This window comes from Paraprevotella clara YIT 11840 (assembly GCF_000233955.1).
GTDB lineage: Bacteria > Bacteroidota > Bacteroidia > Bacteroidales > Bacteroidaceae > Paraprevotella > Paraprevotella clara.
Window position 1 is genome coordinate 1 of record NZ_JH376628.1, and the last position, 86,079, is coordinate 86,079.

The window sequence follows — 86,079 nt, forward strand, 5'->3', positions numbered from 1 at the left end:
GTAAAGCGGAAAGGCGTTGTTTGCCGAGCCTACATTTGGTCAATTCCAAGAAACGAGAGACAGCTAATAAAATATCACTCAAATAAATTGTAGCTATGAAACGAGGAATCATAACCAACAACTGGCAAGGCATCCATATTTCTGATGGCGAAGTATGGATGACCACTTGGGAACTCGCAGACTTGTTTTATACAACGGCTGGAGCTATCCATGCAGCAATCAAGAGAATCTTGAAAACCAATATTTTGAAGAGCCACGAAGTTTGTAAGTACATCAAATTGGAGAATGGGAACAGTGCCGATGTGTATAATCTTGATATGGTTATAGCCCTATCCTATCAAATAGACACCGGACATTCCGCAACATTTAGGAAATGGTTTATCAATAAAGTTATCTTAAAGCAGAAGAACATAACACTATTTATTCCAATAAGCTCAGTTAACACTTATAATTGCTGATAGCCCCAACTTAAAAGTCCGATGTAGGTTAGCCCTATGTCGGACTTTCATTTTCTATTGTGGCACAGGTGGCATAGAAAAATGCTACATATCGAGGACAAATGCTGCCACTTATTTGACTATGTATCAAAATCTCCAGCAAACAGTATATATTTGCACACAAACGATTAATACATCTCACTATGGAGCAGAAAAAGATAGAACATATAACATTGCATCTGATTGTTTTTGGTACAATCGCAATCATTGGTGTTTTAGCCCGCCAGACCGTACTTCACTATGGTTGGGACGAGTTCAGCAGCTACCTCATTTTGGTGGTATGCACCATTATCATGGGAGCTATCTATCTCAATCTGCAAATGGTATTCAGACAACTCCTTTCCCCTGCAATAGAAAAATGCTTTATGAGATTTGAGTGCTATCGCAACAAGGCTGTAGTCATAGAAGTTCCAACAATAAACTCGGAACTTGCCGGAAGTGCTATAGATTCAGAACCTATCATTTCTGAGCCTGAACCCGAAATTGAAATCGAAACTACCTCTGACATAACAGAAGAAGTTTCTACTCCATTATGTTCCGAACTCAACGAAGACGTGGCAGAACTTCCAAAGGAGGAAACCACGCCTTCTACCAACACCAATACATCTATCGAAGAATCCAACCAGCCATCAGAATACGAAATTCTTCGTGCAAACGCTATGGCAGAGAAAGAACGCGCCTCACAAGAAAAACTCAATAAGGTTATCGCATACACAAAACAAACTTTGGTTTCCTATCTTGATGAAACGGTACTTAATCGCTTATGCAGATATGTAACAGAATATTACCTGTCAGATGCCTTACCTAAAATCGAACCGATAAAGATTGATTCTCAGCTAAAGACTATTGACATCATGCACTTTGGTTGGAATATCGGTAAGGCATTTGGTAAACCACGCTTACAGACAGCCACATTTATAAAGAGGATATTTGCTCATACCCTCCGTGATTCTGAAATATCTACCATTGAACGTAAGATGTCCCATACCGAATCTGTATGTAAGATTAAGCTGGATAGAAAAATTGCATAGCGACTGTTCTACTTTAATGAGTTATAATAATCCATAATCGCATTCAAGCATTCTTGTGTATAATTTTCATCAGCATGTCTAATTGTAGCTGCTTGATACAAAGCACTGAGTTGGTTTATAGTGTTATTTACTATTATAGTAGCATCCTTTATCATATCAGGTAATAGGATATTAATACGATTTGCTTGAGAATAAAATTTATTGCGAGAGCCAGAACTAATAAAATTTCCTATTTCATCCATATCAGGACTATAAATGATTACATCGGCTGGTTCTCCATTTACGGCTGTATTATAAACGCTACATCTCAAATCCCAAGGACCATTATGAACAAACTCATTTCTGAACGTTTCAATTTTTCTTATTATTGGAGGCTCTGCAAATAACATTCCTTCTTTTTTCAAGGAAGAATCTATATTATTCAGACTCTTCCTATAAATAATATCAGAACTTCTCATTTTCTTATACCCACTAAAATCATACTTGTTAAATTCAAATTGTTCTATAGCGATTTTAGTCAAGATATCAAAAACCGAAGCATAAGCTACAAAAACACTATTCAATAATATATGAGCCTCCGTTTCGCGTGTACCACCGCATCTTGCAGCACTAGTATATTGACATTCCTCGTATATAGCTTTACATGGCACTATGGTATAAAGTTGACGCATAAACATCATAACGGCACTTAATCTATCTTGCATTGCTGCAATTTTACTCCACAAGTCATAATGGTAAATAAATCTACCAAATATGGGATGTGTTATTTTTTTTCTTAAAGCTTCATACCACTCCTTTGTGCAATTTAGTTCAGGGCTAATACCTCCATCTGCAACCCATTGTGGCATATTTGAAATTACACGACTATAGTCAATATCTTGAAATATAAAATTGTCGATACTATGATATAAACGTATAATGCTATCACTAATAACCATCTTTATATGACTGCAACATTCATCCACAGGATACAAAGGATTTTCCTTTTCTGCTTGTTCGTTATTTAAATCTTTACTAGTATTCATATCAATTGTCTGTCAAATATTAAATTTCAACACATTTCATTTCCATATTCTACAAGGCAAAGGTACTTAAATCTCTCGTAATCATCACTTATTACCGTCAAAAAGTTATCTATCAGTTATATTTTGGTGAATGATTCCACCATTGAAACACCTGTTTCCTTTGCTGTCGAACAATTAAAAACGATTGGCGTATGCAAAAAGAAACAGTAACATTTGATAAGCTGCCCGAAGCGGTAGGTTATCTGACCGAACAGGTCATCGAGTTGAAAAAGATGGTAGCGGAACTACAGCCACAGCCATCTGACAAACATGTATTGGTGGAAATAGAGGATGCTTGCCGTATCATCCGAAAAGCCAAGCCAACCATTTATACATTGGTACGCAAAGGGCTACTCCCGGCTTACAAGAAAGGTAAGAAACTCTATTTCTATGAGGACGAGCTTCTTGCTTGGATAGAGAACGGGCGAAGAAAGACTTCCGAGCAGACATACGAGGAGATGCTTGCCAATATGCAGAGCGGTGTCCGCCACAAGCCCAAATCATCAGTGCAATTTTAATGGATTGGGCTATGGATACATATTCTATTACTCCGGCATCCATCATTGATGAAGCGATTGATTTAAGCACAAGGTTATCCGGTACGGCATTCCCCGTCAGCATATTCCCAACAAAAATCCAACGCATCATCCGTGAGGTACACGAATGTCATAACTACCCTACCGACTACATTGCCGCAGCCATCTTTACGGCAATAGCAGTCGGCATAGGCAACACGCACCTTGCCCAAATCAAGCAAGGCTGGACGGAAAGCCCCATCCTATATATGGCATTGATTGGAAGACCGGGAGCGAACAAAAGTCATCCGCTCAGTTTTGCGATGAAGCCGTTTCTTGATTATGACTACCGACAGAATCAGGAATTTGAAAAGGCACTTGCCAAGTACGATGAGCTGATGAGCATGAACCGGAAGGAACGTACTGAAAGCGGTAGTGAGCAATTTCCGCAAGAGCCTATCCGCAAACGCTTCTTGGTTTCGGACGTAACGCCCGAAGGGTTGAGCCTCATTCATGCGCAAAATAAACGTGGACTATGCTTGTGGGCTGACGAGTTATCCGCTTGGTTCAAGAACTTCAACCGCTATAACAACGGTTCGGAAGAACAGTTTTGGCTCTCGGTGTTCAGCGCAAAGACCACAATGTCCGACCGCAAGAATGCCAAGAGTTCCATCTTCATCAAGCGTCCGTATATATCGGTCATTGGTACTATCCAAAAGAAAATTTTGAATGAGTTGGCTAAAGGTGAACGTTCCAACAATGGATTTATTGACCGCATCCTGTTTGTAATGCCCAACTTGCAACAGAAAGCACGGTGGAATGACAAAGAACTGCCGGAAGATATAGAGCAAGAATGGAATACTATCATTGACAAGCTGATACAATCGGAATGTAGCCTCAATGAACATGGAGAGATTGAACCGCAAATTCTTCTCTTCTCAGAGGATGCCAAGAAACGGCTTTACGAGTGGCAGCACCATTTCTCAGAGCTGTGCGACCGGGAAACAAACGACACCATCGTAAGTATCTATTGCAAGCTGGAAATATACATCATCCGCTTTTGCCTGATTATCCAACTGGCACGGTGGACTTGCGGAGAGTGTGACAAGACGTGTATCGACCTGCTAACGGTGGAGAGAGCCATTAAACTGACGGAGTATTTCAAGGAGTCCGCATTGAGCGTACAAAATATCCTGAATGAGAATGCCCTCAACAGTCAACAACAGGCGATAGTCAATCGGCTGCCTCCTTCCTTTACCACCGCTCAAGCAATACAGATAGCCGAGCAAAACGGAATGAAGGAGCGGACATTTCAACGCTTTCTCAATGACAACATCGTAACATTGTTCCGCAAAGAGAAGCATGGAAAATATTCAAAGATTAACCCGTGACATTTTTGTCGGTTTTGACACTTTCCAACCGAAAACGACAATAACGACAAAAGTGACACACCTAAAAAGAAACAAACAATGAGTACACATAGATTCATATTAGAACCCTACAAAGGTGTCAGCACCCGGCATACTTGCCCGAACTGTCACCGCAAAAGATGTTTCTCCAAGTACATTGATACGGAGAAACGAATCCAGTTCCCTGATTACGTCGGGCGTTGTGACCACGAACAAAAATGTGGGTATCACTTTACGCCCCGTGATTACTTTGAACGGAAGCCGTCTGAGAAAGAAAAGTTATCTGAAGATAATTTTCGGAGCTATACATTTATTAAAAAAGTCGAGCCCAAAGCCACTTCCTACATTGATTTGGATATAGTCAATCAGTCACTGCAACGCTATCCCGGCAACAAACTGTTTCAATTCTTATCGGCTCAATTCGGAGAAGCGGAAACATTGAAGCTGATGGCGAAATACAAAGTTGGCACTTCCAAGCATTGGGACGGTGCAACCGTATTTTGGCAAATAGATTATCATAACAGAGTCCGCACTGGTAAGATAATGCTTTACAATCCAACAACAGGCAAACGGATAAAAGAACCGTACAATCATGTCACATGGGTACATTCCGTACTGCACAAGGATAACTATAATCTGAAGCAATGTTTCTTCGGTGAGCATCTGCTCTCAGAAGATAAAAGCCGTCCTGTTGCATTGGTCGAGAGCGAGAAAACCGCTCTCATTGCATCCTACCACCTACCCCAATTCCTATGGATTGCATCAGGAGGAAAGAACGGTTGTTTCAACGCCAACAGCCTGTCCGTTCTTGCAGGAAGAAGCGTTGTGTTGTTTCCCGATTTGGGAGCGACCGACTATTGGCAAAGCAAAATCGGGTTGATGAAAAGCTATGGAATTGACGTGCAACTGTTCGATTATCTGGAAGCCAAAGCAACCGAAAGCGAACGGAAAGAGGGATACGACATTGCCGATTATCTGTTGAAAGTACGCCCCGATGAAGCCATACTCCAGCAGATGATTAAGAGGAATCCGAACTTGAAAACACTGATAGAGACATTCGATTTGAAGCTCATCAACGTACAACGAGGCATCTCTCAATCGAAGGTTTCACCGCCTAAGAAACGAGGTTTCAAACTTTGAGCAAAGGGAGAGGAATTGAGACTTTTTTACTGTAGCAAGTTAATGTCGGTGTATTACATTTCCCGACCACTTGCTCCTCAAAAAGTCTGAGGAGGCGGCTCCCGATGGTCACAAATTATTCACTAAAAGCAATTCAAAATGGAAAAGAAACATACGATAACACTCCGTCTGTCATACGACCAATTCGCATGGCTCGGTGCGCTTTGCAGACGGAGCAAGCAGACCCAAAGCGCAGTCATCCGTTCGCTCATCGAGAATGGGACGGTACGTGAGCGAATCACGAAAGAGCATATCCACATCATCCGTCAGTTGATAGGTGAAAGCACCAACCTCAACCAGTTGGCGAAGCAGGCAAATACCTACGGTTTCTTTGCCGTTGCCAAAAGATGCGAGGAGATGGCGCAGCGTATTAACCAACTTATAAAACAACTGAAAGATGATAGGTAAGCAGACCAAAGGGACATCGTTCGGTGGCTGTGTCCGCTATGTTCTGAAAGAGGAAAAATCCAAATTGCTGGAAGCTGTCGGAGTGGACGGCTCACCCGAACAGATGGCGGAGCAATTTGAATTACAGGCATTGCTCAACGACAAGGTAAAGAATATTGTCGGACACACCTCACTCAACTTCTCCCCTGAAGATAGCGAACGCTTGAAGTCAGATGATGTGTTGATGTTGCAAATCGCCCACGACTACATGAAACTGATGGGCATCGAAAACACACAGTACATCATCGCCCGGCATATTGACCGTGAGCATCCGCATTGTCACATCGTTTTCAATCGGGTAGACAATGACGGTAAGACGATTAGCGACAAGAACGACTTCCGCAGAAATGAAAAGGTGTGTAAGATGCTGACGGCAAAATACCGCTTGCACTTTGCCAACGGCAAAGACCATATCAAGGAGGAACGCTTGCGCCCATACGACCGGGCAAAACATGAAATATACAAAGCACTGAAAGAAGAACTGCCCAAAGCTCAAAGTTGGAATGAACTGAAAGAAGCTCTTGCCGACCGTGACATTGATATGAAATTCAAGGTCAGCCGGACTACACGGGAAATACAGGGTGTCAAATTTGAGTACAACGGCTTTTCTTTCTCCGGCTCAAAAGTCAGCCGTGAGTTCAGCTATTTGAACATCGACAACCGATTGGAACAGAATGCTTGTGCATCTTCATTTGAATACCCCAAACAAGGATTCACACATAAAGATGAAGGCGTACAGCAAAGCGTTTCCCATTCTGAAACTGATTCAAGCATCAGTCTTGGTCTGTTAAACGGCAATTCTTCCTACGATGCCACTGCCGCAGAAGAAGCTGAGTTCAATCGTCTGATGAAAAAGAAAAAGGCTAAGCGTAAGCGAGGCTTTCATTTATAATCCACTTTTTATTAATACTTTAAATTCAATTATTTATGGAACAGAAAGATTTGATTCTTGATTTCAATCTCTACTTGTGTGAGAAGTTCGGCTACAGAAACAGTTGTAGCGTGATGCAAAATGCCAATGGCTTTTGTGTGAACATCAGTGAGCGTGATTTGGATTGCTACATCCGCTTTTGGGAGTATAGCAACGGAAGAGGCAACTTCCCCGATTGGAGCATCATCATTGTGCGCAGCAACTTCAAAAAGAGCCAAGCCGAAAGCCTGAAAGATTTGGCTCGTTTCTTCAAAGAGTACATGCCACGCTACGGTTACAAATACCTCTGTACCGAAGGTGATGACTACAAGTATTATCAGACACTCGGCTTGAAACTTATCCATCAAGACCTGTTCGGGCAAGAGAACTATGGATTAGCAATGAAGGACTTGAATGTCTGATACTTGGTTTAGGGTTAAGGAGGGGGATTTTCCCTCTCCTTAATTTTTATCGATATGCTCCATTATGAAAATAAGTCATTCGGATATGACTTTACTTTCCTAACGCTTTAAAGACTTTCGCTATGCAACGTTTTTTCTGTTCCATATTGGGATGCACATAAAGATTTAGGGTGGTACTGATGTTGGAATGCCCCAATAGTACACTTACTGTTTTGTAATCGCAGTTGCTCTCTATGCAACGAGTGGCAAAGCTGTGCCGGAGACCGTGGTATTTCAACTTGGGAATGCCAAGTTGCTCCATCAAGCGTTTGTAGTAGTTGCGGTAGGTTCTTGGTTCAGTGGGAGAAGGCTCATTGGTCAGCACATAGTAATCAGAATTGACTATCTTCTTCAGTGGCTTGACCATTGAAATCAGTTCCTTACTCATAGGAATCTCTCGACAAGAGTTTTTGGTTTTGGGAGTATTGATGACAAGCTCGGTGTGCTTTTTATCACCCTCAATCACATAAATGCGTTCAATGGTTCGCTGTACACTGATGGTTCCGGCTTCTATGTCTATGTCGCTCCATCGTAGCGCACAGACTTCTCCGATGCGCAGCCCGGTACTAAGGCTGATATAAATGCCCAAGTTTCGGAACGTAAAGTTTTGCCGGATATAATCCAGTATTTTCTTGTGGTTTGCTACAGTAAGCACTTCCAACTCCTTGTTTGTTTCAGTAGGCGGGTATTTGATTTCCCATTCGCAATAGCTCATCCATTCGTTTTTTACTCCGAACTTCATCACCATTTTAAGCACGATAAGAATATCCTTTACGGATTTAGCACTCATACCTGCATTGAGCTTTTGTAGTACAAATGTTTGTACGGATTTCTCACTGAGAGTATCTTCATTGCCAAAATATGGCAAGATGTGATTCTCTAAAATCAACATATAGGCTGCTAATGTCGATTGCTTTACATACGGTCGCTTGTCTTCTCGCCAGGCTTCCGCAATTTCTCTAATTTTCTTTTGGGTCATAATCACTTTTTATTAGGTGTTTATAATTAGAGAAATATAGTAACCAATGTTCCCCATTTGAGATTTCCGGAGTTTAGTGGGGAGTGGAAAATAGTAAAGGTTTCAGAACTCTTGGAGTTTTATTCAACCAACTCTTTATCATGGGAACAATTAGATTATGGTAATGGAATAATCAAAAATCTACACTATGGGCTAATACATAAAGGTTTGCCGACTATGGTAGATATTTCTTCTGATTTACTCCCTTATATCAAGAGTGAATCAATGCCAAAGTCATATACATTATTTCTAAATGGTGATGTTGCCTTTGCCGATGCTTCAGAAGATACGAATGATGTTGCTAAAGCAGTTGAGATTGTAAATTGTGATGAGCAACAAATCGTTTCCGGTTTGCATACTATTCATGGACGTGACAAGTCTGATTTGACCGTGATAGGTTATAAAGGATATGCTTTTGCCTCAGATTCGTTCCATAAGCAGATTAGACGGATTGCTCAGGGTACAAAGGTATTCTCTATAAATGTTCGCAATTTCGATGAAGTTCGTGTAGGAATACCATCCAAAGACGAACAAATAAAGATTGCGAAGTTATTGCGAGCAATAGACCTACGTATCGCTACCCAAAACAAAATCATTGAGGATTTGAAAAAACTAAAGTCCGCAATTATTGATAAGTTGTTTGATAATCTCGAAGGGGAAAGATGCACATATCGAGAACTTTTTCAAATTGTAAACGACAGGAATAAAGACTTCCATTTCAACAAAGTAATTGCTGCAAGCCAAGAATACGGAATGGTTGAGCGAGATACCTTAAATCTAAAAGTACAGTTTGATGAAAGTTCTATCAATACCTACAAAATTATCCGCACAGGAGATTATGTAGTGTATTTACGCTCATTTCAAGGTGGTTTTGCATTTTCCGAATTGGACGGCATATGCAGTCCAGCGTACATCATACTACGCCCAAACACACGTATTTTATCATACGGATTTTTGCGATACTACTTCGTATCTCAACCTTTTATAAATAGCCTTCGTCTCGTTACATATGGCATTCGTGATGGCAGATCAATCAATGTTGAAGAATGGATGGATATGCCTATCTCAATTCCAGATAAGAGTATTCAAGATCAAATATTGAAAACAATACAGAGCATAGACAACAAATTGTTGAATGAAAGACATTACTTGAACAGCTTGTTGAATGAACGGCAATTCTTCCTTGGCAATATGTTTATATGAACATCATAGAAAGAAGATGTTTCTTTTGCTTTTGAAATTTGTTAAGCAAGTTGGTTTCAAGACATATTTTCTTATCGAACAAGTTTAATGTGTTGGCAATTCTCTTTTGTACTTCAAGAGGAGGAAGAGAGACTTTTATTCGTGAGAAATTCGGGTAAAACAAGTATATCCGGACACCTCCTTCCCCATATAGACCATATTGATAAATCATGTGGTCTGATTTTAGAAGATGAAGTAGCCAGTCTGAATCTATGTTTTCGGATGGACGAAAGCAGATATACAGTGAACTTATCATACACAGGTCTTCATTGTCGTAACGCCCAATAGAACCGACATTGATACGTGCCGGATTATATGCAAATTCTCCTTTCTCGATAATTTTGTATATTGAGATGTCTTCATCTTTAATCTCCTTGCCATCAAAAATTTCGTTCTGTGGAGAGAATCCCGAAGTATTGGTGACTGAATACATTGGATAAGACGATCTGTCCTTATTGCGGCGATTGAAATTTTCAGTAATGTCTCCTAAGTTCATTTCTCTCCATTGCTCTTTACGAGACAAAGGGAAAAGTCCGGAAAGTAGTTGAACTGAAATTGCGGACATTACTGATGTACAATCCTCAATTAAAGGGCTTATAGATGGTATAATAACTCTGGAATGTGGGCAGTTAGTGGCATTTGAAACAATAAATATTGATGTTGAATTCCTTTATTACTTTATGCAATCTTCATATTTTCAAAAAGAAGTTGAACGTATTGTAACAGAAGGTACTATGAAAACAGCATACCTAAGGGATATAAATCACATAAAATGCCCAATACCAGATTTAGATAGGCAAAAAGAAATTAGTAATCTTCTTTCAGTGTTATCGCTTAAAGAGGATGTTGAAAAGCAACTATTACAGAAATATCAAATACAGAAACAATATCTATTGAGGCAGATGTTCATATAAACATCTGCTCCAACAAATACTGTTTTTGTAGATTAAATGATGCACGAAGTTTTTTCTCAGCAAAAAGTTTGCTCTCCAATTTGCCAAGTACATTTGCTACACGCTTTTGTTCAGCAAGTACAGGGCAATATATTTTAGCTTTACCATAGTCTTTGAAGTAGATATGTGGTATCGCCATTCCTGTTTTGTATAGTTGGAAGTTGAACGCAGACAGCGCAAAGTACAGATACCGCAAATCATGGTTGCCCTTGGATGTAAGATAGTTGAGTGTACCAATTACCGAGAATCTGCCTTGTGCGTAGGAAACTGTACCAACACCTGAACCGTCTTTGATTATCAATATTGCATCACCATTCATTTGTGCCATATTGGTATAGCCAATCAAACCATTTGCGCCAAATACTTTATACAATCCATTCGGCAAAACTTCGCTCTCTTGAAGTGTTGAGCTATGACACTCTAAACACTGAGAAATTGCAATGTTAGGCTTTCCTTTGGTCGTTAGCGCAACTATAAGCCCTTTAATTAAGGATTGTAGTTTCTCAATGATTTTGTTTGGGCCGCGATACGTTCGTCAACCAACTTTAATAATTTTGCAATTTTCGTTTGTTCCTCAATTTTAGGAAGGTATATCGGATAATTAGAATATTCTTGTGAATTAACACCTGGTTGTCCCGAACGTGCTGACATAATACCTATCCATTTTCTATATCGAGAGAGATGTAGTTGAGAAAACACAAAGTAAGCATTGTCAGAAGGTATATTTACTCTAATCAAAAAGCCTGCAAAATAGAGTATACCATCTTTATTATCATATAGATATGATTTTCCAGTACTTGCACCTGTGCGAGCTAACAATATGTCATTAGCTTTTACTAAGTATGAATCTTGCAATTCACCATCAGGAGAAACGACATCTTTATCAATATAGGCTGCCGAAGATTCATCTATGTCAGTAATACGAATATACTTATGCTGTCCATCAAATGGTTTTGCTGCCGCATTCATACCATAATCAAAACCTTTACCAATTTCTCCCAGCGTACACTTCTTCCACTCCCCACTAAACTCCGGAAATCTCAAATGGGGAACATTGAGGATTTTATTTTCGTTATTATTTGCCATAATCATTATTCTTTATCAGGGTTAATATCAAATGGCAATAAGTTATCGCCATTATTGAATCGGTCAAAATCAGAGCTAAACAAGCGATCCTGAATGATTCGATACTTCTCAAATTCGCTCTCGGCAAACTCCTTGGCGAACTCTGCCGTTACCTTTCCAGCATCTGGAAGAATTACATCACCACCTGCTTCAAGGATAATATCAATGCGCTTTGCCCAATCTTCCATTGTCATCGGAATATGACGCTTTGCCATACGCTCTGCCATATCCAGTACAGAGTTGACCAAACGCCCCATATCTTCCAATTCGATACCTTTCAGATAGTTTTTTGCTATACTTACATCGGTCTTAACAATTTTTCCGTTGGGAGCTTTCTCCCATGTGGTCAATCCCATGTGTTCTTTTTCGGCATCGGCTCTGCTAACGATTAGTTCTGCCGCAGTCTGACCATGTACGGCATAGTGCATTTTGTTTTGAACTTTCTTAAAAAACAATCGTGTGGTAGGTGCATCACGGTTGTAGTCAATAGCTGTGGCATAAATATCTGTGAGCTTCTGGTAGAAACGGCGTTCACTCAGCCGAATCTCACGAATTTCAGCCAACAAATGTTCGAAATAGTCCTCACCAATGAATGAGCCATTTTCCATACGCTTCTTGTCTATCACATAGCCACGGATAGAGAACTGGCGGATGATAGAAGTACACCACTGACGGAATTGGGTAGCGCGGATGCTGTTTACACGATACCCAACAGAAATAATGACATCAAGATTGTAAAACAAAGTTTTACGATTCACTTGCCGTTTGCCTTCTGTTTGAACTACCGAGAAAAACTCGGTAGTTGATTCCTTTTGTAGCTCACCACTGGCGTAGATATTTTTTAGATGCAATCCAATATTGTCAGTTGAGCAGTCAAACAGAGTGGCCATTGCTTTTTGAGTACACCAAATGGTCTCATTCTGATACATCACTTGTATGCCCTCTTCTTTACCTTCAATAGCGAAGATAAGGAACTCAGCCGTACTGTTCCGTATTTCAAATCGCTTTGCCATTGCCTCTAATTTTAGTCAACTAACCCTAATTCTTTCAGATAGCCTTCGATTTCTTTATCAAGATTGGCTCGTTTGGCTTCGAGTTCTTTAATCTCCGCCATTACAGCTTTGATGTCGATAGGTTCTTCTTCCTCAAAGGTATCGACATAACGAGGGATATTCAGATTATAGTCATTGTCTGCTATCTCTTGCAGTGTAGCAAGGTGGCTGTACTTCTCGATTTCCTTACGGTCACGATAGGTGTCAACTATCTTTTTGATGTGTTCGGGTCGAAGTTTGTTTTGAGTTTTTACCTTTTCAAACTCCTTGCTGGCATCAATAAAGAGGATATTGTCATCTTCCTTACGGCATTTTTTGAGTACCAAAACACAGGTCGGTATAGACGTTCCATAGAAGATGTTAGCAGGCAGACCAATGATTGCGTCCACATAATTTTTCTTCTCAATGAGGAAGCGGCGGATTACACCTTCGGCATTGCCACGGAATAATACACCGTGAGGAGCAACACAAGCCATCGTACCACCATCGGAAAGGTGGTATATCATGTGAAGGATGAAAGCGTAATCGGCTGTCTTGCGTGGGGCTAAACGCCCGGCTTTGCTGAAACGGTCATCGGTATTGAATTTGTCGGCTGCACTCCATTCGGCAGAGAAAGGAGGATTGGCAACTACTGCATCAAATTGGGTATCACCAAAGGCATCTGCCTCCAGTGTATCACCATTTTCAATTTTGAAATCACTGAATTTGATGCCATGTAGCAACATATTCATGCGAGCCAAGTTATAAGTGGTCGGATTCTTTTCCTGACCGTAAATCTCTACAGCGTTACCGATGTGTGCTGCACGGAGTAGTAGAGAGCCTGAGCCACAAGTCGGGTCATAGACATTGCGCAGACGCTCATGGCCGATAGTTACAATCTCAGCCAATATACGGCTTACCTCTTGCGGAGTATAAAATTCTCCGGCTTTTTTACCTGCTCCGGCTGCAAATTGACTAATCATATACTCGTAGGCATCGCCTAAGATGTCGATTTCCTTTGAGGCTTCCACGCCAAACTTGATTTCGTCAAGAGCCAACAATACGTTGCTTATCAGAGTGTTCTTGTCGTCTGCTGTTTTGCCTAATTTGGGTGAAGCAAGGTCTATATCGGAGAATAATCCGCCAAAATCCTCTTCACTGTCACGTCCGAGTGTACTATCCTCAATACGTTTAAGTGAACGCTCCAACATCGGGAGGATGTTCTCTTTCTTCTTGATACTTTCGATGACAGACGAGAACAGGTATTGAGGTTCGATGAAGTAGCCGATTTCTGAAAGGCAAAGGTCTTTTACCTCTTCTTGCAATTCTGCGGTATCTTCGTCATCCATGTTCCATAGCTCCTTGAAGCTAACTTCGTCATCTTCCAATTCACCATTTACAAAATTTTCTATCTTTTCAGACAGATACTTATAAAATATAAAGCCCAGTGTGAAGTACATGAAATCGCTTGCCGACATATTGCCACGCAAACGGTTAGCCACTTCCCAAAGTTGGTCACGGAGTTTTTGTTGTAATTCTTCGCTCATATTATTTCTTGCTTATTACTAATGTTTCTGATATATATATTATGGGACAATTATATGGATTGTGAGTCAAACATTGATGCTTGTACTTACCTTTAAATGAATTTAATGATATTACTATGTTCCAATATGATGTTGGATTAGAATCATATCCCGGATCTAAACAGAAGATATTAAACATTCCATTGACATCTGCCTCATATCCTATTGCTAATACAGCATGGGCACCGCCTCCTTTGTAATCAATTCCTAACATTATAGGGCTGTCAGTATCGAGGACTGACTTTATTTGATGTATAAAGCCATCACATTGAAATTCTTCATCGTCCTCATTTTTACTAACAACAGTAACCACACTCCCATAGACACGATTGATCAACTTCTTTAAGTCATGAAAATACAATCCATTTCTTAGCAATCCGTGCTTGTCAAAAAACTCGTGAAATAAATTCTCGGTTTCTGATGATTTTTTGATGTTATCATATAAATCCTCCAACTCATTTCTTCTAATTGTCTTTAATATCATTAAATACATCATCAAAGAATATATGGAGCAAGCACCGTCAAGGCTTCCTTGACGGATATGTACAGGATATGACTTTCTGTTCTTAATGCAGCAGCCTTCTTCTGTAAGGTATAGACTGTCTATTATCTTAATCATTTTCTTCTATTACTTCTTGCTCAAATAATTTGCGTAAATCATCTAAGGCAACACCGTTATATGAAAAGTACTTAGCCCCTTGGTATGCTCCGGAATTATTACGTTTATCTTCCGGCATATATGTTCCGACAAATGGAGAAAGTTTATAAATGCGTCCATCATATTCGATGGAGTCGTCACTTGCCACTTTTACCTGTAACCCTGTCGGAACAAACGTGATGAGTTCTCCTATTTTTATATTGACCATACTGAATTTGAAACGACCACGCTTTGCAATCCTTTTATCTTCTTTATCATCTTTTTGGTCGGTTTTTATGACAATCGGTTTGTTGTCTTCGTATTCCGTTACAATAGCATCGTCAATAGTTTGTGCAATATCCTTGAAGATGTCAAGTGCAACCTTGGGGTCAACATTGAAGAACTCTCTGTTTTGACGAATGCGAAGATCCGTCAAGCGGTCTATGGTCTTATGCACGAGTTTCTCAACCTCATTGAATTTGACGGTTCTCATTGTAGCAAAAATCTCGAAGGGCAAAGGCACTGCGGTATTATCAAGTTCCTTGGAACGAATATCCACAGGACGAGTGCTTTTACCTATCTTTACCCAGTCTTCACGGAAACTTGGGTTGGTCAATATATATACATAACCAGGTTCTAGTGATTTCATAAGTACATCTTATTTGGGTGTAATTGAATGACCTAGCTTTTTAGCCAAATTTATAAAGAAATCGATATTGCCTTTCCCTATTTGTGTAGTTAAAGCATATTCTATACCATCGCTTGAAACAAACGGTTTCCTTTCAAACCAACGTCTATCTTTGCTCTTATCGGTAGTCGTCTTCTTCCACTCTGCAATTTCACTCAAAGACAAGACTTTATTGCCAAACACATTCAGTAATTCCTGATATATCATCGGATTTTGTGCTTGAAATAGATTAAAGCACTCCCAAGCCAGCTCTCCTTTGCCAAAATCTCCTTGCCCGTCAATAGTATAATGTGTATAATCTAAAGCAGAACCTTTCTTTTGATGGCTTTTGGGTGTTACTTGGGTGACTATTGTCTCATTATCTGTGATTGGGAGTGTAGTTATATTTTCGGATATACTTATTTGTAGACCATCTAAGAGTTTATCAACCCAATCAGAAGTATAACCTTGTGACAAGTAATCGGATTTTATCAATTTTTTGATATAGTTGTCACTTGCATTAGAAATTAATTCTTTACGATCCGACAAAAGTTTTAGTTCTGCCAAAGTTTCGGTCAACTTTTGTTCACAGAACATTCTTAAATTCACTTCATCGAATGAGTCAAAAGCAAACAATTTTACAAAATCAGTTCCATTGGCTGACATTTCATCGTATTTGATGGTAAGGATCAAATTGGGAAAATCTTTATCATTTGGATTATCATAATAAAGTTGAATGCACTCACCGATATATAAGCCAAAATCTACTTTCTTTTGTCGCATATACGAGTACAGTTGTTCCCGGTTTCTTTCTGTTTGAGAGTGAACTGGTCTTTTAGCTTCTATTACAACCTGAGCAACACCATTTTCATACAGAACAAAGTCAGGACGAATGGATTGGGCAGAACCAATATGAATACTTTCTTCGGACACAATATTATTGCCCCATCTTAGGTAGTACTTAAAGATGGAGTTTATACGGCTTTGAAAATCTTTCTCCGGCAACGTGCTATTTTGTGCATCAGAGAACTCAGTGCGAATGTCATTCCAATGATAATCCATAAAATATATATTAGTCCCAACTAAATGTACGGATAATCGAACGCAATTGGTCAACTATCCTTTTTAATGTCTTGTTCCTTTTTATCAATCCCAGATGTTTCTCTTTCAGCGCATCCTTTATGATGTCTGTTTGCTCTTTCTGTACATAATCGTATTCAGACAAATAATGATTCAGCACTTCGGGAGCAATATCTTCCTCTTGCGCCAAGGTATGGATGGCTTCGGTACGCTTCTTGGTAATGTAGTTGTTCAGCCGCTCTTCCAATTCGGAAGTACCATCAGCCTTTTGTTTCCCGGCCATGAAATTATCGCGATCATCATCCACATTTTCTTGAATAAAACCGTCTATCAGTTTGGCTTTGCTTCGCAGTTCGGCATCCTTAATCATCGTGTCAATAATGGACTGACGGCGTTCGGCATAATCTGTACTATATGGGTCAAGATTTGCAATGAGTTCAAGGATGTATGCCACATTGATAATGTCGCTATGCAGAAGCTCCAAACAAAAATCGATGTCTTCCAAACTTCCATCCGCATCCTCTCCACCTTGTTCGTCATTTGATGCAGGCGTGGCAGATGGCTGTGGTTTTGGAATCACATTGTCATATATATCAAGGTATTTGCTTCGGAAATCCATATATTGCTGTTCCGTCATACCCAAATCATCCGCACTTTCATCGTAATCTTCGTAAATTTGAATTTCTGCGTGTTTGCGAATAATATCACGGAACGCCAACACGAAATCCTTTTTATCCGTTTCACTTTGCAAAAGGTCGATGCTTGAAGTAGTGGGATATTTTTGTAAGAAATCCTTAGCAAGCTGTTGATATTCTGTCTTTACTTCCTCAAATGGCGGACGAACAATTTCCTCTGGGTTGTTGCTGTTGCTGAACAGACGAATGGCTGTATCAACATTGCTTTTCAAATCACGGAAGCAGATTATTTTACCAAAGCGTTTCTTTTCATTAAGCACACGGTTGGTACGACTGAACGCCTGTATCAAGCCATGATACTCCATATTTTTATCCACATACAACGTGTTTAGCTTCTTGGAATCAAACCCAGTAAGGAACATACCCACCACCAGACAGAGGTCAAGCGGCTTCATGTCGGCACGCTTCTTCTTCATACGGAGATTGATGTCATCATAGTAGGCACGAAAATTTTCAGTAGAGAACGAAGTACCGAACATCTCGTTATAATCGTCCATGATGGCTTGCAACTCGTCAGCTTCACCAACACTTTCACTTACATAGTTCCCTGAGTTCATTCCAGTAAGCTCATCATCCTGACTGCTGTTGGCTGCATATGTGAACACAGCCCCAATGCGGATTTTCGGATTGAGTTCTTTGAATATTTTGTAATAGCGTATCAGCATAGGAACTGACTGGACGGCAAACAAAGCATCAAACTCCCCGTCGAATGTGGACTTATTGAAGTTATTGAGGATAAACTTGGCTATTTCCGTCATGCGGTTTTCACTTCCGTTTCCAACCTGTTCGTTACCATGATAGTATTCCACAAGGAAACCCAATACATTTTCATCGGCAATGGCATCCTTTATCAGATAACGGTGAAGACAATTACCAAATATTTCTTTGGTTGTATGCCCGTCTACCGCATTTTCCGTAAATATGGGTGTGCCGGTAAAACCGAATACCTGCGCATTCACAAAGAACTTCATGATGTTCTTATGGCTGTCACCAAAGTGACTGCGGTGGCATTCGTCAAAAATCATCACGATACGAGAGTTGCGGATTTCGTCAATCTTCGTGCTGTACCATGTTTTGCTAACGGCTGTATTGAGTTTCTGTATCGTGGTGATGATAATTTTGGAATTGCTTTGGAGACGTTTAACCAACTCATCGGTATTGTCTGTGCTATCCACAGCACCGGGCTCAAACGCCTCATATTCCGATTGCGTTTGCGTGTCAAGGTCATGCCTGTCTACCACAAACATCACTTTATCCACATCGTCCAATTCTGAAACCAGTTGTGCTGCCTTGAATGAAGTCAACGTTTTTCCGGCTCCTGTAGTATGCCAGATATAACCGTTGTCATTGGAGTTCACCACACGGTCGAGGATTTTTTCCACGGCATAGAATTGGTATGGGCGAAGCACCATCAGGCATTTGTCTCCCTCATGAAGCACGATGTATTTGCTAATCATCTTGCCCAACGTGCATTTATCAAAAAAGAATGCGGCAAATTTGTCAAGTTCGTTAAACGGCACATTTCCTGCATCCGTCCAGTTGAACGTGAACTTATAACCGCTATTAGGATTATTGGCAAAATAACGGGTGTTCACACCATTGGATATGACAAATAGTTGAATATAGTCAAACAAACCATGAAATGAAGTCTTATGGTAACGCTGTATCTGATTGTAAGCCTGTTTGAGTTCGATGCCACGTCTTTTGAGTTCTATCTGCACCAAGGGCAAACCATTGACAAGAATCGTTACATCATAACGACATTTTTTGCGACCTTCCACCGTGATTTGATTGGAAACCTGAAACTCATTCTGACACCAATGCTGACGGTTAAGAAATTCCACCCAAATACGTTGTCCGTTTTCTGTTTCCAAAGGAAATAAATCTCGAAGTTTCTTGGCTTTCTCAAATCGTGTTCCTCCTTCAAGATATATCTGTATCTTTTCAAATTCAGCTTCGGTAAATTCAGTACGACCTAATTCCGCCAACTGCTTTTTATTATGGATTTCCAGTTGACGTTTGAAATTAGACATAAGATTTCCCTCTTCCACAATTTGAACATACTCGTAGTTCATTTTGCGGAGAGTGGCGATAAGTCCATTCTCTAAAGCAGCTTCGCTTTGTATTGCCATATCCTTGCCTTATTATGAGTGGTTATTAGTTGTTTTTCTTAATAGTTAGCATATTGGCATCCAATGTTTTTCTAATTTTCATAGATTACAAATGAAACCAAAACCATCAGACCTATTAATTCTATTGTTGTCTCTCTTTTTTATCAGTTATCAAATCTTTCAAATCAACCTGTAGGATCTCAGCAATCCGCTGAAGCGTTTCCAAATTCGGTTGAATCCTGTTACACGCATAAGCATTTACCATACTGAAACTCTTGTCGAGTTTCTTAGCCAACCATGTTTGAGATATACCTTTTTCAGATAATACAGCCTTTATTCTATTCAGTTTCATTCTTTGACTCGATTTTATAGTGCAAATATAGCGAATTATATTTGATAATAGCATATATTTGCATTAAGAAAAGGCAATACTCAAATGAGTTATACCTCACATTCATCAAAACAATTGAATTACAAGCAAGAGGCAGAAATGGAAATTATCAATCTACTGGACTTCACAGACCGCAACGAGCTAAGGAATTGGCTGAAGGATAACCACAACCAAGCGAAATCGTGTTGGGTTATCACTTCACGCTCTAAACAGCCCACATACAAATGTATTCCATACATTGAGGTCGTTGAGGAAGCATTATGCTTCGGATGGATTGATTCAACTATAAAGAAATTGCCTGACGGACGTCTCGCACAACGGCTTTCACCTCGTCGCAAAAGAAGTCATTGGACTGAGTTAAACAAAGAACGCTGTATAAATCTTGAAGACCGAGGACTTATGACAGATGCCGGACGACAAGCATTTGAAAGAGCCTATTCCTATGAAATAGTCCCGAAAGGCTCTCTTATGGAAGAAATTATCAAGAAGCATAATATGGAATTGAGACCGGATTTGTATAAGTAAGTTTTCGCAATTCTAAAATGTAATAAGGATGATGAAAGAAAGTAGTATATCCCCTATCCCTTCTGATTTTGAGCAGATAAAAAAGCAAAATGAAAGTGGTTCAGAGTATTGGACTTCTCGTGATTTGTGCATTACGTTAGGTTATAGTACCTATCAAAAATTCACACGTACAATAAACAAATCCATTGCGATAGCCAATCATAAAGGACTCAATACAGCAGACCATTTTAACCATACGGTTGAAATGGTCAAATAAGAGTTTGGCTCATTTTGCAACGTGGAGAATATACATTTAACACGTATGGCTGATTTGCTTGGAGTGGATGCACGAACTATCAACTAACATTTTGGACAGTTTTACGAATCAGGAGAACATACAAAAAGAGGCAACTATCCGAAAAATTGGGATAGTTCAATCGAAAGTGAAAAACGCACACCATTGCTCTATAATTGGGATGCAATCTGATAATTAGCATAAATATAACCGTTTAATTTAATTATGTCAAAAGCTAAACTGAAGAAATACCTGTTGTCACTTACCAAAGAACAGATAGCAGACATCGTACTGGAACTATACGATGCACGTAAAGAAGCAAAAGACTATCTGGAGTTTTATCTTGCCCCGGACTGTAATGCTGAATTGGAAAAATGCAAAAAAGCAATCCAAAACGAGTTCTTCCCAACCCGTGGATTTTCCGAAAAACCGTCATTTGCAAAATGCAGAAAAGTCATTTCTGATTTTCAGAAGCTAAAACCAGAGCCAACCTTTGTTGCAGATTTGATGCTGTTTTACATTGAGCAAGGATGTGAATATACACTTGAATTTGGCGATATGTGGGAACAATTCTATACAACATTAGAGGGTAATTTCGACAAAGCTATGCGCTTTATCTTTCTCAACGGATTGTTAGTCAACTATTACGAACGTATCGAAAAACTTATTGACAGCGTATCGGATTGCGGTTGGGGATTCTATGATACGTTACAAGATATTTATTCGGAATATCGGTAGCATACCTATTTACCCAACCCAAATCCTCAACATATCATATAGTATATAAATCCATCCGTTTTTATTTACTATATGACACATTGAGGCATAAGACTACTTATTGGATAAGCAATCACTTATCACAAGATAAAATATTTACTTGGGTCAAAGCCATTGGTTATATGTTCATTTTGAAAGATATATCCCATCTGATTGCAGACAACCTTTGTACCATTTATTTCAGTATCAATATTGGTGTGTGAGTGCCCATAAATCCAAGCATCAATGTGACTATAGGATATAAGCTCGCTCAAATCAGTGGCAAATGCACTGTTTAGAACAGAACCTTTATGATGATCAGCTACCACCTCCAATGTCGGAAGATGATGTGTCACAACCACAATGTGTTTTGCTGTACTTTCTGCCAGACTTTGCTTGATGAAATTCAAACAGAAAGTATGCATCTGATTGAACTCATCCGTTTGAAGCAATTTACCCTGATGCATTATCTGACGAAAATCATTCATACCCTTCCAAACAAAATATTCTTCAGCAGGAGAAATCTGAGACCACAAAGTACTCATGATAAAATCTGTATCATCTATCCGTACCACTTGATTTTGATAATACCCTACATTGTCCTTGAACATCCATTTCCATTGCAATCCCCTATCCATCACATCACAATAATTGTAATACTCATGGTTTCCGGGTACAATGAGTACTTGGCGATAATTGGCAGATGCCCATTTCCAGAAATTCGTCAAAGGTGCAACCTTGTCTTTCAAGTAAAATATATCTCCGGCAAGAACCAGAATATCACCTGTTACAGGTAATTCATTATGTTTTAACCACCTGCTGTTATCACTAAACTCCAAATGCAGGTCACTCATATATTGTATCTTCATTTCTTCTCAATTTATGTGCATCACTGCACGTTAATAATCTATTTATCAATTGCCCCATCAGACGGAAAAGACAGAAAAGCATCATAAAGTTACTATCACAAATGGGGATAAAACAAAATAGTTGGAAAGTCTGGTAAGGACTCTCCAACTATTTTGTTTATATTCTCTCATTAGGTGTATTTATAACCAACTACTATTCAGTATATTCCGATTAAAACGATAGAAAAGTGATGGCACAGATTCTATTGAAGACAAAAATAGAGATTTAATATTATTTATACATACACAAATTCAACTGGCAAGTGCAATCGCTATTATCCGATATTGTTAATCTCATAAATGTGAACCTATCGGAGAGCACTGTTTACCATGCAGAACTACGCATCAAGCACCAACTTAGATACTCATCACGAGTTATTCACCTTACTTAATGCTCTATCTCCAGCCACAACAGATGTACTTCGGATTTCCTAAGACTAAGGGTATTGCTCACTTTGCATAAGTAAACCCAACTAAGATGAAGTACCTCTATCGTTATTACTGCCGTCATCCATATTATTGTCCAAGCGTCATAATATGAGCCTCAGCTCAGTTATTATTCTCAAGTTGAGCATTCAAGAACGCATTTATGCTTAAATCCTCGTCTATTTTCAAAAGGAGAATGACAAACATCATTAGAAAATTGTAATATGCGTTCCTATGCTCTGCTTCACCATTGATACATGATGTCGCACCATGAGAATAACGGTTCCTTAATTGCAGTCCATTTGAATATTCTACAGAGTTGAGATAGAAGTTTATGTAATGTCTTTCCTCCGGACTCAACAGATAATCGTCATATTTAAGCCAACCCTCATCTACCATCTTATCTACCTCTTTTTTAACTTCTGGTTCACAATGGTAGTAAGAAATTTCTTTGTGATACCATATCTTGGATAAGGCAGACACTCTTGGTACATTCCCGAAACAAACGAAACTATTGTCAATTGCCAACAAACCAGCCCCAATCAAAAAGTCTATGTGTGGACGTTGATGCTCCTCGTAATTGCTATATGGCACTCTACCGATATTATTTAGCAAGTCAAAAAGGGTATGATAGTCGCTATCCTTATATGGATCGACGAAACTAAGAAGTGACTGATCTGAGAACAGCATAAACAATGGACCGTATATTGCATTCGAACCTTCTTTGATTACAGCATACTTATGTTTGCCATTCAACAGACTCTTTCCGAGAGCTATTGGCAATGAATACTCCATCTCCAATAGTTCAGGGTCTATCTCACCTTCTTCCACATAAAGTGAATATTGCTTTATGACGGCTTCCATCTCTGGAGCTATGCACTTATTCTTATTTGCGTACGTGTCATCATCCTTAGGCATACTAAGACTAGGGGCTGGATAACCATAAACTTCCTTCAAATGCTTTTCGTAGTAATTTTTAATAAGTCCTTCGAGGTTCTTTCCTCTTCTCCTAAGATATCCGTCAAACATAGCCAATTGGGAAACGGCTATATTATTCCGCATACGCGATATATCATTCATCAGATAGACACCCTTTACTTCTGTATGGGTTATCTTCTCGAAAATATTATCTTGGTTTCTGTCATTGCTCAATGCTATGAGGCCATCAGTATAGAAATAAGAAAACAGGGTTCTGAACGACTCTAACAACTTTGTATCATCAAGCAAATCAAGATAATCCTCATTGTACTCAAACTTCCATATTAAGTTTTCAATCCATTGTCTTTCACGTTGGATATTATTAAACTTCTTAAACTCTATCGAAAACCCAGTTTGAATAGCAGATACTATTGCCCCTTCGGGAATGGTTGCAAGAGATGATTCCAATCTTCTAGCCTTCAATCGTATCTTAGAATTTAGTTTTAAGCCATCAACATCTCGTGACTGCATAATTATTCTCACTACACCGAGATTAGCAATGTTACCACTAAGGTAGTCATCTATAATCCCTTCTCTTTGGCTATTTGTTAGTGACTTAGGAATGAATAACTTTCTCGCGTCCTCAGTCATATCCTTCACATAAAATGCATTGACTAGAAGAACTGATGTATATATGTACGTACGCAAGAAATCTGAGAGTACTGCATCGTTTTGTCTTACAATTTTCTCACAATGTAAAATATTCTCTATCTCATTGGGGAATTGCTCCAGAATAGCCTTCAAGACATCATCCGAGAGCAAATCAAGAAGTCCAAACTTCTCAAATACATCCCAAAAATCTTGATGATATTCATGATTTAGTGATTGTAGTAATGCTACCAAATTGGTGGTATTGCGGAAATAACTGACTATGTCTTTACCAAAACCACTAACTAAAGAAACATAAGACATTATTCTTGTATCATCCCAAACCTTCAATGCTAGTCCGTTATCAATAAACAACTTAGCATTATACAACTCCAAAACGTCGTTAACATTATCATAACTTAATCCAGGTTTATACGCATCTAGAACATCCTGTACTCTACGCAGTTCCATAGTATTGCCAAGGTCATGAAGCGAATAGAATTTTGCTCTTTCAAACATAGGCTATTTCTATTTGTTTGATAATATATCGTTCATTCGATCTATGGTCGTAATCACGGATTCCTTTAAGTTGGAAAACTTAACACATTGATCATTACCATTACGCTCTATGAGTTTATAAAATGCAACCCAGAAAAATAGCATTGATGCTAACGCAAGGAAATAATATTCATAATAAGTTAGCAAGGTTGTCTTGCTGCTCTTCAATGGCGAGTATATGTCCCCGTGAAATCTCTCGCACCTACTAGTGTATAGTATTCCACTAATAAGTAACTCAATTCTATCGCATAGCGGTATTGGTTTGTAAGAAGTGTCGCCTATTTGAATGTCCTGACCATTAAGTAATCTGATAAGCCTTCGTGCAACATCTTTTACATTCCTTGCATTCATACGCCCCTCTCCATCCATATAGACTTTTTCAATGGCTTCAAGCATATCCTTTGGAAGAACTTTTTCTACTCTTTCACGTACAAATTTGATCTGAGGAGCCTCAGATAATTGCTTAGCATAAAATAATCGAACAATTGTATATCGTGCTGCGGAAATAGATGTATTGCTTACAAGATATTCAAATGCATCTTTTAAATCGGCTTCCTTATTAATCAAAGACTCGACAACTTCCGAACTAATTTTTGGGAATATATCATGAAGAGGTTTGTCTTCTTTATATCTCCAGGCTCTATCAGCATATACCCTGATAGAATACTCCAAAGATCTCCACGCGGCATCAAACGCCAAATCTGGATGATATGGCAAAGAGTCATATACATCCAGAAAGGATGAGAATATCTTTGCCAACTGTTTATCTGAAGCAAGTGCAGTAAAAGCAGTCGTTTTATCCATCTTGACAGTGGATAATATCTGCTTAAGCCCTTTATCTGCTAAACGCTCCCTAACATAATTCATGGCCTCTGTCTCAACATCGGTGATTTTAGGCCAGTTATTATTGAGGTTAATCTGTCTTTCTCGTATTTTTTCTTCTATTGTCATAACTTTTTTGATATTGTATTTAGTAGTACAAACATTTCCATTACATGCAGAGTATTGACAAATGTCATGATTGCCACATCTATCAAACGGTAATCTTCGTACGTTTCATTGTCATTCATCTTATAATAGTACTCTACCATCTGTGTATCTGTGTAAAAAATAGTATTATCGTGTGCTATTCCGTTTCTAACATGCGAGTTAAAACAATTTGCAAGATACTTTTCTATTACACCGTAATCGCTTAATTTCTCGATTTTTAAGCCATCTGGAAGCTTGGCAAATTCCGATAATCCATTGATTCCTTTCATACCTGTAGTAGCATTTGGAAAGATGTTAAAATCTTCAGTTAAATCCATATTACACAAACCAACAGGCAACAGCAACATATCATTTAACAAGTTAAATGACTTACTAAAATCAACATGCACCGAATCAACATCGATGGTGTCTATCATGAAATCAATAGCGTGAGGTATGGTTATATCACCCACTTGAATAAAGAACATCACTGGATAATACTTTTCAGAATGTTCTAAAAACGAGCCCAAATAGCGCATAGCATCTTCCTTCCACTTTTGGATATTTGTCGTTCGCTTTACAACATCCATAAGTGCCTGAATTTCTTCTTTGGAATGCGAATGTATAGAGTGAATACATTTCTCTAATACGCCTCCAGAAGCATTGCTTTCGTACTCAGGGGAAGAGAAACTTCTTCTTAACGACTCAACAAAATCAGTATAGGCATCATGACATTCTTTGATTGAAGATAGATCACGTTTGTTATTTTCTAACTCCATTATCTTCATCATCTTCTTCTGAAATGCCATCACATTCCTCTTCTTTAGTATAGGAATCAACTCCTTCAGCAAAGTACGATAGGGGTACACCTCTTTGAGTATTGTTTGCATATACGCACCAAAATGAGATACTTTAGGTGGAGTATATAAGATACCAAGAGCCAAGAATGGTGTTAACATGAATGTTTGACCCACTCCATATTTAATATCCGAAGATATAGGCAGTTGCGGTGAATAACTTATTATGTAGTTAGGCGTTTCCTCTTCAGATGCAACGAACCATTTAGGCAATATTCCTTGCTTATGATTAAAATGACAATCAAACTCATCACCACAATTCGGATTAGGACAACAAACGTGAATAGGCAAATCATACCTATATATACTCCCATCCAGCTGAATCCTCAACCTAATAGGAGTTCCACAGGTATTACATTTTATATATATATTATGTACCATATTTTTTCAAAACAATCAATATGTTCAGTTAATATTATTCTTCTTCCTCCTCCTCAAATCCTTCTAATACATTAGCTATCAATGTTTTTCCTATCTCCATCTGTAAGAATTTGGGAAGACGGAGCAATTTTGCCATAAGCTGACTATAAGTGAATTCCATTTTAGCATCAAGTATGGGTTCTTCTTCAATACTCGTGTCAATTTTCTCAACGGTATCAGCATCTTCAAGAAAATCAGAAAAACTTGGTTCTTCAGGCCAATTTTCTATTGTTCCATCATTGTTGATTCTTAAACGGATATAATCGCCACAATCTGTTGTCTCCGGTATTAATCCGTTAGGTACATAATCAGCTATTTTACATATAACCTTTTTATCTTTATCAAGCAAGAAATATGTTCCACTATCACATACTTTGGCTTGAAGATATAAATCTCCGTATTCCGACTTCCAATTCAAAAGTTTATGAGTCTTCAAATTGATTATCCCCGACCACATTCCTTTAGAAACCAATGGGTATTTGTTTTCGTATAGTTCCCCCATCCATGCATCGGTATAACTACTCATTTCCTCATCATACGGAAAGTATACCATAAGGTAATGAGCCACCTCATTCAAATTCTGCTCTCTGATTCCCAATAATATCTGCTTTGCCATAATCTATAAAATTAAATAGTAGTCAATAAACTTAAATCCACATCAGGAATGATAGCATCCGCAATCTTGTCCTTAACAAGAAATCCCATATATAGCGGAATGGTTAGTACCTCTCCCTCACGTCCTACATTATATTGTCCCAACTTGATTGCATTCTTGACATGATACACATCCTTGTTCTTCAAAACCGTAGTCATGCTTTTTGCCTTTCCAGACTTTGCCTTGACCTCAAGGATAACGCATTCACCTTTGAATCTCACCAAGAAATCCAATTCAAGCCCGCTATCCTTATGGAAGTAGTATAATTTTTGCCCGGACTTGCATAAGAAATCAGCCATTAGATTCTCAAAGATAGCCCCCTTGTACCCAAGAAGATTGCCTTTTAGGATATCTGCCTGTGTACCGTAATCAAGCATTGCCATAAGAATACCTATATCGGTGGTATATACTTTAAAGCATTCTTTGATGGAATTACCCTCTAATGGCAGTTCTGTAATCTGAGTGTTATAGCATCTACGGACTATCCCAGCATCCTCCAACCATTGAATGCTACCGATATATTGCGAAGCCCTTCCTCCCTTCTTGACGATGGAATACTGGAATTTCTTGTTCTCTTTGGCTAATTGTTTCGGAATAGATTCAAAACATTCCCGAATATGAGGTTTGTCTGCATCGTCCGCATACTTCACCATATCTTCTTCATATTCAGCAATAAGATTACGCTGCACCTTATATATAAGTTCGATATTCTTCGTTTCAAGGAAACAGTTCACCACTTCCGGCAGCCCCCCAACAATGACATATCTGTACAAGAGTTCCATCATTGCTTTATGAATTCCCTCTGGAACTATCTGCTCATTCTCAAAGCATGATTTGACAGAATCAATAACCACATCACTAATTCCGTTCGCCCATAAAAATTCCTCAAAATCCAATGGGTACATATCAATCACGGTCTCATACCCTACAGGAACGGAATCTTGTCCTTGTCCTTCCCCTTCGTCCTTCTTCTTTTTATTCTTACCGTAACCTTTCACTCCTAAAAGTGAGCCTGTGGCAATAACATCAAAACGGCCGTCTATATGGAATGACTTCAAAGCTGTCCTTGCCTCCTTACATTCCTGAATCTCGTCAAGTATAATACATGTTTTTCCGCTAATGAAACGACTGCCCGGAATCAAAGCCGAAAGGTTAAGAATAATGGTATCAACATCTATATTGCCAGCAAAGGCGAATTTTTTGTCGGGTTCGAGAATGAAGTTCATATAAACCACATTTTCATAATTCTCCTCTGCGAATTTCTGAACAATGTATGTCTTTCCACATTGACGAATACCCTTTATCACAAGAGGCTTTTTATCCTCTGACTTTTTCCAATCGACTAAATATGTTTTTATTTTTCTTTTTAGCATAATATGAACTTCTTCTTCCGAACGCAAAAATACATTTTTTCAAGCAAACAACCAAATACAATCACACTTTTCAGAACGAATAACTCACACACTACAACATTTTTCCAAACGAAAATTGCTTATATTAGCACATTTTTCCAAGCAAATTAGAAAAATCCCACCGCAAACCGCAGAAATTCCAAGAAAAACACTACCTTTGTATTCATCAAGCGTTCTGTAACATCCATGCGGAAATGCTCTATCGCTCAACACGTTGAATCTGATAGCGGACATTCCACAAAAGGGCTGAAAGGAGGCGGTACAACACGTATATGCAAAACAATGGAATACAACGGTTTGCATTTGTCCCTACATTCTGTGTATTTGTCAAAACAGAGGTTGTACCGATTAAAATGAATAGTCACTGATAATCAGTGATGTAAATATGCTGCATCGGAAAATAACAATATACAACAAATTGATTATCAGCATATTACACAATATACAATAGAAAGTAAAAGAAGAAACAGTCCAACTTAGATGACATTGATAATCAATACATTAAATGCAAAGGAATAATAAAGTATTGTATCAATTTTTCATGATTTTGTCCCCCGTTTGTTCCCTGAACGGATACAAGGGACAAAATTCTGTCCCTCATACAATTTAACAGTGATAAATAGGCAAATTTTATCAGTACCACTAAAACTTATCCAAATTACAGATAATATTCGAATAGAACTGAATTGTTTTTTCAGCCAAAATAGATTCTGATAATCAAGCGATTTGTATATTTGAATATCAGTGATTTTTATAGGGTAATTTAAAGAATTCACTGAAAAATATTTGGAGTATTGCGAAATTATTCTGTACATTTGCGCCTCTTTTGAAAATTTACAATGCAACAAAATAGAATGAACATATTATCCCAAACGACAATTCGAGGCAACAAATGCTTCGAAGTTCAGTCGTATGTTCTTCATGTTTGGAGCATTGAAACGCCAGAGAATATCATAAATACTTTCCAACGAACAGATATAGGAGATAAGATGCGATAGATGCTCGTATCTTGATCTTAAAATAAACAACAGAATAGTTGGAGAGTCCTTACCGAACTTTCCGACTATTTTGTTTTATGCCCATTGGTGACTGTTTGCTCCGTGCAATTCCTCTCCCGTCATTTCCGTACAATGAGCACAAGAACAACCAATTTTAATTAACCGCACAGCAATGTGCACAAAAGAGAGCAAAATGAATTACAAGTTTGACGGAAGCAAGGTGTATTTTACATCGGACACGCACTTTTATCATTCGAATATCATTGACTTTTGCAAGAGGCCATTCAAGAATGTAGAAGATATGAATGAAACGCTGATCGAAAATTGGAACCGGGTAGTTGGTCAAGATGATATCGTGTTTCATCTGGGGGGGGCCTGGGAGGATCCCATGAATGGACCAAGATTCTTAACAGACTGAATGGAAAAATCTATCTCATTCTCGGTAATCATGATCTAAAAAATATCAGGCAAGGGTACGCCAGCAGGTTTGAATTGACAAGCATGCAAATGTACATAGAGGTCGACAAGCAGAAAATCTACCTGAACCACTATCCGTTCCTCTGCTATGGAGGTGCTTACAGGAATATGTGGCAACTGTTCGGGCATGTGCATACGAGCAAGAATAATACGGGAAAAAGACACTTCACGGCTGGATATGCTCTTTCCGATGCAATATGATGTGGGAGTGGATAATAATGACTTTACTCCGGTCTCATTTGAGCTGGTAAAGAGGATAATCCAAAAACAGGTTGAACAAGCAAATAAAAATAAGTAATATGAGAATACAATATATGAGCGATCTGCATTTTGAGTTCAGGGAGAACAGCAGGTACATAAAACAAAACAGATTTCCGGTAACGGGTGATATACTCGTATTGGCCGGAGACATTTTCTATCTGAAAGACAGAGTGGCTCCTTTGGGGAATTTCTGGAAATGGGCATCTAAAAACTATAGGCAGGTTCTTATTGTTCCCAGGAACCATGAATATTACAATTATTGCGATGTGATGGAACGGGGATTACAATGGCGATGGATGTTCAAAGAGAATGTCGGTTATTATCAAAATCAAGTATTGAGAATAGACGATACCGATTTCATAATGAGCACATTTTGGTCGCATGTCGAACCGGCAGGCGAATATTTCGTTTGGAAAGGATTTAACGATTTCCGTCAGACCATGTACAAAGGGAAACTGCTCCAAACGGAAGCATATAATCAGATGCATGACTTCTGTTTAGGGCATATCAAAAAAAGTCTTGCCGAAAGTACGGCAGAACACATAGTGGTCGTGACTCACCACCTGCCTACTTTGCAGGTTGTTGCTCCTCAGCATAAAGGTTCCGTATTGAACAGTGCCTTTGCCAGTGAATACGGAGACCTGATCGCTAACAGCCGGATCAATGCTTGGATTTACGGACATTCGCATACCAATATCGACACAGAAATCGGGAGTACAAAAGTGATTTGCAACCAGATGGGATATACATTTGAAAACGAGCATGTAATCAATGGATTTGATCCGGGGAAATTTTTAACGATTGAAAACGAATGAGATATGGAACGACATAAGAAGACAATCTTTACCAGGCATCTTTTCATAGACTTGGCAAAAGAATGCGGATTGAATGCTGCGATATTCGAACAGCTCGGAAGCGGGCGCGATACAGAAATCGTGGTTGATAACGATACATTGAAGATGTTAGTTAAACTTCAGGAGCAATTTGCTCAACTGGAAGAGATGGGTGACAATGAATACAGAGGATTTTATATCGAATTGCCCCGCCCTACTCAGGAAGAATGGGGAGATTGCGAAGCGTCGATTGCAGACGGAGAATATGAGAGCACGGAAGAATACCTCCGGGATTGGGAATTGTCAAATCCCAGAGAAACGGTATGGTATCATATCAGCTCCGCCAGGTACAGAGAAAATCGCACCATACAATTCACGGATGGGAAACACTCGTATTTTACTATTGCGAATTATTCTCGATATATAAACCGAGTTGGTAACAATTTTCCCAATGAATGGCAAAGGGATTTCTTGGCAAAGTTGACCTTATATTTTCATAAGCTAATCGATACTATCATACAAGATCCGGAGGAGCTCAATTATTATGTAGCGAATCATCTCTTCTCCGCATTGTCTGTCTGGCGCCCGTATATCTCTTTGATAATCCCCTTGAAGTTGTCATCCACCTCCTTGAAATCGCTAAGCAGCTCCTTAGCCAGTTTATTCAAGCTATTGTATCGTGGTTCTATCTGGTAGTCCTCATACACCTCGACCTCTTCGCCCATCTCCAGTTGCTGAATCTGATGCTCTATCTCCATTTTTTTGGCTCGGAGCAGTTCCAGTCGCTTCTCGCGGTTCTCATTCGAGTATTCAACCAATTCCTTCAGTTGGGCAAACAGCGTCTTGAACTTCGATTCCGTACCGATGTAATCCTCTTTTTTCAAGCTCACCACCCAATCCATCAGTTTGCTTGTGTGCGACGAAATCTCGTATATCACCTCTCCCTCTTCGTTCTGATAGTTGGTCAAGAATCCCTTGTCTGTCCAGTCTTTGATGAGTCGTTTTGCTTTCTGTTCGTTCGACTCCCCTAGTCTTGTCATTTCAAGATTATCCTCCACCAACGCATTTTCCTGCTCATCCAGTCGGTTCTCCAGTAGCATGTGAAGCGTTCCTGCATTATAGCCGACTGTCCCTCAAACGCCTCAATGACAAAAGACAAGAAGAAATCCACACTTCTTGATTTTATGAGTCGTATGCTTGGTGACTCTCGTAATATTTGTATTATTTCTTCTACTTGCATGAATGTTATTCGAAGTTATTTTGTTTGAAATCCATCAGTATATTTCTTATATGTTATTGTCACATCTTTGAAGGATAAACGAGCACCTCTTCTTCCCCTACTTCTAGCACCTTTGCTATCTGAAGTAGAGTCTCGAGGCTGGATTATGCTGCATTCGTGCACCATTTTGATGCTGTAGCAGGATCCTTTCCTAATTGTTCTACAAGCCACTTGTTTGTGCGCTTCTTCTCTGCCAACATTACTTTGATACGATTTATGTCCTTATCCATGACTATACATTATATATTATTTAGGGCAAAAATATTAAGTGACTATATACTATCTTACAGCAAAACCCTCTATACACGATTATACGATTTATAGAAGGTTTATATTTTCTATATCCTACTGCTTAACAAGGATCACACTTTAAGGCAATATATAGTTACCATATTTTATATATTTCTCAATTGTGTGGCAAAATTACAGAATATTAATGAAAAACGATAAGTTCAGTGATAAAAAGAAAAGATCATATGCTAAATTCTATGACTTCATTCTTCAGCCTTCTCTATTTACAAGCTTTATTTATTATGTGTTTAACAGCAAGCCTTCCTCAACTACCAGAAAATCTGTATAGACATATTTGATTAGGAGGAAACGCCAGTATTAGGAAAACTTCTTCATAAACCTTACCACTTCCGATATCGTAAAAAAGTCAAACTTACCAGTTCTTATCATATAGAATTGCAGAAATATAAATATAGCGTGCCTTATTTAGTATGTAGACTAGTAAAGTACATACAAAGTACTACAAATATTGAGCATCTCATTGACGGATAAAACTCATCTGAAAGACTCCTTTGATAAAACTAAATTTCAAAATGACAAAGAACGATTCGGACCCAATGGGCCAAGTTTATTTAAATTTTAATTCGGACCAATTTTAATGGAACACTAATGATTCTAAAACTTAATATATATACTAAACCCTTATTTTTCTAATTTTAGTTGAGCCTCTTTCTCTTTAATAAGCAATAAAGAAATATCAAATAAGACTTTTATAGTACTATTTAATTCAAGCGAAAAATCTTTAATCGAAGTGGTCATCTTATCAACATCATCATAGTATGAAATATTTTTTTATCTAATCGTTCCAGTTCCATATTAACATCCTTAATCTCTTGCAGAAATAACTTTCTCTTTTCTATATCTACCGCTTGTTTACCTAATTCCAATAAGATATTTTTTCGATGCATATTATTCTCTTTTATTTGAATATCATATCTGTTTTGATTAACACGTTCTATAAAAGAGAGTTCTTGATCCAATAAATCCGATAGTCCAATACGTGCTTTAATCCAGCATTCTTCATAAGTCTTTTCTAAATTTGTTTTCTGGTGTTGTACATCAACTTCAAACACATATCTATACCGCAAATCTGTTGCATAGATTCGACCTTTCATTTGACATATTTCTGATTTAGATAATGATATATTCTGATGGTCAAGACCAACTGTAATTCCCATAACATCTACTATATTAAGTAAAGCCAAATTATTTTTTAGACAGTCATTATACTCATCCAACTTTTTAATATTTTGTTGATGAATTAACAGTTTATCTTGTTGCATAATAACTTTCTCACTATTTCTATTACTATAAATAATAGCAAGATAACCTACTACAACAGCAAAAATTCCACTACTATAACTTCCCCAAAAATTTAACCAAGAATCATTCGAAAGGTTTGTTTTAATAACATTACCATATGTCAACATCGTATTAATGATAAATGCGATAGCAATTCCACTAATTATGATTCCCAAAACAACATATAAATCTTTTTTTCATCAATTCATATTTATTACAACGATTCACTAACTTTTTTAATCGCCTTATAAATCTCGCTATAAGAATCTCTACCTTTATATGTTTCGGCCAATTCACATGCTTTATCCATTTTTGAGCCTGCAAGCATTTCTTTAACCCATTTATCCTTCTCAAGGTATTTCCGAGTTTTATCATATGTTGGCAGATATTGCTTTAATGCTCTTTCTGTTGCTGCTGAATCTTGGAAATGTCGACATGTATCTTCAAAATGTAGTAAAAACCAATATTCTATTGACTGTAAGCTATCACAAAGAATCACATTAGCATTATTTTCATATTTCTTTTTGAGCGATACCATTTTTTATTCTCTGCATCAGAACGCCTGCTAACATCAGCATCAAAAACACATATTACAAAGACATCTTCATCCAGAAGTTCCTTTATTTTCTTTTCTATTTTCTCAATACTATTGTTTTCAAATAAACGAGGAGAAATAGAGTATCTATAACCAAGCATTTTTTTCAAATGACTGAAATAGAATAATTCAGTCAAACCCTCACCGACGATATGAATAACCTGTCTGGTCACTGTATTTTTTCTTGCTTTTCTCATAAAAATACACGATTATAGATTAGGAACTGCACCGAATTTACCGAACTTATATGCCTTTTGGAGAGAACTGATCCTATTCAATCCCTTGAAATCTGTCAGAGGATACAGTACACTTGAACCATCCAGATTCTTTTCAGTAAACCAAACATTATCTTTTCTAAGCAAATCTTCCTCTCCTAACAGTCCATCATAATGCGTAGTGAGCAACAACTGTGCCTGTTCTGATTCTTTTAGAAAACGTTCAATGATGTATTCTATCAATTTCGGATGAAGAGAAGATTCAATCTCGTCAACTGCGAGAAAAGCATCTCTTTCAAGAATCTTTTGTACTTGAGCAGCCAAGCCAAATGTACGAATAGTACCGTCCGATTCAAACAGTTCCGGAAACTCATAATAATCATTGTTACCATAATCAGATGAAACTTTATGCTGATACATAGTATAATTAATCGGCCCCTTATGCGTTTCCTGTTCTTTGGAAGTAATATTTGAAATATTAAAATCTGCTTCCTGCAGATATCTCAAAATATAATCTTTTGCTGACTCATTCTTGATTGATTCTTCGGCATAACGACTTAAAGATGATGCAGGTACAATAGCCGGCATAACCTGATTGGTTAGATACTGAAGAACCGTCTCTAGTTCTACAATATGTGTATTCACCTGCATATAGGCGGCAAAAACTGACATATTATGCAAACACTTCAATGTTATTTCCTCTTTGACAGCTTGCGACATCTTGATTTTCTGTCCAAATTTAATAACAGATACGTTATTCTCAGTATTTCTTTCAAATATAGTAGCAGGCTGTTGACTTGGATAATAAATTAAACTTTCCTTTGCTACGTGCCATCTATCTAAAGCTACTGAATAGACATAACAAACAGCTTTCTCCTCATTCTTCAAATAGAACGAAATCGAATATTCAGATAACTGCTTTGAACTTGTTTTATTCAGGAGAAACGGGACTACTTGAATTTGTTCTGCCTTATTAAGTGGAGTATAAGTAATGAATGACTTGATAAAATCACAAACCTTAATAATATTACTCTTACCCGAAGCATTTGCTCCATAAATAACAGCCACTTTCAATAGTCTCACACCGCCACCCAATTCAACAACATGATATGATTCCATATCCTTACTTCTATCAGCTTCAAAACTTAATATAGCCTCGTCTCTAAATGAGAACATGTTCTTAAATCTAATTTCTGCTATCATACAATTTGTTTTTCCACAAATATATAACTAAATATCCATATCCACAAATAAGATTAATCTATTTGCATCATTTCTACAAATATCACAAACTAATACCTATTCTATTATTTTTTTATAACCTTAGGCAATATCAATCATTTAAAAATCTTGGATCACAACAAGGAAAAGGTAAGTATACCTACAGAAGAAACCATGAAGATAACTATCTATGTACAGAAGCAGAAATAAGACGTATGTTTGCTGATGCTAATCACCACAGAGATTCTAATGTAAGGTGGACACACCGTATCTATTCCCGATGCAACATGTAGATGTAATTGATAATCAAAAACTTATATTTTAAACGGTAGAAAAATATTTTTTAGACCATAATGGGGTGTTTTTGAACCTGAATTTACTGTTCCTACGTTTATTCTTCAACATAAAATTAGAACCGTGGAAATCTAAATTTTCCAACTGAAGTTCACCTGTTTTCTATCTACTTACAAAGGTACAAATAATACGTGAGTTTTTCGCCAAGTATGTCAACTAAATGAAAGAGAGTTTCGCGTATATCGTTTTGCTTAACAGAGGGAAGAAGGTGAACTATTTTCTCTTTTCCCTTTATTTGACTTTATTTTAATAGACGTATATATGAATACGGCAATAAAGTAAAGGTAGAACACAATATTAATTTATAATTGTTTCCTGTTTTGGAAACTTTGTTGTATATTTGTTAGCGTATAAATATATATGGTATGACAAATAGGTTAGAAAATATAGGTTCGATAATTCGTAATGAGCGTATTCGCAAAAGACTTACTCAGGAGGAACTCGGTGAACGGGTAGGAGTCGGTAAAGCTCAGATTTCAAAAATAGAAAGTGGAAAGGGACTCACAATAAAGACTGTTACAAAAGTGCTCGATGCCCTTGGCATATCTGCTTCTGTTGTTTTAAAAAACGAGCCGGAAATTGATAAAAACGTGATTGCATATATAGTTGCTACCGTTAGTGAATTTGCCAAAAGCCATCATCTTTCTGTTCGTGAGGCAAGTAATTACCTGATACGCTTTAAAGGTATTGATTTCCTTACGGAACATTATGATGCAGAGCATTTACTTTCATTCGATGACAGTGTGCAGGATCTTACGCAAGTATGTTTGAATAATGGAGGAGGTATTCAATGAAACTATATCATGGTTCGAATATAATAATTGAGCAGATAGATCTATCAAAATGTAAACCTTATAAGGATTTCGGACAGGGATTTTATCTGACAGAGATTAAGGAGCAGGTGGAACAAATGGCCAGACGTACATCTGCTATATATGGTGGAGAAGCCGTTGTTACAGAGTTTGAATTTGATGAAACAGCTTTAAAGACTCTTTCGGTCAAAACATTTGAAGATCCAAATGAAGAATGGGCTTTATTTGTGATGGCTAACCGTAGCAGGAAAAACATGCAACCAACACATTCTTTTGACATCGTAATAGGTCCTGTTGCCGATGATACCATTGCAACCTTGTTTCGTAATTTTGATGATGGAATTATTGATTTGCAAATGCTCGTGAATGGTTTAAAATACAAAAAGGTTTCATCACAATATTTTTTTCACTCGGCAAAAGCCATTAAATACTTGCATAGAATATGAATAAACAAATGAAATATCTGGTGGAAGGCATTACTAAAGATATAATAGCTTATCTTATGGAGGATAATAGATGTGACTTGTCAACTGCTCTCAAAGAATTTTACAACTCAGAGACTTTTGCAAAACTCTCTGATGAATCTACAGGACTCTATATTGAAAGTTCGGCTTATGTGTATGAGATGTTAAAAGGAGAGTTAAAATTTGGGGAAATTTAATACGATTGTGTGATTTATTATCTATTAGCTTAAATCGGTAGATATTGTATATTGCTTGAATATATTATTTAGAAAAGCTATGAATAATTCTGATCAAATACGAATAAAAATCCAAGATTCTTTAAGTGCAAATGCTTTTAATGAGGGCTCACGTCTTCATCAAGGAAAATATGATAAGGTAACCTCTTTAATTGATGATCAGCTCAATATTGCGGAGAAATATCCAAATAAATTGGATGAGTTTTCAAAATTGGGAGAAGTCATATATCGTTCTCATAACACTATTTCTATTTCTATATTTGGTGATAGAGGAGTTGGGAAAACATCATTCTTGTTATCGATGCAGAAAATATCAAAGAGATGAATTGTCAGAATGAAATCACATACTCCGAAATAGAAAATACTTATAAACGAAATAAAGATGATTGAAATATGAAATTTAGTTTAGACAGAATAATTATTAAAAACAGGTCTCCATTTCAAAATGACTTAGATTTATCGTTTAAAGAAAATGGAATTATTGTGCTTACATCAGTAAACGGAAAAGGTAAGACGACGCTGCTCTCATATATTATGGATGCATGGGTTGAATTGACCAAAAATATCTATTCCGATACGTACAAAGGCAAAGAAAATTTCTATTATCGAATTTCTTCTTCTTTGTTTGACATGGATTCATCCAAACCATCCATGGTTTATATACGTTTCAAAAACGGAGATAAATATATCGATTATATAGATATTCGAAACAAATGTACCAAAGAAGATTATTTGTCAATGGTACCGTTTGAAGACAGAATTCCTTTTGAAATATTTTCAAAAGAACTAAATGAAAGAGGTTTAACAAAAGAAGTATCATCAACGGTTAAATCATCTGAGATTAAAGATATATTCAACACAAATGTAGTATCCTATTTCCCATCTTACAGATACGAAGTTCCAAACTATTTAAATGATCCCTATAACGTAAAACTATCTTTTAATACAAGAAATCGTTTCAGTAATGAATTACCGAATCCAATCGAAGTTATTACAGGCATAAATGGTCTTGTAAATTGGATTATGGATATCGTTATAGACGGAGAGTTATATAAACGAACTCAGGTAATTGATGGGAAAAATATTGACATCACTCCGGAAAACAAAATATGGGAAAGTCTACAGCGAATTTTAAGAGAAGCTTTGTCATCAAAATATCCTGATGGAAATGTACGCTTTGCCATTGGTAAAAGGAATAAAGGAGCTTCTAGAGTCTCAGTAGTCAAAGCAGACGATTCTGTTGAACTATGCCCTACCATTTTCAATCTCTCGACAGGGGAGCTTGCATTAATTTGTATATTTGCAGAAATATTGCGACAAGGAGACAATCTATTCAACGGAGTAACAAATGAAAGTATTCAAGGCATTGTATTGGTTGACGAGATAGACAAACACCTACATATAAAATTACAGAAAGAATCTCTTCCAAAACTATTAAAGGCATTCCCTAATGTCCAATTTATATTAAGTAGTCATTCCCCATTTATGAATATGGGATTAGCAGACGAATGTCTAGAACGGAGTACAATCATTGATTTTGACAATGGTGGTATCAACGTAGCCCCTACAAATAATGCCGTATATCAAGAAGCTTACGAAGTGTTTCTAAAAGAGCGAAATGACTATGCAACAAAGCTTGCCTCTTTACACAATGAGATGAACGTGTTAACTCGCCCAATCATTATTACTGAGGGGAAAACAGATTTGAAACACATATTAAAGGCTATGGAAAAACTTGGTATCGAAAGACGTTTTGATATATTACAACCAGAGGACCAACCTGATGGATGGTCTAATGTCGACTCACTTATTAACAACATTTCAAAAACAAAAGTCATTGGACAACCGCACAAAGTAATAGCAATTTTTGATAGAGATATACCAAAATTGGTTTCTCAGTATCCAGACCCATATAAACAGCTTGGCAATAACGCATTTGCATTTTGCATTCCATGCCCAGAATCGAGGAAAAAAGAGGGAAGAACTAATATTTCTATTGAATATCTATATTCAGATGACGAAATTCATGCGTTACTTCCGAATAAAACACATTTGTTTTTTGGTAATGAATTTAAAAATGATAGTACACGACAATGTATATCAGATCCGTCATTACGGTTGAACGATAGAAATGGTGCAGGAGAAGATAAAATTATTGAGAATAATGGAGGACAAGCCGTTTATGATGCTCAATATGTAAACCATTTAGCGAAAAAGAATGAATTTGCAGATGCTATTCAAAATGACTATATAGAAATATCTAAAGAATCATGGGAGAACTTCCGCCCAATAATTGATATTATAAATTCAATTATTGATGCTTAGTCTGCTCAATATTGATATAGACACCTTCAATGAGAAAGTTCCTGAATTAAAAAGAATCAATATAATATTAATAAAAAGATGAATGAAATAACTAGTCTCCAATTTTTAAATAAGCATCCAATATGGAATATTTTATTTGATTATCAAGACATAGAAAATTTTTATATATGTGGTGGGTATATTCGTGACTATATCTTATATGGAAATGGTGGTAAGGATATTGATGTTTTTATAAACTGTACGATAGAAGAACTGAATATGCTAATTACATATTTAGAGAAATATGGCCGTGTTGTATATGGACAATATGGCTCACCTCGATTTTATTCAAATGCAATTGATGGGCATTATGTCGACATTGTTCCATTTTACAATTTTGTAGTTTCTCCTAAACCAATTCTTACAATTGACGATTTGTTGAAAAATTTTGATTTTACTGCCAATGCAATAGGTGTTAATATTAAAACAGGCACTATTTATGATCCTGTACATGGCATAACAGATATAAACAATCGTGTTTTACGAGCTGTTCGTTTGGATTTTCCAGAAAGACCTGTTTCTAATGATATACCTCTGTCGGCTATTTCTGTTTTTTGGTTTCGTCTCCTTCATTTTCAAAATAAATTAGGTTTTGAATTTGAAAAGCAAACAAAGGAATGGGCAATAAAAAAATACTTACAGGATTAAAGACCTAGAAATGTTTAAAACATATTTTTTTACTCCAAATATAAGTAAGGAATTTAATTTACATATATACAAATGTTTACATCGATAAATACAGTTTTTAAACAGTTAAATGCTGAAGGTTGGAATGATATAACACTTGAGTATATTAATAAAGGGGTAATGACTGATACATACAAGATGCATACAAAAACTAAAAAGTATGTTGTCCGTTGTTATCCAAATCCAAGAAGATGGTTAGCTGAAGTTGAATATTCATATCTTATAGATTTTGCAAAAAAAGGTATAAAAGCTCCATTGCCAGTTTGTATAAATAGAACAGAAGGTAAAATTGCTTATCTCATATATGAATGGGTAGAAGGTGAAACACTCAATGATAAATTCACCACTCTAAATGAGAATGAATTAAAGAATATTTGTATTGAGGTAATTAGTAATTATCAAGAAATTAACAAAATAAAAGTCGATAAATATGGTGGTGTCAATAGAGGTAGAATCAATGAATATAATTCATGGAGTCATTTTCTTAAGGCTGAAATAGAAAAGTCTAGAAAATATTTTAAGCAGACAAAAAAATAAAATATATTAAAATCTGTAATGGACTTTTTGACTATGTTGATAAAATAAAAGAACCATCACCATGCTTAGTATGGAGTGATTTTAGTTTTGATAATATAATAATATCTAAAGATAATCATTTAGCTGCATTTATTGATTTTGAAGGAATGATGTCGGGGGATCCACTTTTGGGTATTGGTTATATCTTGTCACATAGTAGTCCTACGCATCCTTTTACAAGACTTATCCTTGAACAATACAATATTGATAGAGATGTTGAAGTAAAAAAACACTTGACTTTTATGCTGTGTTTAGATATATTAGATTATCCCCTTATACAAATTTTAATACTCCTAATAATACTATTAGAGAGCCACTTGATGTTTTTCTTTCGTATGTAAATGCAATTGACAATCAATTTATTAAAGAATGTAATTTGTTTAAAAGAGTAATGTAAATAACAAAATTTATGTGAAAAAAATTATAATACTCAGTTTAACTATTATAGTTTGCTTTATAGCATTACATTATACATCGATCTATTATTCAGATGTGTTATCAAAATCAAATGTAGAAATTCCTATTCAGAATTTAACAAAAAATCTGAGAATAAAGGATGAACCGCCTGTATGGTTTGCTATTTCTGATACTTCTATTTCTACTTATAAAGCTATAGATAATTCCGAAAAAGAATTATTATACAATTGTATGGAACCTATTGATTCTATAAAAAATGATTCTCATAAGCAAGAGTATATAAAAAAGGTAAATGAACTAATTTATAAGTCTAACAACAATTACTCTAATACAAAACAACTTTTTGTTTTAACTTTATGTATAGTTTTTCTAGGTTGTTGTGCACGTACGTTTTACGATTATATAGGTTGGGAGTGTTATAAAGGTGGACAAAATATGGATACATGGTGGCCTTGGTATGTTTGTCGACCTATAATTGGTGTGCCAATAACCGCCTTTCTTATAGTTGCATTCCGGACTTCTATGTTTTCATCACTTTTTAGCAGCAAAGATTTAAATACATATCTAATAGTTTCTTTTCTTGCAGGGTTCGCAATGATGGAGTTCGTTACTATGCTGCGTAGATCATCTAAAGCTTTATTTGGATCTTCTAAATTAGTAAATTTATAAAAAGGAAATATGGGCAAAAGTTTCAATTATTAGATATAATTTTATTGGTTGATAAATGCCACTGTCCGAAATTTTGGACAGTGGCATTTATAATCTTCCGTTGTCATTCCATTCTCCGTAAAGAAGTCCTTTTCGGGTATTTTCTATAAATTTGTTCAGGCGGCTTTCAAAAAGTTCGGGTTGATTCCTCTTAATTTGGATGGTATCAATTCTGATTCGCCTATATAAATCAGGGAATTGGCAGAAGTTGTTCCACACTACCGGGTCAGATTGTAGTCTGTGTAATATATCCTTGTCTATGGTAAAACCATTAGGTGACATATCCGGTAGAACGGCTCTTCCGGCATCTGTCATCAATCCTAACCGTTCCATTCTGCGGCATCTTTCTTTATTGAGCTCGGACCAATTGCTTCTTGGCTTTCTGGGGCAAAGTTTCTGGGCTGTGAAATCATCTGCTATTTTTTTGTAGTACTGTCTATCCAGCCGAAACATAGTGCTTCTTCTACAGCATCGATATACCAGAAAATACTGTCATCTGTAGGTCTACCACGTTTCACGACTACCCAACATTCTTTCTCCGTTTTGTGGTTCTGTATTAACCATTCACGCAGCTCGGTTCTTGATTTGACGTTCAGTAAATTATGTATTTCCATTGTTTGTTGTTTCAATTTGCATTTTGCAATGTTGGCTACCTCGTAAAATGGATTCGCAGATTGTTACCCGAAATGCCTTGTCTTTCCATAATGAATGTAAGACGTAAAGAATGCTTTGCTTGAAACACTCACAAAGTAAAGGTGTGGAAACATATCCTTGCCGGTGAAGCATGCACGTACATTCCATAAAGTGCAGATGATACACAGAACCTTTGTTAATGATTTCGCTTTTAACTCCAGGCAGTTTGTTTGCTTCTGAAAAGAAGGTGTCCAAATCACCATTTGCTTTTTCATATAGTTTCTGATAGATTTGTAGTGTTCCACATTTCACACAATTTTTCCCGCATTCCGAAAAGAATGAGGCGCGCTGTTCCTCGTTCAGACAGCTTATCCCTTTTTCGAATCCTTGGAACCAATCTGATAAAGTCATGCTATTTCTTTTTTAGATTTCAAAAATATGGAAATATTTTCAATATTCATTGGTGTGTTTCAAAAGATATTCCGATATTTTCTCAATGCTGTTGAATACTTTTCCTGGATTGCATTTTTCCAGTTTTTCTTGAATAGAATTTGTTACACACCAGGCAGCGGACAAGCATACCACGTTCACCATCCTGCATTGCATTATATCAGAAACAGTATCTCCGATATATACAATTTCTGAAGGAGAAAGATGATAAACATTCAACAATTCATTCAAAGCTTCATGTTTGGTATTTCGTTCTGCATTACCTGTTATGATTCTGTCGAAATCAGAATCCATCCCCAATTGCTGTAATGTAATCTCACAACTCTTTGCTCCTTTGCCTGTGATAAGTGCTACAATTAGGTTATTTTGTCTTAATTGAATAATTAGTTCACGTATACCTTGAAATGGCTGTGGACACATAAAACGATGCAGTTTCATGTAAATAGGATAAAAATCTTGTAGTGCCTGTTTCCAATATTCATTTTTAATCACCTTTCTTATCATTCCTTCTTCGTTCAGACCGAAAGTCTTTATGATATCATCTTCTGATAAAGTCTGTGATATATATGGTTATACAGCCATTCTGAAAGCTTTTATGCATAGTGGAAGCGTATCCGCAATGGTTCCATCCAAATCGAAGGCTACCAACTTAATCTTGTTCATTAGGTACATTGATTTTACGGATGATTTTACAAGGATTACCTGCAGCCAGACAATCAGCTGGGATAGATTTTGTAACGACACTACCAGCACCAATAACACTTCCTTTGCCTATGGTGACACCTGGTAAAATGATGACTCCACCGCCAACCCAACATCCATCTTCGATGGTTACAGGAAGTGCATACGTATGGCGTATATATTTTATTCCATCAGGCGTTTCCACAGGTGTTAATCGTTTATCCAATTCAACCGGATGGGTTGCTGTATATATTTGTACATTCGGTCCTATCAGTACGTTGTTTCCTATAGTAATTCTATTACAATCGACCAGTGTACACCCTGTATTGATGCTGACATTGTTGCCAATCGTTATGTGGCATCCATAATCACATATAAATGGACTGCCTACAGAAACATTCTTTCCAATATTTTCGAACATATCTTTCAGTATAGCATACTTCTTCTCTTTTGCATCGTAGGGCAAGGCATTGTATTCCAATAACAGTTTATGCGTCTTCGTCTTAAATTCGATAAAGATAGGAGCATGACAATCATACCATTCTCCTGACAGACATTTTTCCAGTTCTGTTTTCATAATCAGTTTCCTTTTAACTACAAAGGCAAAATTATACAAGTTTTCTGATTTTACTCTGTAATATTTTTCCTATAATCTGTATCTTTGTGAATATATACAAGCCCATGAAAAGAGAAAACTTACATCAGCCTTTCGAAATCACCCTCAGTGAGGTAGATGATACGAACTTGAAAGAACATGATCATACATTTTTTGAATTGGTATATATTCTGACCGGTACAGGAATTCAATGGATAAACAACCATAAGTTTCCGTATCATGACGGACATCTGTTTCTGATTACTCCCGGCGATATTCACTCATTTGAGATTCATAACAGAACAAATTTTGTCTATATCAAATTCAATGATATTTATATCCATTCTGCTGTTTTAGGTGATGATAATATTCAGAGACTGGAGTTTATTCTCCAGCATGCTAACCATCAGCCCGGGTGTATCCTAAGAAACACCACGGATAAACTGCTCGTCAAACCCATGATAGAGGCTATCATGCGTGAATACCGAAACAAGCATATCTATAGTACCGAGATAATTGCGCAATTGATTAATACTATAATTATAGTGGTAGCCAGAAATGTGGCCATGTTTCTTCCTGAAAGGCTGGATGACAATTCGACAGATCTGGTACTTAATATCCTGCAATATATACAGTCCAATATCTGTTTCCCGGAAAAGATTAAAGCAAAAGAAATATGTCGACATTTTGGTATCTCTCCCAATTATCTTGGAAAATATTTCAAGAAGCAGACCAATGAAACCATGCAACAATATATATTGAATTATAAGATGAAGATGGTGGAAAGCCGACTTCTACATAGCGATATGAGGATAAATGAAATAGTAGAAGAACTGGGCTTCACTGATGAAAGCCACCTGAACAGATTATTCAAGAAATACAAGGATGTCAGTCCTACAGAATTCCGGAAAATAAATAAACTTTTATAGAATGATGACAAGTGGATTCAGATTTTATAAACCATGCCAGCAGTTGAGGGATTATATCAGATACTATTGGATATTTGAGAGTAATCGGCCGACCGAGACCTACACCTTCCCAATTGGTTGCCCTCAGATTATATTTCATAAAAAGTCGGCTTTATATATTCCCGAATTAAGCACGAAGCAGGATAAACTGACTATTAGTGGACAAGTTAACTTCTCGTCCCATATTAGTGCTACGGATAATATAGAGATGATTGTTGCAGTGTTTCATTCTTATGCCATGAGTACCTTCTTAATGTCCCCACATCTCTATTCTATAATAGGGAAGTATCTGGTTATGGATTGGAGAATAAGGAATTAAATTGTCTTGCAGCGAGAGTCTTGGATTGTGAAGATAATAACTTCTGTATATATCTTATAGAACAATGGTTGCTTTCACAGTTAAGAATCAATTCAACATCAAGACGTGAACAGGATATTGACAGGATTATGACAGTTATCCGTCAAATGTATTCTAATCCTAATATTAGGATTTCTGAACTGGCATCTATTGCCTGCCTAAGCAAGAAACAGTTTGAACGTGTTTTTCTTGCCATGGTCGGTATGAATCCGAAAAAGTATGCACGAATCATACGATTTCAGAAATCCCTTAAACTTATGCAAAACCAACCTGAAAGTATCAGTTTAGCGCAAATATCCTATCAATGCGGTTATTCAGACCAGTCACATTTTATACGTGAATTTAGGACACTCAGCGGATATACTCCCTTATCACTAAGAGAAATATGTGAGCCATATTCCGATTTGTTTACCACTCCATTATAATGTCTCTTTTGTTCTATCCGTACTCAAACGTCCTTTTTATTTTTGTACCAGAATTAAAGTTACAGAAATGAAGAAAGTAATAAATCCCGAAATGACCACACGAGCATATGCATACAAGATGTGGATGCAGGCACCTATGCCAATGGTTACATTTTTCAAGACGGTAGATGTGACTAAACTTGTAAAAACTAGTAAAGAGAAAGGACTGAAATTGAATATGTTGATGTGTTGGTGTATCGGCAAAGCAGCTTCTGGAATTAAGGAATTCTATATACTTCCTGTTGGTGACAGATTGGTTCAATATGATACAATTGCCGTGAATACGATTGTAGCCAATAGAATTGGTGAAATAAATTCCTGTGATATTCCTTTTTCAGAAAATCTGATTCAATTCAATGATGATTATATCCGATTGACCAAACAAGTAAGAGAAAACTGTGAAAACTATGATTTAACTGAAAGTATGGTTATTGGTACCTCTGCTCTTGTGAATTATGAAATAGATGGTGCTGTTGGTATGTATAGTGGTATATTCAATAATCCATTCCTGATATGGGGAAAAATAAAAAAACGTTTCTTCAGGAAATACCTGACTATTTCATTTCAATTCCACCATACACAAATGGATGGAGCTCATGCTGTCAAATTTCTAGAGGTACTTCAATGTGTAATTAATTCCAATTCTCTGAAATGAAAATCATATAATATAAAGTTTCAACTGACTAGAATAGTCGGTTGAAACTTCTTTGGCCGTTATTACATCACCAAAATCCTTATTATTACCATCACCATTATAATTCCCAAAATCGCTATAAATCCGCAGCAAGCAATCGTCTTCCAGACCAATCCAGAATGCAAAAATTCTACATTCGCCACTATCATACAGACCAAGAAAGAGGATAGGGCAATTAGAATGACAATCAAAATATAAAATGCTTTATATGATAGAGAAATACGGTTATCCATTTGAGTAATCCTCTGCTCTACCTCTGTACACTTGGTTTCAATTTGATCAATGAACCGGCCAAGAACGGTATTGCCAAATATTACAGCCTGCTCTTGCGTATCCTGAGTAATAGACAGTTTGTATTTTCCTAATAAATCTACCAATGCGGTAAGATCCGTCCTCAATCTATACACATTGTCATTCAACTCGGCAAGTTCATTTACGTCTATACTAAGCAGACGTTTTTCTTCTTCAAGATATTCATTCTGAGGAGTACTTTTGGTAACCTGCGTTTCCTTCATTTCAGCGGTATTGTATATACTAATTGAAAAGTGCGCCACTTTTCTAACTTAAAATAGCTCCACCATAGGCTCAAGTATAGACCTTTGCATGTTATCAATGCAAGGGCAAAAATGAAGACTATGGTAGAAAGACAAGAGATAATCCATTTATACCGCGTATGTGGTTATAGTAAACGTCGCATATCCCGTGAACTCCATTGTTCACGGCACACTGTCGACGATATATTGTTTGAGTATGAAGCTGCTCTAAATAAAGAAGATCCGGATGAGGCACTCAGCGATCTGTTAAGTAACCCTCCCCGCTATGATTCTTCCAAACGCCGTCCCCGGGTGCTGACTCCGCAGGTGAAGTCTGAGATTGACACCTGTCTGAAACGGAACGATACCAAGTTGGCTCTGGGTATGCGTAAGCAACGTATGCTCAAAAAAGACATTCACCTGTACCTTTTGGAGAAGGGGTATTCGGTGAGCTATCCCAGTGTATGTAATTATATACGTGGCAAGGAACAAGGGAAAGGAAAAAAGAGTCCGGAAGCCTTTATACGGTTGTTTTATAAGCCGGGGGAGGTGATCGAGTTCGACTGGGGAGAAGCAATACTGTTCATTGACGGGGTGAAGACCAAGTTTTATCTGGCCGTCTTCACCTTCGGACACAGCAACGGACGTTACGCCTACCTGTTCCGGCACCAGAACACGCTGGCTTTCATGGAATCACACCGTAACTTTTTCCGGGACATAAACGGTGTGCCTTCCCTGATGGTGTACGACAACATGCGGGTGGCGGTCAAGTCCTTCGTCGGCGGAGAAAAGACACCTACGGATTCCCTGCTGCGGATGGCCGACTTCTACCGGTTCCGTTACCGCTTCTGCAACGTGCGCGCCGGCTGGGAGAAAGGACACGTGGAGCGGAGTGTGGAATTTGTTCGCCGCAAGGCTTTTTGCCATACGGACCGTTTCAAGGACGTTTTTTCGGCGCAGGAACATCTGAGTGCTGTCTGTAAGAGGATGAACGATTTGGATACCAGTCCGTCAACAATGGGAAAGAGCCTGCGGGTCGATGCGGATTTAGCATCCCTGCAGGGACTTCCCGGCCATCTGGGGTGCTTTGAGGTGGCTGAGTACACGGTAGACAAATGGGCTACCATCCACATGAAGCATGTCCATTGTTCTGTTCCGGACACACTTGTCGGAGAAAAGGTGCGCGTCAAAATCTACAGTGAGAAAATCGTCATCCTTCACGGAAAGGAAAAGGTCGCCTCGCACCAGCGGAGTTACCGTGGCGGGGATTGGCGTATCCGTCTGGAACATTATTTGAACACATTGCTCCGCAAGCCGGGGGCGTTGACACATTCCGTGGCATGGCATACCGCACATGACGGGATAAGAAAACTGTATGAGAAACATTTCCAGGGAGAGAACAAGGCGTTTGTCATGCTACTGTTATATGCGAAGGAGAACGGGTTCTCACAGGATGAAGTTGTCAGGGCAGCCTTGTCACTTCAGGCAAGGGGTGTCAGACGGATATCGGCCGAACAGGTCAAAGCCATGTTGCAATCGGGAGCGGACAAGACGGAGAATACGGAAAACACGGATCCGGATTCCCAGGAGCAGGATATTGAAAATGCGGCCTTGGGAACTCTTGACAGCCTGACTGCACTTATGGGGAACATGGAAATAAACTTTTTACAAACCAATAAACAAATGAAACAATGAAATCGGAAAAGGAGATCGTTTTGGCTTATGTGGAAGAACTCAAACTGATGGGAATCAAGGATGAACTGGAAGATGTATGTGCGTTAGCCCTGCAAGAAGGATGGAGCCACATGCGCCTGATTGCGGAACTGTTACGCAAAGAAACACAGCGCAGGGCGGAACTGCGCGTCAGGACACGCATGAAGGCCGCCAGGTTCCCGCAGATGAAGTACCTCCATGAACTGGACACGGAGGAACTCCCGGACGATGCCAGGAAAGCGTTGCCGGAACTGGAAACACTTGACTTTGTCAGAGAGGGAAGGAATGTTGTACTGTATGGCAATCCGGGAACCGGAAAGACACATATTGCCACGGCGCTGGGTATCAAGGCTTGCCAATGTAATCATACGGTACTGTTTACATCTGTTCCCAAACTCCTTGTACAAATCAGGGAAGCAAGGTCTGCCAAAACACTTGGAATACTACAGAACAAGTTTGAGAAATACGACCTGGTTATCTGTGACGAGTTCGGATATGTCAGTTGTGACAAGGAAGGTGGAGAAATGCTGTTCAATCATCTCTCGCTCAGGTCTGGAAAGAAAGCGACAATCATTACGACCAATCTGGCGTTCAACAGATGGAATGAAATTATCAAAGACAAAGTGCTGGTCGCAGCGATGGTAGACAGGTTGACACATAAGGCCTTTCTGCTGAATATGAGCGGACAATCATATAGGCTTAAAGAAACACAAAAAACAATGAGAGGGTAAAAAGAGTTAATACAATAATGTACTTTTGCAAAAAATAAGGGTGGCGCTGGTTTCAAGTAAAAGATGGAGCAGTTTTCAATTAGCATCTACACCCGAGGGGTATGAACTCAAACCTTACTATAACCAAAGTGCTTTTGTGGGCGACAGCATACACAGTGTATTAAAGACCATCTACGAAGGATTGTTTCTAGCCATCATCGTAATGATACTCTTCCTTCGTTCGTGGAGGTCGAGCCTGGCGGTCATGCTGACAATTCCCGTCACCGTGGCTTTCAGTATCCTGCTTTGCTATCTGGCCGGCATCACCGTCAACGTCATGTCGCTCGGTGCGATGGCGGCCTCAATAGGTCTCATCATCGACGATGCCATTGTCATCATCGAACAGATATATCGGGAACATGAAGAACGTCCCGGCGAAGACCGTTTCACCGTCGTACGCCACGCCATCCACAACCTTTTCCCAGCCATGGTGGCCTCTTCCCTATCGACGATTGTCATCCATTTTCCCTTCCGCCTGATGAGCGGACTGGCCGGCAGCTTCTTCAAGGAATTGTCCGACACGATGCAACTTACACTCGTGGCTTCATTCCTCGTGACATGGCTGCTCCTGCCTGTGCTCCACCTCGCCATCGGATACAAGCAACCGTTGCGCCCGAAAAACCTGGACGTGAAGTCTCTCGAAGAGGACTCCGTTCGTAAAGTACGTTTCCTGACCATAGTTTACCGCAAACCACTGATTGCCGCCGGATTCGTCCTGCTTTTAAGCCTGGGAGGCTGGTTTGCGTATTCTCGGCTTACCTCCGGTTTCTTGCCCGACCTGGACGAGGGTACGATCGTGCTCGACTATCACTCGCCGACCGGAACGGACATTGAAGAAACCGACCGGCTTTGCCGCCAGATGGAACGCATTATCATGGCACACCCAAACGTGCAGACCTATTCGCGCCGCACGGCCCTCGGCATGTCGTTCAAGACGCGTCCCTCGAATTTCGGGGACTATCTGATTCAACTGAAGACCAACCGCAAGGCCAGTACTCCTGAAGTCATCAGCGACCTGCGGCGGCAGATTTCCCAATCCGTGCCGTTGATGACCATCGGTTTCGGACAACGTATCTCCGACCTGCTTGGCGATTTGATGAGTACCGCGCAACCCATCGAGGTGAAGATTTTCGGGAATGATTACGAGACGCTGCAAAGCATGGCGGCAAAAGCCGAGCATATCATGAAAACCGTACCGGGAATCGTGGATATAGACAACGGGCTGGTTCCGGCCGGCGCTTCGTTGCTCTTCAGTCCGCGGCAAGACCGGCTTTCGCAATTCGGCATCACCCCGACCGACTTTCAGGAACAGCTTACGGCCCATACGGGCGGGATTCCCCTTTGCCAACCGGCCAACATGATAGAACCGAACCCGGCCCAGGCCGCCATGACAGGCGGACTGCAAATAGGCTCTGTGCAGGACGGCGAACAAATACGCCGCATCCTGCTCCGCTTTACGGATTTCAAAGACAACTCCCCCGAACGGTTGGAACAGCAACCCATTTTCCTGCCCGACGGCAGCACCCGTCCGCTCGGCTTCTTCTGCGACGTACGTGTCATCCCGGGCGAAATAGAACAACGGCGAGAAGACTTGAAGAGCGACATAACGCTGACGGCACGGTTGGAAAACCGTGATTTGGGCAGTGCCGTAGCCGACCTGCAATCCACACTCGGCAGCCAACTCCATTTACCGTCGGGCTACAGCATTTCTTACGGTGGAGCCTATTCCGAACAACAGCAGTCATTCCACGAGCTCCTGATGATACTCTCGCTTGCCGTATTATTAGTGTTTGCCGTCCTGATGTTCCTTTTCCGCGAATGGCGTATCTCGCTTGCCATACTGTTCATCTCCGTGCTCGGCACCTGCGGTTGCCTGTTGGCATTATGGTTGACGGACATCCCGCTCAACGTCAGCAGTTACACGGGCATCATCATGGTGGTGGGCATCATAGCCGAAAATGCCATTTTCACCGTATGGCAATACAAAATGAACCGGCACACAGGCGGGACAGTCTCAGAAGCCGTGGATTATGCCATAGCCCTACGCATCCGCCCCAAACTGATGACAGCCATCGGTGCCGTGCTCGCCCTGATGCCTTTGGCTTTGGGCTTCGGGCTGGGCGCACAGATGCAACAGCCGCTGGCAGTAGCGGTCATTGGCGGGTTCGTTGTCGGATTACCCTTACTTCTGTTGGTACTGCCCGGTATGATGTTGTTAATTTATAAAAAGAAGGAACAATACGCTGACAAATAACTAATTTTGCAACAAATAAGACATCTAATGAAAATCCTGATTATAGAAGACGAACGAAAGCTTTCGGACAGCATCGTGGCCTACCTCAGCGGTGAGAAATATTTGTGCGAACAGGCCTTCACGTATACCGATGCCCGAATGAAAGTAAACCTGTATGAGTATGACTGTATCTTGCTCGACCTTATGCTGCCGGGCGGAAACGGACTCGACCTCTTGCACGAAATCCGGAAACAACGCAATCCGGTGGGCGTAATCATCGTATCGGCAAAAGATTCGCTCGACGACAAGGTGAAAGGTCTGGAAATAGGCGCAGACGACTATCTGGCCAAACCTTTCCATTTGCCGGAATTGAGTATGCGCATCTATGCCATTATCCGCCGCAAAACGTTCTCGGCCAATAACATATTGGAGAGCAACGGTGTCTGCATCAACTTATTGAACAAGTCGGCCGCCGTGGGCGACACTCCGGTGGAACTTACCAAATCGGAATATGAACTGCTGCTGTTTCTCATCGGCAACAAAAACCGAGTCATATCGAAGAGCGCCATGGCCGAACATCTCAGCGGCGATATGGCCGACATGATGGATAACCACGACTTCGTCTATACACACATCAAAAACCTGAAGGCCAAACTTGCATCCGCCGGTTGCAAGGACTGCATCAAAAATGTGTATGGGACGGGATATAAATGGGCTGAGCCATGAAAGAAAGAAGCTTGATGTACAAGTCGCTTGCACAATTCATCATTTGTGTGGTGATATTGCTTTTACTGGCCACCCCTCTGTTTTACGGGTTGACCAAAAGTTTTTATGCCGAAGACATGATCGACATCATCGAAGCCGTACAGGTAGGGAAGCCTATACCGAGCCTCGACCTCGAAGAAGACATCCTGCACGGCATCATGATACAGTTTGCCCTCATCACCATCGTATTGGGCACGGCCATCGTATTGATGCTGCGCTTCATTTCCGGTCGCCTGTGGCAACCGTTCGACAAGACACTGGAAGCAATAGAGCACTTCAAACTGGAAAACGGGACGTACCCTGCCCTACCGAAAAGCAACGTAAAAGAATTCAACAGGCTCAACAAGACCTTGGAAAGGCTGATGACAGACAGTATCCACAGCTACCGGTTGCAAAAGGAATTCACCGAAAACGCCTCGCATGAATTGCAAACCCCGTTGGCCGTATTCCAAAGCAAGCTCGACCTGCTGCTCCAACAACCGGAAATCACCGAACGCCAAGCCACTATCATACAGGATTTATACCAAATGAATATCCGACTGTCGCGCCTGAACCGCAACTTGCTATTGTTGGCCAAGATGAAGAACAACCAGTTCGACCGGACGGAATCCATAGATGTCGTAACGGTGATAAAAGAACTTTTGCCTTATCTCGAATGCCTATCCGAAGGGCTGGTCCTGAACAAGGACTTTCCGGCAAGCTCCCTGTCGGTAAAAGCCAACCGCACCCTATTGGAGAGCATGATAAACAACCTCATAGTGAATGCCGTACGCCACAATAGGCCTGAAGGGGAAATAAGCATAGTCCTGTCCGGCAAACAATTGGTCGTGATGAACACATCCGACGAAACCGCCTTGGACGAGAAACTGATTTTCAGCCGCTTCTACCGTCCGTCGGAAAGGGTAAAAGGCAACGGCCTCGGACTGTCCATCGTCAAAGCCGTATGCGATTACCACGGTTGGAATATTTCATATGCCTATTCCGAAGGAAAACATAGATTTGCAGTTAGGTTCCCGTAAATCTTCAAAATTTCGACAAAGTCATCCGATATCTTTGCAGTCCTAATCCAGAAGATCATGACAGCATGAAAAGAATCGCATTATGTATTGTCGGCATCTGCCACCTCACGTTTTCATCGGCCCAAAACCCGTCAGACAGTATAAAGGTGGGAAAAGAAGGCGGTTTGCCTGTTCCTATGGCAAAAAACTTTGGTCAAAGACTTGACAAGTTCTCCTCTTCCCGCCTATACCAGATGACGTATATCGGAGTACCGTTAATTGTCGGCGGTTTGATTGTAAAGGGAGAAGACGACCATTTCCGGAACCTGCGCAACGAATACTTGCCCCGATTCAACCGACATTTGGATGACTATATGCAGTATGCTCCGGCAGTAGCCATGCTCGGCCTGAAAGCTTCAGGCGTACAAAGTCGCAGTTCATGGGGCAGGTTACTTGTTTCCGACGCCTTTTCCACACTACTGATGGGAGCTACGGTAAACACCTTGAAACAGACCACAAACATAGAGCGTCCGGATGGTTCGAACCGGCATTCGTTTCCTTCCGGACATACCGCCACGGCATTTATGACTGCCACCATGCTCAATAAAGAATACGGACATAAAAGCCCGTGGATCGGCATCGGAGCATACAGCGTGGCCACCGCGACGGGACTCATGCGAATGGCCAACAACAAGCATTGGCTGAGTGATGTCTTGACCGGCGCAGGCATCGGCATACTCTCCACCGAACTGGGTTATTATCTGGCAGACTTGATTTTCAAGGAAAGGGGAATCAACCGTTTGGCCAACGAAGAAGTTTTCAGCCGGATGGACAAACCTTCATTCCTGAGCCTGTACTTCGGATTAAACATCCCACTGAGCGGTTACGACATCGACGAACAAACGGAGTTCAGTACGTCATCCGGTAGTACGGCCGGCGTGGAAGGAGCCTATTTCTTCAATCCGTACATAGGTGCCGGTGGACGGTTTACCGTGTCCAACACGTCGATAATAGTCAACACCGACCGGGCTGAGAATAATACGTTCGACGTAATTTCTTTCTACGGAGGAAGTTATTTTTCCTATCCCTTTTCTTCACGATGGATGATTGGCAGCAAACTTTTGGGAGGTTATGTGCATTATCCGTTATTGCAACTGGCCGACCGTCTGGTCACCGCAAGAAACGGTTTCAGTTTCGGAAGCGGGGTTTCGCTGACGTTCAAGGCCAAAGCACATTATGGAATCCGCTTTTTCCTCGACTATGATTTACTTCCGTCGCATAGTAAAAACAGCGGGGAATACATGAACATGCTCACACTGGGTTCGTCGTTCATGATTGCGCTATAAGAAAGTATTTTTGAAAATTTGAGCCTTACAACAAACACCATCCCCGTACAATGCACTATATTTGCACCAACAAAAGGCTGACGATATGGAACATTTGGAAGTTTTTGACTGTTCGAACATACTTATCGCATGTTACTTCAACGACGACCGGGGATGCGCCCACGAGAACAGGGAACACACGCTCATTTATCTATGTTCCGGCGAACTGGAAATAGAGGAACGGGGGAAGAAAACCGTCTTGCATCCAGGTGAATGTGCTTTCATGCGGCGCGACAACCGGATGTGGCTGCACAAGAAGGTGGAAAACGGAAAACCGTACCGCTCCATCGTGTTGAAATTCTCCCGGCCTTTCCTAAGGGATTTCTACCGGTCGCTCGACAACCGGCTCATACCGGGAAATGCCAAGCGCGACAAGACAAGCCTTCGCGTCCTCCCCTCCGACCGCCCGGACATCCGTTCACTGTTCGAATCGGTCATTCCTTATTTCGAAGCCGGAGAGAAACCCTCCGAAGACATGCTGAAACTGAAAATGACCGAGGGGGTATACGTATTGCTCCGCACCGACCGGAACCTTTATGCGTCCCTGTTCGACTTCGTGGAACCGTGGAAGATAGACATCCTCGATTACCTGAACGAAAACTACATGCTCGACCTCTCCATGAACGAAATCGCAAGCTACACGGGGCGCAGCCTGGCCACTTTCAAACGGGACTTTGCCAAGGTCAGCGACCTGACTCCGCAAAAGTGGATTATCAAACGCCGTCTGGAAGCCGCCCGCGACTTGATACTATCCGGAAAGAAAAAAGTGACGGAAGCTTGTTTCGATGTGGGATTCAAAAACCTGTCGCACTTCTCTAAAATATATAAGGAAGCATACGGCGTAGCCCCATCGTGGAGATGAACGTAAAATGTCGAATCCAAAAAACATATCATCATGAGAACCCAAAAAACTTTATTCATCCTATCACTGACTTTAATTTTTCCCATCATGGCAAAATCACAAGTAAAAATCCAACAGACCGCCGGACGCGACGCGCTCGGAGAGTTCGCACCCGAGTTCGCACACCTGAACGACGACATACTCTTCGGGGAAGTATGGAGCCGCAACGACTTGCTTTCGCTCCGCGACCGTTCCATCGTCACGGTGGTGTCCCTCATGTCTCAGGGGCTGACCGATTCCTCTTTCAAGTACCATCTCGAATCGGCCAAAAAGAACGGGGTGACCCGGACAGAGATGGCCGAAATCCTCACCCATGCCGCATTCTACGCCGGATGGCCCAAGGCATGGGCCGCGTTCCGCATGGCAAAAGAGGTATGGGACGGGAATGCCGAAAGCGTGGCCGCAGGTTCGGTCGAAGCCTATGCACAAACCATCTTCTTCCCGGTGGGACAACCCAACGACGCATACGCCCGGTATTTCACGGGCCAAAGCTATCTTACCTCTATCGTGAAGGACGGTGTTCCCGTGGTCAATGTGACCTTCGAACCGGGCTGCCGCAACAACTGGCACATACATAAGGCCTCCAAAGGCGGCGGACAAACCCTCATCTGTGTGGGAGGACGCGGTTATTATCAGGAATGGGGCAAGGCCCCGGTGGAACTCCTGCCCGGCGATGCCGTCCACATCCCTGCCGGCGTAAAACATTGGCACGGAGCTGCGCCCGACAGTTGGTTCTCCCATCTTGCCATCGAAGTTCCCGGCGAGGATAGCAGCAACGAATGGTTGGAACCCGTGGACGAAAAAGAATATGCCAAACTGAAATAGATCTTACAAAAAGGCATCTTGGTTGGGCATACGATTTTGCTCCGGTTGGCACAAAAAAGTTGTTTTGTGCCCGCCGGAGCATTATTTTCAGGACAAATTCTCACCGACATGCGAACATCGATGAAACAGAATGCAGAGAAAATTTTACTACCGTTTGTCCATACCCGGAGAATAAGCCTTGGAAAAAGCATACAACCCCATGAACGTGAACAATCCGTTCAACATCAGCAACTCATATCCGAAACGATAGCCGTAGACCGAAGCGGTCCAGATATCTAACAAGTAGCAACACACGGGTGCCGTGACACAAATCCACGGGACAGCCGCAGGCCACGGTTTGCGCCGGATAAACATACCGAAAGCAAACAAACCCAACAACGGCCCGTAAGTGTAAGAAGCCACCACATAAATGGCATCGATGACACTGGAATCGTTTACGGCTTCAAAACACAGGATAAAGCCGACAAAGAGCAAAGCTATCACTCCGTGTACCCTCTTTCTTACCGCCTCCGGACGGGCAAACCTCCGCTCCACGTCCAGAATGTCCACACAAAAACTGGTAGTCAAGGCTGTCAGTGCGGAATCCGCACTGCTGAACGCCGCCGCGATAATACCGATAGTAAACAACACCAACACTTCATTCCCTAAATAGCCTTCTGCACAAAACAAGGGCAGAATGTCGTCTCCCTTCACGGGCAAGGCTATGCCCTCGCGCGATGCCAAAGCCAACAGCAAGATGCCCATCCCCAGAAACAGCATATTCAGAGGAATGAACGAAAGACCGTACGAACACATGTCTTTCTGCGCATCACGCAGGTTCTTGCACGTGAGGTTCTTCTGCATCATGTCCTGATCCAATCCCGTCATGACAATCACAATGAAAACACCGCTGAAGAACTGTTTCACGAAATGCTGCCGTGAAGTCCAATCGTCCCACTCTATCCAACGGCCGTAAGGGCTTTCCGTTACATGCCGTATCGCCTCAGTTACCGTAAAATCATTCAAGCGACACAGTTGGTACAAAATCAATACCAATGCCGTTATCAGACATAAAGTCTGCAAAGCGTCGGTCCACACCAACGACTTTATGCCTCCCCTGAAAGTGTACAGCCAAATCAGGAAAACCGTTCCGGCCGCCGTAATCTCGAACGGAACGCCCATGCTTCCGAACACATAATTTTGCAAAATCAGGCACACTAAATACAACCGGGCAGCGGCTCCCAACATTTTAGACAACAAGAAAAAAGAAGCTCCGGTGCGATAGGCCGTCTTGCCGAACCGGACATCCAGATAAGTATAAATAGAGGTCAGGTTCAGCTTATAATACAAAGGCAACAATACGAAAGCCACTACGAGATACCCAAAAAAGAAACCTACACACATCTGCATGTAGGTCATATCCACATCCCGTACCATTCCCGGTACCGACACGAAACTCACGCCCGACAACGAAGCTCCTATCATGCCGAACGCCACGACCCACCAAGGCGACCGTCTGTTGCCCCGGAAAAACGTATCGTTGTCCCCCGCCCCACCGGCCTTACGGGAGACGGCAAACAGCAGAAGGAAATAAAGAGCCGTTGTCAGTATGATATAAAATGCACTCATACGGCTCTTCTGCTTACGGTACCACGTTCATCCGTCGTCCCCGGAGGACAAGCGCTATTCATCCGTATTATCCTCTTCCAAGGTAAAGCGGCTGCTCCCGTCGAAACAATGCGTACATACCTGACATTTAGGCAAGCCTATGGCTTCTATCAGGTCTTCCAGCGTGTTGAACTTCAAGGAGGAGAGGTTCAGGCGTTCGGCTATCGTATCCACCATACGTTGGTATTCCGGCGACCCCGTCTGCGCGTATTTCTCCAAGTTCTTGTTCTCATCCCCCTCGAACTCCTTGATCAGCCGACGCGTAATCAACTCCATATCGCTTTTCGACGAAGTGAAATTGATAAACGGGCAACCGTAAATCAACGGAGGGCAAGCGATACGCATGTGCACCTCTTTGGCTCCATAGTCGAATAAGATTTTCGTATTGTCGCGCAGTTGCGTCCCCCTCACGATGGAATCATCGCAGAAAAGCACGCGCTTGTCTTTCAGCATGTCGCGGTTGGCTATCAGTTTCATCTTGGCCACCAAGGAACGCATCTCCTGATTGCTCGGCGTGAAGCTCCGGGGCCATGTAGGAGTGTACTTGGAGATGGCACGCTGATAGGGCACTCCCTTTCCTGCCGCATACCCCAAAGCCATACCGATACCGGAATCCGGTATACCACAGGCACAATCCACTTCCGCCCGGTCTCGCTCTCCCATCTTCTTGCCGCAGGCAAAACGGAACTCTTCCACGTTCTTACCCTCATAGCAGGACGTGGGGAAACCGTAATACACCCAAAGGAAGGAACAGACTTGCATGCGCTTGTGCGGACGGCGCAAACACTCCATCCCCTCGGCCTGCAACCGGACAATCTCGCCGGGACCAAGATAATACACGGTCTCGTAATCCAGATTGGGAAATGCCGTAGACTCCCCGGTTACGGCATACGCTCCTTCTTTCTTACCGACTACGACCGGCGTGCGCCCCCAACTGTCTCTTGCAGCTATAATGCCATCTTCCGTCAGCAACAACAAGGAACAAGACCCTTTGATTTCCTTATACATGTGTTCGATGCCTTCCACGAAAGTCTGTCCTTGGTTAATAAGCAAAGCTATCAGTTCCGTAGGATTAATCTTACCCGAACTGAACTCCGAGAAATGCATGCCCTGCTCCAGAAGCTTTGCGGCCAGGTCTTCCGCATTATTGATTTTCGCTACCGTCACGATCGCAAAACGCCCCAAATGCGAATTCATCAACAAAGGCTGTGCATCCGTATCACTGATGATACCGACACCGGCATTCCCTTTAAACTGCCCTAACTCGTCCTCAAACTTCGTCCGGAAATAAGTACTCTCCAAATTATGTATCGAGCGGATGAAACCATGCTCTTTACTATAAGTGGCCAATCCGCCACGCCGCGTACCTAAATGAGAATTATAATCTGTGCCGTAAAACAAATCGGCCACGCACTGCGTCTTTGAGATGACGCCGAAAAAACCGCCCATAAATATCGTGTATGTGAATTTGGGCACAAAATTAAGAAAAAACAGCGATACACAATATCCATTTTTATTATTATCTTTGCCAGTATCACTTTGAAAACCGATAAACGTGAGTTTCATACGATATATATTGTGGGGATGCATGCTGTCCTTTCCTCTGGTGATGCAAGCGCGCTTGGAAGCCGCCGACTCCATCATCAGTCGGATGCACCATGCCGCTTCACAATATATGGACTTCATCCACGAATACCGCGCAGAGTTATACATCAAAGCCCAACTGGATATCATCAAGAAAAACCGGGGATTCCGTTTCATTCCGGGATTGTTCAGAACTCCGAAAGACGCCAACCGTTTTATCGTAGAGACATACAGCGACCTGCACTACACCGCTCCCAACATATACGACCAGAAAATCAAGGCTTATACCGGCACGTTGGGCGAGGCTCGTGAAATACCGGGCATTACGGATTATTTCAACGTCAATATCTATGCCCCTTACCTGATGGGACAACGCCTGCTCTCCCCTTTGGCTCCCAACAGCAATAAATACTACCGCTACGCCATCGACTCCGTGTCGTGCGACCGGCAACAACGCATCGAATACCACATTCGTTTTATCCCCCGTAACAAAAGCTTCCAGTTATTGGACGGAAGAATGACGATTACGGAAGGAGTATGGAGCGTACGCGAGATTTCATTCAAAGGACAAGCCGATTTGTTGCTTTTCGATTGCCGCATCACCATGGGAGACATCGGTACCGACACGGAATATCTGCCGGTGAAAAACGACATCAACGCATCGTTTGCCTTTGCTTTCAATATCATGGAAGGATATTACGAATCCAGCCTGACTTATAAGGAAATACATCACCGTCGCAACACACCGGAAGACAGCATTTCCAAACCGAACTACAACCTCACCGCATCTTTTTCCCTACAATGCGACCGTCAGGCCTATACAAAGGACTTTGCCCGTTTCGACTCTCTGCGGCCCACTCCTTTGAACAACTCCGAACTGTATATATATAAAAGGTACAAGGCACGGATGGATTCCATGAAATACATACAGAAAGAAACGACCCAGCCTTTCAAGAAAAACATCTGGGGCTCGGTGGGCGACTTCTTCCTGACCGATAGCGACTGGAAACTAAGCAACAATGCCACGTTGCAAAACTCTCCCTTCATCAATCCGCTGATGTTCAGTTACAGCAAAACGACCGGCATCGCCTACCGGCAAGATTTGAAATTCAACACCACATTCCGAAACAGCCAATCCCTTCACGTCGGGACACGCTTAGGATATAACTTCACTCACAACGAATTTTATTGGAATGTAGGTGCCGAATACCAATATTGGCCGGAACACATGGGAACGGTAAAAGTCAACGTCGGAAACGGCAACCGCATCGGGAACAGCCGCATTATCGATGAACTCAAAAAGATTCCGTCGGACAGCATCATCGACTTCGACAAACTGAACCTGGACCTTTTCAAAGACTTGAATTTTGAAATCAGCAACCACCTCGAAATCACCAACGGCCTGTCCGTAGGACTGGGATTCATGTTCCATCGCCGTACACCGGCCGAGCATCCTGAAGAAAGTTTCCGACAGGTGGAACTTCCGGAAAACGTGGCAGAAGGCTTACAGGCCAACATACGGCCGCAGTATAACAGTTTCGCACCGCGCATTCGGGTGGAATGGACTCCCGGCCAATACTATTACATGAACGGCCGGCAGAAAATCAACCTGAAGTCCCGTTTCCCGACTTTCATCGTGGACTACGAGCGTGGACTCAGGAACATATTCAAAAGTACAGGCGTTTATGAACGCATTGAATTCGACATGCAACACCACATCCGTACGGGCCTCCTCTCCAACCTGTATTACCGTATCGGAATGGGACTGTTCACCAATCAGGAAGAAACTTATTTCGTAGATTTCGTCAACTTCCGCAAAAGTAACCTCCCCGAAGGATGGAACGACGAAATCGGAGGAGTATTCCAAGCTTTAAACGGCCGATGGTATAACGCATCTCCCTACTACGTCAGAGGACACATCTCTTACGAAGCCCCGTTTCTTGTGCTACGCCATCTTATCAAATATACCAACCATGTACAAAACGAACGTTTATACCTCAACATGCTCACCATGGACCATTTAGGGCCTTACTTCGAATTGGGTTACGGTATCGGAACCTTTGTGTTCGACATGGGACTGTTCCTCTCTCTGGAAAACTTCAAACAAATAGGCTTCGGATATAAAATTACCTTCGAACTGTTCAGTAAATAATAACCGGAAGTCCCTACTTCTTTATCATTTTCCCGAACGGAGTGATATACATGCCTTCAGGCCATTCCTCCGGAATATGTCCACCGGGACAAATCTCTCCCCTCTTTATGCCATCCGTTCCATAAACCGGCAAAAGGCAGCCGCCCATCCGAGTCTCTATCCCCTCCGTCCCGGCAGGCAACTCATTTTCAATCAAACGCACAGAGTGAAAAGCGGTTCCGGTATACACCAAATACCCTCTACCGGGTGCCACCCAGCTTCCAGCAGCAGCCCGCACAAAACGTGTACCGCTGTCATCCAACAGAAATACGGTCTTCCCGTCATCTTTAATATCATACCGACCGAACACGGCATAAAAACCGTCCGTTGTTTCTACATCACTCTCCTGAGGTTGCACGACCGTGTCCTCTCCATAAAAGCAGACTACGGATTCACGAGGTTCCGAAGGTCTCCAAAGATACGGCATTCCGGCTTGCCAAGCCTCATCGGCTTCCATTTCCCGGAATACGGCTCCGTCACCGGTTATCTCTTCAAAACAAAGGCGTTCCGATGTTATGGTTTCTCCATCCGCATCTTCCCAGGCCACTTTCTTCACGGCATACGGCAAACCTACAGTCAGCCACCCTCCATCATTCTCCGCCTTCCTGTACCACACGATTCCCGTTTCTTCCGGTACCGTGAAGGTATATTTAGGTCCTAAGGTACAACTGTCACACCCCACCATCCGAGTCACAGCATTTCCTTGTATGCCCTCATCCTTCCGGTCGATTTCAACTACGTTGGACCATCCTTCCGGCAAACGTCCGGCCTCTCCCTTACGCACGTAGGTCCAGACATATCCTTTGGGCATCTTCCCGTCGCCCACCATACTTTTCCCTTGTGGTAGGGCTATTTCGGTAAAATCTATCCGTCGGGCTTGAGCATAATCCAATGCAAACAAAGAATCAGCCAACCAGTCTCCTTTGAAAGTCCAATCACCGTCTTCTCTTCTTTCCGATGTTGGTGATTGCACCTCCTTATAGATAAATAAGGAATCACCTACATCCTGTTCGCATAACTTAAAAGAAACACCCCCAACAGGCATCAGGCCGAATTGTTTTTTAGAAGAAACAGACGTAAAAATGTCCTCTTTCGTATATAAGGGCGTTTTTGACAAACGAGCTGAGGCTGACGGAATGATTTCAAACCTATTACTATATTTATTATTGGGCTTAGCAGGCAAACGAGTCAATTCCTCATCTGTCAAAGTCAATAAAGAAGCATATTCTTGCACACGCCCGGTAGTATAGGCTAACCATGCATCCAAAACTATATCACGAAACGCATAAGCCTTCCCTTCTACCGACATTTCAAAAATAGCCGTTCCGCCGTCATTGATATGGATTCTTCCGTTTCTGTCCAATGCAAGCTTGCGTGCAGCGCGGTTTTTCTTCCCCGTACCGGTTTTATCCTGCGATGCCATCACGTACAACGAGTCTGGATGTGCCGCACAATATCCGGCCAATACATAATGCGCACCGTCCTCCAGTTCACGAACATTCTTTATACGCCTGAAGGTTTGTGCTGAAACGACTTCTCCTCCTAAACCCAACAGGAGAATACAACTATATAAAAAACATCTGACTTCCATGGTGTTATCATTTATGTCCAATCGACCGACCACCTTCTATATGTCCCGGCTGTGAGTCTATAATTATCGTATCTTTCTGAATCGGTCCCGGTTCCGGATCTGGGTCGGGAGTAGGTTCCGGTTCTTCGGGTTCTTCGGGCTTTTCTGGTTTTTCCGATTCTTCAGGTCCTTCTGGCTCCTCCGGTTCTTCGGGTTCCGGCTCCGGCTCTTCCACGTCCCCGCCATTCGTCAGCCACTCATGATAAGCCACGTTTTTCAGTCCGACCACTTTGAAATAAGTCTTCACCAATCCCAACAAACCTATCCGACGCCCCAAGACCTCCGGATTATCCACAAGATTGGCTTCTTCCCGCACATCCGTACCCTTTTTAAGCTCTATCGGCATGCAACGCGAAGCATCCCTTTCATCTTTCGAATCCGCTATCAGAAGATTCGTATTTACGCCGGCAGCCCGTATCTCGTCAATCGTAAACAGAGCATTCTTCATCGTAGCGTCACACGCCCCTACGATATACCCCACGACCATTTCCTCATAATCCGTATCCAAGTCTACCCCTTCATACTCCGACAATATCCCGGCTACCGTCCAGGCTCCCTCATACTCAGGCGGCAGAGGAACCTCGTCTTCCGCTTCGTCTGCCCCTCCCGGTTCATGGCCTTCATTCCCCGGCTTATCGCCCGTTTGCCCGGATTGTTCCGTATCCTCCCCCTCTTCCGAAGGTAAATCCACTTTCTGACAGGCTGCAAATCCTCCGACCAGACACAGCCCGCACAGCATCCTCACGAGAAACTTATATCCTGCCTGCATATCATTCTATTCTTCGGTCAACGTCTCTTTCAGACGTTTGAACTTATTTTTCATATCGTGCGAATAATACAAATTATCCCACCATGCCCATATAAACACCAGCAAGTCAAAAATCAACCAGCCGACCAAAACCCAATGACAAGTCTCCATGATGTAATCATTTAAATATTTTTCATCCTTGCAAATATACGATTTTATCCTAAAGTCCGCTACCTTTCGATAAAAAAAACTATCTTTGCACACAATAAAGTTTACTATTTATTATGGAAGTCATTCAAACCGCCATCGAAGGCGTAGTGATTATCGAACCTCGGTTGTTCAACGATGCAAGAGGCTATTTTTTCGAATCTTTCTCACAACGGGATTTCGACCGGTTAGTCCGCACCGTACATTTCGTACAAGACAATGAAAGTAAGAGCAGTTACGGCGTACTGCGCGGTCTTCATTTTCAAAAACCGCCATACGCACAAAGCAAGCTGGTACGCGTCATCAAAGGTGCCGTATTGGATGTGGCCGTGGATATCCGCAAAGGCTCGCCCACGTTCGGCCAGCACGTAGCCGTAGAGCTGACAGAAGAAAACCATCGCCAGTTCTTTATCCCCCGCGGTTTTGCCCACGGCTTCAGCGTGCTCTCGCCGGAAGTTATTTTCCAATATAAATGCGACAACTTTTATGCCCCGCAAAGCGAAGGAGCACTGGCATGGGACGACCCAGACCTCGACATCAACTGGCGCATTCCTTCCGACAAAATCATCCTGTCGGAAAAGGACAAGCATCATCCTCGCCTGAAAGATGCCGAATGGTTGTTTGATTATTCAGAAAACTTATATCAATAATGCAGCACATCATGGATTTTAAAAGAAATATCATCATTACCGGAGGAGCCGGCTTCATCGGCAGCCACGTGGTACGCCTTTTCGTCAACCAATATCCGGACTACCATATTATCAACCTGGACAAGCTGACCTACGCCGGAAACTTGGCCAATCTGAAAGACATCGAAGACCGGCCGAACTATACTTTCGTCAAAGCGGACATTTGCGATTTCGACAAGATGAGCGAACTCATCCGGCAATACCATGTGGACGGCATCATCCATCTGGCCGCCGAAAGCCACGTGGACCGGAGCATCAAAGACCCTTTCACTTTCGCACGTACCAACGTCATGGGAACGCTCAGCCTGCTCCAAGCGGCCAAAGAGTATTGGGAATCCCTGCCGGAAGGCTACGAGGGCAAACGCTTCTACCACATTTCGACCGACGAAGTGTACGGGGCATTGGAACTGACGCATCCCGAAGGCATCGAACCGCCCTTCACCACTACGGCCTCATCTTCGGAACATCACTTGGCATACGGCGAGGCTTTCTTCCTGGAAACCACGAAATATAACCCGCACAGTCCCTACTCCGCTTCCAAAGCCAGCAGCGACCATTTCGTCCGTGCTTTCCACGACACCTACGGCATGCCGACCATCGTAACCAACTGTTCCAACAACTACGGTCCTTACCAATTCCCGGAAAAGTTGATTCCGCTGTTCATCAACAATATCCGCCACCGCAAGCCCCTCCCGGTCTACGGCAAAGGGGAAAACGTGCGCGACTGGCTTTACGTCATCGACCACGCCCGTGCCATCGACGTAATCTTCCATAAGGGCAAGGTGGCAGAGACGTACAACATCGGCGGCTTCAACGAATGGAAGAACATTGACATCATCAAAGTCGTCATCCGTACGGTAGACCGGTTGCTCGGCCACCCGGAAGGCTATTCGCTCGACCTGATTACTTACGTGACCGACCGCAAGGGGCATGACTTACGCTACGCCATCGACTCCACCAAACTGAAAGACGAACTGGGCTGGGAACCCAGCCTGCAATTCGAAGAAGGCATCGAGAAAACCGTCCGTTGGTATCTCGACAATCAGGAATGGATGGACAACGTGACGAGCGGAGACTACCAGAAGTATTACGAAAACATGTACAAGGACCGGTAATCCGCCGTCCTGTCCACGAAGACATACGCCCCCGGAAACCTTTATAGTTTCCGGGGGCGCACGTTTTTCTATCGGCAAGAAAGAAAGGATAAACCTTAGCTACGGCTCACTTCCAATCCCTTTTCCGACAAACTCATCTCTACAAAACGGGCACGGTCGTTCACCGCCTCCTGTACTAAGATTTTCCGGATACGGGCCGCCGCCTCTTCGTCCTTGGCCATCATGTAAAGGAAACCGCCGCCCCCCGCACCGGGCAACTTATACCCCAGGCACAGGTCGTCTATTTTCTCAATAATCGCACGGACAGCCGCAGGATTCGTCCCCGCGTCCAAACGGCAATTCTGCATCCATGACCTCCTGACCAAACGACCGGTCTCCTCAAAACTGTTCCGCTGTATGGCATCGTACATATCCAAGGCATGTGTCTTCATCCCGCCCAACAACTCCAAACGGCCGGTCTCGTTCAGGAACATCCCTTTCACGATTTCCGCCAGGATGTTCTTGGCCGTACGTGTAATGCCGGTATAATACAACAAATGGCATTTTCGGTACTCAGGTGCAGTAAACACGTAGTCGGGCAACCAGCGCACCAAAGGCTGTTGGCAAGCCCCCGGTTGGGTCTGAAGCAATTTCACGCCCTGCAAGATACCGCCGTATTGGTCTTGCCAACCTCCGCCCGTAGTCAGCAACTGTTCCAGCACAAGCGTACGGTTGCCCGTTTCATAACGGTCCCATCCCAGCCCGCAGAAGTCATTGACGGCTCCCAACACGGTAGAAGCCAGAATAGAACTTGTCCCGAGTCCGGAACCGGCCGGAATGGCAGACAGCAATGTAATCTCGATACCCGCCCCGAAAGCCTCCAACTGCGCCTCTAACGACGCATGGACTTCCGCACTGAAATCCGGGTGGAAACCGGCCAACACCAATGCTGCCTTCGGAATGGAAAAAGGAGAGCCTACCTTGTTGAAGGCCGCAAGTTCGTCATACGTACGCACCACCTCCATCGCGCCCAAATCAATGGAACGCATCACGATATGACGTTCCCGGCAAGGCTTCACGTACACCTGCAACGGGGGTTGCCCGTTCAGTTCGATGGAGAGGTTCACCACGTTCCCGCCCTCCATCAGGCTGTAGGGCGGCGTGTCCGTCCATCCTCCGGCCAAGTCGATACGCACCGGACTGCGCCCCCACACGATCTGGTCCGCATAAACCGACAAACGGGGCGACTGCCGAACCGCACAGGCCGTGCCGGTCAGCATCTTGCGCATCAATCCGAAAGCCTGTTCTTCATATTTCCGTCCGTCTTCACCTTTCAGGTCGGCCACACGGGCACGGAACATCGCATCGCTGATGCGCGTCAGTCCGTCGGCACTCTCCGGCAACACATCCGGCAAAGGCAAGCTCCCAGCGGCATAACCGCGAGCCACTTCGTCCAGATTCAACTGATAGAACACGCTGCGCTCATAATGGGCAGCCAACAAAGGCAGATTCCTCGTCCGGAACACCTCACGTTGGCGCGTCAGGCGATGCAGGTTGGCATACGCCGACAGTTCGTCGGCCGACATCTTACGGGCCGACCGCCATACCTTCCGTCCTTCTTCCAGTTCCGGTTCGGTGGTCATCCAACGCATCGCCCGTCCCAAATCCTCCACATTGTCGCACAAAGGAAACAAACGGGCCGCCTGCAAATCATGGTTTTCCTCTATGTCTTCCGGTTTCAGGCCGCGCCCGGCCAGCCACTCCGTCACGGGCATGCCCTGATACAAGACCGCCCCATCCGACAGGTTACCCTTGAAGGCATCGTTGAAACCGTAAGGACGGGCAGCAAAAGCCTCCTCGCCCACCGGCACCACATCGATGCACAAACCATCAGCCAACTTCAGCGACCAACGGTTTTCAGGCACCCCCGTAATAATGTTGCGGCACGCCAATGTCCAGTCGCGCCCCACGAAGCTGTTCTCTATCCAAAGTTCCGAGTTCGCGGCCCCCAACGTCACTTCCACTTCGGCATTCTGTACGAACATGGCCGGATGGGGTTTGGCCTTGCGGTGCATGATTTCCCGTTGGTCCGTCACGATGTTCTGCACGGCCAATGTGGAAGAAATCATCTCGCGGCTCGTCCCGTAATGGTAAAAGTTCCCGCCTTCCAAAGGCAAGATGGCCACCGTCAGGCTGTTCAGTTCCGGGTCGTCCAACGTAGGGCAGTCGCCCAATGCCAAACCGAACTCAGAGTACATGTCGTAAAAAGACAACCGGCCGTCACGATAAGAACGCTTCACCATCAGTTCTACCGCCCGGTCGCTCAGCAACCAGATTCCGATGTCCATCAGGAACAAGTGCTTGCTCATCAGTGCACCCAACTCGGCCACACTGGGTTTCTGCAACATGAAAGCCAACCTCTCCGGCGAACGGCGTTCCGATACGAATACCCCATGGTTTTGAGCCAGGCTCGGGTCTACCCACAGCCCGTAGCACACCACGTCGGCCTCGGGGATGTCCTGCAAAGGCCGGTCGGTACGGATATACACGTCGCCACTGGCTATCAACGTATGCAACGAATGCGGCGCACGCTCCATAATCTGCTCGTAAAGGGGTAATTGCAGCGACAACAGATTCTGGTCCAAGCGTTGTCCCCGCTTCCACCGGAACACCGGTACCGGAGTCAGTATTTTCCCCGAAGGCGCGTAGGCCGGCAAACGCCGGCTCTGCCCTCCGGCATGCAGCAGGATGCGTTTCTCACGCGACAGCCACGCCGCAAATGTTTCTCCTTCGTCCGTCTCGGACGCCTTGCAGGCCTGCAACAGCCATGCCGTTCCTCCCCCCGAACCTAATTTATGCCCGATGGGATCCGACGTACAAAACCACTCTTTCCGGTCGGCCCGCTCTACCTCATGGAAGCATGCCACCAAATTCGGCGGAAGCGACAACAACTTTTTCATATCCTATACCTTATTATATATTAGTGTCCCTGATGATTGATACAGATGCCTTTCAGATACCATTCATACAAACGGTGCACCCCTTCGTCTATCTCCACTTTATGATGCCAACCGAGATGGTGGAGCTTCGTCACGTCCGTCAGCTTGCGCATCGTGCCGTCCGGCTTGGAGGCATCCCAACGCAACTCGCCCTTGAAACCGATTTCGGCCATAATCTTCTCGGCCACTTCGCGGATGGACAGCTCCTTGCCCGTCCCCACGTTGATGTGGCAGTTGCGGATGTCCCGTTCGCCCGGCGCATACGTGTCCTTGAAATCCACGTTCAACAGCACGTGCACACTGGCATCCGCCATCTCTTCGCTCCAAAGGAACTCACGTAACGGTTTGCCGGTACCCCACAACGTCACAGCCTCCGGCGTGATGCCGTAATGCGCCAGCACGTCGAGGATGTCCGCTTCGGCAGAAGCGGCGTCCACCACCCGCTTCACGCCATCACACACCACGCTCACGGGACGCAGACCGATATCCTTGCGCACAGCCTCCCAGTCCCCTTCGTTCAGGCACTTGGCCAAATGAATCTTACGAATCATGGCCGGCAACACATGGCTGTTCTCCAAATGGAAATTGTCGTTCGGCCCGTAAAGGTTTGTCGGCATCACGGCGATGTAGTTCGTACCGTATTGCAGGTTGAAACTCTCGCACATCTTCAGCCCCGCTATCTTGGCGATGGCATACGGCTCGTTGGTATATTCCAACGGAGACGTGAGCAATACCTCTTCTTTCATCGGCTGCGGAGCCTCGCGCGGATAAATGCACGTGCTGCCCAAAAAGAGCAACTTCTTCACCCCGTGGCGGAAACTCTCGCCGATGACGTTCTGCTGTATCTGCAAGTTCTGGTAGATGAAATCCGCACGATACTGCAAATTGGCCATGATGCCTCCCACGTGGGCGGCAGCCAACACCACGGCGTCCGGCTGTTCTTCGTCGAAAAAAGCCTTCACAGCCGCGCCGTCCAACAAATCCAATTCCCGGTGCGAACGGCCTACCAGATTCGTGTACCCCCGCTGCATCAGGTTATTCCAAATGGCGGAACCCACCAATCCGTGATGTCCCGCCACATATATCTTAGCATTCTTATCCAACATAGCCGTCTTATTCTTTATCCAACTGGGCTTTCAGGTGCAGTTTCTTCACGAATTTCATGTCATGCTCCACCATGATACGCACCAGTTCGGGGAATGTCGTCTTCGTGGGATTCCAGCCCAAAAGGGTCTTGGCCTTCGTCGGGTCGCCGAGGAGCTGTTCCACCTCGCACGGACGGAAATATTTCGGGTCGACTTCCACGAGCACATTGCCCGTAGCCGCGTCGACACCTTTTTCGTCCACGCCGCTGCCTTCCCACTTCAGTTCCACGCCCAAGTTCTGGAACGCCAACGTACAGAACTCGCGCACAGTGTGCATTTCGCCCGTGGCGATGACGAAATCTTCCGGCGTCTCATGCTGCAAAATCAGCCACATGCACTCCACATAATCTTTGGCATACCCCCAGTCGCGGCGCGCATCCAGATTACCCAAATACAGTTTATCCTGGAAACCCTGTACGATACGGGCGGCCGCCAACGTAATCTTACGCGTCACGAAAGTCTCGCCACGGCGTTCGCTCTCGTGATTGAACAAGATTCCGTTCACGGCAAACATGCCGTAGCTCTCACGATAGTTTTTCGTTATCCAGAAACCGTATTGCTTGGCCACGCCGTAGGGCGAACGCGGATAGAAAGGCGTGGTCTCCCGTTGCGGCACTTCCTGCACCTTGCCGAACAGTTCGGACGTGGAAGCCTGATAAATGCGGCAAGTCTTCTCCAACCCGCAGATACGCACGGCCTCCAAGAGGCGGAGCGTGCCCACGGCATCAGCCTCGGCCGTGTATTCCGGCACGTCGAACGACACTTTCACGTGGCTCTGTGCAGCCAGGTTATAGATTTCCGTGGGATGGATGTCGCTGATAATCCGAATCAGCGAACTGCTGTCCGTCATGTCGCCCCAATGCAGGTTCACCAGACGGCTCTTCTTCATGTCGCGCACCCATTCGTCCAAATACAAATGCTCGATACGTGCGGTATTGAAAGAAGAGGAACGGCGCATGATGCCATGCACCTCATATCCTTTTTCAACCAAAAACTCGGCCAGATAGGAACCGTCCTGACCCGTAATACCGGTAATCAATGCTACTTTTCTCATGATAATTCAAATAATGTTATAGTGTTTAGTGTGAATGCTGCAAAGTTATAAAAAAATCAAGTACCAGCATACGAAAAATCAAAAAAAACAAGAAATGGAAATGCCTGATAACAAACAAGTAAGCAACCTGCTTAAAAAGAAAAAACAATCTGCGCCAAACGGAAAATCGTTCGCCTGAGATTAATTTTCCGTTTGGCGCAGATTGATTTACGGTTCTGCACCGATTAAAAAACGGACTTTAGGGTGTCCGGATTTTATCCCTACGCAGGGCTATCGCAGGATGTTGGTCACCAACGAAGCGATAGACACCAGGATACTGATAGAGCTTACCCAATAGCTCGTGCTCGAACCGATATCTGAGTTCTTGGCCTTCGTCTTGTTGGGCGTCACATACAGCACGTCGTTCTGCTGCAAGTAAAAATATGGTGACTTGATGATATTGGCATCGTTCAGGTCCAACTCGTGAATCGTCTTCTTTCCCGTAGCGTCCTCACGGATGAGTTTCACATTGTCGCGACGTCCGTAAACGGTCATGTCCTTGGCCAAAGCCAAAGCCCCGTAAATCGAAACCTTCTCGGAAGGCACGGTGTAAGTACCCGGGCTGGTCACTTCGCCCAACACCGAAATCTTATAATTGCTCAAACGCACCGTCACCACCGGCCGGGTCTTCAGATAAGTACCCTCGATTTTGGAAGCAATCAGGTCTTCCACCTGGTTCACCGTCATCCCTCCCACTTTCAATGTGCCGAGAACCGGATAGTTGATGGTACCTTCGTTCGTCACCAGAAAAGTCTGCAAAGTAGGCTGCGAGGTCAACGTCCCACGTCCCTGTCCCACAGCCGGTGTAGCCGTCAGATTAAAAGGGATGACCGCTTCGGCGTCTTCCGGACAATTCACCGTGATGGTCAGTTCGTCCTTAGGCATGACACGCGCCTCATAAAGCACGGCACTCGAATCGAGGTCGACCTCCGCACTGTTGATCATATAAGGTACGGTCTTATAAGAGGTACAAGATGTGGCGAACCACATGGCGGCCACGGCCCACACTGTGAAAATTTTCATGCTGATTTTATTCATATAAGATAGAAATGGTTTTGAATTACACGTATGATTCCAATATCGTAGTCTCGCCTTCAGGCGCAAGCGTCACATTCTCCGCTTCGGCCGACACCAAAAGCGTATGCCCGGCCGTGAGCTTCACTTCTTCTTCACCGCAGGACACCCGGCAAGCTCCTTTCGTACAAATCAAAATGACAAAACTGTCCAAATCGGCGTAATCGCACGTCATCGGCTCGGTCAACCGGTAAGCACTGGTCGTGAAAAACGAACTTCTTACCAGTTCGGCCGGCACATTGGCCTCTATTTCGCGACGCGTCTCCGGCTCCGTCACGGCGTAGTCTATCGCCTCCTTGGCTTCTTCCACATGGAGCTGGCGCGGCCGCCCTTCGCTGTCTACGCGTCCGAAATCATAAATCCGATAGGTCACGTCGCTGCTTTGCTGTATCTCGCAGATAAAACAACCCGTACCGATACTATGTACCCGCCCGGCCGGCAAATAATATACGTCGCCCGGACGCACGTCATAGCGCCGGAGCACTTCGGGCAGAGTCTGGTCGGCCACGCGCGCCGCATATTCGTCCGCTGTCACCTGCCGGCTGAACCCATCCAACAGATAAGCTCCCGGTGCTCCGTCCACCACATACCACATCTCCGTCTTGCCCGGACAGCCGTGGCGACGCTGCGCCAACTCGTCATCCGGATGCACCTGCACGGAAAGGGGCTGGGCCGCATCGATAAATTTGATAAGCAAGGGAAAACGTGTACCGAAACGTTTGAAGTTCTCCTCGCCCAACAAAGCGCTTCCGCCCTTCTCGGCCAACTGCGTAAGGGTCATCCCGTCGTACGCACCGCCTGCCACAACCGATTCATTGCCCGGAATGCCGGACAGTTCCCAACTCTCACCTATCAGCCGTTCATCGGCTTTCACCCCCTTGAACGGAAGTATGCGGTGTCCTCCCCACAAGGTTTCCTTGAATATATCCGTAAAACGGAACAATTTATTTTCCATATCCCATCCGTAAAAAATCGTCCAAAATTACGAAATTCATACAACACAAGCAAATAAAAAGGAATATTTAAAATTCAGCCCTGCGTACGGGCAAGTGCCACATTAACCGGAAACATGAAATACATCCGGCCTCCCAGGCCGGATTTTATAACCATTTTATTAACTAACAAATAGAAATGTATTATGAAAAAGAATTTGTACGACGTGACGAGACTGGCAACTTTGTATTTTCCCGACTCCACCGAACGGAACGCACGACGGAGGCTGTTCAAAGTATTACGGGCCGAACGCGACCTGTGGGCACGCCTCACGGCACTGCACTTCGGCATCAGGCAACGGAGCTTCACGCCCCGGCAATACGAAATGGTCATCGACATCCTCGGCAAGCCGGAAGAGACGGACGACGATTTCCGCGAATGGCCGTACGACTCGAACCGCAACATGTAGGTAACGAAAGAGGAAAGCCACTATAAAACAGGCAGAAATGCACATTTTTGCGCAGAAAACGGCAGAAACGTGCACGAATGTGCAATAATGCACACCCCTTCCGCCGGGCCGACATACCTTTGCATTGTCATCCGGACGACAAGAGAGTTACAAAATCAAAAAACAAACTTTTAAAAACAAAAACATTATGAACTACAAAGTCATCGAACGCAAAGACCCGCGCAACCCGGAAGCACCGGGCAAGTATTACGGTTTCATCGTCAACCTCTCCAAAATCGGAATCGAGGAGATTGCCACACGCATCAGCGGCACCTGTACCGTCACGCGGCACGACTGTTTGGCCGTTCTGTCGGCCTTGCAGGAACAAATCATCTATGCCCTGCAGGAAGGCAAACGTGTCCATCTGGGCGACATCGGCAGTTTCCGTACCGTGGCCAACGGATTGGGTAGCGATACGGCCGAAAAATACGACCCGGCCTACATCACCAAGCTCCGCGTCTGCTTCACGCCCAACACCAAGCTCAAAAAAGCCATGTCGCTCGACAACAAGGCTTTCACGCTCGAACGGGTGGACTTCTTGCCTGAAGAGGAGGACAGCGAGGAAGAAGGCGACATCTAATTCCGGAAGGAAATGGAAAAGCTGAACAAGCAAAGAGGGTTGCGTAACTGCAACCCTCTCAATATCCGACGCACGGCAGACCTGTGGCAAGGACTGGCCGAACGACAGCCCGACCCGGAGTTCTTTACGTTCAGGAGCATGCCCTGGAGCTACCGCGCGGCCTTCATCGTGTTGCGCACCTATTGCCATAAATATGGTTTACGCACGGTACGCGACATCATTGCCCGATGGGCACCGCCCGAGGACGGTAACGACACGGAAAACTACATCCGGAAAGTATGTGTGCTGACCGGCTTCCCGCCAGACAAATGCCTCAACCCGTACGACCCTTCGCACATGGCACCGTTGGTAGCGGCTATGAGCCGGGTGGAATGTGGGGTGAAGCCCATTATGAGCCAGATAAAAGAAGGTTGGTCGCTCTATATGGGTACGGACTGCCCCTCAGTAATTTAACTTTTAAAACATCAATGCCTATGAACAAAACTGTTTGGAACACCTTACTTAATGTAATCATTGCCGTGGCCAGTGCCATCCTTGGCGCTATCGGCGGATCGGCGATGTAACGCGCAGCCTGAATGACAAAAAAGGGAAGACGAAATCACTTCGTCCTCCCTTCCAATCTAATCTATGAACCTATTTTTATTGATATATCATAACGGTGGTTCAACGCACCATTACTTTCACGGATTGAGTCGTGCCATCGCTCATCTTATCCTGACGGATGTAGATGCCGCGCTGCTTCGGTTCAGCCACACGCACACCGTTGATAGTGTACCATGCGGAACTTACCACCGTAGCCTTGCCGTCGGCAACTGCCTCTTCCACTGAAGATACGAAATCATCTGGCATGTTAGCATCTCCATCACCATAATAATAGAGGCGGAAATTGTCAAAGCAAGTCCAGTCGTTCGTAATCTTACCGGTTTTGCGTACGCCCAATACCGGTTCTTCACCCTCTTCTACACGGAAACTAAAGTTACCTTCATATTTTCCATCTTCAAAAGCAGCCTTTGCACCGGCAACATCATTGACAATACAATGGTACAACAAATCTTGATACTCGTTCGTGAACAAAGAATCCGGCAATACTTTATCGCCACTCGTATACTTATATTCCTGAACATTGTCAAAAATAGAAGCCAACTTATTGTTCCACTTAGACTCTTTTCCTTCCAAATATACCTCTGCGTTCAACACTTCCTCTGTGCTGTCGCGGCGGGTCAAAGCTGCAGGAGTGATATCCCCTCCGCGATAGAAGCCATTGTAAACCAAACGGTAGTAACCAGCCGGCATATTGTAGAGTTTCTGATGAATTTCACAACTATCATTAAAGATTTCATAATTCAATCCACCCGTAGCTGTACCACCGGTAGTCGTCCAACCATCTGCAGATGAAGCGTCTTTCCATTCAGCCGTAGTTGCATCATAAGTCCGTTTTTGGAAGCTCGGATTGATAATTAAGCCTGTAACATCCAACTTATCCTCCTTGCTGGCCGAAGCATAATCATAGTTACCACTCATCATCTTAGTGTAAGCCTTGTCAAGCTTGACATTATAGCCGTCGATTTCTTCCATGGAAGCAAAGATACCGTCACTGTTTATCTTTTCGTCTATTTCCAATACTACCTCATCAAGTTCTTCAAAACCCTCCGTATTGGCGTAGTCTTCATAACTACCTTCTCCCGTAGAACCCAACTTATCCGCATGATTGTCTTTTTTCGTTTCCAATGCGGTAGCTGCATCGATAGCTTCCTGGCCAAATTCCATGGCCTCCGTCAAAGCATCGAAATGCTCTTTATAAGTTTCCGGAGTCAGGTTGTCTGCCACAGCCACAGCCTCCTCAATAGCCTTGTTCAGCCCATCCTTGGCATCCTGAGTAGTTAATGATTCTGCTGCCAACATATCTTTTGCAGCCTGAATCTGTACATCCAAAGCAGACTTGGCTCCCGACATATCATCAGCGCCTAAATAAGTAACCTGGAAATTATCGAAGACTGCCCATGCGGCATTCCATGTCACACCAGACATCTTTATCCCCACACGAAGTATTCCGTCTTCACCCACATAGCAAGACAAAGTACTAAGATAATTTTCCGGATTTGCCTCAAAAACAGCCTGTGCAGATGCTTTTCCATGACATACATACTTGCCGGACAGACTCGCATCCCACGTAATTTCGTCCATATCGTCTGTCAACTTTTCATCCTGCGGGAAATCCATCACATGATGAAGGGGCGTTGAAGCATCATTTCCGAACAAAGAGGCTAAAATCTTATTGGTCTCATCACCTTCTTGTCCCCAGCCTTCCTGCCATTTATTGTCGTTCTGTGAACTCGGAGAATAGAAACCTTGCATCGTTACTTGATAAGAACCTTCCGGCAGACCTGTCAACTCTTGGGTAACATTCCATTCACGACCATTCCAAACCTCAGATACATTGGTATTATCGTTCTTGAAGTCGCCATTACCATTTTTCGTGAATGTCCATCCGTCATTGCTTTTCGTAAAGCTCGGATTCGTCATCAGCCCTGTCACATTATCCGTCTGCCCGTCAGTCAAAGCAGCCACAACACCGGCTTTCAGAAGACGATCGGCACGCGGCTGGATACTATCAAGTTCATTCGGGTTAAATGTACCGCCATCTCGTGCTTCCTCCAATTCACCCAAATAATCTTCATAATCGTCGAACACCACACCTTCCTTCGTATAGATAGAATTCTCCAGTTCTGTATCCAACTCATTGATCTTAGCATCCAGATTCTCATAAGCCTTCACATCCAAAACCAAACTATCCATACGAAGTAGCAAAGAATTGGCTATAGATTGTAAAGAATCGTCAGTCACTTCATTATTGGTAACTGCTTCTTTAGCCAAAGCAATCATTTCTTCATATTTCTTGTCGCCTTCCTTGCTATGCTTCTTACCGGCTATATCGTTTGCATATTGTTGTTCAGCCTCCGTAATATTCTGGTTCAACGCATCACGCATCGTAATAGCACCCGCTTTACCCATATATTGCAAAGTGAAATAACCTACGGCAGACCAACCGTCCTTACTGCCTTCGGAACGCATGCCGACAGTAGCCGTACCGCCGATTACAGAAAAGTCCACCGTGTAAGGCGCTGCATAAGAAGAACCGTCCGGTGAAGGCGTATCAGCTTCTTTCTTACTCTCGCCCGCTACCGTCTTAGCATACAAGAAAAGACCTTTTGGACCGCCGTTCTCAGCCGTCTGCTGCGTCATGATATAAGCCTTCAAACGGTATTTTCCATCAGGCAATTCGCTCAAAGACTGTTCAATGTAATAATCTCCCGTAGGAGGAGTTGCCACCCATCTTTCAAAGAATGTACGGAAATCAAAACCGTCAGACGTACCGATTTCGCCTTCTTTCTTTGTTACGATACCGAAATTATTATTGTTGTTAGCGCGCCAAGAAGTCCATCCGTCTGCACTTTCGAACGAAGCATTCTTAATCATAGCTGTCAAATCGGCGGGAGATGTTTCGGAAGCAGAACTGTATTTAAATTCCAACACAGCATCTTTCAGTTCTTCAGCCGCATCTTCTATTTGTTCCACCGTAGCCTTGTCACTCTCATACAACTCCTTGTACTTCGCATAATTCGTATAGCCGGCCTCATCGGCAGCTTCCAATTGCGGCTTCAACACATTCTTTTTAGCCGTATATACTTCGTACACTTCCGGCTCTACGAACTTCCAATCGAACTCAGCTTTTTCATAACCGGCTGTTCCGGGCTGGATCAAAGGATTGATAACTTCATTCCACCCTCCATCTGTATTAGGATTTACTCCAATCCACGTATTTTTATAAGCAGCATTGTTGGTTTTGTTGGTACCGTAAAGAGGATCATCCACATTCACCCGAATACGATAAAGACCATTATCCTGTGGCACGATATCCCACAAGATATGTCCTTGCTTGCTGTGATCCACGTAACATTTTATACCGGGATCCAAAAACACTTCATGGAAACCACCGTTACTCGGTGCGTTCATCAAAGACAAACGATAGGATTTGGCTGCCGAATAATCGTTGGCATCTTGCGGATGGGTAATCAACTCATAATCGGGTCCATAACTCAACGTCACTTCCTGCCCCGTATTCGAAACAATAAAGGTGGTGTTATAATCCGCTCCATTGGACATGAACTTTTCACTGGCCACATGATAGACGTAATACACAAGCCTTTGTCCGCCCTTGATTCCATCCAAATCCGGTTTTACGAACGTCAGTTCCGGATCAGCCCAATCGGCCGCCCATAAAGGTAATGTAGACGACGTAGCGCCACACAAAGCCACCAAGGCAAGTAATCTGTTTTTCATCTTCTTACAGAAATTAAGTTAATACTAATATTTTGCTTTTTAATAGGATTTCTTATAAGGGGCAAATTTACAATAAATACTCAATCTAAAAAATAATCCGGATGAAAAAAAGAAGATAAGCCTCTATTTTTAACACAAACACGGCAAATAGAGAAGGGAGAACGAAATCACTTCGTCCTCCCCTCCAATCTAATCTATGAACCTATTTTTATTGATATATCATAACGGTGGTTCAACGCACCATTACTTTCACGGATTGGGTCGTGCCATCGCTCATCTTATCCTGACGGATATAAATGCCACGCTGCTTCGGTTCGGCCACACGCACACCGTTGATAGTGTACCATGCAGAACTTACCACCATAGCCTTACCGTCGGCAACTGCATCTTCTACGCCATTTGGAATATCATCGGGACGGTTGGCTTCACCGGCACCTAAATAATAAAGATGGAAATTATCAAAGCATGTCCAGTCATTAGTAATGACCTCGTCCTTCTCAACCCCAATGGTCACACCTTCGCCATCTTCCTTCACCTCGAAGCTGAATGCCCCTTCGTAAGCATTGTCCTCGAAAGCCTTGCGGGCACCCACCCTGCCATTTACGACGGTATGGTACATCATATCCGGCATGTCCGGGAACAAAGAGTCTGCCAAAACAATATCACCGCTGTCATAGCTATAAAGCGTCACATTATCAAAGATGGAAGCCAATGGAACGGACAACTTTTCGGAAGCCGTTTCAACGTAAACCTTTGTATTCAGCACCTCTTCCGTGCTGTCGCGACGCGTCAAAGCGGCAGGCACGGCATCCCCACCACGGTAGAAGCCATTGTAGGTAAGACGATAATATCCTTTGGGCAAAGCATATACGGTCTGGTAAAGTTTGACATCACCAATATTGTACATCTCGTAAACCAAATCACTAGCCTTCAAATTGCCATCCACCTTATTGCATTCCCATCCGGCTCCGGAGCTTACTTTCTCCTGCGTATCGGCATCCATTTCCTCAAAGCTCGGATTGGTTATCATGCCCGTAACATCAACCGGGGTATCTTTTGAAGCCCCATTGAAATCCACTTGCGTGGCCACCATCTTGCAATAAGCCTCGTTCATACGCTGCATGAAACTTTCAATCTGAGCCAAATCGACAAGCGAACGTTCGTCGATGGCCAACAAGACTTCATCCGACACAAGTTCCAACAAAACATCATATTCGTCCGTACCGATGTATTTATCATATCCCTCAGCACCCTCTGTGCCATTGAACTTGTTATCATGGGCTGTAGCCACGGCCTCCAATTTGGTTGCCGCCGCACGTGATTGGGTCTCAAGGTCGATAGCTGCATTCAACGCTTCCGCATTAACGGCATACGATTCCTGAGTCAATTCCGTCTCCAAAGCCGCAGTAGCATCGGTAATGGCTTTCTGCAAGGCATCTTTCGCCGCCTGGGTAGTAAGCGTTTCCTTATCATCAAACAGCACTTTTGCATCGGCTATCCGGGCCTCCAACGCTGAAACCGCTCCGGTCATATCCTCCGCACCCAAATATTTCAACCTGAAATTGTCATACGTAGTCCAATCCCCCGCAAGTCCCGAATCCTCGGTCATCCGCACGCCCACGCGCAATTTGCCGTCAGCCTTCACATAACAAACGAATTTGTTCTCGAAATGACCTTCTTCAAAAGCCTTATGCGTTCCCGTCAAAGCATCCAAGGCATACTTGCCATTCCTCAGTTCGTCATTCGGCAATGACAATTGTACATCTTTGCCCCAACCTTCTGCCTGCATCGGTTCGTCAAACACCTCATCGTAACAATGATGGAGCTTTACGGAACCGTCGTTACCGTAAGCATACGCAGTAACCTGCGCCTCCTTGGCCTCCGTACCCCAAGCTGCCTGGCAAGCATCATGCCACGTAGGCCGTTGGAATCCTTGTACAGAGACTTCATAAGATCCTTCGGGCAAGCCCTCTATTTCCTGGTAGACATCAAACGTCTGTTTATCATACATCTCACCCGTTTCCACGCCTTGCCCGGAACCACCCTGCCATCCGTTGGCATTGTTGGTGAAGTTCGCATTGACCAATAAGGGCGTAAAGTCCTCGATTTCTCCTCTTAAAGCGGCAGCCCTGAAGTCCTCCATGTAATAGCGATCCATACGAGGTTGGACGCTGTCTATCAAAGCCGGATCGAAACTGCAATTCCCCTGCTCCACCTTAAGCGTATTGTCGATATAATCCTCCAAGGTAGGCCACTCCGCATCTTCATAGGGAGGTGCCCAATATTTAGTTTCAGCCTCAGTAAGCAACTGAGCCAGTTTTTCATACGCAGCCACGTCTTTGGCCATTTCGTCCATCTGCTTCTGCAAAGTCTCAATCAAAGCCGACACGGTCTCAATATCCACGCTCGCGTCCGCAGCCACTTCCTTGGCATGCTGGATAAGCGTCAAATAACTGTCCTCTCCTTTTTTGCTCATTTTTTTGTTGGCTTCCTTGTATGCCCCGTAAGTCTTTTCAGCATCTCCGATATGCTCTTTCAGATAATCCTGCATGGTCATGGCACCTGTCTTTCCCAAATACTCCAATTTGAAATTGTCCACGCCCGTCCACTCTGAATTAGGGTTTTCCACTTTTAAGCCCACCGTAGCGGAACCGCCTATGACAGAAAACTCGAGCGTGTAGGGTGCAGCATATCCCCCTCCGTCGGGCGACGGCACGGTGGCCTGCAATTTCACCTCGCCTCCCTTCGACTTGGCATAGAGGTAGCGTCCTTTCGGGCCTCCGTTTTCCTCCTTCACATTCGTCAGGATATACGCACTCAACCGATAACGCCCATCCGGGATATCATTGATTTCTTGCGTAATAGACCAACTCGTTTGCGGATTGGTGGCCGTCCAACGCTCAAAGAAACCTTTGAACTCTGTTCCGTCGGAAGTAGTTTGAGAAGAAGACTGTACCCCAAAATTATCTTGCCCACTGATGGCATCGCGTTGCAAAGTCCATCCATTTTCCCCATTGTCGAAAGCAGGATTCTCTATCACGTCGGTCACATCAGCCGGATGTTCTTCCGAAGCCCCCGAAAACTTAAAGTCGAACACAGCCTTTTTCAATCCTGCCGAAGCCGCTTCTACTTTCTCCAAAGTGGCAGCTGCATCCTGATATACTTTGTCATATTCGCCATACTCCGTATATCCGGCCTCATCGGCACTCTCCAACCACTTTTTCAGCACACGCTTTGCCAAGAGGACTTCGTAAGCCTCCGGAGTCACAAACCTCCAATCCAACTGGGCTTTTTCATTTCCGGCTGTTTCCGGATTGATAAAGGCGTCCACTCCGGTACGGGTCTCATCTACTAAACCTACATATTCTGCCGCATGCTCGGAATTCAATCCGTAAGTCGGGTCGTTATCACTTATCTTAATCCGATAATTTCCATCACCCACCGGACGAATCTCCCACAACATATGTCCCTGTTTGTTATGGTCTACGCAAAACGCATTGTCCGTCGGGCTATAATAAAGTTCGTGGCGACCGGTATTACTTTTCCCGTCCCACATGGTGAAACGCCACCCCTTGGCTTTAGAATACTCCTTGTCAGTTTCGGGGCGGTTACTCAATTCATAATCGGTATCATAGGTCAAATCCAGCTGCTTTCCCTCGTCAGCCACAATCACTTCTGTCCCCCAATTATGATTATAATCACCACACGTTATAAACTTCTGGGTAACCACATGGTAAATATAATACATGCCCCCTCCGGTTCCGTCTGTAGCCAAATTAGGTTCTACAAAATTCGGAATAGGATTTTCCCACTCTGCTGCCCACAAAGGCAAAGCAGACGAAGTTGCACCACAGAGTGCCATCACTGCAAGTAAACTGTTTTTCATGTTCCTTGAAAATTAAGTTAATACTAATATAATGTTTCGCTTTTAATAGGATTTTTATGGGCGTAAAGGTACAATAAGTATTCAATAAAAAGAATAATCCGAAAGAAAAAAATCAAAATCAGCCGTTTTTTTAACGCAAACAAGCTATTCTTTACCCCAATGGCAAGCCTTTCTGCTTGACAAAACATCCATAAAATATAAGGGAAGACGCTTGCAAGTACGAGAATAAGTACTTATCTTTATGCAAACGATAAAAACATAAGGTTATGAGGACTGCAAATTATTCTGAACTGAGAAACAAGCTGAAACATTACCTTGACGGGGTAATCAATGACAGCGAGCCGCTGTTGGTACACCGTCCGGGCAATGAGAGCGTGGTTGTCATGTCTTTGGACGAATACAACTCCATCAAAGAGACTGAATATATCATGAAATCTCCGGCCATGATGGACGCCATCAGGAAAGGAGCGGAAGAAATCAAAGAAGGTAAAGGGACGGCCGTAAATATTGATGAATTATGGAAATAATTTTTCTGGGACAAGCGGAAAAAGACAGGGAATATTGGAAGAAGTCCGGGAACAAAGCCATAATGAACAAAATAACCGCTTTACTTAAAGACATTGCCGAACATCCATACACCGGCATAGGCAAACCTGAACCATTAAAATATGAATTGGCCGGATACTGGTCGCGCCGCATCAATTCGGAGCACCGTATCGTTTATTCGGTCGACGAAGAGGTGGTGAGGGTGTATGTGCTTTCCATAAGATACTATTACGCCGGGAAATAGGGAGCCGCGCCCGGCGGACAGTCCCCTTTCTTTACTGAAAGCGACAAAAAAAGTCTGCGCCAAATGATTTTCCGTTCTCAGCCAAACGATTTTTCATCTTCAGTTGAATGATTTTCTATCCTCTGCCAAATGATTTATGCTGATGGCAGGAGTCCACTCTCAGCCCATGGATTCCAGATGAGAAAGGAACACGCTTTTCACCTTGCGCTTTTTCCACGCCCTACAAGGAGAAAAAAGAGAAATGGGTTCGCATCCTTCATACACGCTGCAAAACAGACACTTACGGTGAAAGGACATCCCAAAAGCCTTCACCATAGGTCCACTACAGAAGAGCCTGCTTTCACCATAATATATTGTCTCACATAATATTACGGTGAAGGATGACATTCATTCATCACAAAACGGCTACCGCTGCCGATAGATACGGAAAAGGGAGGACGAAATCACTTCGTCCTCCCTTCCAATCTAATCTATGAACCTATTTTTATTGATATATCATAACGGTGGTT

Annotated in this window: 81 protein-coding genes and 6 pseudogenes; 47 read left to right on the top strand and 40 right to left on the bottom strand. The window is 42.6% G+C overall.

What is annotated here, in order from left to right; genetic code table 11:
• Positions 1 to 95 precede the first annotated feature (95 nt).
• Together HMPREF9441_RS14665 and HMPREF9441_RS14670 are read left to right on the top strand one after the other, a co-directional pair.
• Positions 96 to 458 (top strand): hypothetical protein, encoded by a 363-nt coding sequence (locus tag HMPREF9441_RS14665; RefSeq protein ID WP_008622559.1) that lies wholly within the window; start codon positions 96 to 98, stop codon positions 456 to 458.
• Between the two features lie 182 nt (positions 459 to 640).
• Positions 641 to 1,528 carry a hypothetical protein gene (locus tag HMPREF9441_RS14670; RefSeq protein WP_008622560.1) on the top strand — a complete coding sequence of 296 codons (888 nt, stop codon included), beginning with the start codon at positions 641 to 643 and terminating at the stop codon, positions 1,526 to 1,528.
• Between the two features lie 8 nt (positions 1,529 to 1,536).
• Here HMPREF9441_RS14670 and HMPREF9441_RS14675 read toward each other — a convergent pair whose 3' ends face one another.
• Positions 1,537 to 2,553 carry a hypothetical protein gene (locus HMPREF9441_RS14675; protein ID WP_008622561.1) on the bottom strand — a complete coding sequence of 339 codons (1,017 nt, stop codon included), beginning with the start codon at positions 2,551 to 2,553 and terminating at the stop codon, positions 1,537 to 1,539.
• 191 nt (positions 2,554 to 2,744) lie between these two features.
• On the opposite strand from HMPREF9441_RS14675, the gene HMPREF9441_RS14680 reads away from it, so the two are divergent.
• The 6 genes from HMPREF9441_RS14680 (at position 2,745) to HMPREF9441_RS14705 (ending at position 7,474) form a co-directional block, all read left to right on the top strand.
• Positions 2,745 to 3,110 (top strand): helix-turn-helix domain-containing protein, encoded by a 366-nt coding sequence (locus HMPREF9441_RS14680; RefSeq protein WP_008622562.1) that lies wholly within the window; start codon positions 2,745 to 2,747, stop codon positions 3,108 to 3,110.
• Between the two features lie 11 nt (positions 3,111 to 3,121).
• Positions 3,122 to 4,498, top strand: coding sequence for a DUF3987 domain-containing protein (locus tag HMPREF9441_RS14685; protein WP_039865440.1), 1,377 nt, complete (start codon positions 3,122 to 3,124; stop codon positions 4,496 to 4,498).
• A gap of 78 nt (positions 4,499 to 4,576) precedes the next feature.
• Positions 4,577 to 5,656, top strand: coding sequence for a DUF6371 domain-containing protein (locus HMPREF9441_RS14690; RefSeq protein WP_008622564.1), 1,080 nt, complete (start codon positions 4,577 to 4,579; stop codon positions 5,654 to 5,656).
• A 138-nt stretch (positions 5,657 to 5,794) separates the two neighbouring features.
• Complete coding sequence (locus HMPREF9441_RS14695; protein WP_008622565.1) at positions 5,795 to 6,103, top strand: MobC family plasmid mobilization relaxosome protein; 309 nt, start codon at positions 5,795 to 5,797, stop codon at positions 6,101 to 6,103.
• Positions 6,093 to 7,034: a relaxase/mobilization nuclease domain-containing protein gene (locus HMPREF9441_RS14700; RefSeq protein WP_008622567.1), complete on the top strand. Its 942-nt coding sequence runs from the start codon at positions 6,093 to 6,095 to the stop codon at positions 7,032 to 7,034. The genes HMPREF9441_RS14695 and HMPREF9441_RS14700 overlap by 11 nt, the downstream gene beginning before the upstream one ends.
• 35 nt (positions 7,035 to 7,069) lie before the next feature.
• Positions 7,070 to 7,474, top strand: coding sequence for a hypothetical protein (locus HMPREF9441_RS14705; RefSeq protein ID WP_008622568.1), 405 nt, complete (start codon positions 7,070 to 7,072; stop codon positions 7,472 to 7,474).
• A 91-nt stretch (positions 7,475 to 7,565) separates the two neighbouring features.
• Here HMPREF9441_RS14705 and HMPREF9441_RS14710 read toward each other — a convergent pair whose 3' ends face one another.
• Positions 7,566 to 8,492: a tyrosine-type recombinase/integrase gene (locus HMPREF9441_RS14710; RefSeq protein ID WP_008622569.1), complete on the bottom strand. Its 927-nt coding sequence runs from the start codon at positions 8,490 to 8,492 to the stop codon at positions 7,566 to 7,568.
• Positions 8,493 to 8,549: 57 nt separating this feature from the next.
• On the opposite strand from HMPREF9441_RS14710, the gene HMPREF9441_RS14715 reads away from it, so the two are divergent.
• Positions 8,550 to 9,734, top strand: coding sequence for a restriction endonuclease subunit S (locus HMPREF9441_RS14715; RefSeq protein ID WP_008622570.1), 1,185 nt, complete (start codon positions 8,550 to 8,552; stop codon positions 9,732 to 9,734).
• Here HMPREF9441_RS14715 and HMPREF9441_RS14720 read toward each other — a convergent pair.
• Positions 9,727 to 10,338 (bottom strand): restriction endonuclease subunit S, encoded by a 612-nt coding sequence (locus HMPREF9441_RS14720; RefSeq protein ID WP_008622571.1) that lies wholly within the window; start codon positions 10,336 to 10,338, stop codon positions 9,727 to 9,729. The genes HMPREF9441_RS14715 and HMPREF9441_RS14720 overlap by 8 nt on opposite strands.
• A gap of 67 nt (positions 10,339 to 10,405) precedes the next feature.
• Between HMPREF9441_RS14720 and HMPREF9441_RS14725 the strand changes: the two genes are divergently transcribed.
• Positions 10,406 to 10,687 (top strand): restriction endonuclease subunit S, encoded by a 282-nt coding sequence (locus HMPREF9441_RS14725; protein ID WP_008622572.1) that lies wholly within the window; start codon positions 10,406 to 10,408, stop codon positions 10,685 to 10,687.
• On the opposite strand, the gene HMPREF9441_RS14730 is transcribed toward HMPREF9441_RS14725, so the two are convergent.
• From HMPREF9441_RS14730 to HMPREF9441_RS14770, 9 genes are all read right to left on the bottom strand, one after another.
• Complete coding sequence (locus tag HMPREF9441_RS14730; protein ID WP_336495122.1) at positions 10,680 to 11,111, bottom strand: restriction endonuclease subunit S; 432 nt, start codon at positions 11,109 to 11,111, stop codon at positions 10,680 to 10,682. The two genes, HMPREF9441_RS14725 and HMPREF9441_RS14730, sit on opposite strands and share 8 nt — an antisense overlap.
• Positions 11,112 to 11,212: 101 nt before the next feature.
• Positions 11,213 to 11,812 (bottom strand): restriction endonuclease subunit S, encoded by a 600-nt coding sequence (locus tag HMPREF9441_RS14735; RefSeq protein WP_244949799.1) that lies wholly within the window; start codon positions 11,810 to 11,812, stop codon positions 11,213 to 11,215.
• A gap of 5 nt (positions 11,813 to 11,817) precedes the next feature.
• The gene (locus tag HMPREF9441_RS14740) at positions 11,818 to 12,864 is read right to left on the bottom strand and encodes a virulence RhuM family protein (protein WP_008622575.1); all 1,047 of its coding nucleotides are present in this window, start codon (positions 12,862 to 12,864) and stop codon (positions 11,818 to 11,820) included.
• Positions 12,865 to 12,875: 11 nt separating this feature from the next.
• On the bottom strand, positions 12,876 to 14,429 hold the full coding sequence (locus HMPREF9441_RS14745) for a type I restriction-modification system subunit M (protein WP_008622576.1): 1,554 nt from the start codon (positions 14,427 to 14,429) through the stop codon (positions 12,876 to 12,878).
• A gap of 1 nt (position 14,430) precedes the next feature.
• Positions 14,431 to 15,087: a hypothetical protein gene (locus HMPREF9441_RS14750; RefSeq protein ID WP_008622577.1), complete on the bottom strand. Its 657-nt coding sequence runs from the start codon at positions 15,085 to 15,087 to the stop codon at positions 14,431 to 14,433.
• A complete protein-coding gene (locus tag HMPREF9441_RS14755; protein WP_008622578.1) occupies positions 15,080 to 15,754 on the bottom strand; it encodes a GIY-YIG nuclease family protein in 675 nt (224 codons plus the stop codon). Before HMPREF9441_RS14755 ends, HMPREF9441_RS14750 begins: the two co-directional genes overlap by 8 nt.
• A 9-nt stretch (positions 15,755 to 15,763) precedes the next feature.
• Positions 15,764 to 16,834, bottom strand: a complete 1,071-nt coding sequence (locus tag HMPREF9441_RS14760) for a type I restriction endonuclease (protein WP_008622579.1) — start codon at positions 16,832 to 16,834, stop codon at positions 15,764 to 15,766.
• Positions 16,835 to 16,844: 10 nt separating this feature from the next.
• Positions 16,845 to 19,679, bottom strand: a complete 2,835-nt coding sequence (locus HMPREF9441_RS14765; RefSeq protein WP_008622581.1) for a type I restriction endonuclease subunit R — start codon at positions 19,677 to 19,679, stop codon at positions 16,845 to 16,847.
• A 121-nt stretch (positions 19,680 to 19,800) separates the two neighbouring features.
• Entirely contained in the window at positions 19,801 to 20,010 is a 210-nt protein-coding gene (locus tag HMPREF9441_RS14770; protein WP_008622583.1) for a helix-turn-helix domain-containing protein, read from the bottom strand.
• Positions 20,011 to 20,094: 84 nt separating this feature from the next.
• Between HMPREF9441_RS14770 and HMPREF9441_RS14775 the strand changes: the two genes are divergently transcribed.
• The 4 genes and pseudogenes from HMPREF9441_RS14775 to HMPREF9441_RS14785 all read left to right on the top strand — a co-directional run bounded on the left by HMPREF9441_RS14775 (position 20,095) and on the right by HMPREF9441_RS14785 (position 21,586).
• On the top strand, positions 20,095 to 20,574 hold the full coding sequence (locus HMPREF9441_RS14775) for a YdeI/OmpD-associated family protein (protein ID WP_008622584.1): 480 nt from the start codon (positions 20,095 to 20,097) through the stop codon (positions 20,572 to 20,574).
• Between the two features lie 28 nt (positions 20,575 to 20,602).
• Positions 20,603 to 20,830, top strand: coding sequence for a hypothetical protein (locus tag HMPREF9441_RS14780; RefSeq protein ID WP_008622585.1), 228 nt, complete (start codon positions 20,603 to 20,605; stop codon positions 20,828 to 20,830).
• Positions 20,831 to 20,872: 42 nt separating this feature from the next.
• Positions 20,873 to 21,037: pseudogene (locus tag HMPREF9441_RS19295) on the top strand (RhuM family protein); the annotation flags it as partial.
• Positions 21,038 to 21,073: 36 nt separating this feature from the next.
• Positions 21,074 to 21,586, top strand: coding sequence for a DUF6155 family protein (locus tag HMPREF9441_RS14785; protein WP_008622586.1), 513 nt, complete (start codon positions 21,074 to 21,076; stop codon positions 21,584 to 21,586).
• A gap of 119 nt (positions 21,587 to 21,705) precedes the next feature.
• Here the strand turns inward: HMPREF9441_RS14785 and HMPREF9441_RS14790 are convergent, their stop codons facing one another.
• From HMPREF9441_RS14790 to HMPREF9441_RS14815, 6 genes are all read right to left on the bottom strand, one after another.
• The gene (locus HMPREF9441_RS14790) at positions 21,706 to 22,473 is read right to left on the bottom strand and encodes a metallophosphoesterase (RefSeq protein WP_008622587.1); all 768 of its coding nucleotides are present in this window, start codon (positions 22,471 to 22,473) and stop codon (positions 21,706 to 21,708) included.
• A gap of 588 nt (positions 22,474 to 23,061) precedes the next feature.
• Positions 23,062 to 25,023 carry a hypothetical protein gene (locus HMPREF9441_RS14795; protein ID WP_008622588.1) on the bottom strand — a complete coding sequence of 654 codons (1,962 nt, stop codon included), beginning with the start codon at positions 25,021 to 25,023 and terminating at the stop codon, positions 23,062 to 23,064.
• A 9-nt stretch (positions 25,024 to 25,032) separates the two neighbouring features.
• Entirely contained in the window at positions 25,033 to 26,013 is a 981-nt protein-coding gene (locus HMPREF9441_RS14800) for a hypothetical protein (RefSeq protein ID WP_008622589.1), read from the bottom strand.
• Positions 26,010 to 27,269: a hypothetical protein gene (locus tag HMPREF9441_RS14805; protein WP_009388835.1), complete on the bottom strand. Its 1,260-nt coding sequence runs from the start codon at positions 27,267 to 27,269 to the stop codon at positions 26,010 to 26,012. Before HMPREF9441_RS14805 ends, HMPREF9441_RS14800 begins: the two co-directional genes overlap by 4 nt.
• Positions 27,270 to 27,303: 34 nt before the next feature.
• Complete coding sequence (locus tag HMPREF9441_RS14810) at positions 27,304 to 27,924, bottom strand: hypothetical protein (RefSeq protein ID WP_008622591.1); 621 nt, start codon at positions 27,922 to 27,924, stop codon at positions 27,304 to 27,306.
• 11 nt (positions 27,925 to 27,935) lie between these two features.
• A complete protein-coding gene (locus HMPREF9441_RS14815) occupies positions 27,936 to 29,336 on the bottom strand; it encodes an ATP-binding protein (RefSeq protein WP_008622592.1) in 1,401 nt (466 codons plus the stop codon).
• 1,230 nt (positions 29,337 to 30,566) lie between these two features.
• Between HMPREF9441_RS14815 and HMPREF9441_RS18055 the strand changes: the two are divergent.
• Together HMPREF9441_RS18055 and HMPREF9441_RS14825 are read left to right on the top strand one after the other, a co-directional pair.
• Positions 30,567 to 31,148 (top strand): annotated as a pseudogene (locus HMPREF9441_RS18055) (metallophosphoesterase).
• A 1-nt stretch (position 31,149) separates the two neighbouring features.
• The gene (locus tag HMPREF9441_RS14825) at positions 31,150 to 31,926 is read left to right on the top strand and encodes a metallophosphoesterase (RefSeq protein ID WP_008622595.1); all 777 of its coding nucleotides are present in this window, start codon (positions 31,150 to 31,152) and stop codon (positions 31,924 to 31,926) included.
• Between the two features lie 572 nt (positions 31,927 to 32,498).
• On the opposite strand, the gene HMPREF9441_RS14835 is transcribed toward HMPREF9441_RS14825, so the two are convergent.
• Both HMPREF9441_RS14835 and HMPREF9441_RS19095 read right to left on the bottom strand, forming a co-directional pair.
• Positions 32,499 to 33,044, bottom strand: a complete 546-nt coding sequence (locus HMPREF9441_RS14835; protein WP_008622597.1) for a DUF3375 family protein — start codon at positions 33,042 to 33,044, stop codon at positions 32,499 to 32,501.
• 199 nt (positions 33,045 to 33,243) lie between these two features.
• Positions 33,244 to 33,453: pseudogene (locus tag HMPREF9441_RS19095) on the bottom strand (helix-turn-helix transcriptional regulator).
• A 506-nt stretch (positions 33,454 to 33,959) separates the two neighbouring features.
• Between HMPREF9441_RS19095 and HMPREF9441_RS18425 the strand changes: the two are divergent.
• Positions 33,960 to 34,097 (top strand): annotated as a pseudogene (locus HMPREF9441_RS18425) (IS4 family transposase); the annotation flags it as partial.
• Between the two features lie 172 nt (positions 34,098 to 34,269).
• Here the strand turns inward: HMPREF9441_RS18425 and HMPREF9441_RS14845 are convergent.
• From HMPREF9441_RS14845 to HMPREF9441_RS14860, 3 genes and pseudogenes are all read right to left on the bottom strand, one after another.
• Complete coding sequence (locus tag HMPREF9441_RS14845; protein ID WP_008622599.1) at positions 34,270 to 34,992, bottom strand: hypothetical protein; 723 nt, start codon at positions 34,990 to 34,992, stop codon at positions 34,270 to 34,272.
• Positions 34,993 to 35,030: 38 nt separating this feature from the next.
• A pseudogene (locus tag HMPREF9441_RS19240) lies at positions 35,031 to 35,608 on the bottom strand (RloB family protein).
• Between the two features lie 12 nt (positions 35,609 to 35,620).
• Positions 35,621 to 36,829, bottom strand: a complete 1,209-nt coding sequence (locus tag HMPREF9441_RS14860; protein ID WP_008622603.1) for an AAA family ATPase — start codon at positions 36,827 to 36,829, stop codon at positions 35,621 to 35,623.
• 737 nt (positions 36,830 to 37,566) lie between these two features.
• On the opposite strand from HMPREF9441_RS14860, the gene HMPREF9441_RS14865 reads away from it, so the two are divergent.
• From HMPREF9441_RS14865 to HMPREF9441_RS14905, 9 genes are all read left to right on the top strand, one after another.
• Positions 37,567 to 37,995, top strand: a complete 429-nt coding sequence (locus HMPREF9441_RS14865; RefSeq protein WP_008622604.1) for a DUF3791 domain-containing protein — start codon at positions 37,567 to 37,569, stop codon at positions 37,993 to 37,995.
• Positions 37,992 to 38,459, top strand: coding sequence for a DUF3990 domain-containing protein (locus HMPREF9441_RS14870; protein WP_008622605.1), 468 nt, complete (start codon positions 37,992 to 37,994; stop codon positions 38,457 to 38,459). The genes HMPREF9441_RS14865 and HMPREF9441_RS14870 overlap by 4 nt, the downstream gene beginning before the upstream one ends.
• Positions 38,456 to 38,674: a hypothetical protein gene (locus HMPREF9441_RS14875; protein WP_008622606.1), complete on the top strand. Its 219-nt coding sequence runs from the start codon at positions 38,456 to 38,458 to the stop codon at positions 38,672 to 38,674. Before HMPREF9441_RS14870 ends, HMPREF9441_RS14875 begins: the two co-directional genes overlap by 4 nt.
• Before the next feature lie 79 nt (positions 38,675 to 38,753).
• Positions 38,754 to 39,038 (top strand): hypothetical protein, encoded by a 285-nt coding sequence (locus tag HMPREF9441_RS14880; RefSeq protein ID WP_008622607.1) that lies wholly within the window; start codon positions 38,754 to 38,756, stop codon positions 39,036 to 39,038.
• A 68-nt stretch (positions 39,039 to 39,106) separates the two neighbouring features.
• Entirely contained in the window at positions 39,107 to 41,038 is a 1,932-nt protein-coding gene (locus HMPREF9441_RS14885; RefSeq protein WP_008622609.1) for an AAA family ATPase, read from the top strand.
• A 78-nt stretch (positions 41,039 to 41,116) separates the two neighbouring features.
• Positions 41,117 to 41,725, top strand: coding sequence for a tRNA nucleotidyltransferase/poly(A) polymerase family protein (locus HMPREF9441_RS14890; protein ID WP_008622610.1), 609 nt, complete (start codon positions 41,117 to 41,119; stop codon positions 41,723 to 41,725).
• 72 nt (positions 41,726 to 41,797) lie between these two features.
• The gene (locus HMPREF9441_RS14895; RefSeq protein ID WP_008622611.1) at positions 41,798 to 42,301 is read left to right on the top strand and encodes a phosphotransferase; all 504 of its coding nucleotides are present in this window, start codon (positions 41,798 to 41,800) and stop codon (positions 42,299 to 42,301) included.
• A 101-nt stretch (positions 42,302 to 42,402) separates the two neighbouring features.
• Positions 42,403 to 42,681, top strand: a complete 279-nt coding sequence (locus HMPREF9441_RS14900) for a hypothetical protein (RefSeq protein WP_244949806.1) — start codon at positions 42,403 to 42,405, stop codon at positions 42,679 to 42,681.
• Positions 42,682 to 42,751: 70 nt separating this feature from the next.
• Positions 42,752 to 43,426: a hypothetical protein gene (locus HMPREF9441_RS14905; RefSeq protein ID WP_008622613.1), complete on the top strand. Its 675-nt coding sequence runs from the start codon at positions 42,752 to 42,754 to the stop codon at positions 43,424 to 43,426.
• Between the two features lie 87 nt (positions 43,427 to 43,513).
• Here HMPREF9441_RS14905 and HMPREF9441_RS19110 read toward each other — a convergent pair whose 3' ends face one another.
• From HMPREF9441_RS19110 to HMPREF9441_RS14925, 4 genes and pseudogenes are all read right to left on the bottom strand, one after another.
• Entirely contained in the window at positions 43,514 to 43,798 is a 285-nt protein-coding gene (locus HMPREF9441_RS19110; RefSeq protein WP_244949801.1) for a YdeI/OmpD-associated family protein, read from the bottom strand.
• 267 nt (positions 43,799 to 44,065) lie between these two features.
• Positions 44,066 to 44,509, bottom strand: coding sequence for a hypothetical protein (locus tag HMPREF9441_RS14915; protein ID WP_008622616.1), 444 nt, complete (start codon positions 44,507 to 44,509; stop codon positions 44,066 to 44,068).
• A gap of 39 nt (positions 44,510 to 44,548) precedes the next feature.
• Positions 44,549 to 45,211 (bottom strand): annotated as a pseudogene (locus tag HMPREF9441_RS14920) (HAD family hydrolase).
• Positions 45,198 to 45,806 (bottom strand): sugar O-acetyltransferase, encoded by a 609-nt coding sequence (locus tag HMPREF9441_RS14925; protein WP_008622621.1) that lies wholly within the window; start codon positions 45,804 to 45,806, stop codon positions 45,198 to 45,200. Before HMPREF9441_RS14925 ends, HMPREF9441_RS14920 begins: the two are co-directional and overlap by 14 nt.
• A gap of 104 nt (positions 45,807 to 45,910) precedes the next feature.
• Between HMPREF9441_RS14925 and HMPREF9441_RS14930 the strand changes: the two genes are divergently transcribed.
• The 4 genes from HMPREF9441_RS14930 (at position 45,911) to HMPREF9441_RS14940 (ending at position 48,269) form a co-directional block, all read left to right on the top strand.
• On the top strand, positions 45,911 to 46,753 hold the full coding sequence (locus HMPREF9441_RS14930; RefSeq protein ID WP_008622623.1) for an AraC family transcriptional regulator: 843 nt from the start codon (positions 45,911 to 45,913) through the stop codon (positions 46,751 to 46,753).
• A 4-nt stretch (positions 46,754 to 46,757) separates the two neighbouring features.
• Positions 46,758 to 47,111, top strand: coding sequence for a DUF6597 domain-containing transcriptional factor (locus HMPREF9441_RS19245; RefSeq protein ID WP_336495123.1), 354 nt, complete (start codon positions 46,758 to 46,760; stop codon positions 47,109 to 47,111).
• A gap of 233 nt (positions 47,112 to 47,344) precedes the next feature.
• Positions 47,345 to 47,575, top strand: coding sequence for a helix-turn-helix transcriptional regulator (locus HMPREF9441_RS19115; RefSeq protein ID WP_244949807.1), 231 nt, complete (start codon positions 47,345 to 47,347; stop codon positions 47,573 to 47,575).
• A gap of 67 nt (positions 47,576 to 47,642) precedes the next feature.
• Complete coding sequence (locus HMPREF9441_RS14940) at positions 47,643 to 48,269, top strand: CatA-like O-acetyltransferase, family 2 (RefSeq protein WP_008622625.1); 627 nt, start codon at positions 47,643 to 47,645, stop codon at positions 48,267 to 48,269.
• A gap of 62 nt (positions 48,270 to 48,331) precedes the next feature.
• On the opposite strand, the gene HMPREF9441_RS14945 is transcribed toward HMPREF9441_RS14940, so the two are convergent.
• Positions 48,332 to 48,823 carry a hypothetical protein gene (locus tag HMPREF9441_RS14945; RefSeq protein ID WP_008622626.1) on the bottom strand — a complete coding sequence of 164 codons (492 nt, stop codon included), beginning with the start codon at positions 48,821 to 48,823 and terminating at the stop codon, positions 48,332 to 48,334.
• Positions 48,824 to 48,934: 111 nt separating this feature from the next.
• Here HMPREF9441_RS14945 and istA point away from each other — a divergent pair, with 111 nt between their 5' ends.
• The 8 genes from istA (at position 48,935) to HMPREF9441_RS14985 (ending at position 58,431) form a co-directional block, all read left to right on the top strand.
• Positions 48,935 to 50,536 carry an IS21 family transposase gene (gene istA, locus HMPREF9441_RS14950; protein WP_008622627.1) on the top strand — a complete coding sequence of 534 codons (1,602 nt, stop codon included), beginning with the start codon at positions 48,935 to 48,937 and terminating at the stop codon, positions 50,534 to 50,536.
• Positions 50,533 to 51,285, top strand: a complete 753-nt coding sequence (gene istB / locus HMPREF9441_RS14955; RefSeq protein ID WP_008622628.1) for an IS21-like element helper ATPase IstB — start codon at positions 50,533 to 50,535, stop codon at positions 51,283 to 51,285. The genes istA and istB overlap by 4 nt, the downstream gene beginning before the upstream one ends.
• Positions 51,286 to 51,310: 25 nt before the next feature.
• The gene (locus HMPREF9441_RS14960) at positions 51,311 to 53,578 is read left to right on the top strand and encodes an efflux RND transporter permease subunit (protein WP_244949803.1); all 2,268 of its coding nucleotides are present in this window, start codon (positions 51,311 to 51,313) and stop codon (positions 53,576 to 53,578) included.
• A 27-nt stretch (positions 53,579 to 53,605) separates the two neighbouring features.
• Positions 53,606 to 54,283 (top strand): response regulator transcription factor, encoded by a 678-nt coding sequence (locus tag HMPREF9441_RS14965; RefSeq protein WP_008622630.1) that lies wholly within the window; start codon positions 53,606 to 53,608, stop codon positions 54,281 to 54,283.
• On the top strand, positions 54,280 to 55,341 hold the full coding sequence (locus HMPREF9441_RS14970; protein WP_008622633.1) for a sensor histidine kinase: 1,062 nt from the start codon (positions 54,280 to 54,282) through the stop codon (positions 55,339 to 55,341). Before HMPREF9441_RS14965 ends, HMPREF9441_RS14970 begins: the two co-directional genes overlap by 4 nt.
• Before the next feature lie 65 nt (positions 55,342 to 55,406).
• A complete protein-coding gene (locus HMPREF9441_RS14975) occupies positions 55,407 to 56,666 on the top strand; it encodes a phosphatase PAP2 family protein (RefSeq protein ID WP_008622635.1) in 1,260 nt (419 codons plus the stop codon).
• 85 nt (positions 56,667 to 56,751) lie between these two features.
• On the top strand, positions 56,752 to 57,567 hold the full coding sequence (locus tag HMPREF9441_RS14980; protein WP_039865433.1) for a helix-turn-helix transcriptional regulator: 816 nt from the start codon (positions 56,752 to 56,754) through the stop codon (positions 57,565 to 57,567).
• A 33-nt stretch (positions 57,568 to 57,600) separates the two neighbouring features.
• Positions 57,601 to 58,431 (top strand): carboxymuconolactone decarboxylase family protein, encoded by an 831-nt coding sequence (locus HMPREF9441_RS14985; protein ID WP_008622637.1) that lies wholly within the window; start codon positions 57,601 to 57,603, stop codon positions 58,429 to 58,431.
• A 147-nt stretch (positions 58,432 to 58,578) separates the two neighbouring features.
• Here HMPREF9441_RS14985 and HMPREF9441_RS14990 read toward each other — a convergent pair whose 3' ends face one another.
• A complete protein-coding gene (locus tag HMPREF9441_RS14990; protein WP_008622638.1) occupies positions 58,579 to 60,039 on the bottom strand; it encodes a sodium:solute symporter in 1,461 nt (486 codons plus the stop codon).
• A gap of 54 nt (positions 60,040 to 60,093) precedes the next feature.
• Complete coding sequence (locus HMPREF9441_RS14995) at positions 60,094 to 61,527, bottom strand: amidophosphoribosyltransferase (protein ID WP_039865437.1); 1,434 nt, start codon at positions 61,525 to 61,527, stop codon at positions 60,094 to 60,096.
• A 139-nt stretch (positions 61,528 to 61,666) separates the two neighbouring features.
• On the opposite strand from HMPREF9441_RS14995, the gene HMPREF9441_RS15000 reads away from it, so the two are divergent.
• A complete protein-coding gene (locus HMPREF9441_RS15000) occupies positions 61,667 to 63,814 on the top strand; it encodes a DUF5686 family protein (protein ID WP_008622640.1) in 2,148 nt (715 codons plus the stop codon).
• A gap of 13 nt (positions 63,815 to 63,827) precedes the next feature.
• Here the strand turns inward: HMPREF9441_RS15000 and HMPREF9441_RS15005 are convergent, their stop codons facing one another.
• From HMPREF9441_RS15005 to HMPREF9441_RS19120, 3 genes are read right to left on the bottom strand one after another with little or no spacing between them, the layout of a single operon-like run.
• The gene (locus HMPREF9441_RS15005) at positions 63,828 to 65,444 is read right to left on the bottom strand and encodes a hypothetical protein (protein WP_008622644.1); all 1,617 of its coding nucleotides are present in this window, start codon (positions 65,442 to 65,444) and stop codon (positions 63,828 to 63,830) included.
• 7 nt (positions 65,445 to 65,451) lie between these two features.
• Entirely contained in the window at positions 65,452 to 66,252 is an 801-nt protein-coding gene (locus HMPREF9441_RS15010; protein WP_008622645.1) for a DUF6359 domain-containing protein, read from the bottom strand.
• 6 nt (positions 66,253 to 66,258) lie between these two features.
• Complete coding sequence (locus HMPREF9441_RS19120; RefSeq protein ID WP_230315451.1) at positions 66,259 to 66,402, bottom strand: hypothetical protein; 144 nt, start codon at positions 66,400 to 66,402, stop codon at positions 66,259 to 66,261.
• Positions 66,403 to 66,515: 113 nt separating this feature from the next.
• Here HMPREF9441_RS19120 and rfbC point away from each other — a divergent pair, with 113 nt between their 5' ends.
• Entirely contained in the window at positions 66,516 to 67,088 is a 573-nt protein-coding gene (rfbC, locus tag HMPREF9441_RS15020) for a dTDP-4-dehydrorhamnose 3,5-epimerase (protein ID WP_008622649.1), read from the top strand.
• Positions 67,089 to 67,099: 11 nt separating this feature from the next.
• Positions 67,100 to 68,242 (top strand): dTDP-glucose 4,6-dehydratase, encoded by a 1,143-nt coding sequence (locus HMPREF9441_RS15025; RefSeq protein ID WP_172634981.1) that lies wholly within the window; start codon positions 67,100 to 67,102, stop codon positions 68,240 to 68,242.
• 95 nt (positions 68,243 to 68,337) lie between these two features.
• Here the strand turns inward: HMPREF9441_RS15025 and HMPREF9441_RS15030 are convergent, their stop codons facing one another.
• The 5 genes from HMPREF9441_RS15030 to HMPREF9441_RS15050 all read right to left on the bottom strand — a co-directional run bounded on the left by HMPREF9441_RS15030 (position 68,338) and on the right by HMPREF9441_RS15050 (position 75,487).
• A complete protein-coding gene (locus HMPREF9441_RS15030) occupies positions 68,338 to 71,181 on the bottom strand; it encodes a bifunctional fucokinase/fucose-1-phosphate guanylyltransferase (protein ID WP_008622652.1) in 2,844 nt (947 codons plus the stop codon).
• Positions 71,182 to 71,201: 20 nt separating this feature from the next.
• The gene (locus HMPREF9441_RS15035; RefSeq protein ID WP_008622653.1) at positions 71,202 to 72,326 is read right to left on the bottom strand and encodes a GDP-L-fucose synthase family protein; all 1,125 of its coding nucleotides are present in this window, start codon (positions 72,324 to 72,326) and stop codon (positions 71,202 to 71,204) included.
• Positions 72,327 to 72,333: 7 nt separating this feature from the next.
• On the bottom strand, positions 72,334 to 73,419 hold the full coding sequence (gmd, locus tag HMPREF9441_RS15040) for a GDP-mannose 4,6-dehydratase (protein WP_008622654.1): 1,086 nt from the start codon (positions 73,417 to 73,419) through the stop codon (positions 72,334 to 72,336).
• 270 nt (positions 73,420 to 73,689) lie between these two features.
• Positions 73,690 to 74,481 (bottom strand): polysaccharide biosynthesis/export family protein, encoded by a 792-nt coding sequence (locus HMPREF9441_RS15045; protein WP_021980853.1) that lies wholly within the window; start codon positions 74,479 to 74,481, stop codon positions 73,690 to 73,692.
• Between the two features lie 37 nt (positions 74,482 to 74,518).
• A complete protein-coding gene (locus tag HMPREF9441_RS15050) occupies positions 74,519 to 75,487 on the bottom strand; it encodes a type I phosphomannose isomerase catalytic subunit (RefSeq protein WP_008622657.1) in 969 nt (322 codons plus the stop codon).
• A gap of 183 nt (positions 75,488 to 75,670) precedes the next feature.
• On the opposite strand from HMPREF9441_RS15050, the gene HMPREF9441_RS15055 reads away from it, so the two are divergent.
• The 4 genes from HMPREF9441_RS15055 (at position 75,671) to HMPREF9441_RS18440 (ending at position 77,116) form a co-directional block, all read left to right on the top strand.
• Complete coding sequence (locus HMPREF9441_RS15055) at positions 75,671 to 75,934, top strand: DUF4248 domain-containing protein (RefSeq protein ID WP_008622659.1); 264 nt, start codon at positions 75,671 to 75,673, stop codon at positions 75,932 to 75,934.
• Positions 75,935 to 76,121: 187 nt separating this feature from the next.
• Complete coding sequence (locus HMPREF9441_RS15060; protein WP_009388841.1) at positions 76,122 to 76,553, top strand: HU family DNA-binding protein; 432 nt, start codon at positions 76,122 to 76,124, stop codon at positions 76,551 to 76,553.
• Between the two features lie 12 nt (positions 76,554 to 76,565).
• Positions 76,566 to 77,006 (top strand): hypothetical protein, encoded by a 441-nt coding sequence (locus tag HMPREF9441_RS15065; protein ID WP_008622661.1) that lies wholly within the window; start codon positions 76,566 to 76,568, stop codon positions 77,004 to 77,006.
• 20 nt (positions 77,007 to 77,026) lie between these two features.
• A complete protein-coding gene (locus tag HMPREF9441_RS18440) occupies positions 77,027 to 77,116 on the top strand; it encodes a smalltalk protein (RefSeq protein WP_021980856.1) in 90 nt (29 codons plus the stop codon).
• A gap of 100 nt (positions 77,117 to 77,216) precedes the next feature.
• On the opposite strand, the gene HMPREF9441_RS15070 is transcribed toward HMPREF9441_RS18440, so the two are convergent.
• Both HMPREF9441_RS15070 and HMPREF9441_RS15075 read right to left on the bottom strand, forming a co-directional pair.
• Positions 77,217 to 80,894, bottom strand: a complete 3,678-nt coding sequence (locus tag HMPREF9441_RS15070) for a hypothetical protein (RefSeq protein WP_008622662.1) — start codon at positions 80,892 to 80,894, stop codon at positions 77,217 to 77,219.
• Between the two features lie 232 nt (positions 80,895 to 81,126).
• Positions 81,127 to 84,780: a hypothetical protein gene (locus HMPREF9441_RS15075; protein ID WP_008622663.1), complete on the bottom strand. Its 3,654-nt coding sequence runs from the start codon at positions 84,778 to 84,780 to the stop codon at positions 81,127 to 81,129.
• A 266-nt stretch (positions 84,781 to 85,046) separates the two neighbouring features.
• Between HMPREF9441_RS15075 and HMPREF9441_RS15080 the strand changes: the two genes are divergently transcribed.
• Positions 85,047 to 85,307: a type II toxin-antitoxin system Phd/YefM family antitoxin gene (locus HMPREF9441_RS15080; protein ID WP_008622665.1), complete on the top strand. Its 261-nt coding sequence runs from the start codon at positions 85,047 to 85,049 to the stop codon at positions 85,305 to 85,307.
• Positions 85,298 to 85,570, top strand: coding sequence for a Txe/YoeB family addiction module toxin (locus tag HMPREF9441_RS15085; RefSeq protein WP_008622666.1), 273 nt, complete (start codon positions 85,298 to 85,300; stop codon positions 85,568 to 85,570). The genes HMPREF9441_RS15080 and HMPREF9441_RS15085 overlap by 10 nt, the downstream gene beginning before the upstream one ends.
• Positions 85,571 to 86,079: the final 509 nt, after the last annotated feature.

Coding starts and splice junctions, on each gene's coding strand:
- HMPREF9441_RS14665 (WP_008622559.1), top strand. CDS start 96: ATGAAACGAGGAATCATAACCAACAACTGGCAAGGCATCCATATTTCT.
- HMPREF9441_RS14670 (WP_008622560.1), top strand. CDS start 641: ATGGAGCAGAAAAAGATAGAACATATAACATTGCATCTGATTGTTTTT.
- HMPREF9441_RS14675 (WP_008622561.1), bottom strand. CDS start 2,553: ATGAATACTAGTAAAGATTTAAATAACGAACAAGCAGAAAAGGAAAAT.
- HMPREF9441_RS14680 (WP_008622562.1), top strand. CDS start 2,745: ATGCAAAAAGAAACAGTAACATTTGATAAGCTGCCCGAAGCGGTAGGT.
- HMPREF9441_RS14685 (WP_039865440.1), top strand. CDS start 3,122: ATGGATACATATTCTATTACTCCGGCATCCATCATTGATGAAGCGATT.
- HMPREF9441_RS14690 (WP_008622564.1), top strand. CDS start 4,577: ATGAGTACACATAGATTCATATTAGAACCCTACAAAGGTGTCAGCACC.
- HMPREF9441_RS14695 (WP_008622565.1), top strand. CDS start 5,795: ATGGAAAAGAAACATACGATAACACTCCGTCTGTCATACGACCAATTC.
- HMPREF9441_RS14700 (WP_008622567.1), top strand. CDS start 6,093: ATGATAGGTAAGCAGACCAAAGGGACATCGTTCGGTGGCTGTGTCCGC.
- HMPREF9441_RS14705 (WP_008622568.1), top strand. CDS start 7,070: ATGGAACAGAAAGATTTGATTCTTGATTTCAATCTCTACTTGTGTGAG.
- HMPREF9441_RS14710 (WP_008622569.1), bottom strand. CDS start 8,492: ATGACCCAAAAGAAAATTAGAGAAATTGCGGAAGCCTGGCGAGAAGAC.
- HMPREF9441_RS14720 (WP_008622571.1), bottom strand. CDS start 10,338: ATGTCCGCAATTTCAGTTCAACTACTTTCCGGACTTTTCCCTTTGTCT.
- HMPREF9441_RS14735 (WP_244949799.1), bottom strand. CDS start 11,812: ATGGCAAATAATAACGAAAATAAAATCCTCAATGTTCCCCATTTGAGA.
- HMPREF9441_RS14740 (WP_008622575.1), bottom strand. CDS start 12,864: ATGGCAAAGCGATTTGAAATACGGAACAGTACGGCTGAGTTCCTTATC.
- HMPREF9441_RS14745 (WP_008622576.1), bottom strand. CDS start 14,429: ATGAGCGAAGAATTACAACAAAAACTCCGTGACCAACTTTGGGAAGTG.
- HMPREF9441_RS14750 (WP_008622577.1), bottom strand. CDS start 15,087: ATGATTAAGATAATAGACAGTCTATACCTTACAGAAGAAGGCTGCTGC.
- HMPREF9441_RS14755 (WP_008622578.1), bottom strand. CDS start 15,754: ATGAAATCACTAGAACCTGGTTATGTATATATATTGACCAACCCAAGT.
- HMPREF9441_RS14760 (WP_008622579.1), bottom strand. CDS start 16,834: ATGGATTATCATTGGAATGACATTCGCACTGAGTTCTCTGATGCACAA.
- HMPREF9441_RS14765 (WP_008622581.1), bottom strand. CDS start 19,679: ATGGCAATACAAAGCGAAGCTGCTTTAGAGAATGGACTTATCGCCACT.
- HMPREF9441_RS14770 (WP_008622583.1), bottom strand. CDS start 20,010: ATGAAACTGAATAGAATAAAGGCTGTATTATCTGAAAAAGGTATATCT.
- HMPREF9441_RS14775 (WP_008622584.1), top strand. CDS start 20,095: ATGAGTTATACCTCACATTCATCAAAACAATTGAATTACAAGCAAGAG.
- HMPREF9441_RS14780 (WP_008622585.1), top strand. CDS start 20,603: ATGATGAAAGAAAGTAGTATATCCCCTATCCCTTCTGATTTTGAGCAG.
- HMPREF9441_RS14785 (WP_008622586.1), top strand. CDS start 21,074: ATGTCAAAAGCTAAACTGAAGAAATACCTGTTGTCACTTACCAAAGAA.
- HMPREF9441_RS14790 (WP_008622587.1), bottom strand. CDS start 22,473: ATGAAGATACAATATATGAGTGACCTGCATTTGGAGTTTAGTGATAAC.
- HMPREF9441_RS14795 (WP_008622588.1), bottom strand. CDS start 25,023: ATGTTTGAAAGAGCAAAATTCTATTCGCTTCATGACCTTGGCAATACT.
- HMPREF9441_RS14800 (WP_008622589.1), bottom strand. CDS start 26,013: ATGACAATAGAAGAAAAAATACGAGAAAGACAGATTAACCTCAATAAT.
- HMPREF9441_RS14805 (WP_009388835.1), bottom strand. CDS start 27,269: ATGGTACATAATATATATATAAAATGTAATACCTGTGGAACTCCTATT.
- HMPREF9441_RS14810 (WP_008622591.1), bottom strand. CDS start 27,924: ATGGCAAAGCAGATATTATTGGGAATCAGAGAGCAGAATTTGAATGAG.
- HMPREF9441_RS14815 (WP_008622592.1), bottom strand. CDS start 29,336: ATGCTAAAAAGAAAAATAAAAACATATTTAGTCGATTGGAAAAAGTCA.
- HMPREF9441_RS14825 (WP_008622595.1), top strand. CDS start 31,150: ATGAGAATACAATATATGAGCGATCTGCATTTTGAGTTCAGGGAGAAC.
- HMPREF9441_RS14835 (WP_008622597.1), bottom strand. CDS start 33,044: ATGCTACTGGAGAACCGACTGGATGAGCAGGAAAATGCGTTGGTGGAG.
- HMPREF9441_RS14860 (WP_008622603.1), bottom strand. CDS start 36,829: ATGATAGCAGAAATTAGATTTAAGAACATGTTCTCATTTAGAGACGAG.
- HMPREF9441_RS14865 (WP_008622604.1), top strand. CDS start 37,567: ATGACAAATAGGTTAGAAAATATAGGTTCGATAATTCGTAATGAGCGT.
- HMPREF9441_RS14870 (WP_008622605.1), top strand. CDS start 37,992: ATGAAACTATATCATGGTTCGAATATAATAATTGAGCAGATAGATCTA.
- HMPREF9441_RS14875 (WP_008622606.1), top strand. CDS start 38,456: ATGAATAAACAAATGAAATATCTGGTGGAAGGCATTACTAAAGATATA.
- HMPREF9441_RS14880 (WP_008622607.1), top strand. CDS start 38,754: ATGAATAATTCTGATCAAATACGAATAAAAATCCAAGATTCTTTAAGT.
- HMPREF9441_RS14885 (WP_008622609.1), top strand. CDS start 39,107: ATGAAATTTAGTTTAGACAGAATAATTATTAAAAACAGGTCTCCATTT.
- HMPREF9441_RS14890 (WP_008622610.1), top strand. CDS start 41,117: ATGAATGAAATAACTAGTCTCCAATTTTTAAATAAGCATCCAATATGG.
- HMPREF9441_RS14895 (WP_008622611.1), top strand. CDS start 41,798: ATGTTTACATCGATAAATACAGTTTTTAAACAGTTAAATGCTGAAGGT.
- HMPREF9441_RS19110 (WP_244949801.1), bottom strand. CDS start 43,798: ATGGAACGGTTAGGATTGATGACAGATGCCGGAAGAGCCGTTCTACCG.
- HMPREF9441_RS14915 (WP_008622616.1), bottom strand. CDS start 44,509: ATGACTTTATCAGATTGGTTCCAAGGATTCGAAAAAGGGATAAGCTGT.
- HMPREF9441_RS14925 (WP_008622621.1), bottom strand. CDS start 45,806: ATGAAAACAGAACTGGAAAAATGTCTGTCAGGAGAATGGTATGATTGT.
- HMPREF9441_RS14930 (WP_008622623.1), top strand. CDS start 45,911: ATGAAAAGAGAAAACTTACATCAGCCTTTCGAAATCACCCTCAGTGAG.
- HMPREF9441_RS19245 (WP_336495123.1), top strand. CDS start 46,758: ATGACAAGTGGATTCAGATTTTATAAACCATGCCAGCAGTTGAGGGAT.
- HMPREF9441_RS19115 (WP_244949807.1), top strand. CDS start 47,345: ATGGTCGGTATGAATCCGAAAAAGTATGCACGAATCATACGATTTCAG.
- HMPREF9441_RS14940 (WP_008622625.1), top strand. CDS start 47,643: ATGAAGAAAGTAATAAATCCCGAAATGACCACACGAGCATATGCATAC.
- HMPREF9441_RS14945 (WP_008622626.1), bottom strand. CDS start 48,823: ATGAAGGAAACGCAGGTTACCAAAAGTACTCCTCAGAATGAATATCTT.
- istA (WP_008622627.1), top strand. CDS start 48,935: ATGAAGACTATGGTAGAAAGACAAGAGATAATCCATTTATACCGCGTA.
- istB (WP_008622628.1), top strand. CDS start 50,533: ATGAAATCGGAAAAGGAGATCGTTTTGGCTTATGTGGAAGAACTCAAA.
- HMPREF9441_RS14965 (WP_008622630.1), top strand. CDS start 53,606: ATGAAAATCCTGATTATAGAAGACGAACGAAAGCTTTCGGACAGCATC.
- HMPREF9441_RS14970 (WP_008622633.1), top strand. CDS start 54,280: ATGAAAGAAAGAAGCTTGATGTACAAGTCGCTTGCACAATTCATCATT.
- HMPREF9441_RS14975 (WP_008622635.1), top strand. CDS start 55,407: ATGAAAAGAATCGCATTATGTATTGTCGGCATCTGCCACCTCACGTTT.
- HMPREF9441_RS14980 (WP_039865433.1), top strand. CDS start 56,752: ATGGAACATTTGGAAGTTTTTGACTGTTCGAACATACTTATCGCATGT.
- HMPREF9441_RS14985 (WP_008622637.1), top strand. CDS start 57,601: ATGAGAACCCAAAAAACTTTATTCATCCTATCACTGACTTTAATTTTT.
- HMPREF9441_RS14990 (WP_008622638.1), bottom strand. CDS start 60,039: ATGAGTGCATTTTATATCATACTGACAACGGCTCTTTATTTCCTTCTG.
- HMPREF9441_RS14995 (WP_039865437.1), bottom strand. CDS start 61,527: ATGGGCGGTTTTTTCGGCGTCATCTCAAAGACGCAGTGCGTGGCCGAT.
- HMPREF9441_RS15000 (WP_008622640.1), top strand. CDS start 61,667: ATGCTGTCCTTTCCTCTGGTGATGCAAGCGCGCTTGGAAGCCGCCGAC.
- HMPREF9441_RS15005 (WP_008622644.1), bottom strand. CDS start 65,444: ATGGAAGTCAGATGTTTTTTATATAGTTGTATTCTCCTGTTGGGTTTA.
- HMPREF9441_RS15010 (WP_008622645.1), bottom strand. CDS start 66,252: ATGCAGGCAGGATATAAGTTTCTCGTGAGGATGCTGTGCGGGCTGTGT.
- HMPREF9441_RS19120 (WP_230315451.1), bottom strand. CDS start 66,402: ATGGAGACTTGTCATTGGGTTTTGGTCGGCTGGTTGATTTTTGACTTG.
- rfbC (WP_008622649.1), top strand. CDS start 66,516: ATGGAAGTCATTCAAACCGCCATCGAAGGCGTAGTGATTATCGAACCT.
- HMPREF9441_RS15025 (WP_172634981.1), top strand. CDS start 67,100: ATGGATTTTAAAAGAAATATCATCATTACCGGAGGAGCCGGCTTCATC.
- HMPREF9441_RS15030 (WP_008622652.1), bottom strand. CDS start 71,181: ATGAAAAAGTTGTTGTCGCTTCCGCCGAATTTGGTGGCATGCTTCCAT.
- HMPREF9441_RS15035 (WP_008622653.1), bottom strand. CDS start 72,326: ATGTTGGATAAGAATGCTAAGATATATGTGGCGGGACATCACGGATTG.
- gmd (WP_008622654.1), bottom strand. CDS start 73,419: ATGAGAAAAGTAGCATTGATTACCGGTATTACGGGTCAGGACGGTTCC.
- HMPREF9441_RS15045 (WP_021980853.1), bottom strand. CDS start 74,481: ATGAAAATTTTCACAGTGTGGGCCGTGGCCGCCATGTGGTTCGCCACA.
- HMPREF9441_RS15050 (WP_008622657.1), bottom strand. CDS start 75,487: ATGGAAAATAAATTGTTCCGTTTTACGGATATATTCAAGGAAACCTTG.
- HMPREF9441_RS15055 (WP_008622659.1), top strand. CDS start 75,671: ATGAAAAAGAATTTGTACGACGTGACGAGACTGGCAACTTTGTATTTT.
- HMPREF9441_RS15060 (WP_009388841.1), top strand. CDS start 76,122: ATGAACTACAAAGTCATCGAACGCAAAGACCCGCGCAACCCGGAAGCA.
- HMPREF9441_RS15065 (WP_008622661.1), top strand. CDS start 76,566: ATGGAAAAGCTGAACAAGCAAAGAGGGTTGCGTAACTGCAACCCTCTC.
- HMPREF9441_RS18440 (WP_021980856.1), top strand. CDS start 77,027: ATGAACAAAACTGTTTGGAACACCTTACTTAATGTAATCATTGCCGTG.
- HMPREF9441_RS15070 (WP_008622662.1), bottom strand. CDS start 80,894: ATGAAAAACAGATTACTTGCCTTGGTGGCTTTGTGTGGCGCTACGTCG.
- HMPREF9441_RS15075 (WP_008622663.1), bottom strand. CDS start 84,780: ATGAAAAACAGTTTACTTGCAGTGATGGCACTCTGTGGTGCAACTTCG.
- HMPREF9441_RS15080 (WP_008622665.1), top strand. CDS start 85,047: ATGAGGACTGCAAATTATTCTGAACTGAGAAACAAGCTGAAACATTAC.
- HMPREF9441_RS15085 (WP_008622666.1), top strand. CDS start 85,298: ATGGAAATAATTTTTCTGGGACAAGCGGAAAAAGACAGGGAATATTGG.